Source organism: Corynebacterium curieae (assembly GCF_027570035.1).
GTDB classification, from domain to species: Bacteria; Actinomycetota; Actinomycetes; order Mycobacteriales; family Mycobacteriaceae; genus Corynebacterium; species Corynebacterium curieae.
Genome location: NZ_JAKMUU010000002.1, coordinates 1 through 115,343, shown reverse-complemented (window position 1 = coordinate 115,343; position 115,343 = coordinate 1). Strand labels below are relative to the sequence as shown.

Annotated in this window: 101 protein-coding genes, 1 tRNA gene and 2 pseudogenes (1 of these 104 running past the window's edge); 70 read left to right on the top strand and 34 right to left on the bottom strand. The window is 58.1% G+C overall.

Going from position 1 to position 115,343, the window contains the following annotated elements:
- Positions 1–409, top strand: the final stretch of a protein-coding gene (locus tag L8V01_RS04745; protein WP_269945998.1) for a DEAD/DEAH box helicase. It extends 1,457 nt beyond the left edge of the window; the window shows 409 of its 1,866 coding nt (coding positions 1,458–1,866); its start codon lies beyond the left edge, outside the window; it ends in the stop codon at positions 407–409.
- 702 nt (positions 410–1,111) lie between these two features.
- Entirely contained in the window at positions 1,112–6,655 is a 5,544-nt protein-coding gene (locus L8V01_RS04740; protein ID WP_269945997.1) for an LPXTG cell wall anchor domain-containing protein, read from the top strand.
- Positions 6,656–6,758: 103 nt separating this feature from the next.
- Here the strand turns inward: L8V01_RS04740 and L8V01_RS04735 are convergent, their stop codons facing one another.
- Genes L8V01_RS04735 through putP form a run of 3 tightly spaced genes read right to left on the bottom strand, consistent with a single transcriptional unit; the run spans position 6,759 to position 9,428 of the window.
- Positions 6,759–7,202, bottom strand: a complete 444-nt coding sequence (locus L8V01_RS04735; RefSeq protein ID WP_269945996.1) for a DUF2269 domain-containing protein — start codon at positions 7,200–7,202, stop codon at positions 6,759–6,761.
- 44 nt (positions 7,203–7,246) lie between these two features.
- Positions 7,247–7,825, bottom strand: coding sequence for an HNH endonuclease family protein (locus L8V01_RS04730; protein WP_269945995.1), 579 nt, complete (start codon positions 7,823–7,825; stop codon positions 7,247–7,249).
- A 37-nt stretch (positions 7,826–7,862) separates the two neighbouring features.
- A complete protein-coding gene (gene putP, locus L8V01_RS04725; protein ID WP_269945994.1) occupies positions 7,863–9,428 on the bottom strand; it encodes a sodium/proline symporter PutP in 1,566 nt (521 codons plus the stop codon).
- A 168-nt stretch (positions 9,429–9,596) separates the two neighbouring features.
- On the opposite strand from putP, the gene L8V01_RS04720 reads away from it, so the two are divergent.
- From L8V01_RS04720 to L8V01_RS04690, 7 genes are all read left to right on the top strand, one after another.
- Positions 9,597–12,632, top strand: a complete 3,036-nt coding sequence (locus L8V01_RS04720) for a DEAD/DEAH box helicase (protein ID WP_269945993.1) — start codon at positions 9,597–9,599, stop codon at positions 12,630–12,632.
- A gap of 3 nt (positions 12,633–12,635) precedes the next feature.
- Positions 12,636–13,457 carry an SWIM zinc finger family protein gene (locus L8V01_RS04715; RefSeq protein ID WP_269945992.1) on the top strand — a complete coding sequence of 274 codons (822 nt, stop codon included), beginning with the start codon at positions 12,636–12,638 and terminating at the stop codon, positions 13,455–13,457.
- Positions 13,457–14,575 (top strand): metallophosphoesterase family protein, encoded by a 1,119-nt coding sequence (locus L8V01_RS04710; protein ID WP_269945991.1) that lies wholly within the window; start codon positions 13,457–13,459, stop codon positions 14,573–14,575. The genes L8V01_RS04715 and L8V01_RS04710 overlap by 1 nt, the downstream gene beginning before the upstream one ends.
- A complete protein-coding gene (locus L8V01_RS04705; protein ID WP_269945990.1) occupies positions 14,575–17,160 on the top strand; it encodes an AAA family ATPase in 2,586 nt (861 codons plus the stop codon). Before L8V01_RS04710 ends, L8V01_RS04705 begins: the two co-directional genes overlap by 1 nt.
- A gap of 5 nt (positions 17,161–17,165) precedes the next feature.
- A complete protein-coding gene (locus tag L8V01_RS04700; RefSeq protein ID WP_269945989.1) occupies positions 17,166–17,672 on the top strand; it encodes a MarR family winged helix-turn-helix transcriptional regulator in 507 nt (168 codons plus the stop codon).
- 5 nt (positions 17,673–17,677) lie between these two features.
- Positions 17,678–17,977 carry a hypothetical protein gene (locus tag L8V01_RS04695; RefSeq protein WP_005327602.1) on the top strand — a complete coding sequence of 100 codons (300 nt, stop codon included), beginning with the start codon at positions 17,678–17,680 and terminating at the stop codon, positions 17,975–17,977.
- Positions 17,978–18,085: 108 nt separating this feature from the next.
- On the top strand, positions 18,086–18,289 hold the full coding sequence (locus L8V01_RS04690; RefSeq protein ID WP_034668134.1) for a hypothetical protein: 204 nt from the start codon (positions 18,086–18,088) through the stop codon (positions 18,287–18,289).
- A 56-nt stretch (positions 18,290–18,345) separates the two neighbouring features.
- On the opposite strand, the gene L8V01_RS04685 is transcribed toward L8V01_RS04690, so the two are convergent.
- Genes L8V01_RS04685 through L8V01_RS04675 form a run of 3 tightly spaced genes read right to left on the bottom strand, consistent with a single transcriptional unit; the run spans position 18,346 to position 20,924 of the window.
- Complete coding sequence (locus L8V01_RS04685; protein ID WP_269945988.1) at positions 18,346–19,512, bottom strand: ABC transporter permease; 1,167 nt, start codon at positions 19,510–19,512, stop codon at positions 18,346–18,348.
- 3 nt (positions 19,513–19,515) lie between these two features.
- Positions 19,516–20,415: an ABC transporter ATP-binding protein gene (locus tag L8V01_RS04680; protein WP_269945987.1), complete on the bottom strand. Its 900-nt coding sequence runs from the start codon at positions 20,413–20,415 to the stop codon at positions 19,516–19,518.
- A 2-nt stretch (positions 20,416–20,417) separates the two neighbouring features.
- Positions 20,418–20,924: a hypothetical protein gene (locus L8V01_RS04675; protein WP_269945986.1), complete on the bottom strand. Its 507-nt coding sequence runs from the start codon at positions 20,922–20,924 to the stop codon at positions 20,418–20,420.
- Between the two features lie 98 nt (positions 20,925–21,022).
- Between L8V01_RS04675 and L8V01_RS04670 the strand changes: the two genes are divergently transcribed.
- Positions 21,023–21,820 carry a MerR family transcriptional regulator gene (locus L8V01_RS04670; protein WP_269945985.1) on the top strand — a complete coding sequence of 266 codons (798 nt, stop codon included), beginning with the start codon at positions 21,023–21,025 and terminating at the stop codon, positions 21,818–21,820.
- A gap of 95 nt (positions 21,821–21,915) precedes the next feature.
- On the opposite strand, the gene L8V01_RS04665 is transcribed toward L8V01_RS04670, so the two are convergent.
- The 5 genes from L8V01_RS04665 to L8V01_RS04645 all read right to left on the bottom strand — a co-directional run bounded on the left by L8V01_RS04665 (position 21,916) and on the right by L8V01_RS04645 (position 26,636).
- Positions 21,916–21,989, bottom strand: a tRNA-Arg gene (locus tag L8V01_RS04665).
- 53 nt (positions 21,990–22,042) lie between these two features.
- On the bottom strand, positions 22,043–23,626 hold the full coding sequence (locus L8V01_RS04660) for an alpha/beta fold hydrolase (RefSeq protein ID WP_269945984.1): 1,584 nt from the start codon (positions 23,624–23,626) through the stop codon (positions 22,043–22,045).
- Between the two features lie 102 nt (positions 23,627–23,728).
- Positions 23,729–24,349, bottom strand: a complete 621-nt coding sequence (locus tag L8V01_RS04655; RefSeq protein WP_269945983.1) for a LutC/YkgG family protein — start codon at positions 24,347–24,349, stop codon at positions 23,729–23,731.
- A complete protein-coding gene (locus L8V01_RS04650; RefSeq protein ID WP_269946211.1) occupies positions 24,346–25,851 on the bottom strand; it encodes a lactate utilization protein B in 1,506 nt (501 codons plus the stop codon). The genes L8V01_RS04655 and L8V01_RS04650 overlap by 4 nt, the downstream gene beginning before the upstream one ends.
- Positions 25,851–26,636, bottom strand: coding sequence for a (Fe-S)-binding protein (locus tag L8V01_RS04645; RefSeq protein WP_049361528.1), 786 nt, complete (start codon positions 26,634–26,636; stop codon positions 25,851–25,853). Before L8V01_RS04645 ends, L8V01_RS04650 begins: the two co-directional genes overlap by 1 nt.
- A 211-nt stretch (positions 26,637–26,847) precedes the next feature.
- Here L8V01_RS04645 and argS point away from each other — a divergent pair, with 211 nt between their 5' ends.
- From argS to thrB, 4 genes are all read left to right on the top strand, one after another.
- On the top strand, positions 26,848–28,500 hold the full coding sequence (gene argS, locus L8V01_RS04640) for an arginine--tRNA ligase (protein ID WP_269945982.1): 1,653 nt from the start codon (positions 26,848–26,850) through the stop codon (positions 28,498–28,500).
- Positions 28,501–29,838 (top strand): diaminopimelate decarboxylase, encoded by a 1,338-nt coding sequence (gene lysA, locus L8V01_RS04635; RefSeq protein ID WP_269945981.1) that lies wholly within the window; start codon positions 28,501–28,503, stop codon positions 29,836–29,838.
- Between the two features lie 175 nt (positions 29,839–30,013).
- Positions 30,014–31,357 (top strand): homoserine dehydrogenase, encoded by a 1,344-nt coding sequence (locus tag L8V01_RS04630; RefSeq protein ID WP_269945980.1) that lies wholly within the window; start codon positions 30,014–30,016, stop codon positions 31,355–31,357.
- Positions 31,358–31,381: 24 nt separating this feature from the next.
- Positions 31,382–32,311, top strand: coding sequence for a homoserine kinase (thrB, locus tag L8V01_RS04625; RefSeq protein ID WP_269945979.1), 930 nt, complete (start codon positions 31,382–31,384; stop codon positions 32,309–32,311).
- Here thrB and L8V01_RS04620 read toward each other — a convergent pair.
- From L8V01_RS04620 to L8V01_RS04605, 4 genes are all read right to left on the bottom strand, one after another.
- Positions 32,298–32,957, bottom strand: a complete 660-nt coding sequence (locus L8V01_RS04620; RefSeq protein ID WP_269945978.1) for a helix-turn-helix transcriptional regulator — start codon at positions 32,955–32,957, stop codon at positions 32,298–32,300. The genes thrB and L8V01_RS04620 overlap by 14 nt on opposite strands.
- On the bottom strand, positions 32,950–34,800 hold the full coding sequence (locus L8V01_RS04615) for an ATP-binding cassette domain-containing protein (protein WP_269945977.1): 1,851 nt from the start codon (positions 34,798–34,800) through the stop codon (positions 32,950–32,952). Before L8V01_RS04615 ends, L8V01_RS04620 begins: the two co-directional genes overlap by 8 nt.
- 3 nt (positions 34,801–34,803) lie before the next feature.
- Positions 34,804–35,568 carry a molybdate ABC transporter substrate-binding protein gene (gene modA, locus L8V01_RS04610; protein ID WP_269945976.1) on the bottom strand — a complete coding sequence of 255 codons (765 nt, stop codon included), beginning with the start codon at positions 35,566–35,568 and terminating at the stop codon, positions 34,804–34,806.
- A 63-nt stretch (positions 35,569–35,631) separates the two neighbouring features.
- Positions 35,632–35,892, bottom strand: coding sequence for a DUF2249 domain-containing protein (locus L8V01_RS04605; protein WP_269945975.1), 261 nt, complete (start codon positions 35,890–35,892; stop codon positions 35,632–35,634).
- 66 nt (positions 35,893–35,958) lie between these two features.
- Between L8V01_RS04605 and L8V01_RS04600 the strand changes: the two genes are divergently transcribed.
- The 3 genes from L8V01_RS04600 to L8V01_RS04590 are packed head-to-tail and all read left to right on the top strand — an operon-like array spanning position 35,959 to position 39,570.
- Complete coding sequence (locus tag L8V01_RS04600) at positions 35,959–37,035, top strand: hypothetical protein (RefSeq protein ID WP_269945974.1); 1,077 nt, start codon at positions 35,959–35,961, stop codon at positions 37,033–37,035.
- Entirely contained in the window at positions 37,025–38,209 is a 1,185-nt protein-coding gene (locus L8V01_RS04595) for a beta-carotene 15,15'-monooxygenase (RefSeq protein WP_269945973.1), read from the top strand. Before L8V01_RS04600 ends, L8V01_RS04595 begins: the two co-directional genes overlap by 11 nt.
- Positions 38,203–39,570, top strand: a complete 1,368-nt coding sequence (locus L8V01_RS04590; RefSeq protein WP_269945972.1) for a multicopper oxidase domain-containing protein — start codon at positions 38,203–38,205, stop codon at positions 39,568–39,570. The genes L8V01_RS04595 and L8V01_RS04590 overlap by 7 nt, the downstream gene beginning before the upstream one ends.
- A 159-nt stretch (positions 39,571–39,729) precedes the next feature.
- On the opposite strand, the gene mobA is transcribed toward L8V01_RS04590, so the two are convergent.
- From mobA to L8V01_RS04565, 5 genes are read right to left on the bottom strand one after another with little or no spacing between them, the layout of a single operon-like run.
- Positions 39,730–40,323: a molybdenum cofactor guanylyltransferase gene (mobA, locus tag L8V01_RS04585; RefSeq protein WP_269945971.1), complete on the bottom strand. Its 594-nt coding sequence runs from the start codon at positions 40,321–40,323 to the stop codon at positions 39,730–39,732.
- Entirely contained in the window at positions 40,323–40,802 is a 480-nt protein-coding gene (gene moaC, locus L8V01_RS04580; RefSeq protein ID WP_269945970.1) for a cyclic pyranopterin monophosphate synthase MoaC, read from the bottom strand. Before moaC ends, mobA begins: the two co-directional genes overlap by 1 nt.
- A 9-nt stretch (positions 40,803–40,811) precedes the next feature.
- Positions 40,812–42,011: a molybdopterin molybdotransferase MoeA gene (locus L8V01_RS04575; RefSeq protein WP_269945969.1), complete on the bottom strand. Its 1,200-nt coding sequence runs from the start codon at positions 42,009–42,011 to the stop codon at positions 40,812–40,814.
- A 10-nt stretch (positions 42,012–42,021) separates the two neighbouring features.
- The gene (gene moaA / locus L8V01_RS04570) at positions 42,022–43,131 is read right to left on the bottom strand and encodes a GTP 3',8-cyclase MoaA (protein ID WP_269945968.1); all 1,110 of its coding nucleotides are present in this window, start codon (positions 43,129–43,131) and stop codon (positions 42,022–42,024) included.
- Between the two features lie 60 nt (positions 43,132–43,191).
- Positions 43,192–44,979 (bottom strand): long-chain fatty-acid--CoA ligase, encoded by a 1,788-nt coding sequence (locus L8V01_RS04565; protein WP_269945967.1) that lies wholly within the window; start codon positions 44,977–44,979, stop codon positions 43,192–43,194.
- A 354-nt stretch (positions 44,980–45,333) separates the two neighbouring features.
- Between L8V01_RS04565 and rho the strand changes: the two genes are divergently transcribed.
- The 19 genes from rho (at position 45,334) to L8V01_RS04470 (ending at position 61,924) form a co-directional block, all read left to right on the top strand.
- Positions 45,334–47,163 carry a transcription termination factor Rho gene (rho, locus tag L8V01_RS04560; RefSeq protein ID WP_269945966.1) on the top strand — a complete coding sequence of 610 codons (1,830 nt, stop codon included), beginning with the start codon at positions 45,334–45,336 and terminating at the stop codon, positions 47,161–47,163.
- Positions 47,156–48,232, top strand: a complete 1,077-nt coding sequence (prfA, locus tag L8V01_RS04555; RefSeq protein WP_269945965.1) for a peptide chain release factor 1 — start codon at positions 47,156–47,158, stop codon at positions 48,230–48,232. Before rho ends, prfA begins: the two co-directional genes overlap by 8 nt.
- A 6-nt stretch (positions 48,233–48,238) precedes the next feature.
- Positions 48,239–49,075: a peptide chain release factor N(5)-glutamine methyltransferase gene (gene prmC, locus L8V01_RS04550; RefSeq protein WP_269945964.1), complete on the top strand. Its 837-nt coding sequence runs from the start codon at positions 48,239–48,241 to the stop codon at positions 49,073–49,075.
- A gap of 32 nt (positions 49,076–49,107) precedes the next feature.
- Entirely contained in the window at positions 49,108–49,776 is a 669-nt protein-coding gene (locus L8V01_RS04545; protein ID WP_269945963.1) for an L-threonylcarbamoyladenylate synthase, read from the top strand.
- A gap of 12 nt (positions 49,777–49,788) precedes the next feature.
- Positions 49,789–50,964 (top strand): MraY family glycosyltransferase, encoded by a 1,176-nt coding sequence (locus tag L8V01_RS04540; RefSeq protein ID WP_269945962.1) that lies wholly within the window; start codon positions 49,789–49,791, stop codon positions 50,962–50,964.
- A gap of 16 nt (positions 50,965–50,980) precedes the next feature.
- The gene (locus L8V01_RS04535; protein ID WP_269945961.1) at positions 50,981–51,406 is read left to right on the top strand and encodes a Cg1360 family ATP-synthase-associated protein; all 426 of its coding nucleotides are present in this window, start codon (positions 50,981–50,983) and stop codon (positions 51,404–51,406) included.
- Between the two features lie 463 nt (positions 51,407–51,869).
- The gene (gene atpB, locus L8V01_RS04530; RefSeq protein WP_269945960.1) at positions 51,870–52,670 is read left to right on the top strand and encodes a F0F1 ATP synthase subunit A; all 801 of its coding nucleotides are present in this window, start codon (positions 51,870–51,872) and stop codon (positions 52,668–52,670) included.
- Between the two features lie 104 nt (positions 52,671–52,774).
- Positions 52,775–53,014 carry an ATP synthase F0 subunit C gene (locus L8V01_RS04525; protein ID WP_005323383.1) on the top strand — a complete coding sequence of 80 codons (240 nt, stop codon included), beginning with the start codon at positions 52,775–52,777 and terminating at the stop codon, positions 53,012–53,014.
- Between the two features lie 43 nt (positions 53,015–53,057).
- Positions 53,058–53,627, top strand: a complete 570-nt coding sequence (locus L8V01_RS04520) for a F0F1 ATP synthase subunit B (protein ID WP_269945959.1) — start codon at positions 53,058–53,060, stop codon at positions 53,625–53,627.
- 6 nt (positions 53,628–53,633) lie between these two features.
- The gene (locus L8V01_RS04515; protein ID WP_269945958.1) at positions 53,634–54,449 is read left to right on the top strand and encodes a F0F1 ATP synthase subunit delta; all 816 of its coding nucleotides are present in this window, start codon (positions 53,634–53,636) and stop codon (positions 54,447–54,449) included.
- Positions 54,450–54,509: 60 nt separating this feature from the next.
- Positions 54,510–56,150 (top strand): F0F1 ATP synthase subunit alpha, encoded by a 1,641-nt coding sequence (gene atpA / locus L8V01_RS04510; RefSeq protein WP_269945957.1) that lies wholly within the window; start codon positions 54,510–54,512, stop codon positions 56,148–56,150.
- 50 nt (positions 56,151–56,200) lie between these two features.
- Positions 56,201–57,187 (top strand): F0F1 ATP synthase subunit gamma, encoded by a 987-nt coding sequence (locus tag L8V01_RS04505; RefSeq protein ID WP_269945956.1) that lies wholly within the window; start codon positions 56,201–56,203, stop codon positions 57,185–57,187.
- A 3-nt stretch (positions 57,188–57,190) separates the two neighbouring features.
- Complete coding sequence (gene atpD, locus L8V01_RS04500; RefSeq protein WP_269945955.1) at positions 57,191–58,636, top strand: F0F1 ATP synthase subunit beta; 1,446 nt, start codon at positions 57,191–57,193, stop codon at positions 58,634–58,636.
- Positions 58,637–58,646: 10 nt separating this feature from the next.
- Positions 58,647–59,015, top strand: a complete 369-nt coding sequence (locus L8V01_RS04495; protein WP_269945954.1) for a F0F1 ATP synthase subunit epsilon — start codon at positions 58,647–58,649, stop codon at positions 59,013–59,015.
- 186 nt (positions 59,016–59,201) lie between these two features.
- Positions 59,202–59,678 carry a DUF2550 domain-containing protein gene (locus L8V01_RS04490; RefSeq protein ID WP_269945953.1) on the top strand — a complete coding sequence of 159 codons (477 nt, stop codon included), beginning with the start codon at positions 59,202–59,204 and terminating at the stop codon, positions 59,676–59,678.
- A 23-nt stretch (positions 59,679–59,701) separates the two neighbouring features.
- Positions 59,702–60,394, top strand: a complete 693-nt coding sequence (gene nucS / locus L8V01_RS04485; RefSeq protein WP_269945952.1) for an endonuclease NucS — start codon at positions 59,702–59,704, stop codon at positions 60,392–60,394.
- Positions 60,394–60,678 carry a hypothetical protein gene (locus L8V01_RS04480; RefSeq protein ID WP_269945951.1) on the top strand — a complete coding sequence of 95 codons (285 nt, stop codon included), beginning with the start codon at positions 60,394–60,396 and terminating at the stop codon, positions 60,676–60,678. The genes nucS and L8V01_RS04480 overlap by 1 nt, the downstream gene beginning before the upstream one ends.
- 10 nt (positions 60,679–60,688) lie before the next feature.
- On the top strand, positions 60,689–60,997 hold the full coding sequence (locus tag L8V01_RS04475; RefSeq protein WP_259886121.1) for a thiamine-binding protein: 309 nt from the start codon (positions 60,689–60,691) through the stop codon (positions 60,995–60,997).
- Complete coding sequence (locus tag L8V01_RS04470) at positions 60,998–61,924, top strand: tetratricopeptide repeat protein (protein WP_269945950.1); 927 nt, start codon at positions 60,998–61,000, stop codon at positions 61,922–61,924. It begins immediately after the preceding gene.
- 3 nt (positions 61,925–61,927) lie between these two features.
- Here L8V01_RS04470 and glgB read toward each other — a convergent pair whose 3' ends face one another.
- Both glgB and L8V01_RS04460 read right to left on the bottom strand, forming a co-directional pair.
- Positions 61,928–64,045, bottom strand: a complete 2,118-nt coding sequence (glgB, locus tag L8V01_RS04465; protein ID WP_269945949.1) for a 1,4-alpha-glucan branching protein GlgB — start codon at positions 64,043–64,045, stop codon at positions 61,928–61,930.
- Positions 64,046–64,089: 44 nt separating this feature from the next.
- Positions 64,090–66,099, bottom strand: coding sequence for a maltotransferase domain-containing protein (locus L8V01_RS04460; protein ID WP_269945948.1), 2,010 nt, complete (start codon positions 66,097–66,099; stop codon positions 64,090–64,092).
- Between the two features lie 58 nt (positions 66,100–66,157).
- Here L8V01_RS04460 and L8V01_RS04455 point away from each other — a divergent pair, with 58 nt between their 5' ends.
- From L8V01_RS04455 to L8V01_RS04430, 6 genes are read left to right on the top strand one after another with little or no spacing between them, the layout of a single operon-like run.
- On the top strand, positions 66,158–66,979 hold the full coding sequence (locus tag L8V01_RS04455; RefSeq protein WP_259886113.1) for an ABC transporter ATP-binding protein: 822 nt from the start codon (positions 66,158–66,160) through the stop codon (positions 66,977–66,979).
- Positions 66,976–67,803, top strand: coding sequence for an NUDIX hydrolase (locus L8V01_RS04450; protein ID WP_269945947.1), 828 nt, complete (start codon positions 66,976–66,978; stop codon positions 67,801–67,803). The genes L8V01_RS04455 and L8V01_RS04450 overlap by 4 nt, the downstream gene beginning before the upstream one ends.
- A complete protein-coding gene (locus tag L8V01_RS04445) occupies positions 67,800–68,933 on the top strand; it encodes a THUMP-like domain-containing protein (RefSeq protein ID WP_269945946.1) in 1,134 nt (377 codons plus the stop codon). Before L8V01_RS04450 ends, L8V01_RS04445 begins: the two co-directional genes overlap by 4 nt.
- 24 nt (positions 68,934–68,957) lie before the next feature.
- Entirely contained in the window at positions 68,958–69,740 is a 783-nt protein-coding gene (locus L8V01_RS04440; RefSeq protein WP_269945945.1) for an electron transfer flavoprotein subunit beta/FixA family protein, read from the top strand.
- Between the two features lie 8 nt (positions 69,741–69,748).
- Positions 69,749–70,690: an electron transfer flavoprotein subunit alpha/FixB family protein gene (locus tag L8V01_RS04435; RefSeq protein ID WP_269945944.1), complete on the top strand. Its 942-nt coding sequence runs from the start codon at positions 69,749–69,751 to the stop codon at positions 70,688–70,690.
- On the top strand, positions 70,690–71,805 hold the full coding sequence (locus L8V01_RS04430) for a cysteine desulfurase family protein (RefSeq protein ID WP_269945943.1): 1,116 nt from the start codon (positions 70,690–70,692) through the stop codon (positions 71,803–71,805). Before L8V01_RS04435 ends, L8V01_RS04430 begins: the two co-directional genes overlap by 1 nt.
- Here L8V01_RS04430 and L8V01_RS11940 read toward each other — a convergent pair.
- Positions 71,802–72,971 carry an HNH endonuclease signature motif containing protein gene (locus L8V01_RS11940; protein ID WP_269945942.1) on the bottom strand — a complete coding sequence of 390 codons (1,170 nt, stop codon included), beginning with the start codon at positions 72,969–72,971 and terminating at the stop codon, positions 71,802–71,804. The genes L8V01_RS04430 and L8V01_RS11940 overlap by 4 nt on opposite strands.
- Positions 72,972–73,181: 210 nt before the next feature.
- Here L8V01_RS11940 and L8V01_RS04420 point away from each other — a divergent pair, with 210 nt between their 5' ends.
- Positions 73,182–74,342: a glycoside hydrolase family 25 protein gene (locus tag L8V01_RS04420; protein WP_269945941.1), complete on the top strand. Its 1,161-nt coding sequence runs from the start codon at positions 73,182–73,184 to the stop codon at positions 74,340–74,342.
- On the opposite strand, the pseudogene L8V01_RS04415 reads toward L8V01_RS04420, so the two are convergent.
- Positions 74,323–75,158, bottom strand: a pseudogene (locus L8V01_RS04415) (spermidine synthase). The gene L8V01_RS04420 and the pseudogene L8V01_RS04415 overlap by 20 nt on opposite strands.
- Positions 75,159–75,252: 94 nt before the next feature.
- Between L8V01_RS04415 and mnmA the strand changes: the two are divergent.
- Positions 75,253–76,338 (top strand): tRNA 2-thiouridine(34) synthase MnmA, encoded by a 1,086-nt coding sequence (mnmA, locus tag L8V01_RS04410; RefSeq protein ID WP_269946210.1) that lies wholly within the window; start codon positions 75,253–75,255, stop codon positions 76,336–76,338.
- A complete protein-coding gene (locus L8V01_RS04405) occupies positions 76,339–77,256 on the top strand; it encodes a uroporphyrinogen decarboxylase/cobalamine-independent methonine synthase family protein (RefSeq protein WP_269945940.1) in 918 nt (305 codons plus the stop codon).
- On the opposite strand, the gene L8V01_RS04400 is transcribed toward L8V01_RS04405, so the two are convergent.
- Positions 77,253–78,374, bottom strand: coding sequence for an ATP-binding protein (locus L8V01_RS04400; RefSeq protein ID WP_269945939.1), 1,122 nt, complete (start codon positions 78,372–78,374; stop codon positions 77,253–77,255). The two genes, L8V01_RS04405 and L8V01_RS04400, sit on opposite strands and share 4 nt — an antisense overlap.
- A 69-nt stretch (positions 78,375–78,443) precedes the next feature.
- The gene (locus L8V01_RS04395; protein WP_269945938.1) at positions 78,444–79,115 is read right to left on the bottom strand and encodes a 3'-5' exonuclease; all 672 of its coding nucleotides are present in this window, start codon (positions 79,113–79,115) and stop codon (positions 78,444–78,446) included.
- A gap of 45 nt (positions 79,116–79,160) precedes the next feature.
- Between L8V01_RS04395 and ligA the strand changes: the two genes are divergently transcribed.
- The gene (gene ligA, locus L8V01_RS04390) at positions 79,161–81,230 is read left to right on the top strand and encodes an NAD-dependent DNA ligase LigA (protein WP_274707309.1); all 2,070 of its coding nucleotides are present in this window, start codon (positions 79,161–79,163) and stop codon (positions 81,228–81,230) included.
- Between the two features lie 10 nt (positions 81,231–81,240).
- Here the strand turns inward: ligA and L8V01_RS04385 are convergent, their stop codons facing one another.
- Complete coding sequence (locus tag L8V01_RS04385; RefSeq protein ID WP_269945936.1) at positions 81,241–81,900, bottom strand: ACT domain-containing protein; 660 nt, start codon at positions 81,898–81,900, stop codon at positions 81,241–81,243.
- A 204-nt stretch (positions 81,901–82,104) separates the two neighbouring features.
- On the opposite strand from L8V01_RS04385, the gene gatC reads away from it, so the two are divergent.
- From gatC to L8V01_RS04370, 3 genes are all read left to right on the top strand, one after another.
- Positions 82,105–82,401, top strand: coding sequence for an Asp-tRNA(Asn)/Glu-tRNA(Gln) amidotransferase subunit GatC (gatC, locus tag L8V01_RS04380; protein ID WP_005327681.1), 297 nt, complete (start codon positions 82,105–82,107; stop codon positions 82,399–82,401).
- Positions 82,402–83,889, top strand: a complete 1,488-nt coding sequence (gene gatA / locus L8V01_RS04375; protein ID WP_269945935.1) for an Asp-tRNA(Asn)/Glu-tRNA(Gln) amidotransferase subunit GatA — start codon at positions 82,402–82,404, stop codon at positions 83,887–83,889.
- Positions 83,890–83,975: 86 nt separating this feature from the next.
- Positions 83,976–84,470 carry an META domain-containing protein gene (locus L8V01_RS04370; protein WP_269945934.1) on the top strand — a complete coding sequence of 165 codons (495 nt, stop codon included), beginning with the start codon at positions 83,976–83,978 and terminating at the stop codon, positions 84,468–84,470.
- A 69-nt stretch (positions 84,471–84,539) separates the two neighbouring features.
- On the opposite strand, the gene L8V01_RS04365 is transcribed toward L8V01_RS04370, so the two are convergent.
- A complete protein-coding gene (locus L8V01_RS04365) occupies positions 84,540–84,863 on the bottom strand; it encodes a hypothetical protein (RefSeq protein ID WP_269945933.1) in 324 nt (107 codons plus the stop codon).
- 47 nt (positions 84,864–84,910) lie between these two features.
- Here L8V01_RS04365 and L8V01_RS04360 point away from each other — a divergent pair, with 47 nt between their 5' ends.
- The 3 genes from L8V01_RS04360 (at position 84,911) to L8V01_RS04350 (ending at position 88,405) form a co-directional block, all read left to right on the top strand.
- On the top strand, positions 84,911–86,287 hold the full coding sequence (locus L8V01_RS04360; RefSeq protein ID WP_269945932.1) for a DHA2 family efflux MFS transporter permease subunit: 1,377 nt from the start codon (positions 84,911–84,913) through the stop codon (positions 86,285–86,287).
- Positions 86,288–86,311: 24 nt separating this feature from the next.
- Complete coding sequence (locus L8V01_RS04355; RefSeq protein WP_269945931.1) at positions 86,312–87,343, top strand: ATP-dependent 6-phosphofructokinase; 1,032 nt, start codon at positions 86,312–86,314, stop codon at positions 87,341–87,343.
- A 78-nt stretch (positions 87,344–87,421) separates the two neighbouring features.
- Positions 87,422–88,405, top strand: a complete 984-nt coding sequence (locus L8V01_RS04350; protein ID WP_394371664.1) for a bile acid:sodium symporter family protein — start codon at positions 87,422–87,424, stop codon at positions 88,403–88,405.
- On the opposite strand, the gene L8V01_RS04345 is transcribed toward L8V01_RS04350, so the two are convergent.
- Positions 88,402–89,187 carry a DUF4261 domain-containing protein gene (locus L8V01_RS04345; RefSeq protein WP_269945929.1) on the bottom strand — a complete coding sequence of 262 codons (786 nt, stop codon included), beginning with the start codon at positions 89,185–89,187 and terminating at the stop codon, positions 88,402–88,404. The two genes, L8V01_RS04350 and L8V01_RS04345, sit on opposite strands and share 4 nt — an antisense overlap.
- Before the next feature lie 57 nt (positions 89,188–89,244).
- On the opposite strand from L8V01_RS04345, the gene gatB reads away from it, so the two are divergent.
- The 4 genes from gatB to L8V01_RS04325 all read left to right on the top strand — a co-directional run bounded on the left by gatB (position 89,245) and on the right by L8V01_RS04325 (position 94,659).
- Entirely contained in the window at positions 89,245–90,750 is a 1,506-nt protein-coding gene (gatB, locus tag L8V01_RS04340; protein ID WP_269945928.1) for an Asp-tRNA(Asn)/Glu-tRNA(Gln) amidotransferase subunit GatB, read from the top strand.
- Between the two features lie 139 nt (positions 90,751–90,889).
- Positions 90,890–91,942, top strand: a complete 1,053-nt coding sequence (locus L8V01_RS04335) for an NAD(P)-dependent alcohol dehydrogenase (protein ID WP_269945927.1) — start codon at positions 90,890–90,892, stop codon at positions 91,940–91,942.
- 202 nt (positions 91,943–92,144) lie between these two features.
- Complete coding sequence (locus tag L8V01_RS04330; RefSeq protein ID WP_269945926.1) at positions 92,145–93,572, top strand: YkvI family membrane protein; 1,428 nt, start codon at positions 92,145–92,147, stop codon at positions 93,570–93,572.
- A gap of 16 nt (positions 93,573–93,588) precedes the next feature.
- Complete coding sequence (locus L8V01_RS04325; protein ID WP_269945925.1) at positions 93,589–94,659, top strand: aldo/keto reductase; 1,071 nt, start codon at positions 93,589–93,591, stop codon at positions 94,657–94,659.
- A gap of 21 nt (positions 94,660–94,680) precedes the next feature.
- Here L8V01_RS04325 and L8V01_RS04320 read toward each other — a convergent pair.
- Positions 94,681–95,372, bottom strand: a pseudogene (locus L8V01_RS04320) (LysE/ArgO family amino acid transporter).
- A gap of 70 nt (positions 95,373–95,442) precedes the next feature.
- On the opposite strand from L8V01_RS04320, the gene L8V01_RS04315 reads away from it, so the two are divergent.
- The 4 genes from L8V01_RS04315 to L8V01_RS04300 all read left to right on the top strand — a co-directional run bounded on the left by L8V01_RS04315 (position 95,443) and on the right by L8V01_RS04300 (position 98,233).
- Complete coding sequence (locus tag L8V01_RS04315; RefSeq protein WP_269945924.1) at positions 95,443–96,315, top strand: ArgP/LysG family DNA-binding transcriptional regulator; 873 nt, start codon at positions 95,443–95,445, stop codon at positions 96,313–96,315.
- 69 nt (positions 96,316–96,384) lie between these two features.
- Complete coding sequence (locus L8V01_RS04310; RefSeq protein WP_269945923.1) at positions 96,385–97,335, top strand: DoxX family protein; 951 nt, start codon at positions 96,385–96,387, stop codon at positions 97,333–97,335.
- A 126-nt stretch (positions 97,336–97,461) separates the two neighbouring features.
- A complete protein-coding gene (locus L8V01_RS04305; RefSeq protein ID WP_269945922.1) occupies positions 97,462–97,926 on the top strand; it encodes a hypothetical protein in 465 nt (154 codons plus the stop codon).
- Entirely contained in the window at positions 97,916–98,233 is a 318-nt protein-coding gene (locus L8V01_RS04300; RefSeq protein WP_269945921.1) for a transcriptional regulator, read from the top strand. Before L8V01_RS04305 ends, L8V01_RS04300 begins: the two co-directional genes overlap by 11 nt.
- Here L8V01_RS04300 and L8V01_RS04295 read toward each other — a convergent pair.
- From L8V01_RS04295 to L8V01_RS04285, 3 genes are all read right to left on the bottom strand, one after another.
- The gene (locus L8V01_RS04295) at positions 98,208–99,482 is read right to left on the bottom strand and encodes a glycosyltransferase family 87 protein (protein ID WP_269945920.1); all 1,275 of its coding nucleotides are present in this window, start codon (positions 99,480–99,482) and stop codon (positions 98,208–98,210) included. The genes L8V01_RS04300 and L8V01_RS04295 overlap by 26 nt on opposite strands.
- A gap of 79 nt (positions 99,483–99,561) precedes the next feature.
- Positions 99,562–101,415: a dihydroxy-acid dehydratase gene (gene ilvD, locus L8V01_RS04290; RefSeq protein ID WP_269945919.1), complete on the bottom strand. Its 1,854-nt coding sequence runs from the start codon at positions 101,413–101,415 to the stop codon at positions 99,562–99,564.
- 54 nt (positions 101,416–101,469) lie between these two features.
- Positions 101,470–102,012 carry a PH domain-containing protein gene (locus tag L8V01_RS04285; RefSeq protein ID WP_269945918.1) on the bottom strand — a complete coding sequence of 181 codons (543 nt, stop codon included), beginning with the start codon at positions 102,010–102,012 and terminating at the stop codon, positions 101,470–101,472.
- A 306-nt stretch (positions 102,013–102,318) separates the two neighbouring features.
- Between L8V01_RS04285 and L8V01_RS04280 the strand changes: the two genes are divergently transcribed.
- The 9 genes from L8V01_RS04280 to L8V01_RS04240 all read left to right on the top strand — a co-directional run bounded on the left by L8V01_RS04280 (position 102,319) and on the right by L8V01_RS04240 (position 112,978).
- Positions 102,319–104,169 carry an acetolactate synthase large subunit gene (locus L8V01_RS04280; protein ID WP_269945917.1) on the top strand — a complete coding sequence of 617 codons (1,851 nt, stop codon included), beginning with the start codon at positions 102,319–102,321 and terminating at the stop codon, positions 104,167–104,169.
- Positions 104,170–104,171: 2 nt separating this feature from the next.
- Positions 104,172–104,690 (top strand): acetolactate synthase small subunit, encoded by a 519-nt coding sequence (gene ilvN / locus L8V01_RS04275; RefSeq protein WP_269945916.1) that lies wholly within the window; start codon positions 104,172–104,174, stop codon positions 104,688–104,690.
- A 99-nt stretch (positions 104,691–104,789) separates the two neighbouring features.
- On the top strand, positions 104,790–105,803 hold the full coding sequence (ilvC, locus tag L8V01_RS04270; RefSeq protein ID WP_269945915.1) for a ketol-acid reductoisomerase: 1,014 nt from the start codon (positions 104,790–104,792) through the stop codon (positions 105,801–105,803).
- Between the two features lie 112 nt (positions 105,804–105,915).
- Complete coding sequence (locus L8V01_RS04265) at positions 105,916–107,706, top strand: GmrSD restriction endonuclease domain-containing protein (RefSeq protein ID WP_269945914.1); 1,791 nt, start codon at positions 105,916–105,918, stop codon at positions 107,704–107,706.
- A 103-nt stretch (positions 107,707–107,809) separates the two neighbouring features.
- A complete protein-coding gene (locus tag L8V01_RS04260) occupies positions 107,810–108,601 on the top strand; it encodes a hypothetical protein (RefSeq protein WP_269945913.1) in 792 nt (263 codons plus the stop codon).
- Positions 108,602–108,664: 63 nt separating this feature from the next.
- On the top strand, positions 108,665–110,251 hold the full coding sequence (serA, locus tag L8V01_RS04255) for a phosphoglycerate dehydrogenase (protein WP_269945912.1): 1,587 nt from the start codon (positions 108,665–108,667) through the stop codon (positions 110,249–110,251).
- 118 nt (positions 110,252–110,369) lie between these two features.
- A complete protein-coding gene (locus L8V01_RS04250; RefSeq protein WP_269945911.1) occupies positions 110,370–111,389 on the top strand; it encodes a 3-isopropylmalate dehydrogenase in 1,020 nt (339 codons plus the stop codon).
- Between the two features lie 211 nt (positions 111,390–111,600).
- A complete protein-coding gene (locus tag L8V01_RS04245) occupies positions 111,601–112,410 on the top strand; it encodes a fumarylacetoacetate hydrolase family protein (RefSeq protein ID WP_269945910.1) in 810 nt (269 codons plus the stop codon).
- Complete coding sequence (locus L8V01_RS04240) at positions 112,403–112,978, top strand: class I SAM-dependent methyltransferase (protein ID WP_269945909.1); 576 nt, start codon at positions 112,403–112,405, stop codon at positions 112,976–112,978. The genes L8V01_RS04245 and L8V01_RS04240 overlap by 8 nt, the downstream gene beginning before the upstream one ends.
- A gap of 6 nt (positions 112,979–112,984) precedes the next feature.
- Here the strand turns inward: L8V01_RS04240 and L8V01_RS04235 are convergent, their stop codons facing one another.
- Positions 112,985–114,088: an isochorismate synthase gene (locus L8V01_RS04235; protein WP_269945908.1), complete on the bottom strand. Its 1,104-nt coding sequence runs from the start codon at positions 114,086–114,088 to the stop codon at positions 112,985–112,987.
- A gap of 100 nt (positions 114,089–114,188) precedes the next feature.
- Between L8V01_RS04235 and L8V01_RS04230 the strand changes: the two genes are divergently transcribed.
- Positions 114,189–115,298, top strand: coding sequence for a CE1 family esterase (locus L8V01_RS04230; RefSeq protein ID WP_269945907.1), 1,110 nt, complete (start codon positions 114,189–114,191; stop codon positions 115,296–115,298).
- The last annotated feature ends 45 nt before the right edge of the window (positions 115,299–115,343 follow it).

Genomic DNA, 115,343 nt, shown 5'->3' with positions numbered 1-115,343 from the left:
GGAAGACAAGCCCCTGCCGAAGCCGAAGCGCGATCGCGACCGCCGCGACGATCGCCGCCGCGACCGCGACTTCAAGGGCGGTGGCAAGGGCCGTGGTCCGAAGCGACCGGACGGAGATTTTGAGACGTACCGGTTGGACGTCGGCAAGCGGCAAAATGTGCGCCCGGGAGCCATCGTGGGTGCCATCGCCAATGAAGGCGGCTTGTCAGCCAAGGACTTTGGCCGCATCACCATCGCGGTAGGCCATACTCTGGTTGATCTACCAAAGAACCTTGACCCGGCAGTGCTGGATCGCCTCAAGGATACCCGCATTTCCGGCCAGCTGATCAAGATTCAAAAGGACACTGGCCGCCCGCCACGCCGTGACCACGGTGGCGGACGCAAGCGCGGTGGACGCTGGCGCGATTAACATTTTCGACTCAATGGGCCTCTTCGGAGGCCCATTTTTTGTTTGTCTTCTTCTGGCCAATATGATTATGCCGATTAGAGATTCTAGCGCTCGTCATTGCGATTTATAGGATATACGCTGGGTATTTATCACCTGTGAGGGGAAACTGACAGGAATTTTAAAGGGGTAAATTGTGGCATAGTGTTATAAGATTTGTGGTTCATATCACGAGAGGATTGGAGTTCCCTAATGAGCCCTCAATCGACCCATGAGCGCTTCAAAGCCGCACTATTTAAGCGAACCTTAAGCGCTGCAACCATTGCCATTGTTGGACTAACAACTGTCCAAGTTGTAGATAGCCCCCTAGCCCCGCTACCCGCTGCTTTCGCAGCAAGTCAGACCATTACTGGTACCACCTCTGTTTACGATGATCAGAACCCTGCCTCTGTCCCATGGGCAAGTACTATCCGATCTAATCCCAGTACTCGGTTTGGCAGTGTTTCACTCAGCCGCGATGCAGTAAACGCTGCCGGGGTTGCTAAAACGGGAAACTACGATCTGTGGGGCAGCCCTGTTCCGTTGAACATCTGGGAATCTGCGAACCAGACCAAATACCGCCATACCTTTTCTAGTACCGATCGGCCGTATCCGTTTAATAACTCCACCAGCATTGCTACGGAGCTTGGTACATGGAGCTATGTTGCGCAGAGCAATGTATTTTCCGTGAAATGGTCCCCAGCGCCTGGCTACATCGGTTACGCTCCACCACTACCAGTGGAGGTAGGTGCAGATATTACAAAGGGAGATCCCTCCAAAGCTAAGTTTGAGTATGCAACGGCTGGTTTGCCGGGCAAGCCCACCAATATGCTCAGCTCTTCAGGCGGGCTCGGAAGCGCGCAGAAGGCACAGGCATCGCAAGGGTTTGGTGGAATCACCGAAGGCATGAATTGGGGTGACTTTACCCCTACCTATGCCTTCCAGATTGACCGTGGCGATCAGATTGCCGGCAAGGCCTCTATCAGTGAAGATCAATATGTCACTGACGACAGTGAAAACTACTTGGGTGATGTCACTAATGAGCTAACCACTGAGGAAGGCACTTATAAGATCGACCCTAATTCAGGCGAGGTTTCCTTCACGCCGAATAACGATTTCTTTTCGTCAGAAGAGCTTGACGATGCTTCGTTGACTCAGAAAAATGCCACCCCGATCCGCGTTGTTGTATCAAATATGACCACGAATACTAACGGGGATCCGGGGCATGTCATGTCTTATGGGAGCTCCCGTCCGGCTCATACGATTAACCCCAATAACGAATCGTATAAGGAAGTTACCACTACCTATACACCCACGGTGACCAAACCAAGCGTGGTTATACGCGATACCTCGATAAACGAGCAGGTCGGGCGCTCAGTGACGCTGCGGCCGAATTTTGCGCAGACGGATGGCCAGCTAGCGATTGATGTAAAGAGTCTTTCCCTGATTGATGCCCAAGGGAAAAGCGTGGGCCGAACTCTTTCCGTTGAGGGGGAAGGAGAGTGGAGGGTGAATGACGATGGAACCGTAACATTTACTCCACATGTTGGTTTCTTGGGAAATCCAACGCCGATTCAATACACCGCTAAGAATTCCCTTGGAATTGTGGCGCGGCCTCCAGCAGAGAATGAAGACAAGAAAGCTACCCTGACCGTTACCTACGATGTTCCGGATGGACGCACGGCAACTACCAATGGTTCACAGGGGACGGTGCAGAGATCTACGGACAGGACTACCTCCGAAGGTGATCTGGGCCTTAACGCACGGCAGATGTTCCCCGGCTACCCAGACAATTGGTATGACTCTTTTACATATCAACTGGTGGACCGAGAGGGTAAAGTAGTCGAGTCCAATACCTTGCAAGTTGCAAACGTTGGGACCTATAAGATTGATCCTTCCTCTGGCGAGGTTAGCTTTACGCCGGATGCATTTTTCACCGGCGCGGCCCCTGCTGTAGGGGTTCGAATCAAAAACCTGACCACTGCCAACGGACAGAAGCAGGGAGCAGACGGCACTTACCTTCCCGTCGTAACCTCTTCTAACGTCTTTCTTCAGCCGGCTTTCAACAACGGCAATGTTGGTGAGGCCTTGCAAGCCATTCCTGACTATCAACCAGAAGGATCGCCAGCTATTGATCCCACTTCTGTCGATCTAGTCAATGCGAAGGGTGAGCGTGTTGGCAAGGAATTGGCAGTAAAGGGCCAGGGTGTCTGGACCGTTGATGACAATGGCCAATTCACTTTCACCCCTGAAAAAGGATTCTTGGGTAATCCTACACCGGTGAAGTACACCGCCTTGAGCGTGGACAAGATCGCTGCACGGGAGCCATCCACGGTGACAGTGACTTATAATCCGCTTGTTACGCGTAACGCCACCACCATTGGCGGGGTAAATGAACCTCAGTATTCCACGGATACGAATTCCCCGGGCGATGCCGGTTTGACCCCTACTCAGATGTTCCCTGGACTCCCAGAATCGTGGTTCGGGGATCCCATTCAATTCAGATTGCTCGACGGAGATACTCCTGTCGACAGCTTAACCGTGGATGGAGAGGGCACTTATAAGATTGTTCCGGCTACCGGTGTCGTCGAATTCGAGCCCGATCCCACGTTCTTGGGAGATTCCACTTCTAAGCAGGCAAGCGGTGTGGAGATTCAGGCTACGAATACCACCTCACGCGGCAGCAAGGTCAATTCGAGGTTGGTGGCGCGTTACGTACCTACCGTAGAAAAGCACACCTATATATTGCCATCTGCTGCCAAGACTGCTCCAAAGTTAGGCGTGCCTGAAAGCGTCGCTCCGGACTATGCGGGTAGTAATATCGATCCGTCGACGGTGGCTCTCGTTGATTCCCAAGGAAATCCGGTAGGCAAAAAGCTAGACATTGATGGACAGGGAACTTGGACCTTAGATGATAAGGGATCGTTTACCTTCACTCCTGTACCAGGATTTGTAGGCAGCCCGCTGCCGGTAGCTTATACCGCAAAGGCGAATGACGGATCCACTGTAGATGGTCAAGGTCGCGTAGCGATTACCTATCCTTCTGCGCAAACGGTACCAGCTACTACAGTAGGACCACAGGGCGGTACGCAAAATAGCACCGACAAGGACGCCAACGATTTAGGTCGGACTACTGCGGAGATGTTTCCCGATCTTCCAAGCGATTGGTATGGCCAGTCTGATAGTCCAGTAAAATTCCAGCTGTTGGACACAGCTGGCAATCCTGTTGAAGGTAATAAGTTGAACGCGGATGGCGTAGGCACTTATACGCTTGACCCAATTAACGGCACCGTTACCTTTGAGGGGGACAAAACCTTTACCGGTGATGCACCTGAGGTCGGAATCCGAACAGTTGGTTTAAAGAACGCACAAGGCGAGTCTGCCGAGATGAAGAGCGTCTACCGTCCATTCGTCATCCCTATCCGAGTAGAGGTACCGTCCGCTTATGAAAAGGCAGGGCGAATCGGTCAGCCGATTACCGTTAAACCAGATTACAGCAAAGATCCTTCGATTGATCTGGCGACGATTCGTATCGCTGATAGCGATCCGAATAGCGACGGGAAGACACTGGAGGTCCCAGGCGAAGGAACCTGGCGGGTTGATCAAAACGGCAACTTTACCTTCAGGCCACAAGGGCCTGATGCCGAGGGCGGAGCTTTCGTCGGCAGCCCAACTCCAATTTCTTATACCGCATCTAATAATCAAGGCATTCCAGCACAAGTGCCAGGCCAAATTTCTGCGTTCTATCCCACGCCAGATCCCATTTCTGCCGTGACGACTGATAAGCAAGGTGTGAAACAGCACTCCGATGATAAGGGACGGCAGGACCAGGGCCTATCAGCCGCAGAAATGTTCCCGAATATGTCCCAGGCAACATGGTGGGATAAAGCTGAGTTCACCTTGTATAACGCAGAAGGAAAGCCGGTTACGGAGCTGACCATCGATGGTGAAGGTACCTTCACAATCGATCCGAAAACTGGCCGAGTTGAATTTGTTCCAGCCGCTAATTTTATTGGTACTGCTCAGCCAGTATGGGTTGGATTGACAAACGTTCAAGGTGAGCCAAAGGCCAAATATACGGCGGTTGTTGATGAAGTCGCAGTACCACTGCAAGATGCCTCGAAAGTAGCCAATGTTGGCGAACAGCTGCAGGTAACTCCTCGATATGCCCAGACAATCGATAAATCTTCGGTTCAGTTAATTGCGCCAGATGGTGCTACTTTGGGCGAGGATAAAAAGTCGGTCTCTATCCCGAATCAAGGCGAGTGGAAAGTCGATAACAACGGCAATTTCACCTTCGCTCCTGTAGATGGGTTCTATGGTACCCCGACGCCAGTTGACTACACTGCAGCAAACACAGATGGAGTGCGGTCGAAAGAAACTGCCACTATCTCTGGGTATTACAATTCCCCGAAGACCTCTCCCTCAGTTACCACTGGAGAAAAGGGTAACGAGCAGAACTCTAAGTCTGGCCAAGACATGTTCCCGTCATTCCCCAAGGACTGGACTATTACCTACTCGCTAGAAGGCGCGAATGGCAACATACTGCATACAAACGAGGGGACCTACACCATAGATTCAGAAACTGGTGTAGTTACCTTTGCACCTGAGGACGGCTTCAGCGGCACGGCAGTCCCTGTGACTGTTCAAGCAACCACAGCTACTGGTGCTAAGGAGACTACGACCTATCAGGTATCCGTAACTGGGTCGACAACTGCGGTCGTTACTGAGACTAGGACGCAGGATCCAATTGTTACTACTGAGAAGTCCACTGTGACTACGGAAAAACCAGGTCCAGTCGAAACCACCACGGTGACCAAGACGGGTGAACCAGTCACGATTACGCAGGTTCCAGATCCCGTCACCGTAACTAAGACTGCAGATCCGGTGACGGTCACTCCGGATCCACAGACAACGGTAGTTACTGTTACTGCGGAGCCGAGCCCGATTACCGTAACTGCACCACCGGTTACGGTGACCCCGAATCCAGTTACAACCACTGTAAACGGCGAGCCCACCATTATTGAGCATCCGCCGGTTACAGTGACTCCAAATCCGATTACTGTGACTGTCACCCCAGAGCCTCAACCAGCGACGGTCACAGTAACTCCAACTCCGGTGACTGTGACACCGGACCCTGTCACCGTTACCGCTACTCCAGATCCAGTCACTACGACTGTAAAGGATGTAGAAGTTCGTGTTGAGGCTTCAAAGATTAAGGTGATCGCGCAAAAGGATGAGGCCTTCGCAGTCAAGGTTGAGGATGAAAACATCAAGCCGGGGACGTTGAAGTTCTCCGATGGAGGGACGACCAAAACCGTCGGCCAAGGCGTCTATAAGGTGGACCCAGACACCCACATTGTGACCTTTACACCAAAGCCAGGATTCACCGGTGAAGTCGATCCAGTCGAGCTTATTTATGAGCGTAGCGACGGCGCGAAGGTTGAAACGCCGGTGAAAATAGAGGCAACGTATAACGATTGCGGGTGCGCGACGCCGCAGCCGGGAGACCCTGGGTCGAAGGAACCCACTGATCTCCCACCATCGGCATCACAGTCCAATGAGCCGGGTGAGTCGGGCAAGCCGGAAGAGCCGACTGGAAAGCCGGGTGAGCCGGGCAAGCCTGCGGATAAACCGGAAACGTCTACGGTAACTACGACTGTCTCTGGCGAGCCTACGATTGTCGTAACGACGGTCGAAAAGCCGAGTGAACCGCATAACCCAACGGAGGCAGAGGAGTCGACTACCGAGACAACGACTCCGACATCGCGCAAGCCGTTGCTGCCTATCCCGCTGCCGTTCCCATGGCCGGGATCTAGCTCAGCTACTAATACTCGCCCAGAGCCGAGCGAGCCGGGCAATGGCGATGGAGAGCATAAGCAGGGAAATACGATCACTACCTCTGAGCCGAGTGGAAAAGAAGCGACACCGGAAAGCAGCGTGAATTCTGGTGATAAGGCAAGCAAACAACGAGACGAGAATTCAGCAAGTAGGCGGGGGAGCTCTGCTACTTCTGAAATTCCAGCTGCAAGTGGAGGAGATTCTTCGATCGGTAATGGTTCTGGTTCGCATAATAGCGATGGTGGTGAGTCCTCTGCTGAAGACACCGGATCCAAGAGCTTTGGTTTGGCTTCGACAGGTGCGAACGTTCTTGGGCTGCTGGCCGTAGGTCTAGCGTTGGTTGCGGCAGGTGTATTCTTGGTCCGCCGGAAGCGAGAAGACGAAGCCTAGAGTTCTTCCTACTTTGGGAAAATTCAGCCTAGAAAAGCGAAAAAAGGGGCGGCCACCTCTATGGGCGGCCGCCCCTTTTGGCGACGTAAGTAAGGAAGCCGTATTAGAGATACATCAGGATAAGGCAGACAATCCACAGCAGATTGAACACGCCGCCGAATGCGGACAGCGGCTTCTTAGCAGCTGCATAGTCGAAGGTGGAGTTGGATTCTAGGGCCGTCAGGGACTTCTTCTGCTTCGGCAGAATAATGAAGAACAACAGGCACCACGCGATGATGGCCACGAGGATAGCGATGTGGAAATTGACTGCGGACTTGTAGGCGTCAATATCGGAAAGGAATACGCCGAGGCCCAGGATAGGCACGATGGCGGAGATGTAGCCGTAGGTATTGGTGATGTTGTGCAGAACGCGGGCGGAGCCAAGGGCTGCTTGGTCACCTTGTGCTGCCTTCGCCATTTGAGTCTGGTAGGAGGACGTGGATACACACACCGGGCCAATCAAGAGGATGGCCGCGGCCACGTGGAGGAATACAAGGAAAGAAGTCATTGAAAGAACCCTTCAATCGTGGAAAGTTGCCACGTCAACCCTAATCAATTTCCAGTCAGGAGGGCTAACCGACATTGCCTTTGCATCGCGCGTACATCCTTGGCGGGCAGGGGAAGGGAGTACTTGCGGGCGATGTCGGCGAGGCGGCGCGAATAGCCGCAACGGTTGGCCGGAGGAAGCCATTCCGCAGGGAGGGAATCTGACTTTTCTTGGTTGAGCTCCCGGCTGGTGGCTACGAGATTGAGGGGATCGTTGCCAAAGCGCACCTTAGCCTCGCGGTCCCACTCGGAAGCTCCCATGTCATAGGCCGCGGAGAGGGGAAAGATGTGGTCGATCTCAATAGGTGAGGTAGCAGGAATAGTGGTGCCACTATATGGATCGTAAACAGTGCCGGAGCGGGCGTGGCAGTTTTCGAGAGGATCGCTGGCCTGGCTTTCTAGAATGATCTCGCGGGTGGTGCAGACACCGTGGGGCTGCCAAATGCCGAAGTCTTCGCGGTCGTAGCCGGTGGCCTCGGGCCGTACTGGGAGAGTGGCAACATCAAAACGTGGAAAAGGCCACGCATACCATGCGCCGATGAGAACGGTAATGCATGATAGCGCGGCCAGGTAATAGGACTTCATGTCCTATTGGACTGCGCGGAGCGCAGGTTGGTTCCGACTATTTATCGGTGACCTTCTCTGCTGCTTCCTCGAAGTCGAGGTTGGAGTTGTTTTCCACGAGCTTGGCCAGCTTGGTGGACTCTTCGAATTCGGCCACAACCTCTGGCTTTGGCTCCTTGGTGAGCTTGGAGACAATAACCGCCACGATGAGGGCCAGGAAGAAGCCTGGGACGATTTCGTAGAGGACGTCGGAAAGCGGGGACATGCCCCAACCAATGGCGACGACGGCACCGGTGAGCATGCCGGCGATGGCACCGGTGGAGTTCAGACGCTTCCAGTACAAGGAGAGCAAGATGATCGGGCCGAAGGCAGAACCGAAGCCTGCCCAAGCGAAGCCAACCAGACCCAAAATGGAGTCAGATGGGTTGATTGCCAGCAGGGCTGCAATGACCGCGATGGCGACGATGGCGGTGCGGGAAAGGTTAATAAGGACCTGCTCGCCTGGCTTCTTCTTGGCAAAGATGAGGAAGAGGTCCTCGATGAGGGAAGTAGAGACGACGAGCATCTGGGAAGACATGGTGGACATGATGGCGGCCAGAACCGCGGTCAGGACGAAGCCTGCGGGAAGTGGGTGCATCATGGCCTGCGCCATATCCAGGAAGATGGTCTCGAAGTTTTCCTGATCGGTGATGCTGTGGCCGGTCTGGGTGAAGTAAACGGTGCCGGACAGGGCGACGAAGATTGCGCCGATGACGGATAGGCCCATCCAAGTTACGCCGTAGAAGCGGCCCTGGCGGGCGTCGGAAGGCTTGCGCAGCGCCATGAAACGCACGATGATATGCGGCTGGCCAAAGTAGCCCAAGCCCCAGGCAAGGTTGCCGATGATAACGCCGGCGGAAACGCCCGCGAACATGGAGAAGTAATTCGGGTTTTCTACCGCGCCATCGGTGGCATAAGCGTTATTGCTTGCAAAGGTGAAGATCTCGGAAGGATCGGAAAGAGAGACGATTGCCATGATCGGCACAATCATCAGGGCGACGAACATGAGCACGCCCTGGACGACGTCCGTGTAGGACACCGCCAAGAAGCCACCGACGAAGGTGTAGAAAATGGTCACGGCCGCAATAACAAGCATGCCGGTGAGGTAGTCGCCACCGAAGGTGGACTCGAAGTAGCGGCCACCGGAGACCATGCCGGAGGAGACGTAGAAGGTAAAGAAGAAGATAATAATGGCCGCGGAAATAATGCGCAGCAGGCGGGACTTATCGTGCAGGCGGTTTTCAAAGAAGGACGGCACGGTAATGGAGTTGGCCGCAATCTCCGAGTAGGAGCGCAGGCGTGGTGCCACCCACTTCCAGTTTGCCCAGCAGCCGACGAGCAGGCCGATGGCCATCCACAGCTCGGACATGCCCGAGAGGAATAGCGCGCCCGGCAGGCCCATGAGTAGCCAGCCGGACATGTCAGAGGCGCCAGCGGAGAGAGCCGCTACGAATGGGTGCAGGCCACGGCCGCCCAAAACATAATCGTCATATTGGTCGGTTTGTTTGTAGCTCCAGTAGCCAATGGCTGCCATTGCGAAGAGATAAATGATCATCGCAATGACGTACCAAGTTGATTCTTGCACGTTTTACTCCTTGTAGATTTTGTAAAGGACATTCTTACGTTAACGAGGTCACAAGGTTAACCCAAGCGAAAATACAGGTGTGGCGCAGATCTCCGTTTGGATTTTCTATCGTTCAACTGGGAAAAGGGTGGAACATAACGAGCGTGTAACAAAATCAAATGGGCTGCTATGCTGGCGGCTATGGCTTCTTACCTTGTGCATGGACTGTGGCTGCCCGTAACGGGGCTTGGTCTATGGATTGAACAGGTAGAAGGGCACAAGATTGTTATGCCCAATGCCGTGCCGGAGGGCACCTTTCCACCAGCGGTGGAGGCCATCTTGGGCAAAAAGTCCTTCCGCAATCGGGCGCGGGTTTCCCTGCGTACGCCGAAGGGCAAGGATGTTTCCTTGATGGTGCCGATGGCGATGTTCGGACCAGAGGAGGCCGTCGCGGCCCTCGCGCAGATGGAATACCTCAACCATAAACCGCCGGCCACTATCGCCCCTGACCTGCAGTGGCTACTGCAAGCCTACGGTGGCTTGTGCAAATTCGTCCGCGCTGGGCGCGTGACCTTCCGCTTGGCATACCAGGCCAATGAATGGTTCCCTATGTGGCAGCTGGCCTCAGGCTTAGGCGAGCGGGGCTGGTTGGCAGAGATGATGGCCGCCGCGCCGGGCATCTTGCACGTAAATAACCGGGCGCTTTCGGATGATATGGCCGATGAGCTAACGCACTGGATTGCCTTCCGCGAGCTGCGTCCCGTGGCAGAAGCCCCGCGGCCGATGCCTTGGCACGAATTCGCACGTGCCCTGCTGGATACTCGGCCGATTCGCCGCGGTCGGGCGCAGCTGCTGCGCGGGCTCAACGAGTGGAAGAACTCGATTTATGAGGTAGAACTCCAGCTGGTTTATATCGTGGAGGAGCCACTGGAGGAAGACCCGGACGAGGCGAAGTGGCCGGTGCGCGTGCGGGTGCGCTCAGGCACGGATTCTCCGCGGCCGGTGTCGGCGCAGAGTTTGGATAGGGCGAGCGTCGAAAAGCTGAGGGAAGCCCACCGCAAGGCCGTGCGCATCGCACCCACGCTGGGGGAGACCGCGCAGCTGCCGCAGCCTGGCGACGGCGACTGGGACGTCTACCTTGAGACCCACCAGCTCACCCACTTTATTACCCACGAGGTGGATAAACTCAAGGCCAATGGCGTGACCGTCATGCTGCCCAAGGCTTGGGCCCAGATGGAGACCAAGGCCAAGTTGGAGACCCACGAGGCCCGCGATCCGGCCGAGGCCGCCACGAAGAAGCACATCGGCATGAATAAGCTGGTGGACTATAACTGGCGCATGTCCGTGGGCGATGTGGAACTGACTGAGGAAGAGATGGAGGACTTGGTCAATTCCAAGTCCGGTCTTATCCAGCTGCGCGGCAAGTGGGTCATGGCCGATAAGCAGGTGGTCTCGCAAGTCTCCGGTTATATGGACGCGCTGAAGCAGAAGTCCATCGTGCGTAAGAAGAAGGAGCTCGAGCAGCTGGCCGCCACCGCGGAGAAGGCCAAGCAACTAGAAGAGCCAGGCTGGGAAGCCCTGATGGCGGACGTGGAACGCCGCCGACAGGAGTTTAATGACGGCGGCGAGGAGCACGAGCAGGTCACGGTGGCCGAGTTGCGCGAGTTGGCGCTGGAGTCCATGGCCCAGGAACCTATCGAGTTCACCGGCAGTACTTGGCATACGGCGCTGCTCGGCGGGGTGGATAAGGTCGCCCCGAAGCGCGTGGACATCCCTGCGACTGTGCAGGCGGAGCTGCGCGAGTACCAGCGCCGCGGCGTCGACTGGCTGTATTGGATGTCGCGCAACGGTATTGGGGCAGTGCTTGCCGACGACATGGGGCTCGGCAAAACCCTCCAACTACTGTCCCTACTCGCGGTGGAAAAGGACCGCGGCGAGCAGACCGGACCCACGCTCGTCGTGGCGCCAACTTCCGTGGTGGGCAACTGGGCGCGCGAGGCTCAGCGTTTCGTCCCAGATTTCAAAGTCATGGTGCAGCACGGCTCGAGCCGTCCGCGTGGCGAGGACTTCATTAAGGACGCCGGCGAGTGCGACCTCGTCATCACCACCTACGGCACCGTGGGCCGCGATTTTAAGGACATGGGCGAGGTTGGCTGGCAGCGCGTTGTCCTTGATGAGGCCCAGGCGATTAAGAACTCCGCTACCCGCTCGTCCAAGGCCGTGCGCTCACTGCCCTCGGAGCATCGCGTGGCGCTGACCGGTACCCCGGTGGAAAACCGCCTTTCTGAGATGCGCTCCATCCTGGATTTTTGCAACCCCGGTGTATTGGGCTCCGCATCATTTTTCCGCAATCACTTTGCCAAGGCCATCGAGCGCAATAATGATGAGGACATGTCCGAGCGCCTGCGCCAGCTCACCGCGCCGTTTATCCTCCGCCGCGTAAAGACGGATCCGAATATTATCGATGACCTGCCGGAAAAGTCCGAGCAAATCCTTACAGTGTCCATGACCACCGAGCAGGCCGCCCTGTATAAGGCTCTGGTCAACCAGGTTAAGAAGGACCTGCAGGAGGCTACGGGAATAAATAAGCGCGGGCTGGTACTAGCCTCGCTGACCCGCATTAAGCAGATCTGTAATCACCCCGCGCACTACCTGGGCGATAACTCGCCGGTGACGCTCAAGGGCAAGCACCGTTCCGGCAAGGTCAAAGAGCTCATGCGCATCGTGGACGAGGCCACCGAATCCGGCGAGAGACTCTTGGTCTTTACCCAGTACAAGGCCTTTGGCGATATTTTGCAGCCCTACCTTAGCGACCAGCTCGGCCGGGAGACTCCTTTCCTCCATGGCGGGGTAAGCAAGAATAAGCGCGACCAGATGGTGGAAGATTTCCAGTCCGAGGACGGCCCGCCGGCGATGATCCTTTCGCTCAAGGCGGGCGGCACCGGCCTGAACCTGACGGCCGCCTCAATCGTCGTGCACATGGACCGCTGGTGGAACCCTGCAGTGGAAAACCAGGCAACGGACCGTGCCTTCCGCATTGGCCAGCGCCGCAATGTGCAGGTATATAAGATGATCACCGCAGGTACGCTGGAGGAATCTATCCAGGACATTTTGGACGGCAAGACGCAGCTCGCCGGCGCCGTGGTGGGCGAGGGCGAAGGCTGGCTTACCGAGCTAGACCCCGATCAGCTGGCCGCACTCATGAGCTACCGGGGGAGGGAGTAATTTATGTCCGTTAAAGGCGACGACAACGTCATCTACGCCAATTTTGGCACCCGCAAGCGCGTGAGCACCGCAGACGAGGTTAATCACGTTGATCGCAGCGGGCGCATCTTATCCACCACGGCTGCGCGTATCGCGGCTTTTACCTCGCATGGTGCGGATCGCGGCCGAATTACCCGCGGCCGCCAGTATGCCGAGGGCGGCCATGTCGTAGGCCTGGAGGTGCGCAACGGCGCCATTCACGGGCGCGTGGCCGGCTCCCAGAACGAGCCTTTTGCGGTGCTCATCCAACTGCCGTACCGCAATAACGATGACATTGCCCAGCTAGCCACCGAGTTCGCCCGCACCCCCAATTCCGTGGCGAATGCGCGCAAGGGCTTGCTTGCCGACGCCGCCCTAGACACCCTCTTCGCCCCCGAGGCCGGAGACCTGCGCCTAACATGTGACTGCCCGGACGGCGAGTACGTGTGCAAGCACATTGTGGCCGTGGGCGATAAGCTCGCCACCCGCGCGGATGCGGACCCAGCCGTCATCTTTAATATGCGCGGTCTAGACTTTGCCCGCCTGGAGCGCATGGTCTTAGAGCAAGCCAAGGCGGTTAGCCGCGAAAGCTTCACCCCGAGCGATCTGTCCGAGGAAGAAAAGAACGACATCTTCTGGAACGGGCGGGAATTGCCGAAGTTGCCGCAGCCCAAGGTAGCCCCGGCCATCGATGACTCCGATCCGGACCTGCTGCGCAAGGCCATGCGATCGGTCTCGCATACCAACCTGGACCTCCTGCGCGCGGTATCCGATATTGAAGACCTCTACTACCACCTCACGCACTAATGACTGCTACCACCTTTATCCACACCTCCGATTTTCAGCTGGGCATGACCCGGTGGTTTTTGAAGGGCGAGGCCCAGGGCCGCTTTAACGATGATCGCGAGGCCGCAATCGTTCGGCTAGGAGAACTGGCCGAGGAAACCGGCGCGGAGTTCATCGTCGTCGCCGGTGACGTTTTTGAGCACAATGCCCTCTCGCGCGAAATCCTCGCCCGCGCCACGGAGATGTTCAAGCGCCTGCCCGTACCGGTCTACGTCCTGCCGGGAAACCACGATCCGCTGGTGGCGGATTCGGTCTTTTATAAGACCAGCGCGGATAATGTCCATGTCATCGCGGATTCCGAGCCTATCGAGGTAGCGGCAGGCGTGGAGTTGGTCGGCGCGCCGTACTTGTCCAAGCGTGCAAATCACGACTTGGTCCGTCAAGCGCTCGAGCCGTTGGGGCCGGCTGAGGGCATTCGCATCGCCGTCGGCCACGGCCAGGTGGATTCCCGCTCCGGGGAGGAGGACGCCGATACCATTGACCTTGCCTTCGTAGAGGATTGCCTGGAGCGCGGGGTAATAGATTACCTAGCGCTCGGCGATACCCACTCCACCGCGAGCCTCGGCACCACCGGCCGGGTGTGGTTCTCCGGCAGTCCGGAGACCACGGACTATAAGGAAACGAGCACCGGTGGCGGCGAGGCCGATTCCGGCAATGCGTTGGTGGTGCGCGTGGGGGATAAGGTGGACGTCGACAAGCGCCGCATCGGCCGCTGGACCTTTGAGGCCATTGATGCCGCCGTGGATTCCGCCGAGGACGTGGACCGCTTCCTCGCGCGCCTTGGCGAGTACCCCGATAAGGTACGCACGGCCGTGAAATATAGCCTGCGCGGCACGCTCGGCGTCGAGGCCCACGCCCGTCTGCAGCGCGGCCTGGATGAGTACGAGGCCGTATTTGCGTCCCTGCGCCCCCGCGAGCGCACCATGGATCTCTACTTGGAGCCCAGCGAGGAAGAACTGGCCAGCCTCGATATCTCCGGCTACGCGGCCGAAGCCTTGCAAGAGCTGCTGGATAACCGCGAGGATCCCGTCGCCCGCGACGCCGCCAACCTGCTATTCCGCCTGGAGGGACAGTCCTAATGCGTATCCACCGCCTAGAACTCACCAATGTCCGTGGCATTGAGCACCTGGCCCTCGATGAGCTGCCTGAGACCGGCGTCGTGGTCATCCACGGCGAGAACGAGGCAGGCAAGTCCACCATCGTGGAGGCGCTCGACGTGGTGCTCACCGAAAAACACAGCGGCCGCTCCAAGCGCATTCGCGCCCTGCAGCCGGTGGGCAAGGACGTTGCCCCGGAGGTTATAGCCGAGCTGAGCGTAGGGGAGTACCGCTTTCGCATTGCCAAGCGCTGGCTGTCCAAAAAGTCCTGCGAGCTGAATATTTCTTCCCCACGGCCGGCGCAATTTACCGGCAGCCAGGCCGACGATGAGCTGGAGCGCATCCTCTCTGAGCACTTGGATCGCTCGCTTGTCGACGCCCTCTTTATGCGCCAAGACGATACCGGCGAGGCCATTTCTGCCGTCGGCATACCCAGCCTAACCCGGGCGCTAGAGCGCGAATCCGGCCTGGCCGAGGAAGAAGTCTCCGGCGATGACTCCGCGTTGCTGGCCCGAGTGGACAAGGAATATCAGCGCTACTTCACCGCGGCGAAGGGTAATCCGGCAGGCGAGTACAAGGAATCCGCCGAAGCCCTGTCCCGCGCCGAAGAAGAATACGCAGAGGCTACCCGCGTACTGCGCGAGCTCGATTCCGTGGTAGAGCGCTACGAACAACTCGAGCGCGACCAAGCTGCCGCCAAAGCTGAACTTCCCGCTGCGCAGGCCGATCTCACCGAAAAGCAGTCTCGGGCCGAGGAAGCCGCGACCGCGCAGGCCAAGCTGGACTCCCATAAAGCCACGCTTGAGCGTGCCACGGACGATCTCGCTCGTGCGCAATCCGCAGTCACCGAGCGCGCCGAGCTCGTCACCGCGGCCGAGGAATCTGCCAGGGCCACCGAGGCTGCCCAGCACAAGCTCATCGCCGCGCAAGACAAGGCTAAAGAGGAGACCGAGGAGAAAGTAAGATTAGAAAAGCACCTGGCGGAGGCCAAAGAGGACTATGCCGCGGCCCGCAGCACTCTTAAGCAAGCGCGCCGCCAGCAAGATAAGCAGAAGTTTGAGCAGCTCAGTGCCCGGCTGAAATCGCTTGACTCCCTTGCCGCCGAGACGGATCAAGCCCGCGCCGTCGTTGCGCAGCGCGGCCGCGAGGTGACCGCGGCCGATATCACCGGTCTGCATAAGGCGGACTCGGCCCTTTCGGTAGCACAGCGCCTGCACGAGGCCGCGGCCGCCAAGGTGCATTTTTCTGGGCCGACCGGTTCTACCATTCGCGTCGATGGCGAGGATGTCGAGGTGGGGGAGGGTGCCGCCATCGAGCTCGTTGATTCCCGCGTTATCACCATCGGTGATATCACCGCCCGCTTTTCCGCTGGGTCCTACTCGGCCGAGGACACCCAGCGCGATGTGGAACAGGCGCGCATGCGATTGCGGGATCTGCTCGATACCCTCGGCGTAGAATCTGTGGCTGCGGCCGAGGAAACCCATGAGGTACACCGTGCGCAGAACGATGCCCTCGACGCCGCTACCCGTGCGCTTAGTGCCGAGCTGGGTCCAGATGACTTGGCCGGCTTGCGCTCCCAGCATTCCGTGCTGGCCGAAAAGGTCGCGGACCTTGAAGACACCGCCGAGGTAGACCTTCCTGCCGCCGAAGCCGCAGAGGAAACCGCGAGCGAAAAGGTCGATGCGCTCGACCGCGAGCTTGTGCCGTATCGCGAAAGCCGCCTTGCTCACGAGGTGGTGCGCCTAGATGCCGAGCTGGACGCCGCCCGCGAAAATGCGCAGCGAGTGACCCGAGAGCTCGCCTCCGCGCGCGAGCGCGCCGCCGATGATGCTCTCCACACCGAGGTCACCCGCTTGGAAGCCGCCGTAGCGGACCTGCGCGGGCAGCTGGACCATATGGAAGCAGTTGATCTTGATACTGCCAATTCGCTGGTAGAAGGCGCGCAGTCTCACTTGGACTACCTCACCGACCGCATCCAACGCTGCGAGGTGGACCTCGGCCGGCTCTCTAGCGAGGTGAACTTCCACTCCGGTGCCGCCGAACGCGCACAGCAGGCCACCGCGGCGGTAGAGATGGCTCGGGCGGTGTACGAGAGCGTCGATAAGCGCGCCCAAGCAGCGCGTTACCTGTGCGAGATATTGCTCAAGCACCGCGATGCCGCCCGCCAGCGCTACGCCGCGCCCTTCGTGGCCGCACTTTCACAGTTGGCGCGCACCGTTTACGGTGGCGAAATCACCTTTGAGCTGGATGAAGATCTCCGCGTGATCGCCCGCACTCAGGGCAATGAGACGGTAAGTTTGGCTAGCCTTTCTGGTGGTGCCCGCGAGCAATTGGCCATCCTCACCCGCTTTGCCATTGCGCAATTAGTGGGGGTGGAGTCAGTGCCGGTCATCGTCGACGATGCGCTGGGCTCTACTGACGCGCACCGTCTGCAACTTATGGCCACGCTCTTTTCCAATGTCGGCCGGGATAATCAGGTATTGGTCTTTACCTGCCTGCCAGAGCGCTACTCCCGGGTGCCGGGACGCGATGAGCGCGACATAGCTTCCCTCAAAAGGGTAATCTAGGTTCCATGCCTTATCAAACTCGCTGGTTAGACGACGAAGAACAGGAGCTATGGCGCCTGTTGCTTGCCGCTGTGCGCAAAATAGATAGGGGAATGGATGAAACGCTGAAAGCCGGCGGGGAAGTCTCTGCCTCCGAGTTTGCCGTCCTAGTCGCTCTTTCAGAGGCACCCGAACAGCGCCTACGCTTGCGCGAGTTGTGCACGCAGCTGGAGTGGGACCGCTCTAGAGCCTCGCACCAGGTAACCCGAATGGAAAAGCGCGGCCTATTGTTTAAGGAACCGGACGAGGACGATGCCCGCGGTATCAATGTGTGCGTAACTCACACCGGACTAGAACACCTACGCCGCGCCGCCCCCGAGCACGTGGAATCGGTGCGGCGCATGGTCTTTGATCACCTGAAGCCCGAGGATATCCCGGCCCTTAAGCGCTTTTTCACCGGAGTTGTGCAGGTGACTAACCTGCCAGGCTACGAGGGGTATGTTCCGGATTCACTACTACACGGAAAGGATTAAGCTCCATGATGGGCCAAGAGCTCTTTGAGCATCCAAAGAAGCAATATAAAACCTACGGCATCACCGCGCTGGAGGAGCTTAGCCCGCGGATCGGCGACCCCGAGGCGCACTTGGAGGATACGGCTAGCGCGGAACAAGTCGCCGCAATGGAAGAGGCGCTAGAGGCGTACCCAGACTCCGCGCTGACCTACGACCAAGACACTGAGCTGTGGATCGTAGGCGCGGAGGAAGACATCGAGCGCATGCTCGCGGACCGCGAGTCTTTCGTAGAAGCGCTGCTTAATAACGAGGACCCGGGGATCTAGAGTTCGGACTTCGGCGTCAATCAAAAGTGCGAGGAATGCGGCCTTGTAAGCACTTAACTGTTAAGATATTCGTAGTTAATCCTCGGTGGATCGAAAGGTTTTATCATTATGAACGAGCGTGAGGCTCAGGAACAGCGCGAAGCGGCAGCTCGCGATAAGGGCAATGGCTGGGTTCCCGTATTCCTTCAGTGGATCCCTTCCATGCTGCTAGCCGTAGTGATGTTGGCTGCCATGTTCTTCGGTATGTACTACATCGAGCACGGCACCTTGGACATCACCCAGCCGATCACCAACGAGTTCATTACTCAGTAGCTTCGGCACATAGAAGAATCCGGCTCCCGCGCAATCGGCGGGGAGCCGGATTATTTTTACTTGCTTAGCGCTTGGCGCCAGGTCATCTTGCGGCCATTGTTCAAAATGGCACGGCGGTAGATACGGCCGACGATGACGATAATAAGTGCCGTCGCCAAGCCCATAAGCAGATAGCTTGCGGCAAGGCCCAGCCAGCTGAGGTTGCCCCCGGCCACCTGCAGCGGAGCGACCAGCATGGACACCGGTGGCAGCCAGGTCATGACCTGCATCCACGTGGCATCCAGGTGCATCCAGCCGAACATCGGTACATACATGGTGGCAAAGACAAGGAACAGGATAGGTGCCTGCGTGGACTGGAGATCCTCGGTGCGCTGCACCATCGAGCCGGCTGCAGCGTAGAGGCTGCCAAAGAAGAGCAGGCCTAGAATCTCGCCAACTAGGAGTACGGCTACCAAGCCATAGTCCAGCTCGATGTCACTAGCCAGGCCGGTCGCAGCAAGCGAGATTGCACCGCCGCCCAAGATGAGAAGGGTAGCCAAGAAACCGATGATGGTATTGCCCAAAATCTTGCCGGCCAAAAAGTCCACTGGGCGCACGGAAGACAAGATAATTTCCACCACGCGGGAGGACTTTTCCTCTGTGACGCGGCCACCAATTAGGCCGGCGAAGGTCATGACGGAAAAGACGACCACCATTGCGCCAATGAGGACCGTGGCTACGCCGGCCATCTTTTGTTCAGTGCCGTCCTCTTCTTCAAGGCTCACCTGATTTACCGTGGTCGAGGGGGTAGCCTTTTCTAACTCTTGCGGGTCAATATTGAGGGTATCTAGCGCCGTTGCTTGTGCTTGAGAAGAAACGATTTGGTTGACCGTGGTAGTTACCGCGGCAGGCGTATCGCCCTTGCTGAGGAGATCCCAGCCGTCGCTCTCTGCCGGCACAAGGGCGGCATCGGCCTCATCATTTTCCACCAATTGCTGGGCTTCCGCGCGGTCTTTTGCCTCGGTGGCATCGATGCCGGAATCATCAAAGGCAGACGCTTCCATCCCCACGATGGCTACAGAATCCGGTTTGTCATCGCCGCTGAAGAAATTGATAGCAATAGGTGCGATAATGGCGCCGAGGATGAGCAGCAGCATAGTGCCTACTACCATCTTCGACTTCAGCGCGACTGCCATCTCACGCTGGGCTACAACCCCGATGGTCTTCATTGCGGAATACTGCATGGCTTAGGCCTCCTCATTCTGGTTGCTGGTGACGACATCCTGGAAAAGCTCGGTCAGGTCTGGGATCTTGCGGCCGAAGGAATGCACCGGACCCGCGGCGAGGGCTGCCTGCAGGATTGTCTGATCATCTACGGTGGGATTGGCTTGGAGCACTACGGCATCGGCAGTTTCTGCCACCAGGTCCGTGCCTTCCGGATACCAGCCGCGCGCTGGGGTAGCGACTTCGAAGCGAGGCGGGCCTTGGCTGCGCAGCTTATCGACGCCCCCTTCAGCCACCATCTGCCCCTTGGTCACAATGCCCACGCGGTCACACAAGCGCTGCACCAGGTCCAACTGGTGCGAAGAGAAAATGACGGGTACGCCGCGGTTGGCGCGCTCGCGCAGCATGTCTGACATGACGTTGACCGCAACCGGGTCTAGGCCGGAGAAGGGCTCGTCCAGAATCAGCATGTCAGGATCATGGATAAGGGAGGCTGCGAGCTGTACCCTCTGCTGGTTGCCCAAAGACAGGTCATCGAGTTTATCGTCCATTCGGTCGCCCAGGCCAAGCTGTTCAAGGAGTTCAGCGCCGGCGCGCTTGGCGGCGGGTTTATCCAGTCCGTGGAGGGTGCCGAGGAAGACCAACTGGCTCAGCAGCGGCTCCTTGCCGTAGAGGCCGCGCTCTTCCGGCATATAGCCAATGCGGCGCCGATTATCGTCATTAATTGGGGCGTTATCGAAAAAGACTTCACCGGAGTCTTTCGCCAGCACACCAAGCGCAATGCGCATGGTGGTGGACTTTCCGGCGCCGTTGGAGCCGACGAAGCCGAAAATTTCGCCTTCGCCAACGCTAAAGGTCATATCCCGCAGGGCCTGAGTCTCCCCGAAGGACTTATTGAGGTGGTCGATGGTCAAGGTGGGCATGTTTAGTCCTCCGAGTTCTGGTTGAAGGTCAATGCGTAGCCGACAGCGGGCAGGGTGGCAGAGATGAAGTAACTAAAGAGCAGGTAGTAGCCAGCTCCAAGCAAATATTTGGTGCCAATAGTTCCGGTAATGCCTCCGCCTAGGAACCAATTTCCTACGAGGAGGGTGACAAGACCGCCAGCAAAAAGTAGGGCGGTAGACAACTTGAACGCCTTTTGCCGCCATTGGTCCAGCACTTGGGCCTCATATTCATCGAGGGTAGCCAGGGGCTTCGTGTCCTTGGAGTCGATTGATACTCGCAGAATGGTCCATGGAATGCACGAGAGCACCATTGCTATAGACATGGCTAACAGCGCCCAGTAAGAAGAAAGCGCCAGTGCGAGTATGAGGAAAATCGCGGATACGGCCACGCAGCCATACATTGACGCGATTAATTTACGGGTGGGGCCGGGGCTGCGGAACCGTTCGGCGCGGATCGTTGTTGAAACAGGGGCGTCGTTTGCTGTCATGCACCCAAGTGTTGCATAAACCCAACACTCTGGCAAGAGCTTCTGCAGATTTTCTCTGGGGTTGACCCTGACGCAGCGTAAGGCGCGACAATGAAGTCATGGACGACATCGATGAAGTTCTTTATACCGTTGGCGAGGTAGCAGCGCTCTTCCGCATCACGGTGCGCACTCTGCATCACTGGGAGGCGCAAGGCTTGCTGTCTCCTACGTGGCGCAGCTGGTCCAATTACCGGCTGTATACCGAGGAAGACTGTGCCCGCGTGCAAAAGATTCTGATCTACCGCGCTACCGGTATGAAATTGACCGATATTAAACAGCTGCTAGATGGAGGTGCCTCCGATTTAGAACATTTGCGGAGGCAAAGAGAAATCCTGCTTGCACAGCGCGACAGCCTAACTGACATGCTGGTAGCAATTGACACCTTGATGGAGGATGCAATGAATAACCGAAGCCTCACCACCGAAGAAATCGGACAGATCGTCGGCGATGCCAACTTCGCCGCGCATCAACAAGAAGCCGAAGAGGCCTATGGATCGAGCGAGGACTGGGCTATGTATCAGCAGCGCACTGCCGGCTGGTCGGAGAAGAACTGGAGCGATGCTCAAGCCGGCGTGGCTGAGGTGGAAAAGGAGCTGGCCCAGGCCGTTGCGGGAGGTGTGGCTGCGGGGTCGGAGGAGGCCCAGGGGATCGTCGAAAAGCACCGCGAAGCATTAAGTGCCTTCTTCCCCGTCACGCCAGCAAAGCACTTCTTAATCTCGCGCGGCTATGTGGCTGATGAACGCTTCCATGCCCACTATGAGACGCAGCAGGAGGGCTTGGCGCAGTGGCTGGCGGACGCGATTGAGCATACGGCCAAGGCGCAAGGGGTGGATACCGCAAACCCGGAGTGGAAATAGGAGTCGCGTGCGCCGCTAGAGGAGGCCGAGACTGCGCGGTCCGATAAAAAATAAACCGCTGGCCACCAGAAAATCCTAGTGGCCAGCGGTAACCGTGTCCCCGACAGGGATCGAACCTGCGACCTTCGGTACCGGAAACCGATGCTCTAATCCGCTGAGCTACGGAGACATCGCTGGGAAAATTCCCAACGATGTGATTTTAGCGCATGTGCCAGTGGGGGACTAAATCAACCCTGGGGCGTCGGTGGTAGTGACTTCACCGGTGCGCAAGTAGTGCACGCCGATGTCATCGACGACCTTATTCTTAGAGGCGAAGTGGCCATGGCCAGGGCCGTGGACGGTGACTACATGCGACTGCATCGGCTTGGAGAGGTTGGTGTGGTACTGATACGGCGTTTGCGGGTCGCCCGTTGCCTGAATCTGGAGGGGCTTGGTGGCGAGCTTAGAGCCGTCGAGAGGCGCCTGGCCCGTCACCGGCGCACGGCCACCGCAGCCCGCGCCGGAGCCGTAGAGGGAATTGATGAGGGTGAAGGGATCAGCGCTGACGAAGTTGGTCCACAGGTAGCTCGGGTACAGTAGCGGATTGCCCGGCACGGTGTTTTCATTGCAGACGATGAGGTTTTGCATATTCATTGCCTGAGCGAGGGATTCTTGCTGTTTGCGCAGTGCCTCCGGGTCGGGCTGCGCAGCATCCATGGGCTCGCTGCCGTTTAAGTGCTTGGCAAAGGCATCCCACTGCGCGGGAATCGGGACGAGGTCGCGCGTCATGAGCAAAAGCGGGGAGGAAACCTGCACGGCGTTGGGGTGTTGAATCTTCTGGCTGAGGAACTCCGCCTGCACGCGCAGTGGACCGGTGCCCGTCATGATGTCCGCGCCAGGCTGGCCGGCAAATTCGAGCCCTGGAGGAAGGTCACCAATCTTGGCGTTCGGTGGCAGGACAGTAGGGCGTACGCCGGCCTCGCGGGCAACCTTCTGCGACCACTTTTCATAAACCTGCAACGGGGTAGTGCCGAGGTGGTACTTGGCGTCATTTTTCGCAATGAACCCGAAGAGATCGTGCAGTCCCTTTTCGTAGCCCCGCTGTTGCGAAGCAAAGATGCCATTCCACGCCAGCTTGGGGCTCATGCCCGAATCTAGCAAGACCTTGCCGGTGTGCTCTGGATACTTGGTGGCGTAGGCGGAGCCGAGATAGGTGCCATAGGAGGTACCGGCGATGTCAATCTTTTCTTCGCCCAAGGCGCGGCGCACCATTTCCCAATCCTGCAGGGTGTTAGCGGTGGTCAGCGAGTTGGTATAGCCCGGGGTGTGCTTTTCGCAGGCATCGCGGGTGAGTTTTCCTACCTGGAGGCTGCCTTGGAGCGGATCGCTCGTAGCCGTGGCATCACACTTGACCGGGGTGGAGCCGGGCAGGCCACGCGGTTGTACGCCGATGGTGTCCCACTCATCGCGGACGGCCTGTGGCCATGGGACAGCGGTATTTCCGGCCCATACATAGGCATCGCCACTTGGGCCACCAGGGTTGGTAAACAACGCACCACGGCGGGCGCCTGGGTTGGCGGCGGGGACGCGCACGAAGCCAACGCTAATGGTGCCGGCTTCAGGGTTGTCGTAGTACGTAGGGACCTCGATGCGGCCGCACTCGGCGTTGTCGATGTCCACCTGCTCTGGGCAGTCTTCCCAAGTAATGGCAGGCTTGGTTGCCTGCGGCGCGGGTGCAGGTGCGGCTGCGGCAATCGGTGCAGTAACACCAATGGCGACCGCAGCAGCACCGAGCGTGGCCGATAGTTTAGAAGAAAAAGAAAGCATAGGTTAGGTCTCCAGAATAAAAATGATTGGTAGACCTAGCCTATGCTTTTTTGATGCTTTTGGCATCATTTTCACAGTAGGTCGGTGAGGGACTGCGCAGAGCTACTTGACGATGAGAACGATAAGGTCACGCGGGCCGTGTACGCCCTCGACGCGAGCGAGCTCGATATCGGAGGTAGCGGACGGGCCGGAGATCCAGGTTGCAGGCTTTTCCGGGTTCATGCGGGAGATGACCTCGGGGATGCCGTAAACAATCTCATCCTGGTGGACGATGCACAGGTGGCGGTCCGGTACCAGGGTCAAAGCGCGGCGGCCGCAACGCTCGTCAGACTCGAGCACGATGGTGCCGGTCTGCGCGGAGGTGACGTGGGAATAAGTGACCACGGCGTCGGTCTCATTCAAGGTGCGCGGATCGACAGACTTATCATCTGGCTTGGCATCGAACCCCTCGAAGAGGCTGGCATCCATGCCCTCAGCGTAGCGGATGTCATTGCACTTGCGGTCATTGAGGATCTTAGCGATGGCCTGCTTCAATTCGCCTTCCTCGGTGACGTGCACCTCGGCCTTGTAATCCTCGAGTCGGTCAATGAGCATGTCGCGCAGCTCGTCCGCGTTCAGGGTGCCCTCGTGGTGGTAGTCACGCGGGGCATCAACGTGGTCGGGGAGACCAGCCTGCTTCTGAGCGGAGCGGATACGGCTTAGGATTTCCTGCTTTGCGTTCACTTTTGGGACTCCTCACGGGCCTCGGCAAGAAGTTCCTTGCCTTCTTCGGACTCGAACCACTGACGGAAGGACTTCTTCGGTGGAACCGCGGTATCGCGGCCTTCAGACCAACCGGACATAAACAGTGGCAGGGATTCGATGGTCTTATTGGTGCCACCCAAAATGCGGCCCAGGGCCACCATGTGGGTTGCCTTGTTCCACAGCTTCGGGTTGCTCCACAGCAGCTGAATGGTCTTGAACAGCTTGGGCTCGATTGGCGGGGTGGCGTGGGTGACCTTCTGGTGGCGGTTTTCCAAAATGACGTCAGAAAGCGGAATCTTCACCGGGCACACCTCGTCGCAGCGGCCGCACAGGGAGCACGCATAAGGCAGGCTGGCGGAAGGATCGTTGTGGTCCTTCATGCCGGTCAGCTGCGGTGTCAAAGAAATGCCGATCGGGCCAGGGTAAACAGAGCCATAAGCGTGGCCGCCGGCGCGCTCGTAAACCGGGCAGACATTCAGGCAAGCCGAGCAACGGATGCACTTGAGAGCCTGGTGACCAATCGGAGAGGACAGCGCCGCGGTACGGCCGTTATCCAGCAGGACCAAGTGGAAGTTCTGCGGGCCATCGCCCTCAGTAACACCGGACCACATGGAGGTGTATGGGTTCATGCGCTCTGCCGTGGAAGAACGCGGCAGCAGCTGGAGGAAGACCTCCAAGTCCTGGAAGGTCGGGACCAGCTTCTCAATGCCCATGACGGTAATGAGGGTCTCTGGCAGGGTCAGGCACATGCGGCCATTGCCCTCGGACTCCACGATGTTGATGGTGCCGGTTTCTGCCACGCCGAAGTTGGCGCCGGAAATGGCGACCTTAGCCTTCATGAACTGCTCGCGCAGGAACTGGCGGGAAGCCTCGGCCAACTCTGCCGGCTCAGCCTGCAGGGTGTCATCGGTATTCGGCATCTTGTTGACGAAGATATCGCGGATCTCCGCGCGGTTGCGGTGGATAGCCGGAACCAGAATGTGGGAGGGCTTATCTTCACCTAGCTGCACGATGAGCTCTGCGAGGTCGGTCTCGCGAGCGTTGATGCCCGCTGCCTCTAGGTGCTCGTTCATACCGATTTCCTGGGTGGCCATGGACTTGACCTTGACCACGTCGGTCTCGCCGGTAGCACGAATCAGACCTTCGATGATCTGGTTGGCTTCCTTTGCATCGCGTGCCCAGTGGACAACGCCGCCGCGAGCCTTGACTGCCTTTTCGAACTGCTCGAGCAGTTCGGGCATGCGGGCTGCAACATCTTCCTTGATGGCGGAACCTGCAGCGCGCAGCTCCTGCCAATCATCAAGCTCTTCTACAGCGTTGGAGCGCTTCTCACGAATGGTGGTGGTAGCGTGCTGCAGGTTGTGGCGCTGGGTGGCGTTATTCAGGCCAACGTGAGCCAGCGGGACGAAAGCCTTGCTGCCGCGCAAATTGCCGTAGCCTTCCGGCGCGCGCGGCGGGGTGGTATCGAGGAAAGAGGTCATTAGAGCATCGTCTCCTTGGAGTAAGCGGCGGAGGTAGGAGTCCATGGGTGCTCCTTGGTGGAAGCCAAGATCTCAGCCATGTGAACGGCGCGGACACCGGAACGCTGGCGGCTGAGCGCGCCACCAATATTCATCAAGCAGGAAGAGTCACCGCCGGTAACGAATTCCGCCTCGGTCTCCTTAACGTGGCGGGTCTTATCGGTGACCATCGCGCGGGATACTTCCGCATTCTTGATAGCGAAGGTGCCGCCGAAGCCACAGCATTCTTCCTTATTGGGAAGTGTGACTAGGTCAATTCCTTCTACTTCCTGGAGAAGCTGCAGTGGGCGGTCTCCCAGCTTCAAAAAGCGCAGGCCGTGGCAGGAGGGGTGGTACGTCACGCGGTGCGGGAAGAATGCGCCGACGTTGGTCACACCGGCTACATCCACTAGGAATTCCGGGAGATCCAAGGTCTTCTGAGTGGTCTTGCGCGCGCCGTCGACGTCGGCGGAGTTGCCAAATCGGTCAGCGATGCGCTCGTGTTGCTCGCGAACGGCGCCGACGCAGGAGCCGGAGGCCGCGACGACATAATCAATGGAGGGATCGGCAAAGGCATCCGCATAGGAGCGGATCATTCCCAGGGTTTCCTTCTGGTAGCCGGTATTGATGTGCATCTGGCCGCAGCAGGTCTGTTCCTCCGGGAAGACCACCTCGTGGCCCAAGCGGGAGAGAACGAGTGCCGTTGCCTTTTGTACGTCCGGGAAAAGGGCGTCACCAATGCAAGTGGAAAATAGCGCAATGCGCATACGGTGCTCCTCGTTGATTTTTTACATGGGGGTAGGCATAACTCTACTCCTTTTAAGCAGTACGTGCGTAATGCGTCCCCCGCTTGACCAGCAATTATTTCGCAATATTAGTGTTGCAGAAAACTGCTATCAACCGTTTGCGCTGCAAAGGCGAACTTTTTGCTATAGCCCTTTTCACACTCGCCTTTTCAGTGAACTAGAATCGTGCGACATGACTCCAGCTGATTTGGCCACATTGATTAAAGAATCCGCAATCAAGGTCATGGATGACCATGACCTTGATTCCTCTGTCTTGCCAGAAACGGTAACCGTTGAGCGTCCGCGCAACCCTGAGCACGGCGATTACGCCACCAACGTTGCGTTACAGGTGGCCAAAAAGGCCGGTGCTAATCCGCGCGAGCTAGGAGGTTGGCTGGCAGAAGCATTAGCGGACAATGATGCCATTGCTGAGGCCGATATTGCTGGTCCTGGCTTCATTAATATCCGCCTGGCTGCCGATGCCCAAGGTGAAATCGTGGCGCAAATCCTCCGCGCGGGCAAGGAATACGGTTCCAACGATTCTTTTGCCGGCAAGAAGGTCAACCTTGAGTTTGTCTCTGCGAACCCGACCGGCCCGATCCACCTCGGTGGTACACGCTGGGCGGCCGTCGGTGATTCTTTAGGCCGTGTGCTGGAGGCATCCGGCGCAGAGGTTACCCGCGAGTATTACTTTAATGACCACGGCGGCCAGATTGACCGCTTCTCTCGCTCCCTCGTTGCAGCGGCGAAGGGCGAGCCCACCCCAGAAGACGGCTACGGCGGTGCTTATATCCAAGACATTGCTCAGGCCGTGGTAGAGAAGAATCCATCTGCGCTGGAAGGCAGCGATGAAGAGGTCCAAGAGGCTTTCCGCGCAGACGGCGTAGAAATGATGTTCGCGCAGATTAAGCAGTCCTTGCACGAGTTCGGAGTGGACTTTGACGTTTACTTCCATGAGAACTCCCTCTTTGATTCCGGTGCTGTGGATGCAGCGTTGGAAAAGCTCAAGGCCGAAGGCCACATGTATGAGGCGGAAAATGCGTGGTGGTTGAAGTCCACCAACTATGGCGACTCCAAGGACCGCGTAGTGGTGAAGTCCGATGGCAATGCGGCCTATATCGCCGGCGACATCGCTTACGTGGCCGATAAATTTGATCGCGGCCACGATTTGAATATCTACATGCTCGGCGCAGACCACCACGGCTATGTGCCGCGTTTGAAGGCGGCTGCAGCTGCCCTAGGCTACGATGCCGACGCCGTCGAGGTGCTCATCGGTCAGCTGGTTAACCTGATGCGCGATGGCAAGCCGGTGCGCATGTCTAAGCGTGCCGGCACGGTTATCACCATGGAGGATCTCGTCGCCGCCATTGGCGTGGATGCTTCGCGCTATTCCCTGGTGCGCTCTTCCGTGGATCAAACCATCGATATTGACTTGGGCCTGTGGGAGACGCAGTCTTCCGATAATCCCGTCTACTACGTGCAGTACGGCCACGCCCGTCTATGCTCCATCGGTCGTAAGGCTGCCGAGCTCGGCATCGACGCCGAAGGTGCAGATCTCTCGCTGCTTACCCACGAGCGCGAGGGTGACTTGATTCGTACCTTGGGTGAATTCCCAGCAGTAGTGGAGGAAGCAGCGCAGTTGCGAGAGCCGCACCGCATTGCTCGCTACGCCGAGGATCTCGCCGCGGTATTCCACCGCTTTTATGATTCCTGTCAGGTCCTGCCCAAGGCCGGCGAGGAGGAGGCACCAATCCACGGCGCCCGCTTGGCGCTGGCACAGGCTTCCCGCGTGGTTCTGGCCAATGCCTTGACCATGGTGGGCGTGAGCACCCCGGAGAAGATGTAAGTGGCGGATTTTAATGAACTGCCGGCCCACGTCTGGCCGCGCAATGCGAAACGCGAAGAAGACGGTGTGGTTACCGTCGCTGGTGTCCCACTGCCGGACCTAGCAGAAGAATTCCACACCCCGCTCTATGTCTTCGATGAGGACGATTTCCGCTCCCGTTGTCAGGACATGGCGCGAGCTTTCGGTGGTCCGGAGCATGTGCACTATGCCTCTAAGGCCTTCATCTCCAAAAAGATCGTGAACTGGGTCAATGAGGAAGGTCTGTGCCTTGACGCAGCCTCTCTCAACGAGCTCAAAATTGCCTTGGCCGCACAGTTCCCGCCAGAACGCATCACCACCCACGGCAATAATAAGGATGAAGAATACCTGCGCCTGTGCGTAGATGCCGGCGTGGGACATGTTGTCATCGATAATGAGCACGAACTCGAAGAGCTCAATCGCATCGCCGGAGAAGTGGGCAAGGTGCAGCCGGTCATGATCCGTGTCAAGCCCGGCGTGGATGCGCATACGCATGAATTCATCGCTACGGCGCATGAGGATCAGAAATTCGGTATTTCGCTAGCCACCGGTGCGGCTTTTGCCGCGGCTAAGCGCTGCTTGGAAGCAGAGAACCTGCACCTGAGCGGCCTGCACTGCCATGTGGGCTCTCAGGTATTCAACGCGGAAGGCTTCAAGCTTGCTGCCGAGCGCGTAATGGGACTGTACCGCCAGATTTACACCGAGCTGGGCGTGACCCTAGCAGAGCTCGACTTGGGCGGCGGCTTCGGTATTCCCTATATGCCTTATGAGGAGGCGCTGGATATCGAGCGTGTCGCAGGGGATATGCTCGGCGCGGTCAAGCACACCGCGGAGGAGCTGGGAATCGAGGCACCCTTCCTCTTGGTGGAACCGGGACGCTCTTTGGTTGCCGGATCTGCGGTGACCGTCTACCGCGTGGGTACCGTCAAGGACGTAGAAACCGGCAAGTCGGATTTGCCGCTGCGTCGCTACATTTCCGTCGATGGCGGGATGTCCGATAATATCCGCCCCGCTCTCTATGGCTCCGAGTATGACGTGCGCGTGGTCAACCGCTATTGCGATGGGGAAGAGGTTACCTCCCGCGTTGTGGGATTCCATTGCGAATCCGGCGATATCCTTCTTGAGGACGGCGAGCTACCTAATGATATCCAACCCGGAGACTTGCTTGCCTTTGCCGCTACCGGCGGCTACCAATACATGATGTCCTCGCGCTATAACGGCGCGGTGCGGCCAGCGGTCGTCGCCGCGCGCGTAGGGCAAACCAAGCCCATGCTGCGGCGCGAGACCATCGAGGATCTCCTCTCCCTAGAGGTGGATTAACCCCCGTCCTTCAACCCCCGTTACATGGCGGAATTTAATTCATGCCTTGTGACGGGGATTTTTCTATTAATGGCTCTATTTAGGGCGAAAGTAGACAGCTTGTTCTGTATAGTGTCCTGTATCCGCACTGAGCGGGAACGACACGTTGACCCCAACTTCAATATGGAGACGGACTATGGCTGCACCGACTAGTGAGCTTCAGGCACAAAAGCATTCCGGTAAAGGCGAGGGCGAGACCGTTGGTATCGCCCTGCTGGGCTTTGGCACCGTGGGTGCTGAGGTCTTCCGCCTGCTGGGAGAGAATGCTGATGCCTTTGCTCACCGCATTGGCGGCCCAGCCGAGATTCGCGGCATCGCCATCCAAAATAAGAATAAGCTGCGCCCGGGCGTGCCCCAGGAGCTTTTGACCGATGATGCCAAGGCACTGGTCGCCCGCGACGATATTGACTTGGTAGTGGAGGTCATCGGCGGTATCGATTTCCCGCGCGAGCTGGTCCTCGCCGCGCTTAATTCCGGCAAGTCCGTGGTTACCGCTAATAAGGCGCTGGTGGCCGCGCACGCCGACGAGTTGGCGGAAGCTGCTGACCGCGCCGGCGTAGACCTGTATTTTGAGGCTGCAGTGGCCGCCGCCATCCCAGTGGTGGGCATGCTGCGCCGTTCCTTGGCCGGCGATCAGGTAGAGCGCATCTCCGGCATCGTCAACGGCACCACCAACTTCATCTTGGATGCCATGGAGTCCACGGGTGCTTCTTATGATGAGGCTCTGGCCGAGGCCACCCGCTTGGGCTACGCGGAGGCGGATCCCACCGCGGATGTTGAAGGCCACGACGCCGCTTCTAAGGCCGCCATTATGGCGTCTTTGGGCTTTCATACTCGCGTGAAGTTTGAAGACGTCCACTGCGAGGGCATCACTAAGGTTACCGCCGCGGATATCGCGGCGGCCAATGATGCCGGCTTTTCCATCAAGCTGCTGGCCATTTGCGAGCGCCTCCAGCGTGAGGACGGCTCCGAGGCCGTCAACGCCCGCGTACATCCGACTTTGGTGCCCAAGGAGCACCCGCTGGCTTCCGTGAGCGAATCTTATAACGCCATCTTCGTCGAGGCCGAGGCCGCAGGTTCCCTGATGTTCTATGGCAATGGTGCGGGCGGCAATCCTACTGCTTCTGCCGTGCTTGGCGATGTCGTCGGTGCAGCCCGCAATATTGTCCACGGCGGCCGCGCACCGGGCGAGAATACCTATGCCAACCTGCCCATCGCAGATTTCGGTGAGGTGGAAACTCGCTATCACATCGATATGGAGGTCCAAGACCGCACTGGTGTGCTCGCGGCTATTTCCACCGCCTTTGCCAATAATGGCGTATCCCTGCGCACGGTACGCCAAGAGGATGGCGAAGATACGGCCCGCCTTATCGTGGTCACCCACGCTGCTAAGGAGGCCACCTTGGACAAGATCGTGGCTGACTTGAGTGAGCTAGATGAGGTCAAGGCCGTTCATTCCGTAATCCGCCTCGGCAGCTAGCCCGGAGCAATAGACTGGACAGCTATGAGTATCGAAGTTGAAGTCGGCACCAAGGCAATCGTGACCGTTCCCGCTTCCACGGCGAACCTTGGCCCAGGTTACGACACCTTGGGCATGGCGCTAAGCCTTTATGACACGGTCGAGGTGGAGGTCACTACCTCCGGGCTTGAGGTAGAGATTTTTGGGGAGGGAGCAGATGACCTGCCCCGCGACGGCTCGCACTTGGTGGTCAAGGCAATTCGCTCGGCGCTTTCGGCGGCCGATGCTACCGCGCCGGGCCTGCGCGTGGTCTCGCATAATAATATCCCGCAGTCGCGCGGCTTGGGCTCGTCTGCCTCAGCTGCAGTGGCGGGCGTGGCCGCCGGCAATGCGCTGGCCGGAAGCCCGCTGACGCAGGAGCAGGTGGTCCAACTTTCCTCCGCATTTGAAGGCCATCCCGATAATGCGGCCGCCTCCGTGCTGGGGGATGCCGTGGTGTCTTGGACCAATGTCCCGGTCGATGGCCATTCGTTGCCGGATTACCGCGCCGCTTCTATCAAGGTGCACAAAGATATTCGTGCCACCGCATTAGTGCCGGATTTCCACGCTTCTACCCAGGCGGTGCGTCGCGTATTGCCGTCGCACGTGACCCATTCGGATGCGGCGTTTAACGTCTCGCGCACAGCGGTGCAGGTGGCCGCACTGCAGAATTATCCGGACCTTTTGTGGGAGGGCACCCGCGACCGCTTGCACCAGCCGTACCGCGCGGATGTGCTTCCCGTGACTGCGGAGTGGGTCAACCGCCTGCGCAACCGCGGCTATGCAGCTTACCTCTCCGGCGCCGGCCCCACCGTGATGGTGCTGCACACCGAAGACATCGATGAGGGCATTCTTGCCGACGCCCGCGAGCAGAACCTCCGCGTCATTGACCTCACCGTCGCCGGCCCCGTCAGCGTGGAGCTTACGCAGGCTTAATTTCCAGCCTGCACACGTTGTGATGCTGGCGTGGCACCAAGTTAATGGTGGTGTCTTCATCGCTGGTTTCTTGCAGGAAGCCAGCGTGAATGGCACAAAGGAAGGGCGAAGGTGTCAGGCCAGAGGACACGAAGGGGCAGGCCTGCAAATCAATGTCCGCGGAATCCGGCCGAGTGGCGGGGTCAAATCCCATATCCCGCAGGGCGGAAAAGAGCGTACCGAGCGCACCTTCGGACTCCCCAGTTCCTGTGGCGCGTGCCCAGCGGCGCCCGATAGCGATGGCCCTGGCAGAGGCATCGTCATCAAGCGCATCCTTTTCCGCCAGCATGGTGGTCAGCACCTCCACCAAGGTGATGTATTCTTCAGCGATTTTCTTATTATCGGGCACGCGGACCTGGAAGATGAGGGAGGGGCGGCCGCGGCCCTTACTCGGCGCCGAAACTACGTTCACAGCACCAGCGTTGACTAGCTCATCGATGTGCCCGCGGGCAGTGTTGACGTGCATGCCCAATTCCTTGGCCACGGTGCTTGCCTTGGCGCCATCAGGGTGGCGTTGTAGGGCAGTGAGAACCTCGCGTTGTTTGGGCGAAAGGTTGAGGGCCTCTGGGAAGAGTTCAGTGGTGGGACGGGGAAGTGAATCAGGCATGGTAGGAATCCGCCTTGGGGTGGACAAAGACGCGTGTTTTAGACACGGATAAGGATACGGTGTCGCCCGCCGCAATGCCTAAAGCGGTCTCTCGGTCGACCGGAACAGTAACTTCCTGACCGCCTAATCCCACACGCACCTGCGCGGACCCGAGACTAATTGCCTCGATAGCCACAACACGTCCATCCCATTGATTGTCCTCGTTCGCGGCGTCATTTAGGGCGGCCGCCTGCGGATCGAAGGTCACCGCCACCTTCTGTCCGGGCTGCAGAGTCGCGTGCTCGGTTGTTGCCAGAATCACAATATCGCCGCATGTCACCTCTGTGGTAGACGCGCCGATGCCGGTCACGGTCCCTTCTAGGCGGTTGAGCCCCGCTAGCGCCGCAACGAAGCCAGAAGGCGGTGCGTTCAGCAGGCGCGCGGTAGTGTCGTGCGCTTCCACGCGTCCGGAATCCATGACCAGCATATCCCGCGCCAAGTTCGCAATGTCGAGCGCATTATGGGTCACAAGCAGCGTGGTCCGGTCTTCGCGCGCCGCGTGCAAGAAACGTCGCCACCTCTCGGCGGATTTCACATCGACGGCGGCGAGTGGCTCGTCCAAGATAAGGACGGCAGGCCGTGCGGCCAGTGCGCGCACTAGTGCCACGTGGGCGGCTTGGCCGCCGGAGAGGGCGGGAACGGGGACGTCGGCAAGCTCGTGTAATCCCGCCGCCGCCAGCAGTTCCTGTGCGCGGGCCCTATCGCGGGTGACCATGCTGACGGCCTTTAGCGCCGTCGAGCGCGGTGGCAGGCCTGGGCGCTGGGTGAGTAGCACGATGTCGGTGCCTTTCGGCGTGACCTCGCCGCCGCTCAGACGCCCAGCAATGCGCCCCATGAGCGTGGTTTTACCGGAGCCGTTCGGGCCCACAATGGCGGTAATAGCGCGCGGGGAAAAGTCCGTGCGCGCCCCATCGACCTGCACGGAGATGGCCGGAGCCTCAGCGGGTCGGGTGAGCTCGCGCAGCTTGTCGACGTCCATGGTGTGCAACTTCCGCGCCCGCGGTTGGTAGTGCCGCCGCCGCAGGACGGGCAAGCCTGCCAGCGTCAGGCATAGTAATGCCAGGCCGATAAGTAGCGCCGAAAGTACATAAGCGCCGTCCGCGTCGACCTCGCGCTCTAGGTAAATGCCCAGTGGCATGGTTCGGGTCACCCCGGGCTGGGAGCCAGCAAAGGTCAACGTCGTGCCGAACTCGCCTAGGGAGCGGGCGAAGGCTAAGCCGGTGCCGGTCGCCAAGGCGGGCGCAATAGAAGGCAGGGTGATTTTGCCGAGGATCTCCCAGCGTCCCAAGCCCACGCTTCGTGCAGAAGCCAGGATCTCCTCGTCCAACTGGCGCAGCGCTGAATCCACCGCGACTACTACGAAAGGCAGCGCCACAAAGGTCTGTGCGACCACGACGCCGGGAAAGGCGAAGGCGAGGTGAATCCCTAGGGCGTCGAGAAGCGGGGCCAAATACCCTCTGCGGCCGAAGGCTGCGGTCAGCGCCAAGCCGCCTACCACCGGCGGCATGGCTAGGGGCAGATAGACCAATAGGCGGATAACGGCGCTGCCGCGGCCAAGCTGCTGGACCCACAATGCCAATCCCAAGCCCAATACCAGCGCGAGCAGCATAGATTGGAAAGCTGCCGCGACCGAAATGAGCAACATGTCTCGGATCTCAGGGAGGGCGAGATATTCGCCGATGCGCGCCCACGGCACGCGCAGTCCGAGGGCCGCCACCGGAATAATGATGGTGGCTACCGCAATGAAGCCAATAAGGCCGATGATCAGCGGTGACTTTAGGCGGATGGGTTGTGGGGAAGACATAGACTAGTCTGCCGGCTGGAAACCGAGCTCGCGCCAGGTGGAATCGAAGTCGGTGGCCAAAAGATCGAGGACTTCCTGCGCCTCCTTGGGGTGTTCGGCTTCGGCCGTGACTGCGCCGACAATCTGGTTGGCGAATTTGTCCGCCCCAGGAATGTCAATTACTTCGACATCATCGCCAGCTGCGGCGGCATCGGTGGAATACACCCATCCGGCATCGGCCTCACCCGCAGACACCTTTCCTAAAACGTCCGCTACCTGGCGCTCTTGGGAGGAGGGGTGAACGTCGAGGTGCTTGTCATCGATGATCTGAGAGGAAATATCGCCGCAGGGTACCTGCGGATCACAGAGCACAAAGTGGCGGGCGCGGGAAAGATCCTGCAGCGAGTGAATATTGGCCGGGTTTCCCTTAGGAACCACCATGACCATGACGTTGGTGGCGAGCACCTTAGGTTTGGTGACGGTGCCGTCTTCTACTGCTTGGTCCATGGTCTTCTTGGACGCCGCGACGAGAAGATCTGCTGGTGCGCCCTCGCGCAGCTTGCTGACGAGATCGGAGGACCCGCCGTTTTCAAAATTCAGATTCACCGATGGATTGAGCTGGCCGGCACGCTCATTGAGCGCGTCATTAAGCACGCGCGTGGAGGAAGCCGCAAATAAATCAAGTGTGGTGGTCGAAGAGCCCTCTGAGGAATTAGTGGAGGTCGACGGTGCGCAAGCGGAAAGTGCGACACCGATGGTCGCTACGAGTGCCATAACGCGCTTTTTCATGTGCGGTGGCTCCTTTCAGAGGGGCGTGTGACCTACCCAGAATAGCTGCCACAAGCCCTGCATCTAGCCCATTCGGGTGAATTTGATGTGAAAGTCGTTTTCTTCTTCCTTGAGGTAGTCGAGCTCGAATTCTTCCTCGCGTGCTTCGACTTCCTTGAGCAGGGGAATCGGGTTGTGCGGGGCGATGAGGATCATTGCTTCGCCCACATTAAGGGTGCCCAGCGCGCCATGGATGGCGCCGTGGCGAACAGCGTGCGGAATTTCAGAGGCGTTGAGGGTGGGGATGGAATGCGGCTTATTGGCATCAGAGATAGGCAGTTGCATGGTGTGTAGTCCTTTCTAGAGGGGCGTGAGTTTCGCTCTGCTAGCAATATTAGTACGATAAAACCCGTGCAAAATAATAGCGTAGCGCATCGCTTCATTTTCCTCGCCTTCGCAGGACTGTCCCTGCTGGTAGGCCTGGCTGCGGGCGCCGCCCTCCTAGGGCTGAACGCCACCCCGGGAGCGTCCTTCGCCGCCGACCACGGACCGCTCATGGTCTTTGGTTTCCTCGGTGGAGCCATCGGCCTGGAACGCGCCGTAGCCGTGCGCACCACGTGGGCCTGGGCGGGTCCCGTGTGCCACGTTGTTGGCGTGCTTGGTATTCTCGCCGGCCTGCCGCGGGGAGTCCCGGCCGTGTTCTTTGCCGCCGGGTTCCTCGTTCTTGGCTTTATCTACGTCACCATCTACTGCCGTCAAGCTAGCCTGGCGATCGTGGTGCAAGCCGCCGGTGTTATTGGGGGAGTAGCTGCTGCGACGCTATGGGCCATGGGGCCGGGGTTTGCCGCAGCGATGCCACTGTGCGCGCTCTATGCCGTGGCCACCATCATCGGCGAGCGCATGGAACTAGCGCGCGTGACCATGGCTGGAACGCGCGCCGAAGACCAGCTCACCCTCCTAGTATTGGGGCTGGCGGCAGCGAGCGTCATCTATGTGCTTGCCCCAGCGGTGGGCTATCGCGTTATGGGCCTGGTGCTCATCGCCATTGCCGCGGCTACCGCGCGGGTGGACGTGGCCAAAAACTTGGTGCGCTCAAAGGGGCTGCCGCGCTACTCGGCGGCGTGCATGCTGGCCGGTTATGCCTGGCTCGCCCTCGGTGGATACTTCTGGCTCCTTTACGGCCAGGCCACCGGCTTTGCCTATGACGCCTCTGTGCACGCCATATTCTTAGGCTTTGTCATGTCCATGATTTTCGCGCACGCTCCGATTATTATCACCTCCGTCATTCGCCGCCGTTTGCCTTACCGTGGGGCGCTATACCTTCCGGTGGGGCTTCTTCACGGTGGCCTAGCGGTGCGCGTTTTAGCCGATTGCGCTGAGCACAACACGGCCTTTCAAACAGGCGGAGTGGTGACCATCATTGCAGTGCTTGCGTTCGTTGCTTGTGGCATCGTCCTTACCAGGCAGGAGGCACGCCATGCACATTAATGACATTTCCCTGGCAGCCCGCGGACGGTGGCATACCCTCACCGCAGCCATTATCGCCGGGTGGATGCTGGCAGGCCTCGGCGTTCTCATTGCCGCATCCTTGGGCGCGCCGGTGGTGTGGTGGGATATCATTCATCCCTTTACCATTGGCGCGCTGACCACGGCGATTATTGTTTTTTCCACCCACTTCACTGAGGCCTTGACCCGGACGGCGGGTGGGGACTATCGGGGCGTCGGCAGTCGCGTGGGGCTAGTGCAGCTCGGGCTTATCCTGCTACTCATCGATAGGGCGGGGTATGACTGGGGCCCGCTTGCCGACGCCGCCTCCGCCCTCATCATCGCCGCCCTTACCTGGCACCTGTGGTTTGTCCTGCGGCGTTTACGCGGCTCGCTATCCGGTTCCTTTGCCGTAACCGTACCCTTCTACATCGCCGCTGCAGTGTTCATGATTATCTCCGTGGTGCTTGTCATCCTCAGCGGCAATGGGGTAGGCGAGTATTCCCTCCTCGTCGGCGCCCACTCGCGTGGCATGGGCTGGGGTTTCGCATGGCTTACCGTCATTGGCACGGTGGTCACGTTGCTCCCCACACTTTCTGCCACCGCGATTTCGCCCATCGCCCGTGCTAGGTGTACTCGCGCGCTTGTTGTGCACTGCGTTGGCCTTTCCGTGGCGATGGCGCTGTACGCGGTGGGCCTTACCCGAGCCGCAGGCGTGGCCCAGCTGCTCGTGGTCTTGGCGGCGGTGCTTATTATCCAACCGGCCCTGGCCACCGTTATGGGGCGCTCACCGCGGCTGACCACCGCCACCGTTGCCGTTATCGCCGGCCTGCTGTGGATGCTGGCGCTGTGCGCTGGCGATGCCATTTCCGCAGCTGTGGGCGCCTATCCGCGCACCATCACGCTGGTTTTGCTGCCCGCCTTCCTCGGTGCCGGCCTCTTGCAACTAATAACCGGTGTCCTTCACCACTTGCTTCCCATCCTTACCGGCGCACGCCCTGATACCACCGAGCGCACCGGCTACGCCCGATTGCTGCTCATCAACGTGGGCGGACTGCTGACATTGCTGGGCGCTACCGTGGCCGGGCTTATCATGATGGGGATAGGCCTTGCCGCCAATATCTTCGCCGTCGGCCGAGCCATCTACCTACAGAAAGACTGGAGAGTTAAATGCTGAGCGTTTCTTCCTCACAACCCGCGGACAAACCCGCACCCAAAGATTCCTCCTGGGCCTCGTGGCTGCTCATCGGCATCGCGTTAGCGGCAGTCATCGCGCTCGCGGTGGTCAATTCCACCGGGAAGGGCTCTGACTCCGCGGCGCCTGTAGCTTCCGGTGAAACGCAGACTATTGACGTCAGCGTAGACGGCATGGCATTTTCTCCCTCTTCCGTGGACATCGACCCCGGCACCCATCTAGTGGTCAACTTCACCAACTCCGGCGACCAAGTCCATGACTTAAAGATTGGTGACGCCGAAACCAGCCGCGTCGACCCCGGCGAGTCCGTCCAACTCGATGCCGGAGTCATCGACTCCTCCGAGGAAGGCTATTGCACCATCGCCGGCCACAAAATGCAGGGCATGACCTTCAAGGTCAACGTAGGAGATGGCCCTGCTGCAGGGCACGACCACACGGTATCCTCCGCTAACAATCCCCACGTCAACGTGCCCACTGCGGCCGAACTTGGCACACAACGAGATGGCTTTTCCGCCTTCGACGCCTCTTTGCGGCCGGCCGCCGAAACGAAAACGCACAAAGAGACCTGGACGATGACCGAGGAAGTCGTCGAGGTCGCCCCCGGCATCAAGCAGATGCGCTGGCTCTTCAACGGCCAGGCCCCCGGCCCGACCCTGCGCGGCAAGGTGGGCGATAAATTCGAAATCACCATCAAAAACGAAGGCTCCATGGCCCATTCCATCGACTTCCACGCCGGCGAAGTCAATCCCGATGAGACCATGAAATCCATCCAGCCGGGCCAAGAATTGACCTACAAGTTCACCGCGAACCGCTCCGGCATCTGGATGTATCACTGCTCCACGACGCCCATGTCCCTCCACATTGCTAACGGCATGGCCGGCAACGTCATCATCGATCCGCCGAACCTGAAGCCCGTTGACGCGGAGTATAACTTCATGGCCACCGACGTCTTCCTCGGCGAGGAAAACACTGGCGCCGATGCCCAGCGCGTTGCCGACGGTCGTTTCGACCTCATGGCCTTCAACTACTACCCCGGCCAATACGACGCAGAGCCCATCAAGGCCAAGGTGGGCGATACCGTCCGCCTGTGGCTGACCAACCTAGGCCCCGATCAGCCGCTGAGCTTCCACGTTGTGGGCGAACAATTCGACACCGCCTATAAGGAAGGTGCTTATCTAATCAAGGATGAGGACTCGACCGGTTCTCAAGCACTCGACCTTCTTCCTGCCCAGGGCGGTTTTGTCGAGATGACCTTCAATGAGCCCGGAATCTATTCCTTTGTCAATCACATCATGACTAACGCGGAGAAGGGCCAGCACGGCAAGTTTATCGTTACTGAGTAAGGAGCACCTTCCCGTTCCTCCCGCCCAGTTTCCGCCACTCCCGCCCTTCGCGCTCACCGGCGACCGTTTGTGGTCGCATTTCGACTCCACGGTGAGCGCGAAGGGCGGGTTTCCGCATTGACGAGAGCTCATCCACTCTAGGCGCTCACAGGAGTGGCCTTATCGCGCTTGTTGCGGCTCCCCGTGAGCGCGAAGGGCGAAGTGGGAGGAGAGCAAGGGGAGCTCGAGCAGCTCCGACCGGGTGTCGTAGTCGCGTTCGGCACCGGTGCCAGGAATCTCGACGAAGTTGGCTCCACGGATAAGGCGGCGCACAGAGACGTTGCGGGTCGCGGGAAGGGCTTCGAGCTGCGCGCGGAGCGCAGGGGTGTGCCAGAGCGAGCACAAGGGCTGGAGGTAACCGTCGGCGGCACGGGTGAGCACGGCATCGGCTGTGGAAGAGGCGAGAGCTGCGCGTAGATGGGGAAGCAGCTGCGGCGAATCGGGGGCATCCACAGCAAAGAGGGCGAGCTCGGAGCAATGGGATAAGGCTTGGGCGCCGGCCGCGATGCCGGCGACGGGACCACCGTAGAGCGGGGTCTCGCACACCTGAGGCACGCCGAGGCGATGAGGGGAGACGGCCACGGTCGGGGTGCCGTAGGGAAGCTGGGCGAGCAGGCGGTCGATAAAGCGCGTGCTATGTGCGGAAAGGGAGGCCTTATCGGCGCCACCCATGCGCCTGCCATGCCCGCCGGCGAGAATTACCGCGCCGAGCATTAGGCCTCCGGGAGGGTGCGGGACCAGTCCCCGGAGCGGCCGCCGGACTTCGCCACGATGCCGCAGCGGCGGATATAGGCGGAGCGGTCCACGCCCTTGACCATGTCAATGATGGCTAGCGCGGAAACATTTACGGCCGTAAGCGCCTCCATCTCCACGCCGGTGCGATCGGCGGTGCGGACGGTGGCGGAGATGGACACGTGGTCGTCGGCAAGCGTGAGCTCCACTGCACAACCATGCACGCCGATGGTATGTGCCAGCGGAAGCAGCTCGGGGACCTTCTTGGCGGCCGAAATGCCGGCGATGCGGGCGACGGCGAGGACATCGCCCTTGGGTACGGTGCCGTCGCGCAGCGCGGTCATCACCTCAGGTGAGCACGCAACTTCGCCCTCCGCGGTGGCGGTGCGCACGGTGGGCTGCTTCTCGGTGACGTCGACCATGTAGGCGGCGCCGTCAGAGTTCAGGTGGGTAAATTCCATGGTTGCTCCTTAATACATATAAACGGTGATGTCCTCGCCTTTGGCGGGCGGCTCGGAGTCGATGAGACAAAAGCCATTAGTCCCAGCCAGTGACACGATGCGGTGGCTGCCGTGGGGCAGGTGCGAGGTGATAGTTGGCGCTTCCTGAAAGTCTACGGTCACGGGGATAATGGTCGGGCGGCCCCGTGAAGCGGGAAGGTGCGTGTCCACTCGTGCGCGCAGGTTGACCCGCTGGCGTGGCGCGGGGCGTCCGGAAAGCGCGGCGATAAGGGGGCGGGCATAAAGCTGGAAATCGACAAAAGCTGCCACAGGGTTGCCGGGCAAGCACAACACCGGGGTGTTATTCCACAGCGAGTAGCCTTGTGGCGCGCCAGGGCGCTGGTCGACGTGCCCGAACCACGAAGAACCAGTGCGCCCCAGCACGGTGTGGACGACGTCGAATGCGCCGGCGGAGACTCCGCCGGAGGTGATGACGAGGTCGTGGGACGAGGCTAGCTCATCGAGCGCAGAGGCTAGGACCGCAGGGTCATCGCCCACATGGACGTGCGTATCTGCACCAGAGAGAGCGGCGAGCATCGGGCCATTAGAATCCGGCAGCTGGCCGGGGGCGAGCTGCGCTGGGGAAGCGACGAGTTCTTCCCCGGAAGAAATAACCGCAATGCGTGGGCGGCGGTAGGCCGAGACGGAATACACGCCGGCGGAGGTGAGGGCGGCGATCACGGCGGCGTCGACAAGCGTGCCGGCCGTGGCCACTGGCGCGCCGGGCTGGATGTCCTCGCCGGCGGGGCGGATATGCGACTTGGTGGGGGCATCGGTGATGGTGACCTCATCGGGGAGTGCTACGGGGCCGGCCGGGGTGGTGGTGTTTTCGACTGGGACGACGAGCATTCCTGTGGTGTCGGCCACGGGCGCGCCGGTCATGATGCGCACGGCGCGGCCGGCAGGAACATCGATGAGTGATGCGCCGGCGGGTACATCACCGGCGACGGGGAGGGTCCACGGGCCAGCAGAGGAAAGGTCGGTGGCATGGACGAGGAAGCCATCCATCGCCGAGTTGGCGTGGGGCGGCACGGGAAAGTGAGCGGTGGCAGCGGCGGCAAGGACACGGCCGATGAGGGAGGCGTCGACGGCCGCGGGCTCGGCCGGCGGGGTAGGAGCCAGCGCGAGTACGGCATCGAGGTGCGCGGAGATGCTGCGGGGCGTGGACATAGGATTCAGGTTAGCCGCCGATGGCGGACATTGGGCGGTCTGGTTGGAGAAAGCCTTCGTCATCGATGCCGTGACCGGGCTTTTTGGTCCACATTTCTCCTGCCCAGGCTGCCATGATGTCCTCATCGCTAGCGCCGGAGCGCAGCAAATCCCGCAGCGGAGTTTCGGAATTGCCAAACAGGCAATTGCGAATGGCGCCATCGGTAGTCAGGCGGGTGCGGTCGCAGTCGCCGCAGAAGGGGTGGGTGACCGAGGCAATGATGCCCAGCTTGCCCCGCGTGCCATCCGGTGCCCTGACTTCCCACAGTGCGGCGGGGGCGGAACCACGGGGTTCGCGGGCGGGCTCCATGGAAAAGTGGGTGCGCAGGCGGGTGAGAATATCCGCGGCCGTCACCATGTCCTCGCGGCGCCATTTTTCGCGGGGACCGAGTGGCATCTGCTCGATGAAGCGAAGCTGGGCGCCGTGGTGGACGGCATAGTCTGCCAGCGGGACGATGTCTTCTTCATTGACACCGGGCATGACCACGGCGTTGAGCTTGATGGGGTGCAGGCCCGCGGCATCCGCGGCGGCGATGGCCTGAAGGACGTGGTCAAGGCGGTCGCGGCGGGTGAGCGCGGCGTAGCGCTCGCGGTCGATGGTGTCGAGCGAGACATTAATGCGGTCGAGCCCAGCCGCTGCCAGGGCGCCGGCACGCTTTTCTAGGCCAAGCCCGTTGGTGGTCAGCGCGGTGGATGGGGAGCGGCCTTCGTCGGTGCGCAACTGCTTGGTGGCGGCAATAATCTTCTCCAGCGACTTGCGTAGCAGCGGCTCGCCGCCGGTAAATCGCACCTGGCGGATGCCCAGCTTGCCGACGCCGATTCGGATCAACCGAATGGTTTCCTCATCGCTCAAGGTTTGCTCTGTGGGCATCCACTCCAAACCTTCGGCCGGCATGCAGTAGGTGCAGCGCAGATTGCAGCGATCCGTGAGGGAGACGCGCAGGTCTCGGGCTTGGCGTCCATAGCGATCCAACAGGGCGCGCGTGCCATGAGTGGCCGGTGCGGGCAGATCCGCCGGCGGCTGCGCCCGGCCCACGGTGGGCAGGGGCAGCGAAACCACGGAGTGCTTCGAAGAAGTCATTGGTGCCAGTCTAAGAGAGGGGACGGGGTACACCAAGCTCTAACAACGATGGGGCCAATATTATTGCTGGGTTTCCCGGTTTAATTCAGTCGGGCCGGTGGGATCGAGGCGTTGCGATTCACCGGGGCCCTTGAGCCGGATGATGTTGTACTCGCCTTCAGCCAGGTGTGCGCGCAGGTCCTTCTTATCGAATTTGCCCACGGAGGTTTTATCGATGGATTTAACGAAGGTCCAATACTCCGGCAGCATCCAGCTCGGAAGCTCCTTGCGCATGCTGGCGCGCAGGCTTTCGGCGGTTTCGATGGTAGGTGAGACGCCTTCCGCCAATACGGTAACGGCAAGCGGGCGCTCCACCCACTGCTTGTCGGGGTAGCCAATCACGGCCGCTTCGACCACGCGCGAATTGGACATGATGAGGTTTTCTAGTTGTACGGAGTAGATCCATTCGCCGCCGGAGCGGATGACATCGCGGGCGCGGTCCTCCACGGTGAGGAATCCGTCTTTGGTCACCGATCCGACGTCGCCAGTGCGCAACCAGCCATCGGCGGTAAATTTATCCTCAGCGGCTTCGACCTGTTTGCCGCGGAATTCGGAGGCGATCTCGCCGGGCTCCGCAGTAGGCGAGTGATAGTAGGAGCCGGTCACGAGGTTGCCGCGCACCTGCAGCTCGCCGGCGTTGCGGTCGGTGCGGGCCACGACTTGGCCATCGTTGACCACGCGGTATTCCAGCGAGGCGGGAATGCGGCCTTGGGATACGCGGTACGCCCAGCGGGTATCGCCCGAGGCACCTTGGGGTGGGCGGGCAACGCTGCCGACGGTGGAGGTTTCCACCATGCCCCAGACATGGACGACGTCGACGCCATAGCGTTCTTCCCACATCTTAATGAGCTGCGGTGGAACGGGGGAGCCGCCGGCATAAATTTCCGTCAGCGTCATGCGCTCTGGCGGATGGTGCATGTAGTGAACGAAAAGCTGAATCCAAATGGTCGGCACGCCATGCGCCACGCGGGGTGAAGTGGCCGCGATGGCCTTGGCCAGGGTGGGGGCGGAAACGTCGGCGTCGGGAAGCACGAGCGGGGTGCCGGTCATGAAACAAGTAAACGGCACGCCCCAGCTCAAAACGTGGCAGATGGGGATGCAGCACAGGAAGGTCTCACCGTGGGTAATGCACAGCGAGTCCGAGGAGCGCAGCTGCATTGCCTCCAAATACAGCGAACGGTGCGAATAGAGCACGCCCTTTGGTGCGCCCGTGGTGCCCGTGGAATAGCACAGCGCCGCGGCTGTGCGCTCATCTAGCTCCGGCCAGTCATAGACGGTAGAGCGGCCATCGATAAGGGCTTCATAAGAATAGACCTCGACTCCGCGGGGGAAGAGGTGGGCGAATTGTTGCGCCGGCTGTGCACCGGTGATGATGACGCTTGCTACCGATGTCGTACCGGTGAGGACCTTGCCCAACTGCTGAGCCAAGCGGGGATCGCATACGATGGCTGAAATTTCCGCATGGTTGATGATGTGGCGAATCTGATCATTCATCAACTGCTTATTAAGCGGCGCGAAGATCGCGCCCTTGCAGGCGGTACCGAACATTACCTCAAGGTGCTCGGCGCAATTCCACATAAAACTGCCAACGCGCTCATCGCCGGTGATGCCCAAATCATCATGAATGGCGTGGGCGAATGCGGCGGCGCGGGCGGCGATATCGCGGAAGGTTACTTCCTCAGCCGGATCAAATTCGGAGCCGGTGCCTTCGCCGTGCCAAGTGGTGACCGTAGTATTGCCGTGCACCGAGGCCCCGTACTCCAAAATGCGGGTCAGGGAGAGGGGGATATCCATCATCGTGGAAAGCATGCTTCTACTGTAGCGGTGTCATGGTGCGGGCGTGGCGCCCTATGCGTTATACTTATTCGCGACTGGTAGGAAACCGGAAAATTTAACTCCCCTTTCCTATGCAATCGGGCCCAGAGAACTATTTTTGCCCGCAGTCGTTTCTTGATTTCTTCCGGTTCGTGCACTCGGTGTGCGAAGTCTCCTTAAGGACACGGAAGAGGCCTCATACTTGTTGCCCGGCAGGACGCGTATGCGCCTTGGCACGAGGGCGAGAAGTCTTAGAAAAATACACATTGGCTTCCAGTGCAACGCCGCGAGCATGGGCTCCGGCGGCTCCCGCATAAACGGACCTGGTCAAGCAACGAAAGGATATCCGTGAGCGAAACGGACAACACCGCAGCACAGGATCTCGCATCCCTAAAGCTGCCGGAATTGCGCAAAATGGCCGCAGAACGCGGCCTACGTGGTGTCTCTGCCCTGCGCAAGGGGGATCTGATCACCGCCATTAAGACCGGCCAAGTTCCGCCAAAGGCAAAGGCCAAGGTGGAAAAGGCCGCACAAGTAGAAAAGGCGGAGAAGGCAGAGAAGTCCGAGAATACGGACAAGCCGCGCAAGCAGGCGCAGGATGATGCGCCGCAGAAGGCGGAAAAGCAGGAAGAATCCGGCGATAAGCAGGACAACCGCCAAGAAAGCTCTGGTGAGGAACAGCGCTACGAGTCGCGCTCGCAGGCCCGCCGCGCCCGCCGTAACCGCGCCCGCCGTCAAGAACGCCAAGAGCGCGAGGAAGGCAATCGCAATGAGGAGCAGGGCGGCAATAAAGACAACCGCGACAATAGCTCCCAGGACGGCTCCGATAATCAGGGCGATAAGAATGACCGCGGCGATAATAAGCAGCGCGGCAACCGCCATGATGACCACAATAATCACGAGCGCGGAAACCGCCGTGGGCGCCGCAACCGCCGCAATCGCCGCGGCCGCGGGAATAATCATGACAATAACGGTGGCAACGATCTGCAGGTGCGCGAGGGCGATGAACTGCAGGCAGTAGGCGGCATCCTAGACGTCGTAGACAATAACGTCGCTTTCCTGCGCACCACCGGTTACCGCGCCGCGGCTTCCGACGTCTTTGTTAATAACGGCATTGTCCGCCGCCTCGGCCTGCGCTCTGGTGATGCTATTACCGGTCAGGTCAAGGTCTCCGGCCCGACGCATACGCATGGCAATGGCCGCAACCGCCGCAAGTACAATCAGCTGGTGCAGGTCGATACCGTCAACGGCATCGATCCGGAAGGTGCAAAGCAGCGTCCGCACTTTAATAAGCTGACCCCGCTGTACCCGAATAAGCGCCTGCGTTTGGAAACGGATCCAAAGATCCTCACTACTCGCGTCATTGACCTCATTATGCCTATTGGTAAGGGCCAGCGCGCGCTTATCGTCTCCCCGCCAAAGGCCGGCAAGACGACGATTCTGCAAAACATCGCCAACGCGATTTCTACCAATAACCCGGAGTGCTACCTCATGGTCGTCCTCGTAGACGAGCGCCCTGAGGAAGTTACGGATATGCAGCGTTCCGTCAACGGTGAGGTCATTGCCTCCACCTTTGACCGCCCGCCGTCAGAGCATACCTCCGTGGCGGAGTTGGCCATCGAGCGCGCCAAGCGCCTAGTGGAGCAGGGTAAAGACGTCGTGGTCCTGCTGGACTCCATTACCCGTTTGGGCCGCGCCTACAATAATTCTTCCCCGGCTTCCGGCCGCATCCTCTCCGGTGGTGTGGACTCCAACGCCCTTTACCCACCGAAGCGCTTCTTGGGTGCCGCCCGCAATATCGAAGAGGGCGGCTCGCTGACGATCATCGCCACCGCCATGGTGGAGACCGGCTCTACCGGCGATACCGTCATCTTCGAGGAATTCAAGGGCACCGGTAACGCCGAGCTGAAGCTGGATCGCGGCATTTCTGAGCGTCGCGTCTTCCCGGCTGTGGATGTCAACCCTTCCGGTACCCGCAAGGACGAGCTGCTGCTTGTCCCAGAGGAGGCGCGCATCATGACGAAGCTGCGCCGCATCCTCTCCGCGCTGGATTCTCACCAAGCCATTGACCTGCTCATTAAGCAGCTGAAGAAGACCCGCTCCAATGGCGAGTTCTTGATGCAGGTGGCCTCCTCGGCTCCGATGGCTGCGGATAAGGATGAAGAAGATTATGTCTAATCAGGTTTCCCTCGTTGATGACATCGTGTCCGAGTATCAGGGCATTGAGATGCAGATGGGCGATCCGGAGGTAGCCGGCGACCAGAAGCAATTCCGTAAGCTTTCGAAGCGCTATGCGGAGTTGCGCCCGATCATCATGGTTAATAATGAGTTGACTCAGGCCCGCGAGGATCTCGCGGACGCCAAGGAAATGGCCTACGAGGACCATGACTTTCAAGAAGAAGCGGACCGCCTAGAAAAGTCCGTAGAGGACTTGGAAGAAAAACTCGCTGACTTGCTCGCGCCGCGCGATGAGCAGGATTCCGAGGACATCATTATGGAGATCAAGGCCGGTGCCGGTGGCGAAGAGGCAGCCTTGTTCGCCGGTGACTTGGCCCGCATGTACGAGCGCTATGCGGATAAGACCGGTTTTAACTGGGAAGTCTTGGGGCTCAATGAATCCGATCTGGGCGGCGTGAAGGATATGACCATATCCTTCCGCTCCAAGTCGCCATCGCGCGATGGTGCCTGGTCCGTATTCAAGTTTGAGGGTGGAGTGCACCGTGTGCAGCGCGTCCCAGTGACCGAGTCGCAGGGTCGCATTCAAACCTCTGCCGCCGGTGTGCTGGTCTATCCGGAGCCGGAAGAGGTGGAGTCTGTCAATATTGATGACAAGGACATCCGCGTCGATGTTTATCGTTCCTCCGGCAAGGGTGGCCAGGGGGTGAACACCACCGACTCCGCGGTGCGTATTACTCACCTGCCCACCGGGCTTATCGTGACCTGTCAGAAGGAACGTTCCCAGATCCAGAACAAGGCGCGTGCGCTGCAGGTCCTGCAGGCTCGCTTGGACCAGATGGAGCGTGAGGCTCGCGAGGCGGAGGCCGGCGAGCAGCGTGCTTCCCAGGTACGCACGATGGACCGTTCTGAGCGCATCCGTACCTATAATTGGCCGGAAAACCGCATCACGGACCACCGCATTGGCTATAAGGCCAATAATCTAGATTCCGTGTTAAATGGCGATATGCATGATCTGATTAAGGCTTTGCAGGACCAAGAGCGTGCTGAGCGCCTCGAGGCCGAGGGCTAGACGGGCGTGGACAACACGTATGGACAGGCGCTGCGCCGCGGGGTGCAGCGCCTTCGTGCTGCAGGGGTGGCGAGCCCGGAGTGGGATGCGCGCATCTTGGCCGCGCACCTTATTCACTGCGGCCACATGGATATTCCGCTTGACCACGCTCCTATGCCTGGCTTTGATGTGGCCTTCGATGCGTTGCTTCGCCGCCGGGAGGCCCGCGAGCCCCTGCAGTACGTGCTAGGCAGTGCCTGGTTCGGTCCGCTGGAGCTCAAGGTAGGCCCGGGCGTATTTATCCCGCGCCCAGAGACCGAGGTCATGGCGGATTGGGCGGTGCGCAATGCGGGCGGCCCACGCCTGGTGGATTTGTGCACTGGCACGGGTGCGCTAGCTCTCTACCTGCATCACTATTTGCCGGAGGCGCAGGTGTGCGCAGTAGAGCTTACCGACGCCGGCCTTGCCTACACCAAAGCCAATACCCACGGCAGCGGGGTAGAGGTCATCCAAGCAGATGCTACGGCAGTCGATACGCTAGCGCAGTGGAATGGGACCGTGGACCTCATCGTGACCAACCCGCCGTACGTGCCAGAATCTCCGGACCTAGATCCGGAGGTTTACCATGATCCGCACAATGCTGTCTTTGCTGGCGCGGATGGCATGCGAGTCATCACCAGACTGATACCGACCATCGCTCGGCTGCTACGCCCAGGCGGCAAGGTAGCGATCGAGCACGATGACTCCACGAGTGATGCGGTTCAAGCCGCGCTTGTGCACTATGGCGGTTTCGAACAAATAAAGCCGATGCAGGATCTGACGGGAACGCCCCGCTTTGTCACTGCGGTGCGCGGGGTAGACTAAGACACCATTGAGGGCAAGAAGGGGAAAAGAGTATGCAAGGAAGAATATTTAACTGCGCCGATGATGCCGAGCGCGAAGAAGGAATGCATATTGCGGTAAAGGCCGCACAATCTGGCCGCCTCGTTGTGATGCCTACCGATACGCTTTACGGCTTGGGCTGTGATGCCTTTGATAATGACGCCGTGGCTAATCTCTTGGCCACCAAGCAGCGCGGCCCGGATATGCCGGTGCCGGTATTAGTCGGATCATGGGATACCGTTCGTGGTCTCGTTGCTTCCTATACCGATACCGCCCGTGACTTGGTGGAGGCCTTCTGGCCGGGTGGGCTGTCCATCGTGGTTCCCCAGGCGCCGTCCTTGCCGTGGAACCTCGGTGATACCCGCGGCACCGTGATGCTGCGCATGCCGCTGCACCCCATTGCCATCGAGCTGCTGCGCGAAGTCGGCCCGATGGCCGTCTCCTCCGCTAATATCTCTGGCCACCAGCCACCGACCACGGCCTTGATGGCCAAGCAACAGCTGGGTAAAGCCGTAACGGTTTACTTGGACGGGGGAGAGACGGCCGTCGGCAAGCCTTCTACCATCATTGACCTGTCTGGTGAGCGCCCGTACCTGCTGCGCGAAGGCGCACTATCTGCCGAAGAAATCGGTGAGGTTATCGGTGTCGATGCGCAGAGCCTGCGCACCCGCCCACAGGCCTAAGGAGGGATTCGCGTGAGCGGCAGTGGTGTTCCGCTGCGCGAGCTGGCCCTCGTCATCCTCGTCGCAGCAGCGTTTACGTATCTCACTACCGGTGTGGTGCGCTCCTTTTTGGTACGCACCGGCCGGGTGGCTGAGATTCGCCTGCGCGATGCTCACACCCAACCCACTCCGCGCATGGGTGGCGTGGCCATGTTTACCGGATTTGCGGCGGCAATATTCCTCGCAGCCCAGCTTCCAGCCTTGACTCGCGGCTTTATGCCCGTCACCCCAGAGATGAATGCGGTGTTGTGGGCGGCCTTGGCGTTGGTACTTGTCGGCGTTGTCGATGACCTCGTGGAGCTCAGCGCCATAGTTAAGCTCTTTGGTCAGCTCTTTGCCGCTACTTTGATGAGCGGGCTGGGATTGACGTGGACACTGCTATTTATACCTTTTGGTGGTGGCACCACGGTCGTCCTGGATCAACTACAAAGCACACTGCTGACTGCCTTTTTTACCGTATTGCTCATTAATGCCATTAACTTTGTGGATGGCCTTGATGGCCTTGCGGCGGGCCTCGGAATGATTGCCGGCGGCGCGATTCTGGTCTTTTCCTTGACCGTCCTCCACGATCAGGGTGGGGCAGTATCGGCTTATCCTCCAGCTATTATCAGTGCCGCCCTAGTGGGCATGTGTGCGGGCTTTCTGCCGCATAATTTTGAACCATCCCGCATTTTTATGGGGGATTCCGGCTCTATGCTCATTGGCTTGTTATTGGCTGCGGCTTCGACCTCAGCGTCAGGCAAGATCAATATGTCCCTCTATGGGACTGTGGATATTGTGGCGTTGATGTCTCCCATTATCGTTGTGGTCGCGGCAGTTTTTATTCCAGTCTTGGACCTTGTCTGGGCGGTGATTCGCCGTCTTTCGCAGGGGCGCTCACCCTTCTCTGCAGATAAGGCGCACATCCATCATCGGCTCCTTTCGCTCGGGCATACCCACCGGCGCACCGTACTGGTGCTCTACCTTTGGGTTTCCGCGGTGGCCTTTGGAGCGGTTTCATTTTCCATCGTTCCGGCCCCGGTGGCCATTGGCGTTACTATCGTGGCCCTGCTTGTGGCTTTTACGGCGACGCTCGTGCCGCTGCGGCAAGGAAAGATCGGCCCGGCGGCGCGGAAGACGGTCGTGGTGAAGGAATCCGCGCCCTCGTGAGGTAGGGTGTGTAGCCGTGAGTGACCAAGTAGTGAATCCTGACTTTGATGACCCGCGACTTCCAATACAGCGAGCTGTAAGCCTAGGTGCAAAGGCTCTCCTTGCCATTACAATCGTTTCCCTCGCTGTGTGGGGTGGTATGAAGGGTATGCCTGGGGTATGGGGAGTTGCTATTGGTGCTGCCTTAGGCGGTGGTTTCGTGCTTTTTACAGCTGGGTCTGTCCTCCTTACCGCGAAATCGACCCCGACCACAACGATTGCCGTAGTTCTGGGAGGATGGCTAATCAAGCTAATCGTCCTTATTGGTGTGCTTGCCTTGATCCGCGATCTGGATTTCTATGACACTTGGGCGTTGTTTATAACGGTGGTTTTAGCTCTCGTTGTGACTTTAGGCACCGAGGTTTGGGGTGTCGTTACCTCTAGGGTTACCTACGTATCTTAAGTCCCATACGGTTATTCTAGCGACCTCAATTTGGGGTGGGCTGTCCTTTGCATGTCGTGGTGGAGGACAGCTCTTTTTTATGTGCACTACCGGCCAGAAGTGGAAATGGGCACCCCCGAGGAGGAGGAGAAAGACAACAGTGTGATGAACTCCACGTTCTTGAATTTGGCCGGAAAATAGCGGTTTTGATCCCTTGATCGCTGCTATGGGAAGGATCAACTCGCAAACTGGGGCCCCCACGTGCAAAAACTCTTGATCTAGCTGATACTATTTCCCTCGGGTTACCGCGGTAGTTGGCAACAGCCTGCTTTCCGTCCCGGTAAATCCCTGCCTTGATCACGCTGATGTGCGACGGAGTCCGTGTTCAAGGCGGAGAGTTTGAGACGTCCATCGCACCACAGAAGCTTTCACAAGCTGTGTGGCCCGAACACGGGAGAGAACGCTGAGCGTTACAACATTGGCTATGAAAGGGCACTTCCATACGCCCGATCTAGGTGAAGAATTCTTCCCGGGGCAAATGAATGCTGACCATCTGTTTTTCGGTGACTTTGCCGGCGGATGGTTCGCGCTTGATCGCCTGATGCTGATTCGTATATTGATGACGCTGATTGTGGTGATCCTATTCTGGGCCGCCTTTAAGAACCCCAAGCTGGTTCCTTCCGGCCTTCAGAATGTGGGCGAGAACGCGGTCGACTTTGTCCGTGTACATATCGCTGAGGACATTTTGGGTAAGAAGGAGGGAAAGCGATTTCTGCCAATTATCGCTAGCATCTTCTTCGCGGTTTTGTTTATGAACGTTGCGACCGTTATCCCGGGGCTAAACGTCTCGCCAAACGGTCGTATTGGTATGCCAATTGTCTTGGCTGCCGTTGCGTATGTCGCCATGATTTACGCCGGTGCTAAGCGTTACGGCTTTGGAAAGTTCATTCGCTCCTCTGTAGTGATTCCGAACTTGCCTCCGCTACTGCACTTGCTGGTGGTACCGATTGAATTTTTCTCTACGTTCATTCTGCGACCGGTTACCCTTGCTATTCGTCTCATGGCGAACTTCCTTGCTGGACACATCATCTTGGTTCTTCTCTTCTCTGCTACGAATTTCTTCTTCTGGCAGCTGAATGGGTGGACCGCCCTGTCTGGACTAACCGTTGTCTTGGCCTTGGCTATGAGCCTGTTCGAGATTCTGGTTATTTTCCTGCAGGCGTACATCTTCGCTTTGTTGACGGCGGTGTACATTGAGCTGTCCCTGCACGCAGATTCGCACTAAGGACGAGGTCGACGAGCGCGACCGAGTAAACCACCTAACTTCACAACATTGACATTCAGTCCGATTGCGGGCTGAGACATTTACGAAAGGGAACGACTTTCACCATGAACGAGATCATTCTGGCAGCGGACGCCGCTTCTAAGTTTGAAGGCTTCGGTACTATTGGCTACGGCCTCGCCGCTATTGGTCCTGGTATCGGTATCGGCATCGTCGCCGGCAAGACCGTTGAGGCTATGGCTCGCCAGCCGGAGATGGCCGGTCAGCTTCGTACCACCATGTTCCTGGGTATCGCCTTTACTGAGGCCCTGGCACTTATTGGCCTCGTTGCCGGCTTCCTGTTCTAAAAGCTCGAGTTTTCCAAACCGAAACTTTTAAGACGGGAGACCTATGAATAACGTCGTTTATATGCTTGCTGCAGAAGGAGGGGAGAACCCGGGATCGGGTAGCTTCTCGGTGCTTCTGCCCAAGAATTATGACATTTTCTGGTCTTTGCTGTGCTTCATTGTAATTCTCTTGTTGTTCTGGAAGCTTGTGCTTCCTAAGTACACCAAGATGCTGCAGGAGCGTGAAGACCGGATCGAGGGCGGCTTGAATCGCGCTAAGGCTCAGCAGGCCGAGGCTAAAGCCGCTCTGGAAAAGTACAATGCTCAGCTGGCTGATGCCCGGGCAGAAGCTGCCGAGATCCGCGAGCAGGCGCGCGAGCGCGGCAAGCAGATTGAGGCCGAGGCTAAGACCAATGCGGAAGAAGAATCCCGCCGCATCGTCGCTAATGGCGAAAAGCAGCTGGAAGCTTCTCGCGCCCAGGTTGTCACTGAGCTGCGTTCTGAAATGGGCCAGAATTCCATCAACCTGGCGGAGAAGATTCTGGGCGGCGAGCTTTCCGACGCCTCTAAGAAGTCCTCCACCATTGATGGCTTCTTGTCCGAGCTCGACTCTGTGGCACCGGCCGGAAAGTAGGCAACTATGAAGGCAGCTAGCCGCGAAGCACTCGCAACCTCACAAACCCGCTTGGACGAGATCCTGGCCGGCGACAACAACGTTGCCACCGCCGCACAGGCAGGTCTGGATATCTTTGAGGTCGTCGATGTCTTGGATACCGACCGCGAATTGCGCGTCGCTTTCACCGATATCGCCGCTCCGAGCGAGGCACGTAAGTCTCTTGCGGAGAACCTGTTTGGCTCCAAGATTTCTGGTGGTGCGCTGCGCATCATCCAAGAAGCTGCGGCCGTGCAGTGGTCCACCCCGAAGGACTTTGTCAAGGGCTTGGTTTCCCTGGGCCGCCGCGCACTACTGCGCGGTGCGGAGTCACAGGGCCAGCTGGGGCAGGTAGAAGATGAGCTCTTCCGCCTGTCTAAGATTCTTGACCGTGAGGGCGAGCTCACCCAGCTGCTTTCCGACCGAACTGCTGATTCCGCCCGCAAGCGCGGATTGCTGGCAAACGTGCTCTACGGCAAGGTCACGATGTTCACTGAGGCACTGGTGCTTCAGGCCATCTCCCGCCCGGAGCAGAACCCGATCGACGATGTTGCCGCCTTGGCCGATTCTGCAGCAGACCTGCAGGGCCGCACCATTGCGCGCGTTACCGCAGCGGGTGAACTAAACGAAGGCCAGCAAGCAGTACTCGCTGAGAAGCTGGGCAAAATTTATGGTCGTGCGATGTCCATTCACTCTGAGGTTGACACCAGCCTCCTCGGTGGCATGCGCATCCGCGTCGGCGATGAGGTCATTGACGGCTCTACAGCAGGCAAGATTGCTCGCCTGCGTGCCCAGATGGCGTAGCCGAAACGACAGAAACGAATTAAGTAAGTGCTGGAAGATACTACCGAGAGCAGGAAGAACATGGCGGAGCTGACGATCTCCTCCGACGAGATCCGTAGTGCGATTGCGAACTACACCTCGAGCTACTCCGCGGAGGCCTCCCGTGAGGAGGTCGGCGTGGTCATTTCGGCAGCTGACGGTATTGCGCAGGTTTCTGGCCTGCCATCCGTTATGGCGAATGAGCTGCTCGAGTTCCCAGGCGGCGTGATTGGCGTCGCACAGAACCTTGACACCAACTCCATCGGTGTTGTGGTCCTGGGTAACTTCGAGTCCCTCAAGGAGGGCGACGAGGTCAAGAGGACCGGCGAGGTTCTCTCTATCCCAGTGGGCGAGGAATTCCTCGGCCGCGTGATTAACCCTTTGGGTCAGCCCATTGACGGCATGGGCCCAATCAACGCTGAAGAGGAGCGCGTCCTCGAGTTGCAGGCACCGTCCGTGCTGCAGCGTCAGCCGGTGGAAGAGCCAATGCAGACCGGCATCAAGGCTATCGATGCAATGACCCCGATTGGCCGTGGCCAGCGCCAGCTGGTCATTGGTGACCGTAAAACCGGTAAGACCGCGGTGTGCATCGATACCATTTTGAACCAGAAAGCTAACTGGGAGTCCGGCGACAAGGATAAGCAGGTTCGCTGTATCTACGTCGCTATTGGCCAGAAGGGCTCGACCATCGCTGGTGTGCGCCGCACCCTTGAGGAGCACGGCGCACTGGATTACACCACCATTGTGGCTGCACCGGCTTCTGATTCCGCTGGCTTTAAGTGGCTGGCACCGTTCTCTGGTGCAGCTCTGGGCCAGCACTGGATGTACCAGGGTAACCACGTCCTGGTTATCTACGATGATCTGACCAAGCAGGCTGAGGCTTACCGTGCCATCTCCTTGTTGCTGCGCCGTCCGCCGGGACGCGAAGCATACCCGGGCGATGTGTTCTACTTGCACTCCCGTCTGCTGGAGCGTGCTGCAAAGCTTTCCGACGACATGGGTGCCGGTTCGATGACCGCCTTGCCGATCATTGAAACCAAGGCTAACGACGTCGGCGCGTTCATTCCGACCAACGTCATTTCCATTACCGATGGCCAGGTATTCCTGGAGTCCGACCTGTTCAACCAGGGCGTTCGCCCGGCTATCAACGTGGGTGTCTCCGTCTCCCGTGTTGGTGGCGCTGCACAGACCAAGGGTATGAAGAAGGTCGCCGGTAACCTCCGTCTGGACCTGGCTTCTTACCGCGACCTGCAGGCCTTCGCGGCGTTCGCATCCGATTTGGATGCTGCCTCCAAGGCTCAGCTCGAGCGCGGTTCCCGCCTGGTTGAGCTTTTGAAGCAGCCTGAGTCCTCTCCGCAGCCGGTGGAGTACCAGATGGTGTCCATCTACCTCGCCGAGGCTGGCATCTTCGACGTCGTTCCCGTTGAGGACGTCCGCCGCTTCGAGGCTGAGGTCCACGAGTACCTCAATGCAAACACCCCAGAGGTCTTTGAGCAGATTTCCGGCGGCAAGCCGCTGACTGATGAGTCCAAGGACGCATTGGTTGCGGCAGCTAAGGACTTCCAGCCGACCTTCCGTACCTCCGAGGGGCGCAACTTGGGCTCCGAGGCCGCGGTAGAGCCTTTGGATGAAAGCGACGTAAAGAACACCGAGCTCAACGTCTCCCGCAAGACGGCTAAGTAGAGTTCAGAACTCATAACTAACCGTCTAGATTAAAGAAGGGAGGAGAAACGATGGCTAATCTTCGCGAACTGCGAGACCGCATTCGGTCCGTTAATTCGACTAAGAAGATCACCAAGGCCCAGGAGCTGATTGCTACCTCGCGCATTACCAAAGCGCAAGCCAGGGTAGAGGCATCTCAGCCGTACGCGACCGAGATGACCAGCATAATGAAAAAGCTGGCTGCGGCTTCTACGTTGGAGCACGACATGCTGCGCGAGCGTGAAGACGGCAACGTCGCCGCCATCCTCGTGGTCACTTCTGACCGTGGTATGTGTGGCGGCTATAACAACAACGTCTTCAAGAAGGCCGCACAGCTGCAGGCTCTCCTGGAAAGCAAGGGCTACGAGGTAGTTCGCTACGTAACTGGCAACAAGGGCATCGGCCACTACAAGTTCCGTGAGGACGAGGTAATTGGCAGCTGGGGCGGTTTCTCTCAGGATCCGACCTGGGAGACCACCCACGATGTGCGCCGTCACTTGATTGATGGTTTCGTCGCCGGTTCTCATGGCACAACTAAGGGCCGTGCCGGCCTGCATGCGCAGGGTGAAGGCGAGGGCGTTCGTGGCTTTGACCAGGTGCACGTTGTCTACACCGAGTTTGAGTCGATGCTGACTCAGACTGCACGGGCACAGCAGCTACTGCCAGTTGAGCCGGTCATTCAGGATGAGGAGTACCAACTCGGTGACTCCGCTTTGTCTGATGCCGAGTCCGCGGAAACCGCCGCTGGTTTCGAATTCGAGCCAGACGCAGATACGCTGATGGAAGCGCTGCTTCCGCAGTACGTCTCGCGTATCCTGTTTGCTATGTTCTTGGAGGCATCCGCCTCCGAGTCCGCTGCACGCCGTACAGCTATGAAGTCCGCTACTGACAACGCGACGGAGATGGTCGATGACCTCTCTCGCGTGGCTAACCAGGCCCGTCAGGCACAGATTACCCAGGAAATTTCAGAGATCGTCGGTGGCGCTGGCGCGCTATCTGACAGCGCAGAAAGTGACTAGATTATGACTACAGCTCTGCAAGAGCAGAATGCACAGTCTTCGGCAGTCGCCGGTCGTGTCGTGCGCGTCATCGGTCCGGTTGTGGACGTGGAGTTCCCACGTGAGGCACTGCCGGCCCTGTACAACGCACTGCACGTCGACATTAAGCTCGAAGCTGTTGCAAAGACCGTCACCCTCGAGGTCGCTCAGCACCTCGGTGACAACCTTGTCCGTACCGTGTCCATGGCACCGACCGACGGCCTCGTCCGCGGTGCCGAGGTCATCGACTCCGGAAAGCCAATTTCCGTGCCAGTCGGCGACATCGTCAAGGGCCACGTCTTCAACGCCCTCGGAGATTGCCTCGACGAGCCGGGTCTCGGCCGCGATGGCGAGCAGTGGGGTATCCACCGCGAGCCGCCAGCGTTCGACCAGCTTGAGGGTAAGACCGAGATTCTGGAGACCGGCATTAAGGTTATCGACCTGCTGACCCCGTACGTTAAGGGCGGTAAGATTGGCCTCTTCGGCGGCGCAGGTGTGGGTAAGACCGTTCTCATTCAGGAGATGATTACCCGTATCGCCCGCGAGTTCTCCGGTACCTCCGTGTTTGCCGGCGTCGGCGAGCGCACCCGTGAGGGCACCGACCTCTTCTTGGAAATGGAAGAGATGGGCGTGCTGCAAGATACCGCCCTTGTCTTCGGCCAGATGGATGAGCCGCCAGGAGTCCGTATGCGTGTGGCACTGTCCGGCCTGACCATGGCCGAGTACTTCCGCGATGTGCAGAACCAGGACGTGCTCCTGTTTATCGACAACATCTTCCGCTTCACTCAGGCAGGCTCTGAGGTTTCGACCCTGCTGGGTCGTATGCCTTCCGCCGTGGGCTACCAGCCCACCCTGGCTGATGAGATGGGTGTTCTTCAGGAGCGCATTACCTCGACCAAGGGCCGTTCTATTACGTCCTTGCAGGCCGTTTACGTTCCGGCCGATGACTACACCGACCCAGCTCCGGCTACGACGTTCGCTCACTTGGACGCCACCACCGAGCTGGACCGTGCGATTGCTTCCAAGGGTATTTACCCTGCAGTGAACCCGCTGACTTCCACCTCTCGTATTCTCGAGCCAGGCATCGTTGGCGAAAAGCACTACGAGGTTGCACAGCGCGTCATCGGTATTCTGCAGAAGAACAAGGAACTTCAGGACATCATCGCCATCCTCGGTATGGACGAGCTGTCTGAGGAGGACAAGGTCACCGTTCAGCGTGCCCGCCGTATCGAGCGCTTCTTGGGCCAGAACTTCTTCGTCGCACAGAAGTTCACCGGTCTGCCAGGCTCCTACGTGCCGCTGTCTGAGACCATCGATGCCTTCGAGCGCATCTGCGATGGCGAGTTTGACCACTACCCAGAGCAGGCCTTCAACGGCTTGGGTGGCTTGGACGATGTCGAGGCCGCATACAAGAAGTTGAACGAGAAGTAGGGAGAGGCACATGGCTGACATCACCGCCGAATTGGTTTCTGTCGAGCGCCTGCTGTGGACTGGACAGGCCTCCATGGTCACGGCTGAGACCACCGAGGGTGAGATCGGCGTGCTTCCCGGTCACGAGCCTATGATCGGTCAATTGATCGACAATGGCGTGGTGACCATCCACCCCGTAGACGGCGAGCGCCGCGTCGCTGCCGTTCAGGGTGGTTTCCTCTCCGTTACCCAGGACAAGATCACCGTCCTCGCTGATTGGGCCATCTGGTCCGATGAGGTGGATGAGGAGAAGGCTCAGGAGGATTTCTCTTCTGAGCACGAGCTCACCAAGTCCCGTGGCGAGGCCGCACAGCGTGCAATTCGCCGCGCTAAGGCTTAGAACCTTGGATTGGTAGGAGAGGGCAGCAATAGCCGCCCTTCCTGCTCTCTTAAGGCGCACCGGTTTCAAACCGGTGCGCCTTCTTCGTGTTTTCTTTGCCTATTCTTATTGGCATACTGGGACCGCTAGGCGCTACAATTCAAGAAATCAGTATCTCCACAGAGCGAGGATGGCGTGAATTAGCCCATGAATTCAACGTTTGTTGCAGTGCTTCTGTGGGCCCTTGGAGTGGCCCTGTTATTAGTCCTCTTCTTGGCGGCGCTCCGGTTTTTTACTATCCGCTCTCGTGGTACCTCTGTGCTTTTGCGCCGTTACCCTGCCAGAAACTCCCTTTCGTGGCGGCATGGGTCGCTGCGCTATGAGGGTGAATTTGTGGAGTATTTCAAGCTGCGTTCAGTCTCCCCGCGCTGCGACCTGCGCATCAATCGCCTCGACATCGAAATAGTGAGCACCCGCCCGCTTGATGATGCCGAGGCATCTTTTATGTCTGCCGCCACCGAGGTTGTGCGATTTCGCGCGAAGGGCAGGGAGTATGAGCTAGCCTCCGATGCGCACGGAGTCATGGGCTTCGGTGCATGGGTAGAAGCAGCACCGTCCAAACGTCAGCAGCGCTTCGATTTCCGGCAACTGCGCGAGCGCGCTACCCGTCAATCCAAGCGATAAGGCTACCCGCTAGGGTAGAGGTCATGCGTTTAGTAATCGCCCGATGCTCCGTAGATTACGTGGGCCGTTTGGATGCCCACCTTCCCATGGCAGACCGCCTGCTCATCGTCAAAGCAGACGGCTCTGTGTCCGTGCACGCCGATGACCGCGCGTATAAGCCGCTTAATTGGATGACACCGCCGTGTACCTTAAAGGAATCCGCCATCGAGGACTTAGATGGTGAAGATACAGGTGAGCTCTTATGGCTGGTGGAAAATCCTAAAGGCGAGCAGCTGCGCATCACCATCGCTGAGATCCACGAGGAAGTCTCCTATGACATGGGGGAGGATCCGGGGCTGGTTAAGGATGGAGTAGAAGCTCACCTACAGGAGCTTTTGGCAGACCAGATCGACACCTTGGGCGATAGCTACACATTGGTCCGCCGCGAATATCCCACTGCAATCGGCCCTGTGGACATCATGGCGAAAGATGAAAACAATAATAACGTTGCCATCGAGGTGAAACGCCGCGGTGGTATCGATGGTGTGGAGCAGCTGACGCGGTATCTGGAGTTGCTAAACCGCGATGAGCTGCTCGCCCCGGTATCCGGTGTTTTTGCAGCGCAGGAAATCAAACCACAGGCTCGCACCCTGGCAGAGGATCGCGGCATTCGCTGCGTTGTCTTGGATTATCAAGAACTGCGCGGCCTCGAGTCTAATGAATTGCGATTGTTCTAATGCCACGGCGAAATAGACGCAAGCCGGTAGAGATTCGCTCCTTGCCGAAAGACGGCTCGACTTTCCTCGGCTCGCAGACGGTCGAGGGCCCTAGTTGGTCCCATGGTGAACCATACGTTATGCGCCATATCGGCTCCGCGCGGGCGCAGAAGTATTATGTGTGCCCAGGGTGTAATCAAAATATCCCGCCCGGGGTCGCCCATATTGTGGCATGGCCCCGAGACGTAGGCCGCCAGGGCGACGATCGCCGGCACTGGCACCGCCACTGTTGGGAGCGTAGGTAGACTAGCGGGCATGATTGTTGCATTTTCTGTAGCCCCAGCGGTAGTCAATAATGACTCCCAAGAAATGGCCGATGCCGTGGCCGAGGCCGTGCGCGTGGTTCGCGAGTCTGGCCTTCCTAATGAGACTAATGCCATGTTTACCCTTCTGGAGGGGGAATGGGATGAGGTCTTTGGAACCATCAAAAAGGCAACTGAGGCAGTGCGTGCTGTATCCCCGCGTACTTCTTTGGTGGTAAAGGCCGATATTCGTGAAGGCGTGACCAATCAGCTGACAGACAAGGTAGATGCGGTCAACCGCCGCCTTGCAAAGGAGGACTAGATGACTTCAGCAAATAATGCTTATGTAGGAGGCGCGCTCGATCTTAGCCAGGTCAAGGCCCGCGCTGAGGCGCGCCAGAAGGCACAGGAGTCGTCACACGCAAACGCTAGTGGGGTCCAGCCTTTCTTTACGGTTACCGAGGCTAACTTCGAACAAGACGTGGTGCGCCGTTCTGCGGAAGTTCCAGTGATCGTTCTCATCGGCACTGCCCGTTCCACGCAGTCAGAGCAGTTGCGGACCGATCTCCAGGATTTGGCCACGCAAGGAAACCTCAGTTTCCTCGTCGCCTATGTAGATGCGGATGCTACCCCGCAGGTAGCGCAGGTCTTCGGCGTTAAGAATCTGCCTACCGTGGTGGCGTTGGGCGCTGGTCAGCCGCTGACTAATTTTGAGGGCGCGCAGCCGAAGGACGCGCTCAAGCAATGGGTAGACACCCTGGTGCAAAATGTTGGTCCACAGTTGAAGGGCTTGCAGGGCGATCAGGGTTCGGAACAGCCACAAGAGGAAGAAGAGGATCCACGCCTTCAGGAAGCAGAAAGTTTCTTGAATGCCGGTGACTTTGATGGTGCGCTCAACGTCTACAACTCCATTTTGGACTCCGAGCCGGATAACGTGCAGATTAAGCAGGCGCGGGATACAACCATGCTGCTCAAGCGCCTCGACCCAGCCAATCAGACCGAGGATCCGATCGCGGCTGCGGAGGCGGATAAGGGGGACGTCGATAAGCAAATGCGGGCGGCCGACGCCGAAGTGGTTGCCGGTGCCCCAGAAAAGGCCTTTGAACGCCTAATTGAGACGATGAAGGCAACGGCCGGCGATGAGAAGGCGCGCGTACGCGAGCGCTTGCTCGAGCTCTTTGGGCTTTTTGAGGGCAACGACCCGCGCGTACTCGACGCCCGCACGAAGCTTGCGAGCGCCCTGTACTAACTTTTAGCGCTCGAGCACGTACCACTGCACGGAATTGGCCGGCAGGTGCAACGTGGCGGAATTATTCGTCACGTGGATGCGCTGGGGAAGCGGATTCCCAGCGCCCTCATAGACGGCGTCGTCAGTGTTGAGCACCATCTGCCAAGCACCGTCATGTGGCACCCAGAGGCCGTAGTTGGGGATGGAAGAACCAGAAAGGTTGCACACGGCGAGCAGGGCGGAGCCATCAGCACCGTAGCGGACGTAGCCGAGCACGTTATTATTCGAGTCATCCGCCTTGACCCACTGGAATCCCTCTTGGCTAAAGTCTTGCGACCACAAGGCAGGGGTATCACGGTAGATGAGGTTAATATCGCGCACGAGCCGTTTGATGCCGTGGTGCCATTCGCTGCCCCAACCATCGAGGTTGCCCCAGTCCGCGGAATGTCCTTCGGCCCACTCGGTGGTCTGGCCGAATTCTTGGCCCATGAACAGCAGGTTCTTGCCGGGGTGGGAAAACATGTATCCGTATAGTGCCCGCAGGCCGGCGGCCTTATTCCAGTCATCGCCGGGCATGCGTTCCCACAGCGAGCCTTTGCCGTGCACCACCTCGTCATGGCTAAACGGCAGTACGTAGCGCTCAGAGTAGGCGTAGACCATAGAAAAGGTAAGTTCGCCGTGGTGATGGGAGCGGTGGATAGGCTCGTGCTGGAAGTACTCTAGGGTGTCATTCATCCAGCCCATGTTCCACTTCAGAGAAAAGCCCAGGCCATTTTCAGAAGTCGGAGCGGTAACGCCCGGCCAGGAGGTGGATTCCTCGGCAATGGTGAGCACGCCAGGATGGGTGCGGTTGAGAGTGGCATTGGTTTCCTGCAGGAATTGCACGGCCTCTAAATTCTCGCGCCCGCCGTACTGGTTGGGCAGCCATTCATCGCGGGAATAATCTAGGTAGAGCATGGAGGCCACTGCGTCTACGCGCAGGCCATCGATATGGAACTCTTCGGCCCAGTAAAGTGCATTAGCTACAAGGAAATTGCGGACCTCATTGCGTCCGAAATCAAAGACATAGGTGCCCCAGTCGGATTGTTCACCGCGGCGGGGATCGGGGTGCTCATACAGCGCCTGGCCGTCGAAGCGTCCGAGGGCCCAGTCATCTTTGGGGAAGTGGGCCGGCACCCAGTCCACGATGACGCCGATGCTGTTTTCGTGCAGTGCATTGACCAGTTCACGGAATTCATCCGGCGAGCCCCAACGCGCGGAAGGCGAGTAGTAGCCGGAGACTTGGTAGCCCCAGGAGCCGCCAAAGGGGTGCTCGGCTACGGGCAAAAGTTCGACGTGGGTGAAACCGTGCTCCTTGAGATACGGAATGAGTTCCTCGCGCAGGAGGTTGTAGTTGGCGCCAACCTTCCACGAGCCGACGTGAACCTCATAGATGCTCATGGGGACGTCGAGGTTGTCGGTGCGCTTGCCCATCCAAGCGGAATCGGACCAAGCGAAGCTGGTGGAATCCACGATAGAGTCTGTTTCCGGCGGGCAGGCGGTGCGTTTTGCCAAGGGGTCGGCCTTGTCCTTGCGGCCCTCGTGGCTAAAGATGGAGAATTTATAGTGCTCGCCAGCGCCGATGCCCGGAACAAAGACTTCCCATACGCCGGTAGAGCCTAAAGAACGCATCGGATACTGGGTTGGGTTCCAGCCACAGAAGTCACCCACCACAGCCACGCCTTGGGCGTTGGGGGCCCACACGGCAAAGGAGACCCCATCCACGGAGCCCATCTCTGTCTCGTAGGTGCGCAAGTTTGCACCGAGGACTTCCCAGAGGCGCTCGTGGCGGCCTTCTCCAATTAGGTGCAGGTCCAGCGAACCGATGGTGGGAAGGAAATGATAGCCGTCTGCCACAGTTCGAGTAGGCGCCTCCGGATAGGAGATTTCTAGGCGGTAATCGCAGTTATCGCCTACCTTTGCTTCCCAAATATCATCGCCTACCAAGTCCATGGAAATGGATTGGGTGGGGGTGTGAATGTGTACTGCCGTGGCGCCAGGCTGGCGGGTGCGTACGATGCCTTCGTGCCAACCATAAAAGCCGTGTGGGTCATGGTGGCGGCAGTCGTTTATGCGGGCGAGATCAGCGGCCGGGATATTCATACAATCAGAGTACCTATATCGAGTGTGGTCTTATGGGCAAATGTTTAAGGGCGATAATCGGTCACGTCGCGCCAAGCGAGCTGTTCTTGAAAGGCGTGGTCGGCGTGGGGCAGGACAAAGACATGGGCGACGTCGCGAAGCGGTTCCAAGCGCACAAAGTTGCGCTCTGACCAGTGATAGGCAGATCCGGTAATGGTGTCTTGCACGGTATAAGACTCGCCGGGGTGTCGGCCGATAGCCCGCATATCTACGGACACGGTAGCCTCCTGCGCGTTGCGCGGATCCAGATTGACCACGACGAGGACCACGTTGCCGGTGGCCGGATCCGCCTTGGAATAGGCAATGATGGCCTCGTTGTCGGTGTCATGGAAACGCAGGGTGCGCAATTGCTGCAATGCGGGATTATCGCGGCGAATCTGATTGAGTAGCCGGATATAGGACTCCAAGGAGTCACCGGACTTTGCGGCCGCGGCAAAATCGCGCGGGCGCAGTTCATACTTCTCAGAGTCGAGGTATTCTTCCGAACCCGGCGCTACCGGGGTGTGCTCGTACAGTTCGAAGCCGGAATAAACACCCCACAGAGGTGACATGGTGGCAGCTAGGACAGCGCGGATGGCAAACATGGCGCGCCCTCCGGTTTGCAGGGACTCGTGCAAAATATCCGGGGTATTGACAAAAAGATTAGGGCGGCAGATATCCGCTTGCTCCACGTGCATCTGGCCGAAGTGGGTTAGCTCGTGCTTGGAGGTCTGCCACGTGAAATAGCTATAGGACTGGGAAAAGCCGGCCTTGGCTAGGCCAAAAAGACGGGGAGCGCGAGTAAAGGCCTCGGCTAAAAAGATGACATCCGGATGGGTGGCGTGCACGCGAGTAATCAACCAATCCCAAAAGTTTGCCGGCTTGGTGTGCGGATTATCCACGCGGAAGGTATTTACCCCAGCTTCGACCCAGATCATCAAGGTTTCATAGATCTCGTAGTAGATGGAATCCGGTGCGTTATCGAAGTTGAGCGGATAGATATCCTGGTACTTCTTCGGTGGATTTTCAGCATAGGCGATGGTGCCATCCGGAAGAACGGTGAAAAATTCTGGGTGGGTTTTCGCCCACGGGTGATCGGGCGATGCCTGCAGTGCGAAATCGAGCGCAACTTCGAGACCAAGCTCTTGGGCGCGGGAGACGAGTTTTTTAAAATCCTCCATTGTGCCCAAGTCCGGATGGGTGGTTGAGTGGTCCTGGATGGCCCACGGGCTTCCCACATCCCCGAGCTCTGCAACGACCGAGTTATTCTTTCCCTTGCGGTGTACTTCTCCGATGGGATGGATAGGCGGAAAATAGACGGTATCGAAGCCCATATCGGCCACGCGTTCCAAGGCCTTGGCTGTGGTCTCAAATGTACCGTGAACAGGGTTGCCCTCTTCATCCCAGCCGCCCGTTGAGCGGGGAAAGAGCTCGTACCACGAGTTATACAGCGCAGCGGGGCGTTCCACATAAACCTCGTGGATTGCACCTTCCACCAGAAGGTCCCGCAGCGGGTGCGAGTGAAGGATATCTGCCACTTCATCCGAAAGCGCTACCTGCACCCGCTTGTCGACGTCCTTTGACTCATCTGCCAAATCCCGCGCGGCCGCAAAAAGCGGTGCCACCACATCAGACGGGGTTTGCAAAGCGGCCCGAGAAAACAGCTCCGCGCCATGGTGGAGGTCATTGGCCAACTCGGCAGCGGACTGCCCAGCCGCCATCTTTTTGGTTACTGCATTCTTCCACGTGGCGATGGGATCGGACCAGGCATCGACTCGAAAAAACCAGGTGCCTTGGGTACCTGGAGTAAACACGCCATGAACGCGATCTTGGTCGTGTGGATCCGCCTGCATGGTGACGGAGGACGTTGCCGTGGTACGTGCCGCCCATGCGGACAAGGTAGCCGAGACTGCGTCGTGGCCCTCGCGCCACACTAGAGCGGTGACGGGAATTACCTCGCCTACAACGGCTTTGGAGGCTACAGAACCAGCGGAAATAAGTGGGCGGACATCGTCAATACCAAGGCGAGTAGTCATGCCCATAAGACTAATGCAGCTGTGTCAATTTCACCGGCCAAAGAACAAATCAGTCACAATGGAAGGCGTGAACGACGTAACTCCTACTGATCAAGACTGGCTCGTAGATTTCCGCGGCGTTGAGCTGCGCCGGGGTGGCAAGACTCTCGTGGGTCCTGTGGATTGGCAAGTAGAGCTCGATGAGCGCTGGGTCATCATTGGGCCCAACGGGGCGGGCAAGACTTCCTTGGTACGCATGGCCGCGGCCGAACAATTCCCCTCGAAAGGCACCGCCTTTTTGATGGGTGAGCAAATCGGCAAGACGGACATGCGCGATCTGCGCGCGCTCATTGGCATTTCCTCTGCGGCGGTGCAATCGCGGATCCCAGACAACGAGCGCGTAGACGATCTCGTTGTCTCCGCCGGTTACGCAGTGCTCGGCCGGTGGCGGGAGGAGTACCAAGACATGGACTTCTCCCGCGCTGATGACATCTTGGCGCAGGTAGGTGCGACCCATCTGAAAGAACGCACATGGGGAACACTGTCCGAAGGCGAAAAGAAGCGCGTAGTCCTAGCCCGTGCCCTCATGTCCAACCCAGAGCTGCTCATCCTCGATGAGCCTTCAGCCGGAATGGATCTGGGCGGCCGCGAAGACCTAGTGGGATACCTCGGCGATCTAGCCATGGATCCCGATGCCCCAGCGATTGTCATGATCACCCACCACGTGGAGGAAATCCCCTACGGCTTCACCCACGCCATGCTGCTAGATGAGGGTAAGGTAGTGGCAAAAGGCCTGATTAATTCCGTCCTTACCTCCGAAAACCTGACTCGCGCCTTCCACCAGCCCATCCAGGTGGACCGCATTGGACAGCGATACTTCGCCCGCCGAGCTTCTCTATGACCAATCCTATCCATGACCGTCTAGATGCCATCGACGCCAGCGATACCACCGGCTTTAATGGTGGGCGCTTGGCGGCAACGGTCCTGCTGTTGCGGGATGGCGCTGACGGTCTTGAGGTTTGGGTCCAAGAACGGGTTCACACCATGCATAATTACCCGGGGCATTCGGTGTTTCCCGGAGGGGGAGTAGATCCACGCGACTTTCCACCTCGATCTTGGGACTCGGGCGAGCTGTGGGCCGGTAAATCAGTAGTTGCGATGGCCCGGCGAATGGGTGTGACAAAGTACAAGGCCCATGCCCTTGTCTTTGCTGCTGCGCGCGAGCTCTTTGAAGAGGCCGGCACCCTTTTTGCTATACGCGAAGACGGCATTGTCTCTAATGCGCGGCGCTATCACAAGGAGCGCAAGCTACTGGAAAACCACACCATTTCCTTTACCGAATTCCTCAGCAATAACGGCATGCGGGTCGACACCGATATGCTCCTTCCCTGGGCGCGTTGGGTGGGAAAAGGCAAGAGCCACTGGTTCGATACTTTTTTCTTCGTTGGGGTTTTGCCCTCCGGCCAAGAACCAGACGGGGATACCGATGAAGCTGATGATGCCGGATGGTTCTCCCCGCAGCTCATCCTGGATGGCTGGCGCGCCGGGCTGGTACGCCTAGTCATTCCTACGTGGGCGCAAATGCAGAGGTTGAGCAAATACTCCTCAGTCCAAGAAGTCTTAGATGATGCGTCCTTTTCTGATCTGCGCCCCGTTATTGGGGATCCCCGCGAGGATTCCCGGTACCGCGAATTCTTTTCCACCACCCCTTTAGACCGCATATGAGTTATACCCCCGCAGAAGTCAGCTTCCTGATGGACCACCATGAGGAGATAGTTAGCCTCGATCTCGCCTTGACCAAGGCCTCCCGGCTCAAAGATGCCGAAGTCCTCAAAGAAAAATTCGGCGACTTTGGCCGCGCAGTTATGGAGTTAGTGACTGCGCGTAATTCGGGCAAGCTTCCCCACAATTGGCTGATGGATGCTGACTCCGCCCAGCAAGCCACTCCCATCGGCGTTGCTGCATATCGCATGAGCTTCCTTGCGGAACAGGGAGTTCATACCGTTCATGATCTCACCTGCTCCATCGGTACGGAAGGCTATAATTGTCCGTTTGACTACTTCGGCTCGGATCTGGATGAGTCGCGGGTCAGGATGGCGAGGTACAACCTCTCTTCGTCCAAGATATTCCGCGCGGATGCGCTCACCACGACTACGACTGCCGATGTCCTCCTTGCAGATCCAGCCCGCCGTGCTGGTGGGAGAAGGATCACGCGGCCGGGAGATTTGGTGCCGCCGCTTCCGGAGGTCGTCGATAAGCATCGCGGCAAGGAGCTGGCCATTAAGTGCGCGCCCGGGCTTGATTTCAGCGAATGGGATGGTCTCGTTATCGTCGCGAGCGTCGATGGGGGAGTAAAGGAAGCCTGCCTATACACTCCTGGTCTTGGTACGGGGCGAAATGCGGTGATGATCCGTGGTGAAAAGATAGATGTTCTCGATGACCAAGAAACAAACCTGCCAGAGGCCGGCGATATTGGCAGCTACCTGATTGATCCGGACGGTGCCATCGTTCGTGCTGGCCTAGTTCGGCACTACGCGGCTAGGGAAGGGCTGCACCAAATCGATCCGCGCATCGCGTACCTAACAGGCGAGAGGATCCCGGAGGGAACTTCCGCATTTCCATTCATAGAAAAAGTACCCCTAAAGAGATTAAAATCCGTACTTAAATCCTATGACGCGGGAAGCCTGGAAATCCTTGTGCGCGGGGTAGAAGTGGACCCTGACCAGCTGCGCAAGAAGATGAAGCTGAAAGGAAAGAAGCCCTTTGCAGTAATCATTACGCGAATTGGCTCACAGGGAATCGCCTTGCTCTGTCAACCCCGAGTATCATCGTCCGAGGATAATTACGCAACATAAATATATCGGAAAGGTGAGTGCCCAATGCCAACTATCGTGGCTCTGGTCAAACACGTGCCGGATACGTGGTCTACCAAGACCTTGGAAGATGACCACACCCTGGATCGCACCTCCGTGGATAACGTCATTGATGAAGTCAATGAATACTCCGTGGAACAAGCCCTGCGCCTGCGCGACGATAATCCTGATGCAGGGTTCAAGGTGGTAGCGCTGACCATGGGTCCAGCCCAGGCGGACGAGGCTCTGCGCAAGGCACTGGCCATGGGCGCCGATGATGCGGTGCTCGTCTCCGATGACTCGCTGGCCGGCGCGGACGCACTGTCGACCGCATGGACCCTTAATGCTGTGCTGAACAAGCTTGACGACGTCCAGCTGATCACCGCAGGCACTGAAGCATCTGATGCCTCCACCGGCCTCCTTACCGGACTGCTCGCCGAATACCGCCAGCTGCCAGCCCTTACCGCCCTACACAAGGTAGAGCTAGTTGACGGCACCTTGCATGGCACCCGCGATGATGCCCGCGGCACTTGGGAGCTAGAAGCGCCACTGCCGGCGATCGTCTCCGTGACCGATAAGAGCGACAAGCCGCGCTTCCCCAATTTCAAGGGCCTCATGGCCGCCAAGAAGGCGGAAATTACAACTTTCTCGCTGGCTGACCTGGGCATTGAGGCAATCGCACCTACTACTTCCGTTACGGCCGCTGAGAAGCGCCCACCGCGTACGGCCGGCGAAGTCATCTCCGAGCCCAACCCGCAAGATGCAGCGAAGAAGATCGCTGACTTCCTGTCCGCAAAGAACTTGATTTAGGAGTAGATATGTCTCACGTTTACGTACTAGTTGAGCACGATGCGGATAAGGTCCTTCCCGTTACCGGCGAGCTGATTACGGCCGCACGCGAACTGGGCACGGTGTCCGCAGTGGTCGTCGGCAAGCAAGCCGATAAGTTCGATGCAGACCTTGCCGCCCTCGGTGCCGCGCAGGTGGTTCAGGCAACAGCCGAGGATTATGATCAGCGTTTCCTTACCCCAGAGGTCGATGCCCTGCATGCCCTCGGCGCAGCTAACCCCGCGCCCATCGTGTTGGCTGCAACTCCGGCGAATAATGAAATTGCCGGTCGACTTGCAGCTCGCCTCGCTTCTGGTGCGCTCGTCAACGTCGATGCCATTGCTGCCGATGGCTCTGCCCAGATGACCATTTTTGGTGGTTCCTATGAGACCACCTCTACCGCCGCTGGACAGTGCCCGATTTACACCCTCCGCCCAGGCGCGGTTGAGGCCGCACCACAGCAGGTAGAGGCACAGCCGGCGCCGATGCCACTGCCGGCCGCTACGGGCAAAGATGTTAAGGTAACCTCCTTCACCCCGGCCCAGAAGTCCGCACGACCGGAAATCACCGAGGCCAAGGCGGTCGTGGCCGGCGGCCGTGGCGTGGGCAACGAATTTGGAACCGTAGTCGAGCCGCTTGCCGATGCTCTCGGCGCTGCTGTCGGCGCCACCCGCGACGCAGTCGATGAAGGCTTCTACGACGCCGCCTATCAGATCGGCCAGACCGGTGTTACCGTCTCGCCTGATCTCTATATCGGTTTGGGCATCTCCGGCGCTATCCAGCACACCTCGGGCATGCAGACCTCCGGCACCATTGTGGTGGTCAACCAGGATCAAGATGAGCCGTTCTTCCAGATCGCTGACCTCGGCGTCGTGGGTGACCTGCATGAAATCGCCCCAGCTCTCACCGAGGAACTGAAGGCCCGCAAGTAATGCCGTACTACTTCGATTACGCCGCTACCCAGCCGATGCGCCAGAGCGCGATTGATGCTTGGGTGGCAGCGGCTGGCTCCCTTAATTCCGGAGCCCAGTATGGTTCCGGCCGAAAGGCTCGGTCTGTGCTCGATGACGCCCGCGAAAAAGTTGCCTCCCTCCTTGGCTGCGAGCCAATCGAGGTCATCTTCACTTCCTCGGGCACCGAAGCGGACAATATCGCCATCCAGGGGCTCTACGCGGCTGGAACTACGAACCGCATCATTTCCACCGATATAGAGCATCCCGCCGTGCGCGATACCGTGGCTAAGCTGCAAAAATCCGGAGCGGCCGTCGACTTGCTTCCCGTCGATCGTTCTGGGCACATCGCAGATTTGTCAGCTCTAGACACGCTTGCCGACGTCGCCACTTGCATGTGGGCCAATAACGAAACCGGCGCCATCCAGCCCATCGAAGATATCGCCTCCCGCGCAGGTGCCGCCGGCACCCCCGTGCACGTTGATGCGGTGCAGGCCGTGGGCAAGGTCCCCATTAACTTTTCCGAGCTAGGGATCACCAGCCTCGCCGCCAGTGCCCATAAGTTCGGCGGCCCTCGCGGCATCGGTCTGCTATTGGCCAAGCGCAGCCCTGCGCCCCAGCCGATTGCCTACGGCGGCGGGCAAGAGCGCGGAATCCGCCCTGGAACCGTCGACGTAGCGAGCGCCTCCGGTCTAGCTGCGGCGTTGGAAGAATCCGTCGCGGAAATTTCTACTCAGAGTGAGCGAGTTTCTGCGCTCCGCAATAAGCTGCGTGACGGAATCCTTGCCACCATCGATAACGCGGTGGTCAATTCCGCTGAGCCGTGCCTGCCTTCCCACCTGCACGTCTCTTTCCCCGGCGCTGATGGAGATAGCCTCATCATGCTGCTGGATTCCCTGCAGATCGAGGCTTCCACCGGCAGTGCTTGCAGCGCAGGCGTAAACCGTATGTCTCACGTCCTCGAGGCAATGGGCGTTAGCGAAGCTGAAGGTATTGGCTCCCTGCGCTTTACTCTCGGTCGGCTTACTTCGGAAGAAGACGTCGACTACGTGTTGGCTCATCTTCCTGAGGTAATTTCACGAGCCCGCTCCGTCTAGCTATCATTCCTTTCCTTAGCCGCTGCCCTCCGGGCGGCGATAGCTTGGCCGACCGTAAGCGCCCAGTTCTTGTTCTTGGGCGCTAGCGGTCCTTGTGGCTCGTCATATTCCCACCGGCCATCGTCAAAGAGCCACACAATGTCTCCGGTGTGCGGGTCCATTATGTAGAAGGCACCGCCGTCGGTCTTGATGTTGTGGTGATGCTGGCATAACGATGCCAAATTGCTACCCGCCGTTTTCCCTCCCTTGGAATGGTCAATGCGATGGTCCTTTTGGCAGGTTTCTGCGGGGCGGTTGCAGCCCGGCCAACGGCACACACCATCGCGGCCTTCCACGTAGGCTCCAATGAGCGGGGGAGTAACGTAACTTTCGCTCTCCATTTCTTTGGCCAAATCCATGTTCCGCGTCTGGGTGGGGTGCAGATTGTCTGCGGTGTCTGGGCTTATCCATCCGAATCCCCGGATAAACGCGGGTGCAGCCTCCAGATCGTGGGCACGGTACATGTGTAAAACCACCTTAGCCCGCGATTCAATCTCGCCCAGGAGCATTTTGGCCAGCGCCTCTGCCTTTGAGAGGTTATGTTCTTCGGCAGCCTTACAGACGTGTTCATCGATAGCTATCAATGTAGCTTCATCGAATTCCACTGCTAGCCCGGCCTTGCCGCCAAAGCTGGGGTAGGTGAAATAGGAGTCGTTCCGCGCGTCAGTCTCCTCGGCTTCTTCGGTATTCGGGTTTTCAACAGCGATGAGGCCATTGAGCTTTCGACGCAAATTCGTATTCGAAGGCAGTACCTGTCCGGGCCTCGTGGGAGTCAGGTAACGTGCCAGCTCTTGGTCTATCCGCTCAAGAGTTTCGGTAGGGATGTCACCGAGCTTGCTAAGTACGGCGTCGATAGTAATAAGGCGAGAGAAATCCAGGAAATAATAGGTTTCTTGCAGCGCCATCGTAAGCGGCAGCTCAGCCAGCCGGTATAGCGCCATGGTTATATCTCGCGTGCGCCGCTCGCTCAATCCCGTGCGGGTGGCGAGGGTGTGGCAGGAAATGTCGAAATCATCTTCTAGGCCTGGCTTAACCTCGTTCCAGAATAGGTAATCTTGTTTTCTATTTTCGGTGGCTCTAACTGCTATGGGATCTTTGGGGTCATTAACTACGTAATAAGTATCCACGTCTAATTTCCCCCATTATTAGAACTTGTGTGTGTCTTTTCATGTCTCCAATTCTAAGTGGGCAATTGGCTATTCACAATAGGAAAGGGGCAAAAATGTGTTCTAAAAGGTGACATTCCCACTAAAATAGAAACAAAAGATACAAAATTGGTTGGCAGGGGCGCGTGTTAAATGTGTGACTGAAGTGAAGACGTTGCTAGACTCACGCGCATGACATCAAAGAAGGCACTCCGAAAGAGCATTACTGCGGTGATCACCGTGGCTGCATTAGCCGTAAGTGGTACCGCTGTCGCCCAAGCGGTGAGCTTCGGTGCACCTAAGGGCGTTGACGTTGCAGCGCACCAGCATCCAGGCGGTACACCTATCGATTGGTCAAAGGTGCGTACCGACGGCCAGTCCTTTGCATTCGTGAAGGCTACCGAGGGTGGTGATTGGGTAAACCCACACTACGTAGAGGATATCCAAGCCGCTAATGCTGCCGGCCTCAAGACCGGTGCGTATCACTACGCGCGCCCGGCCGGCGACGCCAAAACCCAAGCGGCCAACTTTGCCGCGCAGGTCGCGCTGGCTCCTGACCAGACATTGCCACCGGCACTTGACATCGAGGTGGCGGAAGGAAAGTCCGCGGCCCAGCTAGAGCAGTGGATTGAAAAATTTACCAGTGAGCTTAAGCGCCTTACTGGTCGCACTCCGATGATTTACACTTACAAGTACTTCTGGATGGGGCAGATGAATAACTCCAAGAAGTTCTCGGATATGCCGCTGTGGCTCGCGGCCTACCAAGACCAAGCCCCCGATGCCGTGGGTGGGTGGAACAAGCTATCCTTCTGGCAGCGCTCTGGCTCCGGCAAGGTGGCAGGCATTCCTACCGACGTCGACATGAACCTGTTTAATGGTTCTAAGCAGCAACTGCAGTCCTTTAGCGATGGCAACTACGTAGACGTGGGCGGCGCGCTCGAGCAGCTGGTTGTGAGCGATGGCCTTGACCTGAGCTCCGATAGCACGCCACTCATTGGCGCGATCTTGGCGCTTGCCGCTGGTTTGATTGCATTGCCGCAGCTTGCCGATGCCGCCGAAAAGTCCGGCCTTGATCCCCAAGCTGCGCAGGGCTTGGCTGACTTCGTGAAGACCCTGCAGGACAAGGATGCTCTCCCGGTGGAGGACCTAGGCGATATGGCCAAGGGCGATTTCTCCGTCAGTGACCTTGCAATCTTGCTGGACAACGCTGGTCACGTCAATAACGTTAAGTCAGGCAATGTCTCCGAGTCGGAGGTATCGGAAGCAAAGAATGCGGCCAAGAAGGCCGGTGCCGATGTTCCTGATTTTGACGCGGGACAAGTAGCCACGCTGCTCAATTGCGTATTGCAGTAGCACCTGCGAAAAACGCGCGGGTCCAAGCCTCGTCCTTGTAATGGGCGGGCACGGCCCCGCCAAGGAGCGCCTTTGCCAGCTGAGCGGCTTCGACGGAGCCCTCGGCTGGCATTTCTGTATCTGAGGCCACAAGGATGATGTTCCCGTAGCGGCGGCCTTTGAGCATCGGCGGGTCGGCGATGACGGCGAGGTGGTCAAATACTTTATCCAGCCCGGCCAGTTCGCTTTTCGCTAGGTGCAGATCGGAATGGTCTCCGCAATTGGCTACATAGAGGCCACCGGATTCCAGCGACTTCTTCGCAGCTTGGAAAAGTCTACGGTGGTGAGGTTGGCCGGTGTCTTGTCGCCGGCAAAGGCATCGCGGATGATGATGTCACGGCTGGACGGTAGAAATCCCTCGGTTTCTTTGCGGGCCTCGCCGGCACGGATTTTGACGGTGGGGGAACGGGGGACGTCGAAAAGCGTGCGCACCAACTCGCCCAATTTGGCGTCGAGTTCGACCACCGTATGGCGGCTGCCCGGAAGCTTGCTGGCAAAATAGCGCGGAAGCGAGCATCCCGCGCCACCTAAGTGGGTCACGCGAAGCTTATTCGCTGGCCGAGTATTGAGGTGCTCAACCGCCGCTGCAATCCAGCGCATGTACTCGAACTCCAGCTCTTCTGGCTCGCCGAGCACGATATGGCTGCTTGGCACGCCATTAACGTTGAGGATATAGGCGCCGTCGCGGAACTCATCCGGCACGACCTCGGCTGTGCCGGTAGAAATATCGTAGGTGCCGGTGATTCCCTGCTCAGTGGAGGCTCGCTTTCTACCCATGTGACACAAGCTTAGGGAATGGATTCGATTTAAACAGCGTTGGGGCTAGGGAGTAGACTTTCGGGCCTGTAGTCAAGGTGAAATGGGGAGCACAATGCGAGTATTGGTTGCCATGTCTGGCGGCGTGGACTCATCGGTTGCCGCCGCCCGTGCAGTAGAAGCTGGCCACGAGGTGATTGGCGTACACCTTGCCCTGCACAAAGACGCGCAGCAGACTAGGGAGAAGGCCCGCGGCTGCTGCTCGTTGGAAGATTCGGCCGACGCCCGTCGCATCTGCGATAAGCTGGGCATTCCCTTTTATGTGTGGGATTTTTCGGAGGAATTTAAAGAAGAAGTCATCACGGACTTCGTAGATTCCTATGCCCGCGGAGAGACACCCAACCCGTGCTTGCGCTGCAACGAGAAGATCAAGTTCCGCGCGCTGCTACAAAAGGGCATGGCGCTTGGCTTCGATGCCGTTGCGACGGGGCACTATGCCACCATCGACGACAACGGCTATATGCGCCGTTCCTTGGACGAGAATAAGGACCAGTCCTACGTGCTCGGTGTGATTTCGGCCGAAGAGTTGGAACACTGCTTTTTTCCGATTGGCGATACCCCCAAGCCACAGATCCGCGAGGAAGCCGCAGCACACGGTTTTTCCACCGCGAAGAAGCCGGATTCCTATGACATTTGCTTTATTCCAGACGGCAATACGCAGGCCTTTCTGGGTGCACGCATTGGGCTTCGCCCCGGCATGATCGTGGATCAAGAGGGCACAGAGCTCAAGGAGCATGATGGCGCATGGAACTACACCATCGGCCAGCGCAAGGGCCTGGACATTAAGGCGCCGGCTGCCGACGGCCGTCCCCGTTACGTCACCGATATTGATGCCGCTACCGGCACGGTTACTGTCGGTGCCCGCGAGGACTTGGCCGTGACCTCGATTCAGGCCGATCGCCTAAAGTACCTCCATCCAGGCATGGATGGGGACTTTGAGTGCGAGGTTCAGGTGCGTGCACACGGCTCTGTGGTGCCTTGCACCGCGCACGTTGACCGCAATGCGGATCAGATGCGCCTCGAGCTTAAGGAGCCGCTATCCGGTGTCGCGCGCGGCCAGGCCGCGGTGCTGTATTTGCCTTCGCCGGACGAGCTGGGCGATATCGTCATTGGCTCTGGCACCATCTGCGGGACGGCCTAGATGACCGGCTTTGCACTCGGCCCCATGCCCGGTACTTCCGTGGCAGAGGCGGCGGACATCATAATTAGCGAGACCTCACTCCCTGCCATTCCGCAACTCCCCGATAGGGGACTGGGGTCTGATGCAGTTGGACGCACAGCCAGCATGCTCGAGGCCATCAACATCGAACGCGGGCCGCGGTCGTGGCGCATGACTACGCGTCCGCAGCTTTTGACGCGGCGCACCTGGGATCGCTTAGAGCGCGACCTGGATGAGGTCCAGGAGGTCTGGGGTGAGGCCGTTCCTCGAATCAAGGTACAAGCCATGGGGCCATGGTCCTTGGCGGCGAGCATTGAGCTTTCCGACGGCCACCGCGTCCTCACCGACTCCAGTGCTTTCGCTGAGCTTTCTGACGCCCTAGCGCATGGCCTCCGTGCCCATGCCGACGAAGTGGCGAGCCGTTTCCACGGTGAGGTCCAAGTACAACTCGATGAGCCACTTTTGGCGGACGTTATTGCTGGGCGGATTCCGGGAACCACGGACTTTGATTCGATACCAGCGGTTCCAGAGGAAGTCATTTTAGAGAACCTTCGAGGCTTCGAAGCGGACTATTTGCACGCAGCGCCCCTCTGGGCGGTGGCGCGCGCAGCAAAGACATTTTTGGTTGATTCGCGTTTTCGACAGTGGCTTTCCACCCCAGAGCACTATGACGGTTTGGGCGAGCACCTCAGCGCGGGCCGCCGTATCGGCTTAGGCATTTCCGGTACCGATGCGAGAAACGAGGCGATCTCATTAGCTGCCCACCTCGATCGCATTGGCATGCCGCGTGAACTGTTGGTTGATCATTGTGATGTTTTCCCCATTGCGGCTTCCGCTAGTGCGCTGCGCTCTGTAAGTGAGACCGCCGCCATCCTCGTCCGCGATGCTGGCGATCTCTAATCGACGCGCCCGCGGCTATCCGTGGTGGTGAAGTATTCGCCCATATAGGGAATGACATAGCGCAGCTTGCCGTGTGCGGTGGGCTCGATGAGGTCGGCGTCGATAAGCCGCTGGCGAGTGGCCGACAGTGAACGCACCGTGCGGTCCATGTGACCGGCGATGTCGGCGATGGTGGCTACGCTGTCCACCTCGACTGCTGCCATTGCTTCCAGGAATTCCCGCTGGGCCGGCGGAAGGGCCATCGTCGCAGGCTGGTGCACCTGCGCACCCATGATTGATTTTGCATCTGGGGCGATGGAGGCGATTGTTTGCTGGGAAATGCCGCCTTCTTGGTTGCGGCGACTGCGCTCCCACGCCAGCGAACCTACCAATTGCACGAGGTAGGGGTAGCCGCGGGTGAGCGCCGCGGCGTCTGTGATCGCCTCGCGGCTAAACTCCAGCCCTGACCCCGATGCTGTATGTTCGAGCGCCTGCTCCGCATTGGCTGGCGACAATGGCCCTAGCACGAACTTCTGGGCCCGACGCAGGAACGTCACCCCGGGCAGATCCAACAGGTGGTTGACTCCTTGCGGAAGACCCGCGGCCACCAAAGCGATATCGATTTCATCGCGCACCAAGTCTTGGTAGGCCACGGCAATGGTGGTGAGTTCTTCGACGTCGGCGTCTTGGACCTCGTCGATGGTAAGGAGGATGCCGGTGCCTTTAAGCTCGGCGGAAAGCTCGCGGAGGCGAGTATTCAACGTGGGAGTGAAGCGATCTTCTTTTTGATGATCAAAGCCGATCGACCCCACGCCGCCGATACCGATGCGGCTGATTTTCTTCTTATCGCTTGGCGAGAGCTGTTCAAGGAGTCTCGGGATGGTGGTGTTGACCAGTTCCTCCACCATAGTGGAGCGCCCAGAAGCGCGCAGCGTTACCCAACCGCGCGCTTCAGCAATGTCTTCCAGCTCGTTGATGAGGACCGTCTTGCCAATGCCCCTTGCACCGCTCAGCACCATGGAGCGGGAAGCATTGCCTGCCGAGCCGTCCAAGGCAGTGCGGAAATTATCGAGCACTATGCCGCGGCCGACCCAGAACAGGGGTGGGGCGCCGAATGTGGGGCGGAATGGGTTTTCCATGCGGCTAGTGTAACTCGTGCTGGTGGAGATTTGGGAGACTTTCGGCTCAAAGTGGAGATTTGGGAGACTTTAGCCGATGAGCGGCCACGCCGTCGAGACATCCGAGGCATCGCGGCCCTTGCCCTCTAGGTATTTCTTGAAGGCGACGCGGTCTTCGTACCACTTGACTGCCTGGAACTCCATGAGTTCGTTTTCATCCATCTGTGCCAGGTTAGGGTAGTGCTGGCGTACCTGCTTCCATGCCACGCGGGCGGCCGCGAGGGCGTCGGCAGTAGCTTCGTGGGCATTGCCCAACTCGACGCCGTAGTGCTCGCACACTGCGCCCAGGGTGCGCTTGCCCTTGCGCCACTTATCGCTGACACGGTCGATCACATAGGGGTCATAGACTGGGCCGGTTACCGTGAAATCGCCAGTGAGGCTGCGCAATACGGTGAGATCAAAGGCAGCGTTATAGACAATGAGTGTCAGGCCGTCCTCCCACGCGGCCTTGATGGATTCGACCGTATCTTTTAGAACATCCTCATGCGGGCGGCCCTCGGTGCGGGCCTTTTCCGTGGAGATGCCATGCACGTTGGTTGCTTCCTGTGGAATCTCAATTCCGGGATCAGCCAGGTGCTCTACTTTTTGCACCTCGCGGCCGTCAATGCGGACTAGGGCAGAGGTGACAATGCGGGCTTCCTTTGGATTGGCCGAGGTGGTCTCAAGGTCGAAGGCGAGCATGCGGGAGGCGTCGAAATTCATGATCCATACCTTAGTAGCTAGCCCCGACACGAGGGATGGCTACACTTGGGCAGCGTGACTAATCCAGTTGATCTGCACCGTGAATGGAATGACCTCGCGCAGGAAGTGCGCCGCCACCGCAACCTGTACTACAACGGTGAGCCGGCTATTCCCGACGCCGACTTTGATGCCCTCTTCCAGCGCCTTCTTGCGCTCGAAGAGGAGCACCCAGAGCTTGCCGTGCCCGATTCGCCCACCCAGCAGGTAGGTGCTGCCCCAAGCGCCGGAGAGGACATTGAGCACCTTGAGCGCATGATGAGCTTGGATAACGTCTTTAGTGCTGGTGAGATGCAGGATTGGCTAGATAGAACTCCGGCACAGACCTATCTCACTGAGCTTAAGATCGATGGGCTGTCTATCGATCTGGTCTATCGCAATGGACGCCTGAGCACTGCCGCCACCCGAGGCGATGGCACGGTGGGCGAGGAAATCACTGCTAATGCTCGTGTTATCGAGGATATTCCGCACGAGCTGACTGGTACTGCTGAATATCCGGTCCCTGAGCTTATTGAGATTCGCGGCGAGGTCTACATGCGCCCCGGGGACTTTGCGGAGATCAACGAGGAGCGCGCGGCCGACGGCAAGGATAAATTCGCCAACCCGCGCAACGCCGCGGCAGGCGGACTGCGCATGAAGGATCCCGCCGAGGTGAAAAAGCGCCGCCTGAAAATGGTGTGCCACGGCTTAGGTGCGCGCGAGGGATTTTCACCGACCTCACAGCACGATGCTTATGAAGCAATTGCGGCGTGGGGCCTGCCCGTGTCCCCGTATACCAAGCAGGTGCACTCTGCCAAGGAAGTCCAGGACGAGGTCGCGCATTGGGCAGAGCATCGCCACGATGCCATTTTTGAGATGGACGGACTGGTGGTCAAGGTCGATGACTTGGCTTCACAGCGCGCACTTGGTTCGACCTCCCGCGCGCCGCGATGGGCCATTGCCTATAAGTATCCGCCTGAGGAAGTGACCACAAAGCTCAAGGGCATCGAGGTGGGCGTGGGGCGTACTGGGCGAGTGACGCCTTTTGCCATCATGGAGCCGGTCTTTGTCTCCGGATCCACGGTGTCCATGGCAACCTTGCATAACCAGTCCGAGGTCAAGCGCAAGGGCGTCCTGATCGGCGATACCGTTATCATCCGCAAGGCGGGCGAGATTATTCCGGAGGTGCTCGGTCCAGTGCGCGAACAGCGCGATGGTAGCGAATACGAGTGGACCTTCCCAGAAAACTGCCCGGCGTGCGGCACGAAATTGGCCCCACAAAAGGATGGTGATGCGGACTGGCGTTGCCCCAATACCCAATCGTGCCCAGCGCAGCTTTCGGCCCGCCTGGAGTACTTGGCCTCGCGCAAAGCACTGGACATTGAGGCCCTCGGTGAGAAGGGAGCCATGGATCTGATCGAAAACGGCATCCTTGTCGATGAGTCGGAGCTTTTTGAGCTCACCGCGGAAAAGCTTTTGGCCTCGGACGTCTACACGGCGAAGAAGGACACCAAGGACAAGCGCACCAAAAAGGACGGCAATGCCAAAGTAAATACGGCGGGGCAGAACCTGCTGAATAATCTAGAGGAGGTTAAAGGGCGGGACTTCTGGCGGGTATTGGTCTCTTTGTCTATTCGCCACGTGGGTCCGATCGCGGCCCGGGCCCTTGCTTCCCGCTATGGATCGATGGAAAAATTACGCGCGGCCAAGACGGAGGAGCTTGCAGAAGTAGACGGCGTTGGCATGACTATTGCGCAGTCCTTCCACGATTGGTTCGAGGTGGACTGGCACCGTACCATCGTGGACAAATGGGCTGCAGCTGGCGTGGCCATGGAGGTTGCAAGCGAGGAGCAGAAAAAGCAGACCCTTGAGGGCCTGACTATCGTGGTCACCGGCAGCCTAGAAAACTTCACACGGGACTCCGCCAAAGAGGCTATTGTCTCTCGCGGTGGTAAGGCCACCGGGTCGGTGTCGAAAAAGACCTCCTATGTGGTGGCCGGTGAAAACGCCGGTTCCAAGGAAGACAAAGCACGCGAGCTGGAAATCCCGATTCTCAACGAAGCCGAATTCCAGCAGCTACTAGAATCTGGCGAGGCCTAATTCAGTCCGGCTACTTGAGGAAGCTGCCCAAGATGGTGCCGATGTGGCCTAGATGCTCTACCTCGGAGGCGAGGTAATCAGGGCCACCGGTGCGGCCCATGGCGATAACCAAGCCGGTATCGCCCAATGGGGCGGCGGCCAAGGCGGAATCGAGAAGCGACCAGCTTTCCGGAATCCATGCATCGCGCTCGGGGCTGAGCACGCGCGCGCTTTCAACCTCGATATCGTGCGGCACGGTTCCATCATCTTCGGGGGCGGCGTTGGAGGAGGCAACTCGGTGGATGGGCTCGTTATTATCGATGACGATTGCCCATGTCGAGGTCAGCGCCCTTGGGATCGCAGCAACTACTTCCTCCATGGCGGCGGTAACATTCGTGGCATTAGCCACGCGTGCAAGTAGCTCGATTTGCCCGCGGCGATCAACGCGGCCGCTAAAGGGGCGGATGGAATCAATCTCGACGCCGTCTACGGAAGAGGCAGCGGTAATGAGGACATCGGCCATGGCACCTGTGGGCAGTTCAATGACGATGTCATCCATGACGGTTCCATCGGGGAAGTTTTCTACGATGTCGACTGACTGGATATTGCCGTCGACAAGTCCAAAGGCATCGGCAAGCTGGCCCAAGCTGCCAGGGGCATCGGGGAGCAGTACACGGATCAAAAAGGACATGGTCTCGCACGCTTTCGGTTGTTTGTAGTCCCGAACATGATACGTGCGTCACAATGGCGGCTTCAAGCAACGCAAATTTGGGGTGACGCGGCAGCCATCTCAGTTGGTGCAGTACCATGGGTCGTTAGCAATTCACATAGTACATGCTTTCAGTGAATATTTTTCACTGGCGTGTCGATTATGCAGATAAAGGATGGAGTTCGCGTGTCTGAGATTTCGCGTGATGAGGTAGCCCACCTCGCCAAGCTTTCCCGCCTGGCCTTGAGTGAGGAAGAGCTAGCCCAGTTCGCAACGCAGATTGATGAAATTGTTGATTCCGTTTCCGCGGTAGGAAACGTGGATACCGAGGGCGTGGAGCCGATGAGCCACCCGCACTCCGTGGACGCCCCAATGCGCGAGGATGTTATCGTGCGCACCCTTACTGCAGAACAGGCCTTGGACCAGGCGCCGGCCGTAGAAGACGAGCGCTTCGTTGTGCCACAGATTTTGGGAGGAGAGTAAATGTCTAACCTGACCGTTCCTGCAGAGGGGCTAACCTCCCTTACCGCCGCTGAGCTGGCCGAAAAGATTCACTCCCGGGAAATTACTTCCCGCGAGGTTACCCAGGCTTTCCTCGACCGCATTGCGGAGACCAATGAGGAGCTTAACTCCTTCTTGCATGTGGGAGCCGAGGAGGCTCTTGCGGCTGCCGACGCCGTGGATAAGGCGCTCGATGCTGGCGAAGAGCCTGCTTCCGGGCTGGCCGGCGTACCGCTGGCACTGAAGGATTTGCTCGTTACCACCGATGCGCCAACCACCGCGGCCTCTAAGATGCTGGAGGGCTACGTTTCTCCCTATGACGCCACCGTGACGAAGCGTCTGCGCGAGGCTGGAATCCCAATCCTGGGCAAGACCAACCTGGATGAGTTTGCAATGGGTTCCTCCAATGAGAACTCCGCCTTTGGCCCAGCACATAACCCTTATGACACGGAGCGCACCCCGGGCGGCTCCGGCGGTGGTACTGCGGCAGCGCTCGCTTCCGGCCAGGCGCCGCTGGGCATCGGTACCGATACGGGCGGGTCTATCCGCCAGCCCGCCGCGCTGACCAACACTGTTGGTGTTAAGCCGACCTATGGTACCGTGTCCCGCTACGGCCTCATTGCTGCTGCATCCTCCCTCGACCAGGCTGGTCCCTGTGGCCGCACCGTTCTGGATACCGCGCTGCTGCACGAGGTCATCGCCGGCCACGATGCCTTCGATGCCACCTCGGTGGATAAGCCGGTAGCCCCAGTTGTCGCCGCCGCACGCGAGGGCGCTCAGGGGGATCTTTCCGGCGTCAAGATGGGCCTGATTAAGCAATTCGAGCGCGATGGCTGGCAGGAAGGCGTGATGGAGAACTACCACGCTGCCGTCGATCAGCTGCGCGAGCAGGGTGCGGAAATCATCGAGGTTGATTGCCCGCACTTTGATGATGCGCTGGCCGCGTACTACCTGATCATGCCGTGCGAGGTCTCGTCCAACCTGGCCCGCTTCGACGGCATGCGCTACGGACTGCGCGCCGGTGATGACGGCTCCCACTCCGCCGAGCAGGTTATGTCCCAGTCCCGCGCGGAGGGCTTTGGCCCCGAGGTAAAGCGCCGCATCATGCTGGGCACCTATGCGCTGTCTGTGGGCTACTACGATGCTTACTACCTGCAGGCGCAGCGCGTGCGTACGCTCATTGCCCAAGACTTCGCCCGCGCCTTCGAGCAGGTTGATGTGCTTGTTTCCCCGACCACCCCGACCACCGCGTTCAAGCTGGGGGAGAAGGTTGAGGATCCGATGGCGATGTACAACTTTGACCTGTGCACCCTGCCGCTTAATCTAGCTGGCCTGTGCGGCATGTCCGTGCCGTCCGGTATGGCGAGCGATACCAACTTGCCGACCGGCCTGCAGATCATGGCGCCGGCGTTCGAGGACGACCGCCTGTACAAGGTGGGCGCGGCTTATGAAGCGGGCCGCAATAAGTAAATCACTGCCTGTGGGGTCGCTGGCGATTCCATAAAGGTTTGTTTACCCCCGTTGAATTTATATTCTGCGGGGGTAAATTAATGGGCATGCATTTCAAAAAGACTGCCACTGTAACGCTGTCCGCCGCTGCGCTCATGGGTGCAGGAGTTGCCAACGCCGCACAGGTACCCTCCATTGATCCAGGATTCAGCATGACCGCCCCCACCAATTCCGGCCTGATTACTCCGTTGCCACAGGGCGCAGAGAAGTTGGAACCCAAGATTGAAGGGCAGACCATCACCGGCGAGCTCCACTCCGTTAAGGAAGATGGCAAGCTTAGCGTTGCTTTTTCCAAGGATCACTCCTTGGTAATGAATGACGGTTGCAATACCTATAACACCACCTACGAGGTGGCAGAGGACGGCACCATCAGCGTTGGGGAATTTACTTCTACCCGTGTTGCCTGCGATGAGCATACGCAGGAGCTTTCCGACGCCCTCCGTGGCCTCCTTGAATCCCAGCCCTCCTTCTATAACCTGCCCGGCGGCACCGTCGCCCTAGGTAGCAACGATAAAGCGGTTGAGTTCACGGTTGTCAAGTAGCAACTAGCAGCCTGCAATATAAGAATGCGCACCACGTCTAGGGACATGGTGCGCATAATTGTGTGGGGACTATTTGGCGTCGGAAAGCGCGTAGGCCGCGCCCGCCGAGGCAGCAGTGACGCTAAGCACGGCCGGCCAGGCACCGATCTTCTTTGCTAGCGGGTGGGAGGCGCCGAATGCTCCGGCATAGAGCGCGCACAGGCCTGCAGTGGTGGCTGGGGTGGTCTTCTTGGCCCAAGAGCGGCCCGCCCATACACCTGCGGCGGCGAGGAGCACGCCGCCCAGTGGGCGGATGCCGGTCTCGCGGGCGGTTACCCAACCGCCGATAAGGCCGAGGGTGACGGTGGTGGCAGTAGAAACATCTTGGGGCTTTTTGATATCGATCATGGACATGCGGCCAGTCTAGGCCGACTCTCCTAGGCCCGCTAGACTTTATGGCCATGACTGTGGAGACGCATCTGCCGCCCGAGCGCCAAGCATGGCGCGCCATGCTTGCCCTATCTCTGGGCTTCTTCGTTTCTCTTTTGGATCAATCCATGGTGGCGGTGGCTTTGCCGGATCTGCAACGCGAGCTCAATGCGAGCGTTAACCACACCATGTGGGTATCCGCCGCTTATCTCTTGGCGGTGGTGGTACCCCTTCTTTTTACCGGCCGCTTAGGCGATGTCTTGGGCCAACGGCGGATGTTTTGTATGGGCGTGGCCGTCTTCGGTGTAGGCGCGCTGGGCTGTGCTTTGGCCCCCATCGTGGAGGTGCTTATCGCCGCTCGAGTTGTGCAAGGCGTGGGCGCTTCGCTGCAGATGCCACAGACGATGTCCGTGATTAATCGAATTTTCGCTCGCGAGCGGCGCGGACGCGCATTAGGGGTATGGGGCGTGATTGGTTCGGTCGCGGCCTTGGCCGGGCCACTCGCTGGCGGCTATCTGGTAGGGAATTTCGGCTGGCAGGCCGCTTTTTGGGTGCATATTCCCTTCGTGGTGTTAGCTATTGCATTCGCGCTTTTGTGGGTGCCTGAGCTGCCCACCACCGCGCAGTCAATCGATGTGGCCTCGGCCATTATCTCCCTACTTGCACTGGCTGCGATAGTCTTTGGGATTCAACAAGGCCCCGTGCTTGGTTGGGGCTGGGCAGTCTGGCTGATTTTGCTTGTCGGGGTAGTAGCTAGTGCATGGTTCATCCGCCTGCAGGTTACCGCTTACACACGCGGATCAAGCCCGTTGGTGCCATTGGCGCTCTTTCGCAACCGCAACTATGTGGCAGGTTCGGTAGGCATTATCGCTATGGGATTTATGGCGGCGGCCGTCATGCTGCCTATCATGTTTTGGTTGCAGACCGTTCAAGGAATTCCGGCGGGAGAGGCCGGCATCATCGTGGCACCAATGGCACTGGTATCGCTGTTGATGTCCCCGGTAGCAGGAATAATGGCCGATAAAATCAATCCGCGTTTGCTGGGCGCGATCGGTTTTTCCATCCTTATCCTCTCCCTCTTCGCGGCATGGTGGGTCATGCAGGCAGATGCCCAGGCCTGGGTGCTTGGACTGCCTATCGCAGGTTTAGGAGTGGGGCAGTCCTTTATCTGGGGTTCCAATGCGGCAACCACCTTGCGTGATGTTTCGCCGCAGCTTATGGGGGCTGCCTCCGGTGTGTATAACACCTCCCGTCAAGTGGGATCTGTGCTGGGCGTCGCTCTCGTCTCTGCGGTAATGCAAACGGGCAGCCCAGAGGCAGCCATTATTAATTCGCTATTCGCCATCGTGGTTGCGCTGGTGGTCGGCCTGGTTTCCGCTCTATGCTTTCGGAACACTCTGCAGGGCTAAAATTCGCGCGCTAAATTGGTAGGTATGCGTCTAGGTGTTTTAACGTCCGGTGGCGATTGCCCCGGCCTCAATGCTGTAATCCGTGCGGTAGTGCGTACCGCATCCAACGAGTTTGGAGATACCGTCGTCGGTTATGAGGACGGTTGGGTCGGCCTGATGGAAGATCGCCGCCGTGATCTTTATGACGATGCAGAAATCGACCGTATTCTGTTGCGCGGCGGCACCATCTTGGGCACCGGCCGTCTGCACCCGGATAAGTTCAAGGCTGGCCTCAACCAGATTAAGTCCAATATGGCCGATGCCGGGGTGGATGCACTTGTAGCCATTGGTGGTGAGGGAACCCTCAAGGGCGCAAAGTGGCTATCCGATAATGGGGTGCCGGTGGTAGGCGTTCCAAAGACTATTGACAACGATGTCAACGCCACCGACTACACCTTCGGCTTCGATACCGCCGTGTCCGTGGCTACCGATGCCATTGACCGCCTGCACACCACAGCGGAATCCCATAACCGCATTCTCATCGTGGAGGTGATGGGCCGCCACGTAGGCTGGATTGCTCTGCACGCCGGCATGGCAGGCGGAGCGCATTACACGGTGGTGCCAGAAGAGCCCTTCGATATCGCCGAAATTACCAAGGCAATGGAACGCCGCTTCCAAATGGGTGAAAAGTACGGCATCATCTGCGTTGCAGAAGGTGCCCTCCCAAAGGAAGGGACGATGGACTTCGAAGCCGGCGGAGTCGACCAGTTTGGCCACCAGACCTTCAACGGTATTGGCCAGGTTATCGGTGATGAGATTAAGGCGCGCACTGGCTATGACGTGCGCACGACGGTACTTGGGCACATTCAACGCGGCGGTACGCCGACTGCTTATGACCGCGTCCTTGCCACTCGATACGGTGTACATGCAGCCCGTGCTATTCACGAGGGTAAATCCGGCATGTGTGTTGCCCTACATGGTGAAAATATTGACTTGGTCCCGCTAGAAGATGCCGTGGGACAATTGAAGACGGTGCCGGAGCAGCGTTATCGAAATGCCCAAGCACTCTTCGGCTAAGAGTCAATGATTTTCGAATTTTAATTTAGCGCTCCCACTAAGTGGGGGCGTATTCTTTTGCCCATGAGTATCGATAGCATGACAGATAATCGGGTGGAGGCGCGGCCCGCGCCCTCTTCAGCACAAGACCGCCAAGCGTTCATCGCAGCGCTAGGCTTTCCCGTGCTTGTGATTATCGGCGGAGTAATTGGCTACCTCGCGCCGGACACCGCAGCTTCCTTCGCCCCGCAGGTCACCCCGCTGCTGGGAATCGTCATGTTCGGTATGGGGTTAACCCTTAAGCCGGTGGATTTTGCCCTAGTGGCACGCAGGCCTCTTCCGGTGCTCATCGGAGTCGTGGCTCAGTTTGTGATCATGCCGCTGGTAGCGCTGATGGTGGTTGCGGTCATGGACCTGCCTGATGAGGTGGCGGCCGGCGTCATTCTGGTGGGCTGTGCTCCTGGCGGCACGAGCTCTAATGTGGTCTCTTACCTTGCCCGCGGTGATGTCGCTCTTTCAGTAACCATGACGTCAATTTCCACGTTACTTGCGCCGGTTTTAACCCCCTTGTTGACCTTGTGGTTGGCGGGGGAGTATATGCCAGTCTCCGCTTCAGCCATGGCGTGGTCCATCGTCAAGGTAGTTCTCATACCCGTCGTTGCCGGCATCCTTATAGGCATGCTATTTCCACGCGTGGTGGCGAAAATTAACGCGGCATTGCCGTGGAACTCGGTTGCCGCGATTTCCGCCATTGTGTGCATCGTGGTCGCCGGTGCGCACGACACGATCGCTACGGCGGGTGCGCTGGTCTTTGCGGCCGTAGTTATCCATAATGCCTGTGGCTATCTGCTGGGCTACCTCGCAGGAGCGGTTACAAAACAGCCTATTACCGCCCGTCGCACCATGGCCGTCGAGGTGGGCATGCAAAACTCCGGCTTGGCGACGTCCCTGGCATCGACCTACATGAATCCATTGGCTGCCCTGCCCGGTGCTGTCTTTTCCGTGTGGCACAACCTTTCCGGTGCGGTACTGGCAGCCATCTGCCGCTATTCGGATTCTCGTAAGGGCGGAAGGATTCGCTAGAAATTAATCGTGACCGCGGGAAGAGACTCGTCTACAAACCAGGGCTCTTTCGCCACGGTCAGCGGGGGCTGGCCTTGCTCGAAACTTAGGGTGTCGCCGCCTTTTACGGTGGCACCCTGGAGAACGTGGTCTGCAATATTAGCTAGCTTGTAATAAAGATCGGTGGGATCCATAGATTCGGTAGCCGCCTGAATTTCGGGGTGTCCGGCTTGGATGAGCCCAACGGTATAGCCCAAGATCTTATTGTCTTTTTGGGTAAGCCACACTGGGGCGATGTGCATCGGGGCAAGGTTGTCGCGAACGGCCTCGAGGAAAGTATTTGGTGCGATGGATACGTTGCCGCGCGGATTGTGGACTATCAAGCAGTCAGGGTGTTCGGCTACCACGGCAGTAGCCTTGGAGAGCAATTCGAGGTGTTCGCGGCGGGCTTCGCGGAATTGCTTCGCGCGGTCTTGCTCGTCATTCTGCGCAAAAACAGTGACGAGGATTTGTGCAGTGGCGGAGTCGAGACCGCGGGCATCCGCGCTCAAAATGGGGTGAAGGCCATAGCTATCGCGGGTGGGAGGGGTGTCGACGGCTTGGTAGTGCAATAAAAATGAATCATCAAGCTCAACCATGATGCTTCCTGGGTTCTTACCGGGCGTGATTTCTCCCAGGCGATCTCCAAAAGTGGTGGTCAGACGCTCGCTTACCTCTTCGGGGGTGGGGGCAGTGCGAAAGACTGCAATGTTGATCAAAGGGGCATCGACGAGCGTGGCATCAACGCTATGTGGTGTAGTCATAATATTCAGCTTAGGGGCGTGAGCGCGTGAGCGCATGGACGTATTAAGATGGCACGCATGACTGCTGCGATGTATGACCTGATGGACTTTGATGAGGTCCTTGAAAAGTTCGAACCGGTAATGGGCATGGAAGTCCACGTAGAGCTGGATACGGAAACCAAGATGTTTTCTACCTCTCCTACGAACTTCAACGCAGCGCCTAACTCCAATGTTGACCCAGTCTCCTTGGGGCTGCCCGGTGCGCTGCCGGTAGTTAACTCCAAGGGTGTGGAGGGCGCCATCAAGATTGGCTTGGCGCTTAATTGCTCGATTGCGGAGTCCTCCCGCTTTGCGCGCAAGAATTACTTTTACCCGGACCAGCCGAAGAATTACCAGATTTCCCAGTACGACGAACCAATTGCTTATGATGGCTACCTAGATGTCGTGCTGGAAGATGGTACCGAGTGGCGCGTGGAAATCGAGCGCGCACACATGGAAGAAGACACCGGCAAGCTGACCCACTTGGGTGGTGCCGATGGCCGTATTCACGGCGCTACCGCATCGCTAGTGGATTGCAACCGCGCTGGCATCCCTCTCATTGAGATTGTGACCAAGCCGATTATCGGCGCCGGCGAGCGTGCGCCCGAGGTGGCTAAGGCCTATGTCTCTGCTTTGCGCGAGCTCGTTGCTGCTTTGGGGGTTTCCGATGCCCGTATGGACCAAGGCTCCATGCGTGTGGACTCCAATTTGTCCCTGCGCCCAATTGGACAGGAAGAATTCGGAACCCGCACCGAAACGAAGAATATTAACTCGCTGCGTTCTGTGGAGCAGGCCGTTCGCTTCGAGATGCAGCGTCAGGCGCAAGTGCTCGAAGATGGCGGGAGCATTGATCAGGAAACCCGCCACTACCAGGAGGCGGACGGAACCACCTCGAAGGGTCGTCCGAAGGAAACCGCCGAAGACTACCGTTACTTCAACGATCCGGACCTGCCGCCGGTTATCGCACCGCGCGAGTGGGTCGAAGAACTGCGCCAGACCCTGCCGGAGCTGCCGTGGGTTCGCCGCGCACGAATCCAGGAAGAATGGGGCATCAAGGATGAAGAGATGCGCGACCTAGTTAACGCCGGCGCTCTCGACCTCATCGTGGATACCGTAGAAGCCGGTGCGAAGCCGGATGAGGCACGTTCTTGGTGGGTTTCCTACCTAGCGGGCAAGGCCAACGAGCAGGAGACTGATCTTGCCGGTCTATCTATCACCCCGCAACACGTGGCGCGCGTCATTGAGCTCGTTAATGAGGGCAAGCTGACTACCAAGCTGGCGCGTAAGGCTGTCGATGGCGTACTGGCTGGCGAGGGCGACGTCGATGAGGTCGTCGAAAAGCGTGGCCTTGAGGTCGTGCGCGATGACGGAGCCATTGAAAAGGCAGTGGATGATGCGCTGGCCGCCAATCCGGACATCGTGGAGAAATACCGCGCCGGAAATAAGAAGGTAACCGGTGCCATCGTCGGTGCGGTCATGAAGGCCACCCAGGGTAAGGCAGATCCGGGGCAGGTAAATAAGCTCATCGCAGAGAAGCTGAACTAAGCACCCTAATAGGCCAGCCGCGTTTGTCCTGTCATCGGAGAAGAGCGCGGCTGGCTTTTTCGCGCCACCAACCCTGTGCTGGAATTGGTGATAATTTCCGTTAGGCGAGGTCGGTGAGGTTGCGCGTAGGGTCGTGGGCATGACAATTAAAAGCAAAGTTTTGCAAAAACAAGGCCCTGAAGCCCCATTTAAGGTAGTAGAAATTGAGCGCCGTGATCCGCGCGAGGATGACGTGGTCATTGATATTAAGGCCGCTGGAATTTGTCACTCCGATATTCACACCATCCGCAATGAGTGGGGCCAGGCCCACTTCCCACTGACCGTAGGCCACGAGATTGCCGGTGTAGTAGAAGCCGTTGGCGATAAAGTCACCAAGTTTAAAGTCGGCGATCGTGTTGGCGTGGGCTGCATGGTTAACTCCTGTGGTGAATGCGAGCAGTGCCGCAATGGGCAGGAGCAAAACTGCCTGAACGGAAATGTGGGCACGTATAACTCCGAGGACGTAGATGGCACCATCACTCAAGGTGGCTACGCCCAAAAGGTAGTAGTCAATGAAAGCTTCGTCTGCTCTATTCCGGACGCTTTGGACTTTGATGTAGCGGCCCCGTTGCTGTGTGCCGGCATCACCACCTATTCGCCGTTGGCACGCTGGCAGGTCAAAGAAGGCGATAAAGTTGCCGTAGTAGGCCTTGGTGGCCTAGGGCACATGGGTGTACAGATCGCGGCGGCCAAGGGGGCGGAAGTCACCGTGATTTCCCGCTCCCGGCGCAAAGAAAAGGAAGCCTATGAGCTAGGCGCAAAGCAGATCTTGGCCACCGGTGAGGACGAGGACTTCTTTGCCCATCACCGCGGCGAATTTGATGTCATTTTGTCTACTATTTCTGCCAAGTATTCGCTTAATGATTATCTGCAGTTGCTCAAACCGCGCGGAATCATGTCCGTTGTGGGACTTCCGCCGGAGGAACTGGGAATCCATATGAGCAGCCTCGTTGGTGGTGGCAAGGTGCTCACGGGAAATAATATTGGCGGCATTGCTGAGACTCAGGAGATGTTGGACTTTTGTGCCGAGCACGGCATCGGTGCTGTCATTGAGGAAATCGGCGTAAATGATGTTGATGCAGCCTATGAGCGCGTTGTTGCCGGCGATGTAAAGTTCCGCTTTGTCATCGATACCGCGACCTTTGAGGACTGAGTCGGCCGGCTCTCTTCGCCGTTTTCCTCAAATGTGATTTAGCACAACATCAGTATGTGTCAGTAGGTGTTTAACGAGTCACTTACGTACCCTTTCTTAAGGAAAGCATATTTGTGTTGTGCGGCCCACTAGATGGGGGCGGGGGACCGGGGCCGCGCGCACCTGTATGCGAGAAATGTTCGCTACAAAAAGTTAGGCAACTGTGTCTTCTAAAAACATTATCGCCATTGCTATGTCCTTCGTGGGCTTGCTAGTTGGTGCTGGTTTTGCCACAGGCCAAGAAGTGGTGCAGTACTTCACCGCTTTTGGTACCTGGGCTATTCCTGGCATCATCGTCGCTGCCCTCATCATGACCCTTGCGGGTACCGTTTTCTTGCAGTTGGGAAGTTATTTCCACGCGGCCGAGCACAACACGGTTTTCCGCAGAGTCACCCACCCGATCGTGTCCAAATTGCTGGATGTGGCGGTGATCATCACCCTCTTTGCCATCGGCTTTGTGATGTTGGCGGGCGCCGGTTCCAATATGCAGCAGCAATTTGGTTGGAAGACCTGGATTGGTTCCACCCTCATGCTGGTATTGGTGCTCATCGTGGGCATGCTCGACGTGGATAAGGTATCCAAGGTTATCGGCGCAGTAACGCCAACCATCATCATTGCGGTAATCGGTGTAGCCATTTACACCCTGTTCAATATGCCGGATGACATCGGCGCAGCCATGGATGCCTCGAGCCAGATTGATACCCCGATTGGTAACTGGCTAATTTCCGCTTTGAACTACAACGGCCTAGCCCTGATGCTGGCTGTGTCCATGTCCCTAGTTATCGGTGGTGACAATATCAGCCCACGCGAGGCTGGTTGGGGCGGCATCGTAGGCGGAATAATTTACTCCATCATGATGGGCCTTGCAGGTTTTTCCTTGCTGATGAACTCGGACAAGGCCCAAGGGTCCGATATTCCGATGCTTTCTCTAGTAGATAGTGTTAACCCGACATTGGGCGCCATCATGGCGGTCATCATCTACCTGATGATCTTCAATACCGCTATCGGTATGTTCTACGCGCTGGGCAAACGCCTGTCCGCCGGCCATGAGAAGCGCTTCCCAGTTATCTTCGTCATCGGCTGCTTGGCTGGTTTCGCGGTCTCTTTCGCGGGCTTTAAGACCTTGATGAACTATATCTACCCAATCATTGGCTACATGGGTATCCTCATGGTCGCTATCTTGGTCTTTGCCTGGTTCCGCAGCCAGTCCCAAATCCAGGATGAGGCCATACGCCGCGAGCGCGTACGTTCGCTTATGCACCTGAAGCTGAACCCCAACAAGGATTATGACGCTGAGCGTTATGATGACGAGATTGGCCAGCACATCGAGGACTCCAATATGGATAACGAGGCCCTCTATGATGAGCTGGTGGATGAAGTCACCGAGGAGCTTGACGGCGACGATGACGTGGACTTTGACAAAAAGGAGTACGCAGAAAAGCGCCACGACTACTCCTATTACACCGAACGCGACGCGGTAGAAACCGACCGTACGCCGGAAGAAATTGAAAAGTGGGTTGAAGAAACCGGTGCATCCGGAGACCCTGAGGAAGATGAGGAGCTGCCGCAGGCTGACAATTCCAAGAATTAGGCGGACAATGGGTGCTATGAGTATCTATGCACCCGCCTCTGACCGTTATGATTCGATGGAGTACCGCCGAGTAGGCAACTCTGGGCTGAAGCTGCCGGCCATCTCCCTTGGTCTATGGCAGAACTTCGGCGATGATCGTCCCCTGGCCACGCAGCGCGAGATTTTGCGCGCGGCATATGACCAGGGGATTACTCATTTCGATTTGGCCAATAACTATGGCCCCGAGCCTGGTGCCGCCGAGGACAACTTTGGCCGCATCTTCGCTCGCGATTTCCGCCCCTTCCGCGATGAAATGATCATTTCTTCCAAGGCCGGGTGGGTGATGAATGATTCCCCATATGGCTTCGGTGGTTCTCGCAAGTATCTAGTTAGTTCCTTGGATGCGTCCCTGAAGCGTATGGGCCTGGATTATGTGGATATCTTCTACCACCACCGTCCGGACCCGGATACTCCGTTGGAAGAGACCTTGTACGCGCTGCGCGATATCGTGGCTTCTGGCAAGGCCCTCTACGTTGGCATTTCCTCCTACGGCCCGGAGCTCACCACGGAAGCCGTGGAATTCATGGAGGATGAGGGCTGCCCGTTGCTGATTCATCAGCCGAGCTACTCCATTCTGAACCGCTGGATTGAGCGGCCTGGGGAAGACGGGGAGTCGCTGCTTGACGTCACTGGGCGCAGCGGATTGGGAGTGATTGGTTTTGGTCCGCTGGCGCAGGGCATGCTGACCGATCGCTATATTGATGGCATTCCCACAGACTCCCGTGCAGCCAAGGATAAGACCTTGGAAAAGGACTGGATCAATGAGGAGAACCTGTCCATGATCCGAGCCTTGAACAATATCGCGCACGAGCGCGGGCAGTCCTTGGCGCAGATGGCTATTGCGTGGGTCCTGCGTGACCAAGGTGAACGCACCCTTACCTCGGCGTTGCTGGGTGCTTCTTCTGTAGAGCAGCTTAAGCACAACCTTGGAGCGCTGGATAACCTGGAATTCAGCGCGGATGAGCTTGCTGTTATTGATGACGCCGCCCACGACGCCGGAATCAACCGTTGGGCCGGCGCCACCGCTTCGCGCGTTCGCGGCGACTAGGCCGCTACCGAGCCCTGGTCCCTAGAGCAGGAGCAACTTGAGTGTTAGACCGATCATGATGACGCCGATTCCCAGATTGATCCAGCGCCATACCGTGGGCCGGGACAACACGTGGGAAAACGCGCGGCACCGAAACCGATAAACGGAAACCAAGAGAAGCTGGCGCAGATCGCGCCCACAGCGAAAAGCCAGCGGCCGGATTCGCCATATTGGTTAGCAATGCTGCCGAGCATGACCACGACGTCTACATAGGCGCCTGGGTTGAGCCACGTTAGCGCCAAGGCCGTTAACAACGGCTTAACCCAGGAGGGGGAGCGTTTAATTTCCACACGAGTCTTAGTCTTAGTTGTGCTGTGTACTTGGTTGCCATCGAAAGAGGCGACTTCTTGCGGGGCCTTCGGTTGCGTGGATTCTACTTCAATGGCTTCGCCTGTAGTCTTTAAGGCATCACGGAAGCAGCTAAAGGTGAAATAGGCAAGATAAGCTGCGCCGATGTATTTCAGGATTTGCAGGGCCCTGGGAAACTTTTCCACCAAGTAACCGACGCCGGCCGTGCCGGAGGTAATCAGGATGACGTCAGATAGCGCGCAGACGGCAATGATCAGGCCGATGTGATCACGGCGGATGCCGTACTTAAGCAGCATGGCATTTTGCGGACCGACGGCCACGATGAGCGACAATCCGAGGAAGAAACCGGCAAGCACAATGGACATGCCTTCTAGTGTGAATTCCCTGCCTGAATTAGTCCAGTTAATGAATCTTCAGTTGGTTTAAAATAGCTTCATGAACTCGGTGCACCTAGAAACCTTGCTCGCAATCGTGGATGAAGGAAGCTTCGATGTCGCTGCTGCTGTGCTCGGCATATCGCCCTCGGCGGTGAGCCAGCGAATCAAAGCTCTGGAATCGAGCACTGGGCGAGTGCTCTTGCATCGCGCCACCCCGGTAACCGCTACGGAGGCAGGCGAGATACTGGTTCAATCCGCGCGTCGCATGGCGCTGGTGCAGGCAGAAACGGATGCCCGCCTCGGATACCGCCTAGCCCGCGTTCCGCTGTCAGTAGCGGTGAACTCGGACTCGCTCGCGACGTGGTTTAGGAAGGTGCTCAGTGATACCGCGCGGCGGGGCGACGTCGCGCTGCGCATCCGGATTGAGGATGAAGCGCGCACGCTGGCGATGCTGCGGCGCGGAGACGTACTCGGCGCGGTGACGAGGGAGGCTACGCCGGTCTCCGGCTGTGAGTCTAGCTTCCTAGGCGCGATGCGCTATTTCCCAGTGGCGGCGCCTCCTATCGCAGATAGCTTCCATAGTGGCAGCCTGACGTGGGAAACGATGCCCCTTGTGGGCTATGGGCCCAACGATCAAGTTCTGGATGATGCGATGCGCGAGCGGTTTATTGATTCTGCCGTGGTGCGTGCCCGGGTATCGCAAATTCCATCTTCCGAGGGATACCTAGAGGCCGTTCGCGTCGGCTTGGGCTGGGGATTGTTGCCTCAAGCCCAAGCGCTGCCGCTATTGGAAACAAAGGAGCTTTTGCTTCTCGATGACTCCCCGCTCGACATTGACCTCTATTGGCAACGCTGGCGCTTGGAATCGGAGGTTCTAGGCGAACTTACGCGCTCTGTTATTGAGGCCGCAAGCGACTTGGCGGTGGTGTAGATAACTTGCCGAAACGGCGCGCCGTGGCGGGTACCACAAAAGTGCAGGCCTGTGCCTTAAGTTGTAGCTATGAGCGATAAGCAGCAACCGGATAAAGCCACACCGTTTGATGAAGGCATGGACGTACCAACCTATAATGCAAAGCCTGCTAGCAAGGAGTCCGCTTCCGCCCAAGAGAAGACGAAGCCAGGACTCTTCGAGCGTGCCGGCCGTGCAGAACCGCAGGAAATAAAACCCAGCCAGGCGCGGCAGGAAAATCCTGAAACTGAAGTGATGTCCTATTCCAGCGCCAGTGAAGCCGCACGTCAGCAAGGCGGCTCCGGCGAGGAAACCGTAGCATTCGCCCAGCCGGATACCGCTACGCCAGCAAGTACTGAGCGCGAATCTGCCGTAGCTACTGCCGACGCCCCTGAAGAGAGCACGCTCACCGCAGAATCCGCAGAGGAGCGCGAGGCCCGCCTACAGGCAGAGCAGGAAGAAAAGGAAGGGTACCACCGCTACGGTCGTCGCGGCACCATCGACTTCGGCCTTCTATTCATCCGTCTAGCGCTAAGCGCCTACCTGATCGTGGCAGGTGCCAAGACCTTTTTCACGCTCGGCGATAGTCAGGGTTTGTCCGGCCTTGAGGGCGATTTTGCCAACTATGCCTGGGATACCGCACTGTCCATTGCCGTGCCTACCATGCAGCTTATCGCCGGCGTATTCCTGCTGCTCGGTCTCATTACGCCGTTGGCTGCCATGCTTGGCTTGGTGGTGACTGGTTTTACTGCCCTGCATGAGCTTGCACAAACGGGTGCTGGTTTAGACGTCTTTAGCTGGCCGGAATCCGTATGGCTATCCTTAGTCCTCTTTGTTATTGCAGTGGGCCTGCAGTTTACAGGACCAGGCTTTATCTCCCTAGACTTCAAGCGCTCTTGGGCACGCCGCCCACTGGGCACTTCGTGGGTCTTTGTTCTCATCGGCGTAGCCATTCTCGTAGCACTGTGGTTCTTCGGCGCAGGGGTTAATCCGCTGAGCTAATCGCTAATAGATTGTCCGTCGCATTCGCGGCGGATTTTCTTTTTTCTCTTGCTTTCCAACGTGGAAAGTATGATACTTTCTAATGTGGAAAACAACGGAAGGTCGAGGGCGAAAGGAACGGCGACCATGGATGAAAGTGTGCACGAGGCACTGGCCTTCAACGAGGAAGTGGAGAAGGAACAAAGCGACAGACGGAAGACAGTGCTTAATGCCCTGTTTGCTGCAGCGCTGGCAGGACTTTGGTTTATCTTGAGCCAATGGGGGAAGGGCATGCCGTGGTGGGTGTCCCTTGGTCTTGTGGTGGTCTGCGTGGGAGCAGCTCTCTGGGTTGGCGCTCAGAAGCGCGACGTGCGCGCAGGTTATAGGCAGGATCCTTTTGCCCATCCGCAGCCGGACAAGAAGTACTATTTCGGAATCATTCTGATATTTGCCCCTACGTTCTTCCAGACCTTTCTCGAAGGGCACATGGGAATTGCGGCCGTAGTAGTCACGCTGTGGGGTCTCGCTGTATTTTGGGTTCTCAACTCCGGTGCGATGGATCTGTCCACGCGAAATACCGAGAGCAATAAGCGGGCAAGCGATGAAAGGTGAACTCGACCCGGTAATTCACCCGCTTAATCGGTTTAAAATCTGTGCGGTGCTCAACGCGGCCGGGGCAGTGGAAGGCGTGATCAACAAAGAGATGCGCTTTGCGGCGATTCGGGACAAGGTGAACCAATCCGACGCAACGCTGTCTAAACAGCTAAGCGCACTGGAAAAAGAGGGGTATATCAGTCGCTTTCGCGAGTATGGATCCTCGCGTGGCAAGGACACGGTGTGGGTGATGCTCACGGCTAAAGGTAAGGCCGCATTCGATTCGCACCTTGCAGCGCTTAAGACACTAGCGGGGCAGGAGTAGCGGTACTCGTGCTCCGGTTATTGCGCTGGGCAGCGTAGAAGGCGGCTGCGTACAGCGCGACGGCCAGCACGGTTAGCCAGACGAAGTCATCCACCCAGAACTTTTGGTAGCGCTCCATGGCGTGGACATCGACTTGATCGCCCCACCACCACTTAGGCGGAACGGTCAGCAGCATGGCTGACCAGGCAACGAGGACGGTCAGGAGGCTGCCGGCAGCCCACCCAGAAGACAGCCAGCTCCACGCACGGTAGAGGAAGACTGGGATGATGAGCGTGAGCCATACCCAGTGGTGCGACCAAGAAACTGGGGAGATGAGCAGGAGGGTAAGAGCGGTGACCAATTGGGCGTCGACAAGCAAATGCTCCTCGCACAGTTGCTTGATAAGCCACGCAGCAAAGGCAATGACCACGAGGGAGGCTGCGATCCATGCAATATTGATGACCAGCCCGTTGGCATCCATAGCCTCAGCAGAAGAATACATGCGCTGAATAGCGCCCTTGATGGAACTATTGGACTGGTAGTCGGTTCCCACGCCGAAGTCGCCGCCAGAGCCCATATCAAGCAATTTAGAGCTGAAGAACTCCACGAAGGCGGTCCAGCGGAAGGCGGCGGCAAGAAGGGTGGCCGCTACGGCGGTGAAGAGCGCAGTGGCAATCTGCTTCCATTCCTTGCGCACGAGGAAATAGAGCAACATAGCCAGCGGGGTAATTTTGATAGCGGCGGCTAAGCCAATCAAGGTTCCTTGTGGCAAGAAGCGCTTGCGCGGGACAAGGTCGAGGATAACCAGCGCCATGACCACGATATTGATTTGGGCAAAGCCGTTGTTGAGGTCAACTGGCTCAAAGCGCAAGACAAAGGCCCAGGTAATGGCGGTTACAGGCAAAAGAAACTCCGGCTTCTTGAGCACCGCTTTAAAGACGAAGTAGAGGCAGACGAGCACCAGTAGATCCGAGAGGATAACCATGATGTCGCCTGCCATATCGTGGTCAATGCCATCGAATGCCGTAAGCGGAACCATGACAAGCGCGCCAAAGGGCGGATAAATGAAGGGAAGTTCAATATCCCCGGCCAACATGGGCTCGCTGTAGACGGAGCGGTGCTCGAGGAAGGCTTTGACACCCTCGCGGTAGACCACCATATCGATAGGGAAGTCTGTAATGCGGGTGTCTCCGATGACCTTCCGAGCGCCAAAAAGGAGCCCCAGCAAGGCTAGGGCATAACGAAATATTGGGGTGCGCGCGAGTTTCATCGCAGTACACTTTATGCGATCTGCAGGTAAAGAGGCGCGCACCTCACCGAGCTCACAGTGATTTAGCAGCTAGGTTTTGCTAGTTCACATGACCGTTGACCACGCGAACAGCGCCGCGGTCAGCCGAGGTGGCCATAGCAGCGTAGGCCCGCAGAGCTTTGGTGATCGGGCGATTGCGCTTAACTGGGGTCCAGGGCTGTTCGCGCTGCTCTTGGGCGGCGCGTCGACGCTCCAGCACGTCCTCGTCCACGTCCAAGGTGAGTTCGCGCTCGTGGATATTGATGGAAATAGTGTCGCCGTTTTCGATGAGCCCGATAAGGCCCTGGTGAGCAGCTTCAGGGGAGATGTGTCCAATGGATAGTCCGGAGGTGCCACCAGAGAAGCGGCCATCCGTAATCAAGGCACATGCCTTGCCCAAGCCGGCGCCTTTGAGGAAGGACGTCGGGTGAAGCATTTCCTGCATGCCCGGGCCACCGGAAGGGCCTTCGTAGCGGATGACCACAACATTGCCCGGCTGAACTTCCTTATTAAGGATGATGGACACCGCTTCCTCCTGCGATTCCACGACGCGGGCGGGGCCGGAGAAGGACCACAGTTCCTCTTCGACGCCCGCAGCTTTTACGATGGCCCCGTCGGGAGCCAAGTTTCCACGCAGGACAACGAGGCCGCCGTCGGAAGAAAAGGCATGGTCGGCATCGTGGATGCAGCCATTTGTGGCATCGGTATCTAGGTCGTCCCAGCGGTTGGACTGGGAAAATGGTTCGGTGGTGCGCACACCGCCGGGTGCGGCGTAATACAGTTCGCGGGCCTCATCAGTGGCGTGAGGGTTGCGGATATCCCAGTCATCTAGCCACTGCTCGGCATTATCATATAGCGCCGTATGCACCTTCAAATTCAGGTGCCCGGCGCGGCGAAGCTCTCCTAAGATAGCGGGGATGCCACCGGCGCGGTGGACGTCCTCAATATGGTAGGTGCCATTGGGCGCTACCTTGGACAAACAGGGCACGCGGTAGGAGATGTCGTTGATGTCGTCGAGGGTGAAGTCGACCTCGCCTTCCTGTGCGGCCGCTAGGGTGTGCAGGATGGTATTAGTCGAGCCGCCCATGGCCATGTCAAGCGCCATGGCATTGGTGAAGGCTTCCTTGGTAGCAATGCTGCGCGGAAGGACAGAGTCGTCTTCCTCGCCGTAGTAGCGGCGGCACATATCCACGATGGTGGCTCCGGCCTTTTCGAAAAGGCCGCGGCGGGCAGTGTGGGTGGCCAAAGTGGTGCCATTGCCGGGCAGTGCCAATCCTAGGGCCTCGGTCAGGCAGTTCATGGAATTAGCGGTAAACATGCCGGAGCAGGAACCACAGGTGGGGCAGGCGGATTCTTCCACCTGAGTAAGGCCCGCATCCGAGACCTCATCATTGGCAGAGGCGGTAATCGCGGTGATGAGGTCGGTGGGGGCATGGGCTACGCCATCAACTACGACGGCCTTTCCGGCCTCCATCGGCCCGCCGGAGACGAAGATGGTGGGGATATTCAGGCGCAGCGCCGCATTGAGCATGCCCGGAGTGATCTTATCGCAGTTGGAGATGCATACCAGGGCGTCGGCAGTATGGGCATTGGCCATGTACTCGATGGAATCAGAGATGATTTCACGCGACGGTAGGGAGTAGAGCATGCCGCTGTGGCCCATGGCGATGCCATCGTCTACGGCAATGGTGTTGAATTCCTTGGGTACGCCGCCTGCTTCGCGCACGGCATCAGCAACGATATCGCCGACGTTTTTCAGGTGCACGTGGCCGGGGACGAACTGGGTATAGGAGTTAGCGATGGCGACGATCGGCTTGCCAAAGTCATTTTCCTTGGTGCCGGTGGCCCGCCAAAGGGCGCGGGCGCCAGAGGCTTGGCGGCCGACGGTAGTTACTTTAGAGCGCAGCGGGAACATGGGTGCAAGTCACCATTCCTTAAAGGGGTGTGGGGGAGAGTGTCGGTGGTCTATTTAGTTTTCGGCCGAGGGCTTGAGCTCTGGGTGGCGCTCAAGATATTCCGCGTATTCTTCCTTGCTGAGCAGGACTTGTTGGCCGTCTCGGTGGACAATAACCACCTTGTCGTCTGCCGCCTCACGGCCCTGGGTAAGGGCGTCAGGGATGCGGCCGCGGGAGGCCTCCGACAGGCGTGGGAGCGAGTTAAAAGTAACGCCAGGCAGGCTGTGCTCCGAGCCGCCGGTAGTACGAGCAAAGGCGCGGGCGCGTTGGAACCCAATTCCGGCAAAGTTATCCCAGCTGATGCGGGTTCCTTTGCGGAAGGCGTAGGAAATGTCGATACCGGATTCGGAGACCTTGGTGCGGGATTTGATGACCCACCACAATCCGAGGATGGGGATGATGAACAGCCATGCGAGGTATTTGGGGGCCCAGCCGATGCTTAAGAGCGCAATAGCGGACAGGATTAAGATGCCCAGAATGTGGTCGCGGGAAGGCTTGAAAACCTCTGCCTGGGTGGTGGACTGATGAGGTTGGGTGTCCTTTGGTGGTGGAGTCATAGTTTGCAAGCCTAATTCACTGGGGTGGGCAGGGTCGAACCTATTTTCAGGCGTGTCTCATGTAGTGGGAAGAGGATCCCAAAAGGGGGTAATTGTCCCGCGGGGAATATCTATCGGTGTATAGTCAGGGCCATGATCATTATTCGACTTCAGGTAGTACCAACGCGGTGGTGACCGCGGCGCCCATGACGTCGACGCTTTTCGCCCCCGCAGACATAACAGCCGGCGGGGGCTTTATTCATATCTGGAGACGTTTCCGATGATGATCAGACCCTGTATTAGACCAATCCAAGGAGCACATTAACCGTGGTAACGACAACTTCGCCCACGCCCGCTTCGGTGGCCGCGGCCTCACGTGCCCGCGCTCCCGAGCGGATGAGTGGCGCTCACGCTATTGTCCGCACTCTTGAAGATCTGGGAACCGAGCTTGTCTTCGGTATTCCAGGCGGTGCCGTGCTTCCTCTCTATGACGCACTGCATACCTCGACCAAACTGCGTCATGTGCTCACCCGCCATGAGCAAGGGGCCGGCCATGCCGCTGAAGGATATGCCCAAGCTTCCGGCAAGGTAGGTCTGTGTATCGCTACCTCTGGGCCGGGCGCGACCAACTTAGTGACAGCGCTTGCCGACGCCAATTTGGACTCCGTGCCCATCGTCGCGATCACCGGGCAGGTGGGCAGCAACCTTTTGGGTACCGACGCTTTCCAAGAGGCGGATATCCGTGGTGTGACGATGCCCATTACAAAGCACAATTACATCGTGACAGAGCCTAGCCAGATCCCTGCTGCTATCACCGCGGCATTCCACTTGGCATCCTCTGGGCGGCCGGGGCCGGTTCTGGTAGATATTCCCAAAGACGTCCAAAATGGGGAGCTGGAGTATTCCTACCCAGCCAAGTTTGACCTGCCAGGATATAAGCCAACGACTAAGCCGCATCATCGGCAGATCGCTCAAGCGGTAGAGCTTATCGCGGAGGCGAAAAAGCCGGTTATTTATGCAGGCGGCGGCGTCATTAAGGCCAATGCGGCCGAGGAATTGCGTGAGTTTGCGGAATACACTGGCATTCCAGTGGTCACCACGCTGATGGCATTAGGCTCCTTTCCGGATTCTCATCCACTTCATATGGGCATGCCGGGCATGCATGGAACCGTACCGGCGGTGGCGGCCATGCAGCGTGCGGACCTGCTTATTACTATCGGAGCTCGCTTTGATGATCGTGTAACCGGTGATACTGACACCTTTGCCCCTGAAGCCCAGGTAATTCATGCAGATATCGATCCAGCCGAAATCGGCAAGATCCGTGAGGTAGCTGTGCCTATTGTGGGTGATGCGCGCAATGTACTGACCGGCCTGCTGAAGGAATACCGCAAAAACTCCGCCGTGGGGCCTCCGCAGGTGGGTCCCTGGCGCAACTATCTCGACGGCCTCAAAGAGCGTTTCCCTCGCGGCTATGAGCTAACTCCAGACGGACAGCTCAATCCCCAGTTTGTCCTAGAAAAACTCAGCGAAACCGTCGGGCCCGATGCCATCTACTGTGCTGGTGTAGGGCAGCACCAGATGTGGTCAGCACAATTTATTGACTTTGAGCAGCCACGTTCCTGGATCAACTCCGGCGGTGCCGGCACCATGGGTTACGCTGTGCCGGCGGCTCTAGGGGCCAAGGCGGCTTGTCCGGACAAGGAAGTCTGGGCTATTGACGGCGATGGCTGCTTCCAGATGACCAACCAAGAGTTGACTACGGCGGCCTTGGAAGGATTCCCCTTAAAGGTTGCCGTCATCAATAATGGCAACCTGGGTATGGTCCGCCAGTGGCAGACGCTGTTTTTCAATGAGCACTACTCGCATACCAAACTGCGTGAACGAGATGTATATACCCCCGACTTTGTCCGCCTGGCAGAGGCGCTGGGGTGCGAGGCTATCCGAGTCACGAGCGAAGACGAAGTGGTGCCGGCGATCGAGCGCGCCCGCGAGATCAACGACCGCCCAGTGGTTATTGACTTCATCGTGGGCGAGGATGCACAGGTTTGGCCAATGATTGGCGGAGGGGCATCCAATGAGGAAATTCAATATGCCCGTGGATTGCGGCCGCTATTTGCTGAAAATGAATCGGCGGCTGAGACGCCTGCTGATATCGACGAGACCATCCAGGAGGTATAGGTATGGCTCCCAGTGACGTTTCCCGGCATACCTTGTCGGTATTGGTAGAAGACGTAGAAGGCATCATCTCGCGAGTAACTGGCATGTTTTCCCGGCGTGGATACAGCCTAATTTCGTTGGTCTCAGCGCAAACCGAGACACCTGGGATTAATCGGCTGACCATTGTGGTCGATGCTTCCGAGATCATTATGGAGCAGGTGACCAAACAGCTCAATAAGATTATTCCAGTAATCAAGGTGGTGGAGCTGGACACGGACTCGACAGTGGCGCGTGCCATCATGCTGGTAAAGGTAGCTGCCAACAATACCAACAGGCCACAGGTTGTCGACGCCGTCAATATTTTCCGCGCCCGGGTGGTTGATGTGGCGCAAGAGTCTGTAGTGGTAGAGGCCACTGGTACCCCGGGAAAGCTGGCTGCACTGCTCGATGTCTTGGAGCCATTCGGTGTGCTCGAGCTGGTCCAGTCGGGAGATGTCGCTTTGGGCCGTGGCCCCAAAGCGATGGCCCCTCCACGCAATTAAATCCCACTATGTGAGCAGAGCGTCCCGCATAATGGTATAGTGCTGGGTGGGACGTTGTTTCATTGAACTTTCAAACGCAACAGAATTGAGGACTACAACATGGCTATTGAAACCTTCTACGACGACGATGCAGACCTGTCTATCATTCAGGGTCGCAAGGTGGCCGTCATTGGTTATGGCTCGCAAGGGCATGCGCACGCGCAGAACCTGCGTGATTCCGGCGTTGAGGTCGTAATTGGCCTGCGCGATGGATCTAAGTCTGCGCCTAAGGCGGAAGAAGCGGGATTTGAGGTCAAGACCGTGGCAGAGGCTGCCAAGTGGGCAGACGTCATCATGCTGCTGGCCCCAGATACCTCGCAGAAGCAGATTTTTGAAGACGAGATCGCTCCCCACCTGGAAGATGGCAACGCGTTGCTGTTTGGCCACGGCTTGAATATTCACTTCAAGCTGATTGAGCCGCAGGACAACGTCACCGTCGGAATGGTCGCACCCAAGGGGCCTGGCCACTTGGTCCGCCGTCAGTTTGTTGATGGCAAGGGCGTTCCGTGCCTCATCGCTACCGAGCAGGATCCCAAGAACGAAGGCCACGACCTGACCTTGTCTTATGCCGCAGCCATCGGCGGCGCGCGTGCCGGCGTCATTCCCACCACCTTCGAGGCCGAAACGGTCACTGACCTCTTTGGTGAGCAGGCTGTGCTGTGTGGCGGCGTCGAATTCCTGATTCGCACCGGCTTTGAGGTTCTGACTGAGGCTGGATACGAACCCGAAATGGCCTACTTCGAAGTTCTGCACGAGATGAAGCTCATTGTGGACCTGATGTTTGAGGGCGGTATCGCCAATATGAACTACTCGGTCTCTGATACCGCTGAGTTCGGTGGCTATATTTCCGGACCGCGTGTTATCAATGCCGATACGAAGCAGCGCATGAAGGACATCCTCTCGGATATTCAGGATGGCACCTTTACCAAACGCCTGTTGGCTAATATTGAGGGCGGCAATAAGGAATTGGAGGATCTGCGCGAGGAGTTCGCACAGCACGAGATTGAAAAGACCGGCACCAAGCTGCGTGATCTCATGAGCTGGGTAAAGAATCCTCTGGATGCTACGGCCTAATAGCTTACGGCCGCGCTCCTAGCACGAACCCACGGTGAACAAGCGTGTTCACCGTGGGTTTTGCTGTATTTGAGTCAGGTAAAAATAGATCCTAGGGAGTAGGATGTGTGTCATGGGTTTTACGACGCCAAGTTATGATCTCAAAGACCTCTTCGCACGAATTGATCGTGGGGACATCCAGCTCCCGGATTTCCAGCGCAGCTACGCCTGGGATGAGGATCGCATTCGTTCTCTAATCGTTTCTGTATTGCGCGGTTATCCTATCGGTGCGCTCATGGCCTTGGATACGCGAAACGAAAAGATGCGCTTTCGGCCACGTGCCCTCGCGGGTGCACCGGATACTGGCGTCGATCCGGGATTGCTCCTTTTGGACGGGCAACAGCGTCTGACCACCTTGTATCACTGCTTTAATGGCGATGGTTTCGTAGATACTACTGACTTCCGTAAAAAGAAGATTCACCGTCGTTTCTTTATTGATATCCGCGCCGCAGTGCGCGGAGAGCTCATGCCGGATGACGCCATCTTTGCAGTTAACCAAGATGGCAAGATTCGATCGCACTTTGCGCCGGCGATTGAGGGAGACATTCTCTCTCGCGAAGATGCGCTAGAGCATATGTGCATCCCAGTATCTTCGCTTTTGAGCGAAGATGGCGTCAGTAGACTCTTCGAGCTTGCAGCCACCAAGCAGGAGTACAGTTCAGAACTCGCGGCGTTTAATAACCGGATCGTTCGGCCATTGTCTGGCTATGACCTGCCAATGATTCGCCTTTCCCGCGAGACGGAGCGGGCAGGCATCGGATCGATTTTCGCGCAAGCAAACTCGGCGGGCCTGCAAATGGACGTATTCGACTTGTTGACCGCGGTCTTTGCCTCAGAGGATCCCAACTTCCATCTAGCCGCTGACTGGCAAGATGTGGAAAGGGATCTACGGAAGTCCCCGGCTCTAGACGGAATTGGGCGCACCGAGTTCCTCTCGGCGGTATCGCTGCTTGTATCCGGCGAAAAGGGCTGCGCCGGAGGCCAGCGCGAGGATATTTTGAAGCTTTCCTTGTCGGAGTACAAGTCAGCGGCAAACGACCTGCGTATTACTTTCCGTGAGGTCTCCGAATTCTTGGCACAACGTTGCATTCTCAGCACTGACCAGGTTCCATTTAATGAGCAGATTGTTCCTTTGGCGGTAATTATTGCCCGCCTTGCTAAGCGCAGTGGAGCACTGTCTACCCAGCAGTCGTGGGACCGTATCAACCAATGGTTCTGGTGCGGCGTCTTTGGCGAGCTCTACGGCTCTTCAGCCGTGCGGTTGCGGGCTGCCCGCGACGTCGATGAGGTCACCGAATGGGTGGCCAGTGCAACAGATGAGGTTCCAAAGACCGTTGCAGATGCCAGCTTCCGCGAGTCTCGTCTGCTCTCGGTAGATGAAAAGGACGGTGTATGGCACGGCTTATACGCCCTCTTGATGGCTCGTGGTGCTAAGGATTGGCGCACAGGAAAAGCATTTAATAGGAATACGTTTGAGGAGCTAAAGCCAGGCTTTTTCCCTGTATTCCCATTGAACTGGTGTAAGCGCCACGGGGTAGATCGTGTTCTGGCAGAATCCGTGATGAATTACACCCCGATGGGCAAGCGGACTGAGGTGGTCCTTGACGGTTTTGCACCCAACAGATACCTACCCCGCGTGCAGTCAAAGTCCATCATGGAAGACGCCGAATTTGACGAGGTTCTTGCCTCCCACGAGATGAACTTGGACTACCTGCGTGCATCTCAACCACGAGAGTTCTTAGCGGATCGCCGTCATCGGTTCCTAAATATCGTGGAATATGCATTAGGTAAACCCGTTATCCGCGATGTTGACGAGGAAAATCTATTTGGTGGAGAGGAAGGGCCCCAAGCCTTTGATCGCTAAATCTGTGCGGTCTGCTGCCACAGTAATTGTTGCATCACTATTGCTATCTGCCTGTGGCACCTCGTTTACAGAGTCCAAACTGGTCAGACGAGGATTGTCTGATATGGCGGAGTCAGAAATTGACCTCAACAAGGCTAAAGCGGAGAACCAGAACCGGCTTATTGACCCGAATTTTGACGGCAAGTTTGTCATCATAAATGACGCCACTGGAATTGAGGCTAGCCGCCTGTTTTTTAAAGACTCGGATTCACTAGTTCTCTTTGCCGCAGACGATGAATCTAAATTGCGGGCGGCGACGCTCGCGGTAAATCAACACCTGCCTGCAATTCAGTACCAAGATGATAAGCGTCTGGAGATTCATAAGCTTTTAACGGATCTTGGTGTGCGGCGCCTGGTAGTCATCGGCGATGTTCCTTGGACGGAGACGTCTGGGGAATTTGACGTGATTAAGGACCCGGGAACACATAAAGCTTTAGGGGAGTTCACAGCCTTTCAGTATGGCTCCAAAGTGGTAGCTTCCCCAGAACAAATGGTTAAAGATATCGCACGATTGGATAAGACTCCTCAAGTGGAGCTGCGTCCGGCTTGGGTGCCGTATGAGGGAGAGCCTGAAGGCAGCGAGGAGAAGAAGAGAGCTGTTCCGGCTCAGTCTCGAAGGGACGGACAGATGGCGCCGAATATCGTAGCGACGAAAAATAGCCCAATCGCTAATGTCATTACGGCTGCAGCTTATGGTGGCAAAGTCTTGGTGATGCCGACAGCAGATCCGCTAGAAGATAAGCACAGTATGGCGGCCGTTGCTGGCTTAGAAGAAGGTGCATTGGTGGCTCTCGGCCCGGAATTCGGTCGAGTGAAAGAATTTAAGGCGAAAATCAAGCAAGGCACCCCTAGCTGAACTACACTTCCTTGACACGCGAACTACTCGCGTGAACCGCACTACAGTTATGTAAAGGAAGATATGTCGAAGCCGGTAGTTCTTATCGCCGATAAATTAGCTCAATCTACAGTTACGGCTCTGGGGGATTCTGTCGACGTCCGTTGGGTAGACGGGCCCAATCGAGAGGAGCTGCTCGCTGCGGTTCCTGATGCGGAGGCATTACTGGTGCGTTCTGCCACAACCGTGGACGCAGAAGTATTAGAAGCAGCCCCAAACCTAAAGATTGTAGGCCGTGCCGGTGTGGGCTTGGATAACGTGGATATCCCAGCGGCGACGGAAAAGGGCGTAATGGTTGTCAATGCGCCCACCTCGAATATCCACTCCGCGTGTGAACAGGCTATTGCGCTGCTATTGGCTACGGCGCGCCAAGTACCGGCGGCTGACCAGTCTCTGCGGCAGGGAGAGTGGAAGCGCTCGTCGTTCAAAGGTGTAGAGGTATACGGTAAGACAGTTGGAATCGTCGGGTTTGGGCACATCGGCCAACTTTTTGCGCAACGTTTAAAGTCTTTCGAAACCACCATCATTGCTCATGATCCCTATGCGAATCCGGCGCGCGCGGCGGCGCTTGGGGTAGAGCTGGTGGAGCTGGAAGAGCTCATGTCTCGGTCCGATTTCGTGACCATTCATTTGCCTAAGACTCCGGAGACTGCCGGCATGTTTGATAAAGACTTGCTGGCTAAGGCTAAAAAGGGTCAGATCTTGATTAATGCTGCCCGTGGTGGGCTGGTAGACGAGGCTGCTTTAGCTGAATCTATTGAGTCTGGACATCATCGCGGTGCTGGCTTCGATGTTTATGCCACGGAGCCATGTACGGACTCCCCGCTGTTCCAGCTGCCGCAGGTTACCGTGTCGCCACATCTGGGAGCATCCACTGTAGAGGCACAAGACCGTGCGGGAACCGATGTAGCGGCTTCCGTGCTCAAAGCCTTGTCTGGGGAGTTTGTCCCGGATGCGGTAAACGTCTCTGGCGGCACTGTAGGGGAAGAGGTTTCTGGCTGGTTGGATCTTGCGCGCAAACTGGGCCTTACGGCTGGTCGCCTGTTGGGCCAGGCACCCGTTGCTGTAGAAGTAGAGGCATGCGGTGAGCTTTCGGCGGAAGACGTGGAAGTCTTGGGGCTTTCTGCCGTTCGCGGCCTGTTTAGCGGTGTGACCTCTGAACCGGTGACCTTTGTTAATGCAATGCAGATTGCGCAGAGCCGTGGGGTAGAAGTGGAAGTATCTACCAACGCGGAATCCAAGGGGCACCACTCCTCTTTGCAGGTCAAGGTGATTGGCGCCGACGGCGAGACGTCTTCGCTAACCGGTGCGCTTATCGGCATCGATGGGACCGAAAAATTCATCCGTATTAACGGCCGTGGCGTCGATATGCGTGCTACTGGCCGAAACCTCTTTTTCCGTTATGCGGATGCTCCTGGAGCATTGGGAACCGTGGGTACCAAGTTGGGCGCGGCTGGCATCAATATCGTGGCAGCGGCTCTGACCTATGGCAAGCAGGAGTCCGATGCAGTATTGATTCTGCGCGTGGAGACTGTGGTGCCGGAGCAGCTCATCGAAGAAATCAATGGGGCATTAGGGGCGGAGTGTGAACAGTTAGATATGGACGCATAGGCTCTCTTGCAGAAAGTGCGAAGCCGTTCCCGCGCAGCGCAGGTAATTCCCTGCGCTGCGCGGTTTCCTTTTGGTAGGGTGGGTAAATATCCACTCTGTGAGAAAGGAATCCTACATAATGAAACTTGCTGTGATTGGTGGAGATGGAATCGGGCCTGAGGTGACGGCGGAAGCCCTCAAAGTACTGCAGGCTGTTCGTTCCGATATTGAAACCACTGAATATGACCTCGGCGCGCGACGATACCTGCGCAATGGAGAGCTTCTTACGGATGCGGATTTAGCCAGCCTGCGCGAGCATGATGCCATTTTATTGGGGGCAATTGGAGCACCGGGAAAGGTAGCTCCGGGCGTATTGGAACGAGGGCTTTTGCTCAAGATGAGGTTTGCGTTGGATCACCATGTGAACCTGCGTCCGTCCAAGCTATATCCCACCGCTTCTTCGCCGTTGGCTGAACCGGGTGACATTGATTTTGTGGTGGTGCGCGAAGGGACCGAGGGCCTGTACTGCGGAAATGGCGGCACATTACGAGAAGGCAGCGCGCATGAGGTGGCAAGTGAGGTATCACAAAATACTCGTTTTGGCGTGGAGAGAGTGGTGCGTGATGCCTTTGCTCGAGCGGAGCAGCGTCGGAAGCGCCTGACTTTGGTCCACAAGACCAATGTTTTGGTCAATGCTGGAGGTCTGTGGCAGCGCACGGTCGATGAGGTATCAACCGAGTTTCCGGATGTACAGGTGGATTACCAGCATATTGACGCGGCCACGATATATATGGTCACTGATCCGGAACGCTATGACGTTATTGTTACCGATAACCTCTTTGGAGACATCCTTACAGATCTTGCCGGCGCGGTAACTGGTGGCATCGGTCTCGCTGCTTCCGGAAATATCGATGCGTCTGGCGCAAATCCCTCCATGTTTGAGCCGGTTCATGGTTCTGCGCCAGATATTGCAGGCCAAGGAATCGCAGATCCTACAGCGGCCATCTTGTCCGCGGCAATGCTCCTGCGTCACGTTGGCGACAAAGAAAATGCACAACGGATTGAGGACGCAGTGGCCCAGGATGTAGCGCAGCGGGGAGGTGCGCCGATTAAGACCTCTGAAGTAGGTGACCGAATCGCCGGCATTCTGGCAGGATAGAACTCCGTTTTATAGGGGCGATGTTCTGCGATTACCCTAGGGAGGGGTGCGGTGGCCATTTTGTGTTGTGCGCAGTGCGCTTGCCGACGCCCCAGGGTGAACCGACCCTCAGGGTCACCACCGTAGCATCCATACAATTTACTTAAATTAACTAATTAACATCACATCCTTTGCATACGTGTAAAGGTGGCAATTGAGTAGAATAGCCGCTATGCGTTTAGGACGAATTGCACACCCAGAAGGAATCTGTTTTGCCATCATTGACGGGCCAAAGGACGCCCCGATGGAAGACTTGGTAGCAAAAGAAATCGCGGGCACGCCATTCACTCCGCCAGAGCCGACCGGCCGAGAGTGGAAGATGAATGAGGTTCGCCTGTTGGCTCCAACGCTGCCTACGAAGGTGGTGGCGCTCGGACGAAACTATGCGGACCACGTCGCAGAGGTCTTTAAGAAGTCTGCGGATAGCCTTCCGCCTACGATTTTTATCAAACCATCCACCGCAGTAGTCGGGCCGGATGCGGCCATCAAGATCCCTGACTATGCCACCAACGTGGAATTTGAAGGCGAGCTAGCCGTGGTCATTTCCAAGCCGTCTAAGAATATTAAGGCAGAGAATTGGCAGGACCACGTGCTGGGCTACACCATCTGTAACGATGTTTCCTCCCGCGACCTGCAGTTCAAGGATGGCCAGTGGGCGCGAGCCAAGGGCATCGATACCTTCTGCCCGCTGGGCCCGTGGATTGAGACGGATCTCAGTACTTTGAACTTGGACGATCAAAAGATTAACGCCTACCTGACGCATGAGGGCTCCCGCGAACAAAAGCAGGATTCCAATACGGATCAGATGATTGTAAAGATGGGTGGCATTTTGGAAGAGATTTCTGCGGCATATACCTTGTTGCCGGGCGATGTCATTACCACTGGTTCCCCAGCCGGTACTGCACCGATGGTGCCGGGGGATACCATCGAGATCGAGATTCCAGGCCTAGGCACCCTCCGAAACCCCATTGCCCATGCATAACTCTGAATCCCACGATCGCCGCCCCTATGTACCTACCTCTGCGGAAATGGAGGAGCGCTACCGTAGCAGCGATCAGGTATGGTCGGGGAACCCGAATGCTACCTTGGTCGATTACACGGCAGGACTTACGCCCGGCTCCGCTCTCGATATCGGTTGTGGTGAGGGCGCAGATGCGCTCTGGCTGAAGAATCAGGGCTGGCAGGTACTGGGCATAGACTTCGCCCCAACAGCCGTGGCCCGCACACGGGAGCGCGGAGTCGAAGCGCAGGTGGCCACGTTTAGCAGCTTTAGCCACACCCCGTTTGACCTAGTAAGTGTCCATTACGGGGGAGTGCGAGCTACAGCGGAAGAGGTCCAAAGGTTGGAGCGATTGGTCGCTCCTGGCGGAACGCTACTTTTTGTCCATCACGAGGTGGAGTCTGCAGAGCTAGCTATGCTGGAGTGGCTCGCGGAAAATTTGCGCGAGCTAGAGGTTATTACCTTAGCTCGGCGAGCGCGCCACGTGAGCGAGGGTGCGGGTGCGCACCACCGCAATGACGTGATTCTCGTCGCCAAGCGAGCGGGCTAGAGTGGGCTAAAGGCTCAGCGCTCGGAGGATTGTCTGCAGTTTCGCTGTGGTTTCCTCTAGTTCGGCTTGCGCATTGGAGTCGCCCACAATCCCACCGCCGGCCCAGGCCCGCGCGGAAAGGCCATCGCCAGCGACTTCTGCGCAGCGGATGGCCACCATGTATTCTCCATCTCCCGAGCTATCGCACCAACCGACCGCTCCGGCGTAGAATCCGCGATCTGTCTCTGCGGTCTCAATGAGGGCTTGGGCGGCCTCGGCTGGGGTGCCGCAGATAGCTGGAGTGGGGTGAGTAGCTAGGGCAAGCTCTAGGACTGTCAAGTCCTTATCCTTGAGTGTTCCGGTGATGGGTGTGCCCAAGTGCCACATCTCATTGGTGCTAATCAGCTGGGGGGTATCGGGAATATTCAGTCGCTCACATAGGGGGTTGAGCACTCGGCGGAGATGTTCTACGACGAAAGCGTGTTCGTGGAGGTCCTTAGCAGAGTGCAAAAGGTCTTGGCCGGCGATGTGATCCTCTGTTGGAGTGGCGCGGCGCGGTGATGAGCCCGCCAAGGGGAAAGCGGACACAGTCGAGCCTTGACGCTTGATTAAAACCTCTGGGGAAGAGCCAACTAACATCGCGCCTGGGCGCCCGGCGGGGGAGAGATCGGCAATGAAACCGTCGCGGTTGGCGGAGAGATCAATGAGTCGGGCCGCCACAAGCCGTGGATCGATAGCCTCTGGGAATTCGATGTCTACGGCGCGGGCTAGGACTACCTTCTCCAGTTTGGAGGTCTCGATGGTGCCGATGGCTGCTTCCATGCGGCGCAGGTGCTCTTCTGGTTCCGGATCAAAGCCAACGACGCGGGACTTGAGAGTCTGATTGCGATAGTAAGCGTGCGGCTCTAGAGGTCCTTCTTCCCGAATGATCTTTTCCGGTACCGTTAGTGCGGCGGGTGTGTCTGAATCGAAGGGGATTGCGCCCACTACCATGGTTGCGTCTTTGTTGCGCAGGGCAGAGATCGCCGCGTCAACGTCAGTAAAGGTTTGGCGCGCACCTTGGGTACGGACAGACCCCGTTGCTCGTGAAAGCAGAAAATCGGGGGCGGTGCTTGGTCTGTCTTCGTGCATGAGCATCTAGCTTAATGCCTTGGACTTTTCTTACAGAATTCAGTGTGTACTGGGCGTGTAAACAGTGCCTCAAGTGAACAATGTGGTTAATTTTAACGTTGTGGCTAATGTTACTAAGTTTCTGCACCGTTCCTTATACCTAATCCTCTCCGCAGCGCTAGCCAGTGCTGCGCTACTGTGCGCTCATCCTGCCCATGCGCAACAAGGGCCAGCGCCAGCGCCTGCACCAGCTCCCGCGCCTGCCCCCGCAGACGCACAACCTGTTACCCCGCAGCCGGATGGTTCCCACCTAGTCCCAGAAGGTGTAAAGGAATCCACTCCAGCTCCTGCGGAAGATGGCGGCAACGATAAGGCACCAGCGCCAGCTCCAAACGGATCATCGCTTCCAGAACCAGCTCCGCGGCCAGAAATGGGGGATACCACTATCAACCCGAATCCTCCGTTTAAGCCTGGCTCCATGCAGTCGCTAGAGATGGAGCACGAAGGCAAGACTCGTCGATACTTGCTGCGCATTCCAAATCATTATTCGCCCGACAAGGCTGCGCCGGTACTTTTCGGCTTTGGCGGTTGGGGAGACTCCCCAGAAAATTACTCCGGCTATGCGCGCATGCAGACTACCGAAGCTAATAATGAGGCCATCATCGTTTACCCAGAGGGATTCGAGCGCGCTTGGGAAGCAGCCCCTTATGCCAAGACACGCGATGGTGAAGATATTCGCTTTATCAAGCGCATCCTCGACGCGGTAGACAAGGATTACCATGTTGATCGCAACCGCGTCTATGCCATGGGCATGTCCAATGGTGGCGGTTTTACCTCCGTGCTCGGCTGCCACGCGCAGGATACATTCGCGGCCGTGGCCATGGTTTCGGGCGCCTTCTATAACCCGGTCGAGGTCAACTGCGCCGATGCCCCGATGAATACCCTCATCATGCATGGCGTCAACGATAAAATGATGACCTATGAGGGCGGTGACCGGCACGAAGCAGGCTACCTGCCGGTGCGCACCGTGCTTGGTGGATACTTAAAGCGCAACCGTTGCGATATGTCCTTCCAATCCAGCCCCGAGGCGGGCGGCGCGGAGCGGCTGAGCTTTAACGGCTGCCAAAAGGACGTGCAGCTGGTTAAGGTACCCGCAGACCACACGTGGTTCTGGCAGCCAGATACCCCAAAGGTAGTCTGGGACTTCCTTTCGTCCAAGACCCGGGTATAAAAGCAGCAACGCTTAGCCTCAGATAAAGTCCAGAGGAGTACTCCC

Coding starts and splice junctions, on each gene's coding strand:
- L8V01_RS04735 (WP_269945996.1), bottom strand. CDS start 7,202: ATGACTTCTTTCCTTGTATTCCTCCACGTGGCCGCGGCCATCCTCTTG.
- L8V01_RS04730 (WP_269945995.1), bottom strand. CDS start 7,825: ATGAAGTCCTATTACCTGGCCGCGCTATCATGCATTACCGTTCTCATC.
- L8V01_RS04720 (WP_269945993.1), top strand. CDS start 9,597: ATGCTGGCGGCTATGGCTTCTTACCTTGTGCATGGACTGTGGCTGCCC.
- L8V01_RS04715 (WP_269945992.1), top strand. CDS start 12,636: ATGTCCGTTAAAGGCGACGACAACGTCATCTACGCCAATTTTGGCACC.
- L8V01_RS04710 (WP_269945991.1), top strand. CDS start 13,457: ATGACTGCTACCACCTTTATCCACACCTCCGATTTTCAGCTGGGCATG.
- L8V01_RS04705 (WP_269945990.1), top strand. CDS start 14,575: ATGCGTATCCACCGCCTAGAACTCACCAATGTCCGTGGCATTGAGCAC.
- L8V01_RS04700 (WP_269945989.1), top strand. CDS start 17,166: ATGCCTTATCAAACTCGCTGGTTAGACGACGAAGAACAGGAGCTATGG.
- L8V01_RS04695 (WP_005327602.1), top strand. CDS start 17,678: ATGATGGGCCAAGAGCTCTTTGAGCATCCAAAGAAGCAATATAAAACC.
- L8V01_RS04690 (WP_034668134.1), top strand. CDS start 18,086: ATGAACGAGCGTGAGGCTCAGGAACAGCGCGAAGCGGCAGCTCGCGAT.
- L8V01_RS04685 (WP_269945988.1), bottom strand. CDS start 19,512: ATGCAGTATTCCGCAATGAAGACCATCGGGGTTGTAGCCCAGCGTGAG.
- L8V01_RS04680 (WP_269945987.1), bottom strand. CDS start 20,415: ATGCCCACCTTGACCATCGACCACCTCAATAAGTCCTTCGGGGAGACT.
- L8V01_RS04675 (WP_269945986.1), bottom strand. CDS start 20,924: ATGACAGCAAACGACGCCCCTGTTTCAACAACGATCCGCGCCGAACGG.
- L8V01_RS04670 (WP_269945985.1), top strand. CDS start 21,023: ATGGACGACATCGATGAAGTTCTTTATACCGTTGGCGAGGTAGCAGCG.
- L8V01_RS04660 (WP_269945984.1), bottom strand. CDS start 23,626: ATGCTTTCTTTTTCTTCTAAACTATCGGCCACGCTCGGTGCTGCTGCG.
- L8V01_RS04650 (WP_269946211.1), bottom strand. CDS start 25,851: ATGACCTCTTTCCTCGATACCACCCCGCCGCGCGCGCCGGAAGGCTAC.
- L8V01_RS04645 (WP_049361528.1), bottom strand. CDS start 26,636: ATGCGCATTGCGCTATTTTCCACTTGCATTGGTGACGCCCTTTTCCCG.
- argS (WP_269945982.1), top strand. CDS start 26,848: ATGACTCCAGCTGATTTGGCCACATTGATTAAAGAATCCGCAATCAAG.
- L8V01_RS04630 (WP_269945980.1), top strand. CDS start 30,014: ATGGCTGCACCGACTAGTGAGCTTCAGGCACAAAAGCATTCCGGTAAA.
- thrB (WP_269945979.1), top strand. CDS start 31,382: ATGAGTATCGAAGTTGAAGTCGGCACCAAGGCAATCGTGACCGTTCCC.
- L8V01_RS04620 (WP_269945978.1), bottom strand. CDS start 32,957: ATGCCTGATTCACTTCCCCGTCCCACCACTGAACTCTTCCCAGAGGCC.
- L8V01_RS04615 (WP_269945977.1), bottom strand. CDS start 34,800: ATGTCTTCCCCACAACCCATCCGCCTAAAGTCACCGCTGATCATCGGC.
- modA (WP_269945976.1), bottom strand. CDS start 35,568: ATGAAAAAGCGCGTTATGGCACTCGTAGCGACCATCGGTGTCGCACTT.
- L8V01_RS04605 (WP_269945975.1), bottom strand. CDS start 35,892: ATGCAACTGCCTATCTCTGATGCCAATAAGCCGCATTCCATCCCCACC.
- L8V01_RS04595 (WP_269945973.1), top strand. CDS start 37,025: ATGCACATTAATGACATTTCCCTGGCAGCCCGCGGACGGTGGCATACC.
- L8V01_RS04590 (WP_269945972.1), top strand. CDS start 38,203: ATGCTGAGCGTTTCTTCCTCACAACCCGCGGACAAACCCGCACCCAAA.
- mobA (WP_269945971.1), bottom strand. CDS start 40,323: ATGCTCGGCGCGGTAATTCTCGCCGGCGGGCATGGCAGGCGCATGGGT.
- moaC (WP_269945970.1), bottom strand. CDS start 40,802: ATGGAATTTACCCACCTGAACTCTGACGGCGCCGCCTACATGGTCGAC.
- L8V01_RS04575 (WP_269945969.1), bottom strand. CDS start 42,011: ATGTCCACGCCCCGCAGCATCTCCGCGCACCTCGATGCCGTACTCGCG.
- moaA (WP_269945968.1), bottom strand. CDS start 43,131: ATGACTTCTTCGAAGCACTCCGTGGTTTCGCTGCCCCTGCCCACCGTG.
- L8V01_RS04565 (WP_269945967.1), bottom strand. CDS start 44,979: ATGCTTTCCACGATGATGGATATCCCCCTCTCCCTGACCCGCATTTTG.
- prfA (WP_269945965.1), top strand. CDS start 47,156: ATGTCTAATCAGGTTTCCCTCGTTGATGACATCGTGTCCGAGTATCAG.
- L8V01_RS04545 (WP_269945963.1), top strand. CDS start 49,108: ATGCAAGGAAGAATATTTAACTGCGCCGATGATGCCGAGCGCGAAGAA.
- atpB (WP_269945960.1), top strand. CDS start 51,870: ATGAAAGGGCACTTCCATACGCCCGATCTAGGTGAAGAATTCTTCCCG.
- L8V01_RS04525 (WP_005323383.1), top strand. CDS start 52,775: ATGAACGAGATCATTCTGGCAGCGGACGCCGCTTCTAAGTTTGAAGGC.
- L8V01_RS04520 (WP_269945959.1), top strand. CDS start 53,058: ATGAATAACGTCGTTTATATGCTTGCTGCAGAAGGAGGGGAGAACCCG.
- L8V01_RS04515 (WP_269945958.1), top strand. CDS start 53,634: ATGAAGGCAGCTAGCCGCGAAGCACTCGCAACCTCACAAACCCGCTTG.
- atpA (WP_269945957.1), top strand. CDS start 54,510: ATGGCGGAGCTGACGATCTCCTCCGACGAGATCCGTAGTGCGATTGCG.
- L8V01_RS04505 (WP_269945956.1), top strand. CDS start 56,201: ATGGCTAATCTTCGCGAACTGCGAGACCGCATTCGGTCCGTTAATTCG.
- atpD (WP_269945955.1), top strand. CDS start 57,191: ATGACTACAGCTCTGCAAGAGCAGAATGCACAGTCTTCGGCAGTCGCC.
- L8V01_RS04495 (WP_269945954.1), top strand. CDS start 58,647: ATGGCTGACATCACCGCCGAATTGGTTTCTGTCGAGCGCCTGCTGTGG.
- L8V01_RS04490 (WP_269945953.1), top strand. CDS start 59,202: ATGAATTCAACGTTTGTTGCAGTGCTTCTGTGGGCCCTTGGAGTGGCC.
- nucS (WP_269945952.1), top strand. CDS start 59,702: ATGCGTTTAGTAATCGCCCGATGCTCCGTAGATTACGTGGGCCGTTTG.
- L8V01_RS04480 (WP_269945951.1), top strand. CDS start 60,394: ATGCCACGGCGAAATAGACGCAAGCCGGTAGAGATTCGCTCCTTGCCG.
- L8V01_RS04475 (WP_259886121.1), top strand. CDS start 60,689: ATGATTGTTGCATTTTCTGTAGCCCCAGCGGTAGTCAATAATGACTCC.
- L8V01_RS04470 (WP_269945950.1), top strand. CDS start 60,998: ATGACTTCAGCAAATAATGCTTATGTAGGAGGCGCGCTCGATCTTAGC.
- glgB (WP_269945949.1), bottom strand. CDS start 64,045: ATGAATATCCCGGCCGCTGATCTCGCCCGCATAAACGACTGCCGCCAC.
- L8V01_RS04460 (WP_269945948.1), bottom strand. CDS start 66,099: ATGACTACTCGCCTTGGTATTGACGATGTCCGCCCACTTATTTCCGCT.
- L8V01_RS04455 (WP_259886113.1), top strand. CDS start 66,158: ATGGAAGGCGTGAACGACGTAACTCCTACTGATCAAGACTGGCTCGTA.
- L8V01_RS04450 (WP_269945947.1), top strand. CDS start 66,976: ATGACCAATCCTATCCATGACCGTCTAGATGCCATCGACGCCAGCGAT.
- L8V01_RS04445 (WP_269945946.1), top strand. CDS start 67,800: ATGAGTTATACCCCCGCAGAAGTCAGCTTCCTGATGGACCACCATGAG.
- L8V01_RS04440 (WP_269945945.1), top strand. CDS start 68,958: ATGCCAACTATCGTGGCTCTGGTCAAACACGTGCCGGATACGTGGTCT.
- L8V01_RS04435 (WP_269945944.1), top strand. CDS start 69,749: ATGTCTCACGTTTACGTACTAGTTGAGCACGATGCGGATAAGGTCCTT.
- L8V01_RS04430 (WP_269945943.1), top strand. CDS start 70,690: ATGCCGTACTACTTCGATTACGCCGCTACCCAGCCGATGCGCCAGAGC.
- L8V01_RS04420 (WP_269945941.1), top strand. CDS start 73,182: ATGACATCAAAGAAGGCACTCCGAAAGAGCATTACTGCGGTGATCACC.
- mnmA (WP_269946210.1), top strand. CDS start 75,253: ATGCGAGTATTGGTTGCCATGTCTGGCGGCGTGGACTCATCGGTTGCC.
- L8V01_RS04405 (WP_269945940.1), top strand. CDS start 76,339: ATGACCGGCTTTGCACTCGGCCCCATGCCCGGTACTTCCGTGGCAGAG.
- L8V01_RS04400 (WP_269945939.1), bottom strand. CDS start 78,374: ATGGAAAACCCATTCCGCCCCACATTCGGCGCCCCACCCCTGTTCTGG.
- L8V01_RS04395 (WP_269945938.1), bottom strand. CDS start 79,115: ATGAATTTCGACGCCTCCCGCATGCTCGCCTTCGACCTTGAGACCACC.
- L8V01_RS04385 (WP_269945936.1), bottom strand. CDS start 81,900: ATGTCCTTTTTGATCCGTGTACTGCTCCCCGATGCCCCTGGCAGCTTG.
- gatA (WP_269945935.1), top strand. CDS start 82,402: ATGTCTAACCTGACCGTTCCTGCAGAGGGGCTAACCTCCCTTACCGCC.
- L8V01_RS04370 (WP_269945934.1), top strand. CDS start 83,976: ATGCATTTCAAAAAGACTGCCACTGTAACGCTGTCCGCCGCTGCGCTC.
- L8V01_RS04365 (WP_269945933.1), bottom strand. CDS start 84,863: ATGTCCATGATCGATATCAAAAAGCCCCAAGATGTTTCTACTGCCACC.
- L8V01_RS04360 (WP_269945932.1), top strand. CDS start 84,911: ATGACTGTGGAGACGCATCTGCCGCCCGAGCGCCAAGCATGGCGCGCC.
- L8V01_RS04355 (WP_269945931.1), top strand. CDS start 86,312: ATGCGTCTAGGTGTTTTAACGTCCGGTGGCGATTGCCCCGGCCTCAAT.
- L8V01_RS04350 (WP_394371664.1), top strand. CDS start 87,422: ATGACAGATAATCGGGTGGAGGCGCGGCCCGCGCCCTCTTCAGCACAA.
- L8V01_RS04345 (WP_269945929.1), bottom strand. CDS start 89,187: ATGACTACACCACATAGCGTTGATGCCACGCTCGTCGATGCCCCTTTG.
- gatB (WP_269945928.1), top strand. CDS start 89,245: ATGACTGCTGCGATGTATGACCTGATGGACTTTGATGAGGTCCTTGAA.
- L8V01_RS04335 (WP_269945927.1), top strand. CDS start 90,890: ATGACAATTAAAAGCAAAGTTTTGCAAAAACAAGGCCCTGAAGCCCCA.
- L8V01_RS04325 (WP_269945925.1), top strand. CDS start 93,589: ATGAGTATCTATGCACCCGCCTCTGACCGTTATGATTCGATGGAGTAC.
- L8V01_RS04315 (WP_269945924.1), top strand. CDS start 95,443: ATGAACTCGGTGCACCTAGAAACCTTGCTCGCAATCGTGGATGAAGGA.
- L8V01_RS04310 (WP_269945923.1), top strand. CDS start 96,385: ATGAGCGATAAGCAGCAACCGGATAAAGCCACACCGTTTGATGAAGGC.
- L8V01_RS04305 (WP_269945922.1), top strand. CDS start 97,462: ATGGATGAAAGTGTGCACGAGGCACTGGCCTTCAACGAGGAAGTGGAG.
- L8V01_RS04300 (WP_269945921.1), top strand. CDS start 97,916: ATGAAAGGTGAACTCGACCCGGTAATTCACCCGCTTAATCGGTTTAAA.
- L8V01_RS04295 (WP_269945920.1), bottom strand. CDS start 99,482: ATGAAACTCGCGCGCACCCCAATATTTCGTTATGCCCTAGCCTTGCTG.
- ilvD (WP_269945919.1), bottom strand. CDS start 101,415: ATGTTCCCGCTGCGCTCTAAAGTAACTACCGTCGGCCGCCAAGCCTCT.
- L8V01_RS04285 (WP_269945918.1), bottom strand. CDS start 102,012: ATGACTCCACCACCAAAGGACACCCAACCTCATCAGTCCACCACCCAG.
- ilvN (WP_269945916.1), top strand. CDS start 104,172: ATGGCTCCCAGTGACGTTTCCCGGCATACCTTGTCGGTATTGGTAGAA.
- ilvC (WP_269945915.1), top strand. CDS start 104,790: ATGGCTATTGAAACCTTCTACGACGACGATGCAGACCTGTCTATCATT.
- L8V01_RS04265 (WP_269945914.1), top strand. CDS start 105,916: ATGGGTTTTACGACGCCAAGTTATGATCTCAAAGACCTCTTCGCACGA.
- L8V01_RS04260 (WP_269945913.1), top strand. CDS start 107,810: ATGGCGGAGTCAGAAATTGACCTCAACAAGGCTAAAGCGGAGAACCAG.
- serA (WP_269945912.1), top strand. CDS start 108,665: ATGTCGAAGCCGGTAGTTCTTATCGCCGATAAATTAGCTCAATCTACA.
- L8V01_RS04250 (WP_269945911.1), top strand. CDS start 110,370: ATGAAACTTGCTGTGATTGGTGGAGATGGAATCGGGCCTGAGGTGACG.
- L8V01_RS04245 (WP_269945910.1), top strand. CDS start 111,601: ATGCGTTTAGGACGAATTGCACACCCAGAAGGAATCTGTTTTGCCATC.
- L8V01_RS04240 (WP_269945909.1), top strand. CDS start 112,403: ATGCATAACTCTGAATCCCACGATCGCCGCCCCTATGTACCTACCTCT.
- L8V01_RS04235 (WP_269945908.1), bottom strand. CDS start 114,088: ATGCACGAAGACAGACCAAGCACCGCCCCCGATTTTCTGCTTTCACGA.